Origin of the sequence: Marinimicrobium sp. LS-A18 (genome assembly GCF_000463525.1) — a bacterium.
In the GTDB taxonomy this organism is placed as follows: domain Bacteria; phylum Pseudomonadota; class Gammaproteobacteria; order Pseudomonadales; family Cellvibrionaceae; genus Marinimicrobium; species Marinimicrobium koreense.
The window spans coordinates 576,715-692,057 of the sequence record NZ_AWEP01000006.1; the positions used below are offsets into that span (position 1 = coordinate 576,715).

Below are 115,343 nucleotides of genomic sequence, written 5' to 3' on the forward strand. Positions count from 1 at the left end.
CCCGGATGTTTGACGATGCCGGTGTTCAGGTTGTCCAGCTCGTCGCTCAGTTCCAGATCGACGTGCACCAGGCGGCTGCCGGCGGTCATGGACAGTTGCGCGGTCAGATCAACGGTGGTGTCCGCCACCTGCCAGTCTTGGTAGTGAATACTGAAAGAGGAGTAGAGGTCGCCGTTATCCAGAATGCGGGCTCCCCATCCATCCACCTCGGAAACCCGGTGCACCTGTTCGCCGTCCCAGTAACCATAGCCACCCACGCCCAGGGCGTCGCCGACTTTGAGGATGTCCATGCCCCAATCGGCCGGCTCGTGGTAGGAGTCATAGCCGTCCAGACCGACGTCCTGAAGGACCATGTCGTGGGTTTTCTTGCCGAAAATATCAAAGCCATTGCGCCAGTCGAGATAGACCCGGTAGCCCACCAGATCCGATTCGATGCCGGGGCCTTCATAGCGGATGTAATAGGAGTGATCAGAGTGCTCTTCGGGTGGTGTCAGGCTCTCGACGTTTTCAAATTCGCCGCCGACATACTCATACATGCCTTCGCGGTTTTCATCGGAGTGCGGCTGCCATTCACCGCCCACCTTGTGGGAAATTTCCGCCTGTGTGCGCTTGGCCACCTCGGGCGCCTGACTGGCGAGCCCGCGATCGATGACCAGCTCGATGGTGCCTGCGGAGGGAAGATTGACCAGGGTGAGCAGGCCGTCTTTCTGCCCATCGCCGTCGCGGTCGATCATTTGGGTGGCGACCGGCGTGCCATTCACGGTGGCGCCCAACTCGCCGTCCAGCGCGTCCTGATGCGTCAGTCCGAGTTCGTCGAAGCTGACATAATAGGGCTCATCGCTGACGGCTCGACTCAAGGCGTTGGACAGCTGGACCTGGGCGACCGGGGTCTGCTGGGTCTGCTGCTCGGGTTGGACGCTGGAGGATTGCGGCTCGGTGGCGGGTGGTTCCTGGCTGCAACCAGCCAGAGTGGCCGCCGTTACCAACAGCGTGCCGGAAAGCGGTGGGTATTTCAGCATAGTTATCACCTTTCTGGTCTCTCTTCTTGAATGTGCTTCTAGTTATTGGTCGGAATTCGCCCGTCTCTTGTTGAGAACGGAAGCACAAGCCGGGGTGTTCCGTGGAAGGGGGTCGGTCCTTGATCCGGATGCCCGCTAATGGTTGATTCGGGCACGACCTCACCCGCCAGCGGACAGTCCGCTGGCGGGGTCTTGGCCTTACTGGTTGATCCCCGAAAATCGGCTCTGATGACCTCTCATTTCAGGGTTGCTCGACACCGATACCGCCTGGTTGTCGGGCGCTTGGAGCGGTCTCTCTCACCTCGTATATACCCGGTCGGTATAGACGTTTGCCCCAGTTGTCTCCCTCTTGCCTCTTTACATCGTCGCATTAGAGGCTCGGGCACCCGGTCATTTGATGTTTTTGGGTTGCCCGATACCGCTGGCATTCAGACTCTTTGGGATTGGCCGCGTGCAGAACAGAAAACGCGAACGGTTTGCTAACGGATTATCTTTAGAGTCTGGCAGTTTCCTCTGCGGAAATGCGTATGCCGTTATGCAGTGAAGTCATTCTGGTACGGCCTGGCGGGAAAATCAAGGCTGAAGAACAAATTTTTTCCTGTAATGGGGAATATATTAGTGAGAATGTTTCGGTATTTACTCTGTAAACGGTTACACGTAATTTAATATATATAAGTAACCGTTTACATTTTGCGCGAACTTCGCAGCGAGACGGTTTCATGGCCTTTTGGGGAAGAGTTCGGACAAAAAAATCACGGGTGAGGTCGCTCCTAATTCATTACCAATGACAGCGGTGTCAAGTGGGATGGATGGCCCCTTTTGTGCAAATGACAACGCTGTCAGATTGCGTTTTGCGTAAATTTTTTGGGTGGGGTTTTCACGCCGGGCGTTGCGGGTGGTTGCGGTGTCCGCTTTGTCGGTGCTAAATTTGATCCCGGTATTGACCGAATACCATTGCCGATTTTTCAGGCGCCGCAAGGCGCCTGTTTTTTTCTGTACCTGAAAAAGAATCCCGCACAACAAAAAGCGTTGGCCCGCAGGGGCAGCGACACACGGGAAATTGGCAGGCCGGCTCGACGGAGCGCGAACGGCTTTTACCACCGAACGGTTTCTGTATCTGCCAGGTGAGAGTGGCGTCAGAGACTCCAATCTTTGGGTGATCATTATTTTGGCGAACATCATTCATTTGCACGAGCGCGACAACGTAGGCGTGTGTAAAGGAGCTATTCCGGCGGGCACGGCACTGATCGAGCCCGAATTGACTCTGGTTGACGATATTCCGGCCATGCACAAAGTGGCTCTGGTGGATATCCCTGAAGGCCAGCCCATCCTGAAATACGGTCAGGTGATCGGTTTTGCTGCCAAGGCCATCAAGGCCGGTGAGCATGTACACAGTCACAACTGCAAAATGGGCGAGGCGGAAAAAGACTATGGCTTTTGCCGCAACGCCAAACCGACGGATTTAGTGCCCGAGAGCGAGCGAGCCACGTTCCGGGGCTACCGGCGCGCCAATGGCAAGGTCGGAACGCGCAATTACATTGGTATTCTGACCACTGTGAATTGCTCCGCCACAGTCGCCAAGGCCATTGCCCAGCACTTCACCTTCTCCGGTGAGCTGGACGACTACCCCAATATTGATGGCGTCGTGGCCTTCACCCACGAAACCGGCTGCGGCATGCGCTCCGATGGTGAGGGCTATGAGACTCTGCGGCGTACCTTTGATGGTTATGCGCGCCACCCGAACTTCGGCGGCATTCTCATGGTCGGGCTCGGCTGCGAGACCATGCAGGTGCGCCGGGTGATGGAAGAGAGTGGCCTGGGGGATACCGATACCTTTCAGGCGTACACCATCCAGGACGTCGGCGGCACCCGCAAGGCAATCGAACGGGGTATTGAGGTGTTGCGCGGCATGTTGGCCGGGGTCAATCAGCACACCCGCGAAACCGTCCCGGCCAGCGAGCTTACCCTGGCGGTGCAATGCGGCGGCTCGGATGCCTTTTCCGGCATTACGGCGAATCCCGCGCTGGGCGCGGCGGGGGATATTCTGATTCGCCATGGCGGTACCGTCATCTATTCGGAAACGCCGGAAATTTTCGGTGCCGAGCACCTGATGACTCAACGCGCTAAAACGCCCGAGCTCGCCCAAAAGTTGCTCGATCGCATTGAGTGGTGGCAGGATTATACGGCGCGCAACGATTTTGAGCTGGACAATAACCCCTCTCCGGGTAACAAAGCGGGTGGTCTGACCACCATCATGGAAAAGTCCCTGGGGGCCCAGGCCAAGAGCGGTTCCACCGAGATGGTGGGCGTGTACCTGTACGGGGAAGAGGTGAAAGAAAAGGGGCTGGTGTTCATGGACAGCCCCGGGTTTGACCCCGTATCGGTCACCGGGCAGGTTGCCTCGGGCGCCAACGTGGTATGCTTTACTACCGGTCGCGGTTCAGCGTTTGGCTTCAAACCCGCGCCGAGCCTGAAGCTGGCCAGCAATTCCGAGCTGTATCAACGGATGCAGGAGGACATTGATATCAATTGCGGTGGCATTCTGGATGGAGAGAAAACCATGCAGGAATGCGCCGAAGAAATCTTCCGGGTCGTACTCGCGACGGCCTCGGGAGAGCAGACCCAGAGCGAAAAGCTCGGGTACGGCGATAATGAGTTCAACCCCTGGAAAATAGGGGCCGTGGTGTAGGAGATCAATCCGGGTGCTCTGCGGGCACCCACACAACGCGGACCAGCGGAGGAGAGAAGCCCGGGAGGTGAGAGACCCGGGGTTTTCTCAGCGCAGAATCAAGGCGGAAAACGCCAACTGACGCACTCTGTTGACTCCAGACAACAAAAAACGAGGCCCTGATACCCTCAGGCGCCCGTTGATTAGGACATCATTCCGCTCAATCCCCACCTTTTGCGGGAAAAGCGGCTATGTTTAATGGTGTCCATCACATGAGGGAGACGTTTCATGAAAATAGCGATACCCAAAGAGCGTCGCGAGCACGAGCGGCGTGTGGCCGCAACGCCCGAGACGGTCAAGAAGTTGATTGCCCTCGGTGCCGATGTGGCGGTCGAGGCGGGCGCGGGCCTGTCCAGCCGTATCACCGATGAGGCCTACGAGGCGGCGGGTGCCACTCTGGTCAGCGACCTGAACAGTCTGCTGGGCGATGCCGATGTGGTGCTCAAGGTCCAGCGTCCCCTGCTGGGCGAAGGCGACCAGCCCGACGAGTTGTCCCCGATGAAAAAGGGCGCTCTGCTGATTGCCGGCCTATCCCCCTATGCTGAACCCGACGCCGTCAAACGCTATGCCGAGGCGGGTGTGACCGCCATCGCCATGGAGTTTGTGCCCCGCATCACCCGTGCCCAGAGCATGGATATCCTCAGTTCCCAGAGCAACCTCGCCGGTTACCGTGCGGTACTGGAGGCGGCTTACGTCTACGATCGGGCCATGCCCATGATGATGACCGCCGCCGGGACCATTGCCCCCGCCCGGGTTATGGTTCTCGGCGCCGGTGTCGCCGGTCTGCAGGCCATTGCCACCGCCAAGCGCCTGGGCGCCATTGTATCCGCCACGGATGTCCGGCCCGCCGCCAAAGAGCAGGTGGAAAGCCTGGGCGGCAAGTTTGTGATGGTTGAGAGCGATGAGACCAAAGAAGCGGAAACCGCCGGTGGTTACGCCAAGGAAATGAGCGAAGACTACAAGCGCAAGCAGGCGGAGCTGGTGGCGGAAACCCTGAAGAAACAGGATATTGCCATCTGCACCGCGCTGATTCCCGGCCGCAAGGCCCCGACCCTGATCAACGACGAGATGGTGCACAGCATGCGCCCCGGCTCGGTGATTGTGGATCTGGCCGCGGAGCAGGGCGGCAATTGCACCCTGTCCAAGCCCGGTGAGGTGGTGGATGTGAACGGTGTGTCGATCATCGGCCACTACAACATTCCGAGCCGGCTGTCCGCCGATGCCAGTTCGCTGTTCGCCAAGAACCTACTCAACTACCTGACGCCTCTGGTCGATGCCGAGAGCAAAGCGCTCAAGGTCGATTGGGAAGACGAAATCGTTGCCGCTTCCGTGCTGACACGGGACGGTCAGGTGGTTCATTCCGCTTTCCAGAGCGAACAATAAGGGGGTCGTCATGGAAGCCAATTTCATTCAGCAGTTATCCATCTTCGTGCTGGCGATTTTCGTCGGCTACTACGTCGTCTGGAGTGTCACCCCGGCACTGCACACACCGCTGATGGCCGTTACCAACGCCATCTCCAGTGTGATCATTGTGGGCGCATTGATCGCCGCCGGCCCCGAGAGCATGAGCCTGTCCAAAGCCCTGGGCTTTGTGGCCATGACGCTGGCCGCGATCAATATCTTCGGTGGCTTTACCGTCACCCAACGCATGCTCGCCATGTACAAGAAGAAAAAGTAACCGGGGGAACTTATGACTGAACTACACGCGAATCTGACCTCGCTGGCCTATCTGGTCGCGGCGGTCCTGTTTATCATGGCTCTGCGCGGCCTGTCCTCGCCGGAAAGCTCACGGACCGGTAATATCTGCGGCATGCTCGGCATGCTGATCGCGGTGGTGACCACCGTGTTCAGCCCGGAAGTGCAATCCTACGAATGGATTGTGGCGGCGCTGGTCCTCGGCGCGGTGATCGGTATCACCATCGCCAAACGCATCGCCATGACCGCCATGCCGCAACTGGTGGCGGCGTTCCACAGCCTGGTCGGTATGGCCGCGGTGCTGGTGGCCGGTGCGGCCTTTACCAACCCCGGGGCGTTTGGCCTGGTCGGCGCGACCGGAGATATCTTTGTCGCCAGTCGTATCGAGATGGGTCTGGGTGTCGTGATCGGCGCCATCACCTTTTCCGGGTCCGTGATCGCCTTCACCAAACTGCAAGGGCTGGTCTCCGGTGCGCCGGTGTCTTTCGGCGGCCAGCATTATCTCAATGCCCTGTTTGGCCTGGTGATACTGGCTCTGCTGGTTTACTTCTGCATCGATCAGCAGCCCTGGATCTTCTGGACCATGACCGCCCTGGCGTTTGTCATCGGGGTACTGATCATCATCCCCATCGGCGGTGCCGATATGCCGGTGGTGGTGTCCATGCTCAACTCCTACTCCGGTTGGGCCGCCGCGGGCATTGGTTTCACCCTGAAAAACGACGCCCTGATTGTCACCGGCGCCCTGGTGGGTTCTTCCGGTGCGATTCTGTCCTACATCATGTGTAAAGGCATGAACCGCTCGTTCTTCAATGTGATTCTAGGTGGCTTCGGCGGCGACTCCTCCGCTGGCGGCCCGGCCGGTGCGGCGGACGATCGTCCGGTGAAGCAGGGCAGCGCGGAAGATGCGGCCTTCATCATGAAAAACGCCGGCTCGGTGATCATTGTGCCGGGCTACGGTATGGCGGTCGCCCAGGCCCAACACGCACTGCGTGAAATGTGCGACGAGCTGAAAGCGGCGGGTGTGACCATCAAGTATGCGATTCACCCGGTGGCGGGTCGTATGCCAGGTCACATGAACGTATTGCTGGCGGAAGCGAATGTGCCGTATGACGAGGTGTTCGAGCTGGAGGATATCAACAGCGAGTTCCAGACCACGGATGTCGCTTTTGTGATCGGCGCCAACGATGTAACCAACCCGTCGGCGAAGACCGATCCGGCCAGCCCGATTTACGGTATGCCGATTCTGGATGTGGAAAAGGCGAAGACGGTTCTGTTCGTCAAGCGCGGTATGTCGGCAGGTTACGCTGGGGTGCAGAATGAGTTGTTCTACAAGGACAACACCATGATGCTGTTCGGCGATGCCAAGAAAATGGTTGAGACGATTCTTCGTAACCTTGATTAGTTGGGTGGTTTTTCAGCTTCGGGGGTGGGTGCGGGGCATACCGGTTCAAGACACGCCGTACATACATCCCTGTAGGCTCGGATCGCGGGTCCCCCGCTCTACGGTCTTGAACCGGTATGCCCCGCACCCGCGTGCCGTCTGGTAGAGGTAACGCTTTAGGTGATATCGGAAAGCGTACAGCGGTATGACCTATAACCTGATCCAGAGGTGTAGGGTTTCTGCCCAAGTGAGGGATGACATGGGGTACACCGTTTCGGGACCGTAGAGCGGGGGACCCGCGATCCGAGCCCCCAGGGATGGGTTTACGGCGTGTCCCGAAACGGTGTACCCCATGGCAGCCCGGATTTAAAACACCGAAGGCCAAAACAGACAAACAAGGTTTAATTGAGAGAGGGTAGGCTGCCCTGTATCATGGTCAGCTCGACAATAAGAGAGAAGGTCACTATGCAATCAAACCAACCAACCACCTGGCGGCGAGTGCTCGGCTGCATTGCGGTAACCATCGGCCTGGCCGGCTGTGACACCGTAGTGGACGACACCGTCTACATGAAAATGGGGCATGACCTCGATCGAAGCACGCCCGTGCACAAAGCCATGGTTCACATGGCCGACCGGTTGCATGAACTGTCGGACGGTAGCGTTCAGTTGGAAGTCTACTCCAACGGCCAGCTCGGCTCCGAACGGGAACTGATTGAACTGCTCCAGATTGGCAGCCTGGCCATGACCAAAGTGTCCGCCAGCCCAATGGAAAGCTTCGTGCCGGAAATGAAAGTGTTCAGCTTGCCCTATGTATTCCGGGATCACGAACACTTCTGGAATTTTCTCGACAGCGATGCCGGTATCAAAATGCTCCAGTCCGGTGCGGATGTCGGATTGCGGGGGCTGGGTTACTACGATGCCGGTAGCCGCAGCTTTTATACCGTCAACAAACAGGTCGAAACGCCTGAAGACCTGGCCGGGATGAAAATCCGGGTTCAGGAGAGTCAGACCTCCATGGCAATGGTCCGCTCCCTGGGCGGCTCTCCAACCCCGGTTTCCTGGGGTGAGCTCTATACCGCCCTCTCCCAAGGTGTCGTGGACGGTGCCGAGAACAACCCGCCGAGCTTTTTCATCTCCAAGCACTACGAAGTGGCGAAGTTCTACTCGCTCAATGAGCACACCTATGTACCGGACGTGGTCCTGATCAGTAACTACGTCTGGAACTCTCTGGATGAACAACAACAGGCCTGGCTGCAGCAGGCCATGGATGAGTCGGTGACCTACCAGAAACAACTATGGGCCGAAGCGACCGAGCACGCGTTGGAAGAGGTGCAAAAAGCCGGTGTGGAAGTGGTTTATCCGGACAAGACACCCTTTATGGAACGTGTTGAGCCCATGCATGAAGAACTGCGCGGTGAGCCCGTGTACGAGCTTCTGCAGCAGATCAAATCCATGTGAGCGCGGAGACGAGAGCCATGAACAGTGTAATGAGAGTAATTGATCGCGCCCTCGCCTGGGTGTTGATGGTATTGATGGCCGTAATGGTGATCGATGTCACCTGGCAGGTTGTCACCCGCTTTATTCTGTCCGAGCCCAGCTCGGTGACCGAGGAGCTGGCCCGTTTCCTCCTAGTCTGGATCGGGCTGCTGGGGGCCGCCTACGCCTTTCGTGTGCGAGCGCACCTGGGGCTGGATATTGTCACATCCAACCTGTCGCGTGAGGCGCAGGTAAAAACCGAAATTCTGATCAACGTGCTGTGTTTCGCGTTTGCCGCGAGCGTGATGGTGGTCGGCGGTTTCAAACTGATGATGTTGACGCTGGACCTGAATCAACTGTCGCCAGCGCTGCAGATTCCCATGGGGTATATCTACAGCGTCGTCCCCATCAGTGGAATACTGATTTGTCTGTTCGCCATTGATCATATTCGATTGCGCGAAATTCCGGGTGCCAGTGAAGACCTGCCCATCGACTAACGCTGCTAGAGAGAACGAATAAGAGAGGCGAACCCCTATGGAACTGTCAATTGTCGTGTTGGTGCTCAGCTTCGTTGTGTTGCTGTTCCTCAACGTCCCCATCGCTATCAGTATCGGCATTTCCACTTTGCTGACGATGCTGTTCACTATTGATTTTACGCCGGCGGTCATGACCCTGGCGCAGCGCATGGCGGGGGGCATCAACAGTTTTGCTCTGCTCGCCATTCCGTTCTTCATCCTGTCCGGTATTCTGATGGGGCAGGGCGGGATTGCGCACCGGCTGATTGAATTCGCCAAGGTATTTTTTGGCATGCTGCCCGGCGGCCTGGCGTTTGTGAACGTGATCAGTTGTACCCTGTTCGGGGCCATTTCCGGCTCCGCTGTGGCGGCCACTTCAGCGGTCGGTGGTTTTATGGTCCCGGCCATGACCAAAGAAGGTTACGACCGGGGTTTTAGTGGCGCGGTCACGGTTACCGCTTCCACGACCGGTCTGCTGATTCCGCCGAGCAACGTGTTGATCGTTTACTCGTTGGCCAGCGGTGGCGTTTCCATTGCCGCGCTGTTTATTGCCGGTTACATCCCGGGCTTGCTGTTGATGGCGGGGTTGATGGCGGTCTGCGGTATCTGGGCCAAGATGAAAGGGTACCCGGTGGGCGATCGCATTCCGTTTCGCGAAGCGGTGCGTAAAACCATTGATGCCATTCCGAGCCTGCTGCTGATCATCATCGTCATCGGCGGTATTGTGGCGGGTTTCTTTACCGCCACCGAGGCCAGTGTGATCGCGGTACTCTACGCCCTGGCACTGTCGGTGTTCATCTACCGCGAGGTCAAGGTCAACCAACTGCCGCAGATTCTGGTCAAGTCGGTTGAGACCACCGCGATTGTAATGTTGCTGATCGGCACCTCCACGGCGATGTCCTGGGTAATGTCCTATGAGAATATCCCGCAGACCATCAGTGACGCGCTGATTGCGCTGAGCGATAACCCCTATATCATTCTGCTGACCATCAACCTGATTCTGTTGATCGTCGGTATTTTCATGGATATGACACCGGCGGTCCTGATCTTTACCCCGATTTTCCTCCCGGTCGTCACCGAGCTGGGCATGTCGCCGCTGCATTTCGGTATCATGATTGTATTGAACCTGTGTATCGGGTTGTGTACGCCGCCGGTAGGGAGTGTGCTCTTTGTCGGCTGTGGGATTGCCAAAACCACCATCAGCAAAATGTTCAAGCCTTTGCTGCCGCTCTACGCCGCGATGTTTGTTGTCCTGTTGCTGGTCACTTACGTGCCGGCTTTCAGTGAAGCCTTGCCGCGTCTGTTCGGACTGTACGAGTAATCTGGAGCGATAGAATACGATGAAAATTGAACACTTTGCCTACAATGTGGCTGACCCGGAGGCGGTGGCCGAGTGGTATACCGCCAATCTGGGGATGACCGTTGCACGGAAGATGGAGGGTGGGCCCCGTACCCACTTTCTGAAAGATTCCAGCGGCCAGGTCATGATTGAAATTTACAACAATCCGCCGGATGAAGTCCCGCCCTACGCGGATATGAACCCACTGATTCTGCATCTGGCGTTTGTGTGCGAAACCCCGGACGCGAAGCGGGCGGAGCTCGAGAAAGTGGGGGCGACCTTTGTTGAGGAAGTGAAGCCTCAGGATGGCTCGCACCTGGTGATGATGCGCGATCCGTTTGGTTTCAGTATTCAGCTGTGTAAACGGGGCGTGCCGATGCTATAGCGGCGTGGCTCAGCGGTAAAAAAGGCGGCGCCTGGGCGCGCCGCCTGTGAGGTGTCAGCCGTTGATACCGGCTTCAAACAGTGTCTTCTCGATTACGCCGCCCCGGTGCTGGATGACCACTCGTGCACAACGGGTGCCGTTTGCAGCGGCTGCCTCTGCCGAGGCGCCGTCCAGTCGCGTGGCCAGGTAGCCAGCGTTGAAGGTGTCGCCGGCACCGGTTGTGTCGATCACGTTATCGACTTTGGGCACCGGGACCCGTTGCTCTTCGCCATCCACGATCAGCACGGTTTCCTCGGCGCCACGCTTCAGTACCAGCTCGGACAGCGCCTGATAACGCTTCTTGCAGCCCTCGATGGAATCGTCGCCCCACAGCAGCTGCTCATCATCAAGCGTCAGCAGGGCAATATCGGTGTGCTTGAGCATGGCCTGCATGGCGTTCTGGGCGTCCTTGGTGGTGTTCCACAGGCGGGGGCGATAGTTGCTGTCGAAAATGACTTTTACCCCTTTGCCGCGCAGTTTGGCGAGGGCATTGAACAGGCTTTGCCGGGCGGTATCGGTCATGATGGCGAGCGTGATGCCGCTCAGGTAGACCGCGTTGAACTCCTGCAGCTGGTTGTACAGACGCACGCTTTCGTTGGGCTCGGAAAACAGTTCGCGCGCGGGCGCTTCGCGGCGCCAGTAGAAAAATTCCCGCTCACCATCGGGGGTGTTACGGATGATGTACAGCCCGGGTGAACGACCGGCAACCCGTTCGATCATATCAGTGCCGATACCCTCGTCGTGCATCCGCTGGATGATCTGCTCACTGTAGGGATCATCCCCGAGGCGAGTGACATAGTGGGTTTCCAGCCCCAGGCGGGACATGTAGACGGAGGTATTGTAGGTGTCGCCCGCGTAGGAGAGCGCCATGATTTCGCGGGTCTCCTCCTGCGCGGTAGGATAAGGCGAAAGCTCCACCATAACTTCGCCAATTGCTGCTATACGTGCCATAAAGAGGATGCCTGTTGGTTGATCGTTGATGTTGTAATGGTTATGCCGCGCGCTACGGGGCATGAATGCCATGGCGGCAATTGCAGGACAGTGAACAGAAAATATACCATCGAGTGGGAGAGATTGCCAATGTGAGTACGATTGACAACGCTGCCATAGAGCGGCGAAGAGCCTGACTCACAATTGCCTATCAACCAAAAGAAAGAGTGATGTTATGAAACGTTTAAACAATGAAACTTTGGGGCAGGTGCCCGCTTCCGTGAGCACCCCGAACTATGATCGCTCGGCGCTGAAAGCCGGTATTGTCCACCTGGGCATTGGGGCCTTTCATCGGGCCCACCAGGCTTTTTATACCGAAGCGGTCCTGAATCAATTTGGCGGGGATTGGGGCATCATCGGGTGCAGCCTTCGCTCGCCAACGGTGCGCGAGCAGCTCGCACCCCAGGACGGTCTGTACACGCTCGTTGAGCGCTCGAGCGACAGCGAAAAGTTGCAGATTGTCGGCGCCGTGAAGTCGGTCATGGTGGGCCCGGAAGATCCGTCGGCGCTGGTCGCCGTGATGGCCGATCCGGCCATCAAGATCGTGTCGATGACGGTCACCGAAAAAGGTTATTGCCACGATCCGGCCACCGGCAACCTCAATCTGAAAAACCCGGATATTCAGCATGACCTTGAGAACCTGGACAAGCCCCGTTCGGCCATCGGTTATCTGGTGTCGGCACTGAAAGCGCGAATGGAAGCCGGCGTGCCCAGCTTTACCGCGCTGAGCTGCGATAACCTCCCCAATAATGGCCAGGTGTTGGAAAAGGCGCTGCATCAGTTTGCCGAGCAGGTCTCGCCCGAACTGGCACAGTGGATTCGTAGCAATACCACCTTCCCCTGCACCATGATCGACCGGATTGTTCCGGCGACCACCGACGACGATCGTCAGCACGTGGAGGAGTTGTTGGGCCTGCGCGATGAAGGAACGGTTTTTACCGAGCCGTTCACCCAGTGGGTCATTGAAGATAACTTCGCCAACGGTCGTCCCGCCTGGGAAAAGGTGGGCGCGCAATTGGTCGACGAGGTGGAGATTTTCGAGAAGATCAAGCTGCGCCTGCTCAATGGTGCCCACTCGACCCTGGCGTACTCCGGTTATCTCGCCGGCTTTGATTATGTCAGTGAGGTGATGGCCGAACCGGCCTTCGTGAAGATGGTGGAAACCTACCATGCCCGGGAGGCCGGTGAGACGGTCAATGCACCGGAAGGGTTTGATATTGAGTTCTACAAGGGCCAGCTGCGCGACCGGTTTCGCAACAAATCGCTGAAACACCGCACCTGGCAGATTGCGATGGACGGCTCACAGAAGCTGCCTCAACGTCTTCTGCACACCTTGCGGGATCAGCTTCAGGGTGCTGGTCATATCGACATCATTACACTGGGGGTTGCCGCCTGGATTCGCTATGTCTCTGGCGTTGATGAGAAGGGGCAGCCCATTGAGGTGTCCGATCCGTTGGCGGATACCTTGCGAGCGGCGTGTGATTCGGCAAAAAGTGATCCGGCGGCCATGGTCAAAGCGGTGGTTTTGATCAAGGAAGTGTTCGGCTCGGACCTCATCAATGAACCGGTGTTTGTCGAGTCCACCACTCGCTGGCTGACGTCGTTTTACGATAAAGGCGTACTGGCGACGGTTCGCGAACACTTTGGCGAGTAATTGCCCTCCCTGTCAGGCCGGGCGGCGTTCGCCCGGCCCGGTCTGTGCAAACCCTTTGAGATGTTCACTATGAGACTCGTTTCCTTCGTCTTTGCATTGTTGGCCATGATGCTGGTGGTTGGTTGTGGTGATGCCCGTCGAGATCTACACGCCGTTGTGGATCAACAGCAACGCGCGTTTGACGATCTGCCGGTCTACCCGACGGTGCAGGCCGCGTTGGACGCGGCTCCGGATTCGGGCGACGCGCCCCATCGTATTCTGATTCGTGCAGGTGAATACCGGGAGAAGCTGAGAATCGACAAGCCCTTTATCCACCTGTTGGGAGAGGGCATGGAGCAGACCCGCATTCACTACGATGACTACGCCGGTCGGCCCGACGGAGACGGTGGTAACCTGGGTACCTTTCGCAGCTATACGGTCAGTGTGACCAGCACCGATGTGCAGTTCCATTCGCTCAGTATCGAGAACCGCTTTGACTTTGTGGCCAACGATGCGCTGGCCAAAGATCACCCGGATAGGGTGAGCGGAACCCAGGCCGTCGCACTGCACCTGGACAAGGGCAGTGACCGCATCCTGGCGCGGGACGTTCAGCTTCTCGGGCATCAGGACACGCTGTACATGAACGGCAAACGTGCCTGGTTCGACAAGTCGCGCATCGCCGGTAACGTGGATTTTATTTTCGGCGCGGGTAATGCCTTGTTTACCGACTCGGATATTGTGACCACCGCACGTGGGAGCAGGCATGACACACACGGTTATGTGACCGCGCCCTCCACGGATATCGAGTCAGAGTTCGGTTTTACCTTTCTCAACTGTCGGCTGCTCCGGGAGGAAGGCGTCCCGGATGACTCGACCGCGCTGGGTCGACCCTGGCATCCGACCACCACATTCGATGACGGCCGTTATGCCGATCCGGACGCGATTGGCAAAGCCGTTTTCGTGGGTTGCTACATGGCGGCACATATCAAGGAATCGGGGTGGGACAAGATGGGGGGTACCGCTCCGGACGGCACCAGGATGTTGTTCACCCCGGAAGATTCCCGTTTCTTTGAGTATGGCAGTGAAGGGCCCGGTGCTCACGATCATGAGGGGCGGCGGCACTTATCCGAATCTGAAGTGAAACAGTACCGGATTGATACCATTCTGGGAGATTGGGAGCCGGAGCGGTAGCTCCGTCCTGCCAACAAAAACGGCAGGACATACCTGCCCTGCCGTTTTTGTCGATGTCCGACTGCGTCGTGGTTAGGCGATCGTGATGCGCTTGTCCAGGTACACATCCTGAATCGCATTCAGCAGTTCCACCCCTTCATTCATGGGACGCTGAAACGCCTTGCGGCCGGAAATCAATCCCATGCCGCCGGCACGCTTGTTGATCACCGAGGTGCGCACCGCCTGAGCGAGATCACCGGCACCGGTGGATGCACCGCCGGAGTTGATCAGGCCGATCCGACCCATGTAACAGTTGGCCACCTGGTAGCGGACCAGATCAATCGGGTGGTCGCTGGATAAATGACTGTAAACCTTCGGGTGGGTTTTCCCGACTTTCACGGCATTAAAGCCACCGTTGTTCTCTGCCATTTTCTGCTTGATGATATCCGCCTTGATGGTTACGCCCAGGTGGTTGGCCTGCCCGGTCAGGTCGGCCGCCGTATGGTAGTCAACCCCATCCTGTTTGAAATCACCGTTGCGCAAGTAGGTCCAGAGAATGGTCATCATGCCAAGCTCGTGCGCCTGTTCGAATGCGGCGCTGATTTCCTGCAACTGACGGCGGGAATTCTCCGAACCGAAATAGATGGTGGCGCCGATGGCAACGGCTCCCATGTCGTAAGCCTGCTTGACCTGCCCGAACAACGTCTGATCGTAAGAGGTCGGGTAGACCAGGGCATCGTTGTGGTTCAGCTTGACCACGAACGGGATACGATGGGCGTACTGGCGGGCAACGGACCCCAGTGCCCCCAGGGTCGAGGCCACCGCGTTGCAGCCGCCCTCAATGGCCAGTTCGACAATGTTCTTGGGGTCGAAGTACAGCGGGTTGGGCGCGAAGGAGGCGCCCGCCGAGTGTTCAATCCCCTGGTCCACCGGCAGGATCGACAGATAGCCCGTGCCGGCCAGACGGCCGTGATTGAGCAGTTGCTGATAGGCACGAAGCACCGGAATCGGGCGATCGGTCTGGGAAAAGGTCTGGCTGACGTAATCGGCACCGGGAAGCGTCAGCTGTTCCTGAGTGATTTTTTCACAACGGTGAGTGAGCAGGCTGTCCGCCTCTTCACCCAGCAGCTTGGTGATATCGTTCATGTCTTTCGTCTCTCAGTTGGTTGATACGCGCACTGGAGTGCGTCTCTATCGTGTTGGCCATCGGTGATGGCAGGTTGGGCTCCCCCCGGGAATTGACAGAGACACCTTCTCCGGCCAAAAGCTCTCACCCCTTTCGCCGAAGAACACCGGTGTCCCTGTCAAAATCAATTCAATTAAAGATCGTAAAATTCCGCACACTTTTTGGGAATCACGGATTTGTTCAGTACCCGATAATCGGGCAGACCGTTCTGATAGGGAGGATAGGCCTCTCCCTCGATGAGGGGCGACAGGTATCGACGGGCTTTCTCGGTAATATGGAAGCCGTCGTCGCTGATGAAGTCGGTGGGCAGACATTTCTCGACGTTGGCCACCTCGGACAGGGGCGCCTTGTCGATGTGCCAACGGTAAGGCTGATCGCTCTCTCGAACCACCACCGGCATGACCGCATTGTCCCCGTTGACCGCGTACCGCACGGCGGCGCAACCCAGCTCATAGGCCTGGTCCACATCGGTTTGTGAGGCGATGTGGCGAGCGGCCCGCTGCAGGTAGTCACAGACTGCCCAGTGGCATTTGTAACCCGCGTGCTGTTTGATTTTGTTCACAATGACGGGGGCAACGCCACCGAGCTGGGCATGACCAAAGGCGTCGGTGGTGCCGAAGCTGGAGAGAAACTCACCCGCTGCATCCTTCGCGCCCTCGGACACCACGATCATGCAGAAGCCGCGCTCGGCAACGACCCGGTCGACCTGCTCCAGAAAACGCGATTCATCCAGCGGCACTTCCGGGAACAGGATGATGTCCGGTCCCATGCCCCGCTCGTCCCGCGCCAAGCCGGCACTGGCGGCAACCCAGCCGGCGTGGCGGCCCATGACTTCCATGACGAACACCTTGGTGGAGGTGCGCTGCATGGAGGAGACATCGAATGACGCCTCCAGTATGGACACGGCCGTATACTTTGCGACGGAGCCAAAGCCCGGACAGCAGTCGGTGATCGGCAGGTCATTGTCCATGGTTTTGGGCACACCAATGCAGGTGATGGGAAAGCCCATCTTCTCGGACAGTTGTGAGACTTTGTGCGCTGTATCCTGGGAGTCGCCGCCACCGTTGTAGAAAAAGTAACGGATGTCGTGAGCCCGGAACACCTCGATCAGGCGCTCGTACTGGGTGCGATGTTCCTCGATTGACTTGAGCTTGTAGCGGCAGGACCCGAAGGCGCCGGACGGAGTGTGCAGCAGCGCCGACAGATCGCTTTCGGACTCGGCGGTGATGTCGATCAACTCTTCGGTCAGTGCGCCAATGATGCCGTCTCGGCCAGCGTAAAGCGTACCGATGGTGTCGGGGTGGGCTTTGGCTTCGGCGATAACGCCGGCAGCCGACGCATTGATCACAGCGGTCACGCCGCCGGACTGCGCGTAAAATGCATTGTGTGGCACGGTCTGTTCCTTTGGTTGATAACAATGAGGTTGTGCCTCATTGCGGTCTCTCGTCTCTCATTGGTGGGCGCTTTTCTGACGTCTTTCGCAAGCTCTGTTGGCCTTGTCGGTTTGTGCGTCGCGCCTCACTCTATTTAATAATAGTGTCGGTATCGCACTCCGTAAATAATGGCGGGGTGCAGAATCCAGTGCCGATTGGTCGTCTTCTTGGGAGACGTTTGCTTGGGTGAGTTTTTATAGGGGGAAGGGATTTTAGCACAGGCAGAGCTGCTTGCAATGGTTGCGTGACGATAAACCGGGTGTAACCGTTACGACTTTTTTGCGATGACCCGAGGCAATCATTGCGTACCGTTTACATAAGTATGACAAAGCAACAAGAGTGAATTAAACGTCGGGTGTCATGCATCACCCGACGGCGTTGATTGTGGTAAGAATGACTTTTTCTTTGCTTCAGGGTTCAGCGCTATCGTCTCCCCCCGCCATATCCAATTCTTTCAGTTTGCGGGTCAGGGTGTTCCGTCCCCATCCCAACAGATTGGCCGCATCGCGTTTTCGACCCGCGGTGTACTTCAGGGCGGTTTCGATCAGCGCGCGCTCAAACGTGGGTACCGCTTCACTCAATAGCTGGTGATGGCCGCGTGCCAGTGCCTGGTCGGCCCAGTGACGCAAAGCTTTTTCCCAGTCATCCGCAGGCGCGTTGTCTTCCTTGTGGTGAAGCAGTTCCGGTGGCAGATCTTCGATGTGCACTTCGCGCCCGGACGCCATGACGGTAATCCACCGACAGGTGTTTTCCAGCTGCCGGACGTTACCGGGCCAGGAAAGGGCGCAGAAAAATTCTTCAGTTTCCGGAAGCAGAATCTTGGTGTCCACATCCAGTTCGCCGGCGGCTTTCTGCAGAAAAAATTTCGCCAGCTTGGGAATGTCTTCCCGACGGTCGGCCAGTTTCGGAATGTGAATGCGAATGACGTTAAGGCGATGAAACAGGTCTTCGCGAAAGCGACCGTCGGCAACCAGAGTTTCGAGGTTCTGGTGCGTGGCGGCAATGATGCGCACATCCACTTTGACCGGCGTGTGGCCGCCCACCCGATAGAACTCGCCGTCGGCCAGTACCCGAAGCAGGCGGGTCTGGGTTTCGGCGGGCATATCGCCAATTTCGTCCAGAAACAGGGTGCCGCCATTGGCCTGCTCAAAGCGGCCCTGACGTTGCGCCGCCGCGCCGGTAAAAGCGCCTTTCTCGTGGCCGAACAGTTCCGACTCCATCAGGTCCTTGGGAATTGCCGCCATATTCAGCGCGATGAAAGGCTCTTCCCGGCGAGGGCTGTGGCGATGCAGGGCATGGGCAACCAGCTCTTTACCGGTACCGGACTGGCCGTTGATCAGTACCGTGATGTTGGATTGTGACAAACGCCCGATGGCCCGGAAAACTTCCTGCATGGCCGGCGCTTCACCGATGATTTCGGTGTTGACCTCAACCGTTTCGCTGCCATCGCTCTCGCTCTTCTGTTCCTGGGCGTGGGCCAGCGCCCGCTGGGTTACCGCTACCGCTTCGTCGACGTCAAAGGGTTTGGGCAGGTATTCAAAGGCGCCGCCCTGGTAAGCCGCTACCGCGCTGTCCAGGTCGGAGTGGGCGGTCATTATGATGATCGGAATGTCCGGGTGTTGGGCGTGCAGGTCTTTGAGCAGTGCCAGGCCATCAATACCGGGCATCCGGATGTCGCTGATGATGGCATCGGGGACATCCCGCCCCAGCTGGCTGATGGCACTGTCGCCGGAGTCGAAGGCCCGCGCCTCAATGCCGGCACCCTGCAGGGCTTTTTCAAGCACCCAGCGAATGGATCGGTCGTCGTCGATTATCCAGACTCGGTTAGACTTCTGCATGTTGAGCTTCCATAGGTAGGTAGAGCGAAAAGCGGGTTTGCCCCGGCTCACTGTCGCATTCGATCAGGCCCTGGTGTTGGTGGATCAAATGCTGCGAAATGGTCAGCCCCAGTCCGGTGCCATCGGCCCGGCCGGAAATCATGGGGTAAAAAATGTTCTTGAGAATGTCCTGGGGAATGCCGGGGCCGTTGTCGACAATGTCGATACGACACACCAGCGGGTGGTGGTGTCGCCCGATGGTGTAGCGGCGCTGAATTCGGGTGACCAGCCGGATATCCGGTGCCTTGGTGCCACTTTCCAGCAGTGCCTGCATGGCATTGCGGGCAATGTTGAGCAGTGCCTGAATCAGCTGCTCTTTATCGGCATTCAGGTCCGGGATGCTGGGATCGTAATCCCGGGTCAGGGTCACAGAACCGCTGCTCTCGGCCTTGATGATGGTTGCCACCCGCTCGAGCACTTCGTGAATGTTCAGCCACTGGCGCTGGGGCAACTGGTTCGGGCCGAGCATTCGGTCCACCAGATTGCGCAGCCGGTCGGCTTCATCAATGATCACCCCGGTGTATTCCTGCAGGTCGCTACCGGGCAGCTCCCGGGCCAGCAACTGCGCTGCGCCGCGAATGCCGCCCAGTGGGTTTTTGATCTCGTGGGCCATGCCACGCACCAGATTGCGGGTGGTCTCCTGCGAGGAGGTCAGCATCTCTTCCCGGCTGATGCGCAGGAGGCGGTCGATGGGCTGGATTTCGATGACCAGTCCGGAGGCCTCGCCAAAGGGCGTGACCGTGTAGTCCACGGTAATCTGGCCGCCGGTCAACAACTGCCATTCGGCGTGGCGCTTGGTGTAGTGGTTAGCCTGTTCGGCGGCGGATCTGAGCTGTCCGGGGGTCTCGCTGGACTCAAAGAAAAACTGGGTGAGCGGCTCACCGAGGGTTCGCTCGCAACTGACGGCGAGCAGGGCCTCGGCGGCGGGGTTCATATGGCGCAACCGCAGCTCGCCGTCCACCAGAATGATGGCGGTGCTCAGGCTGTCCAGCAGCGGTTTGTGAAGATCTCCGGTACTCACTCTCGGATCGACTCCCGGTCTGATTGAAGAAAGGCGGCTGATGTGCGGCTCTATGCACTGAAATGGAGCCCGCCCTCAGGGCAGGTCTATGCAAAAAGCAATCCAACTGCGTATCGGAGGAAAGGCCCATTTTTGGGCGTTTCCGGAGAGGAGTGTAGGTGAGTTTGAAGGGGTGTGCACCATATTGGTGCTAGTGGCGCAAAGCTCTGCCGTTCGCGCCATCAAACGGTGCGTCGGGGCGGCTTAGCCGCCACTGCGGGGAATGACGCTGGGTCGGTGCACATGAATGGTGACCGGTGCGGTCGCTGCCAGGCTCTGACCTTGAGGATCCAGGATTTCGACCTGAACGGTATGCGTTCCCCGGTAGATTTCCCGGACGATGTGCTGGGTCGATCGGGTTTCGGCAAGGGTGTCGCCGTCCAGGTAATAGACCAGGGTGTGCCCGGGCTGCAGGGCTGGCTGCAGTCGAACGGCTATGGGCAGGTCTCGCTGGCCGGGAGGGACGCTGCTGTCCGGCTGGGGGGAGACGATTTCAATCGAGTAGTCCACCGGCTCGGGGGCTTCCTCTTCGGGGGTGTCGCGGCGCTGGGGTGTGGTGGTCTGCCCGGGGACATTGTTGACCGGAGGCAGCTCGTCGGAAGCATCGTTCTGAACGCCGCGGGGCGGCTTGTCCGAGTAGCTGACCCGCCCCTCTTCATCCACGGTTTTGTAGATGGGTTGGGCCACTGTCAGGAGGCTGAACAGCATCAGGGTGATAAGCAGCAGAGCAGATCGCATAAAGGAGTCCCGTGTCGGCCTTTGTGGTGGCGGGGTACAGTAAAGCTTACTCCTTGGACCCATAAAAACAAAAGCCCGTTCAGTCACCTGAACGGGCTTTTGGTCATTCACCGGCTCGAAAGCCGGTTTTTATACCGCGAATTGGCAGCTAGTGCCTACAGCGTCTTAGCAACTGGTGCCTACAGCGGTTTTTAACAACTAGCGCCTGCGGCGAATTAACAGCTGTAGTACAGCTCGAACTCAACCGGGTGCGGGGTCATGTTCAGGCGCTCGATCTCTTCACGCTTCAGGTCGATGAAGGCGTCGATCACATCGTCAGTGAACACACCACCGGCCTTCAGGAAGTCGCGGTCTTCGTCCAGAGCGTCCAGAGCCTGTTCCAGGCTGGAAGCCACGGTCGGGATCGCCTTGCCTTCTTCCGGCGGCAGGTCGTACAGGTTCTTGTCGGCGGGGTCGCCGGGGTGGATCTTGTTCTGTACACCGTCCAGGCCTGCCATCAACAGAGCCGCGAACGCCAGGTAGGGGTTGGCGGTCGGGTCGGGGAAGCGGGTCTCGATACGACGGGCCTTGTCGCTGTTTACGTACGGAATCCGGATGGAGGCCGAACGGTTGCGGGCGGAGTAAGCCAGCATCACCGGGGCTTCAAAGCCCGGTACCAGACGCTTGTACGAGTTGGTCGAGGCGTTACAGAAGGCGTTCAGCGCGCGAGCGTGCTTGATGATACCGCCGATGTAGTACAGAGCGGTTTCGCTCATGCCGGCATAGCCGTCGCCAGCGAACTGGTTCTTGCCGTCTTTGGAGAACGACTGGTGCACGTGCATACCAGAGCCGTTGTCACCGATCAGCGGCTTGGGCATGAAGGTGGCGGTCTGGCCGAAGGCGTGCGCCACGTTGTGTACGCAGTACTTCAGGATCTGCACTTCGTCCGCTTTCTTCACCAGGGTGTTGGCGCCAACGCCAATTTCACACTGGCCGGCAGTCGCCACTTCGTGGTGGTGAACTTCAATTTCCAGACCCATGGCTTCCATGGCGTCACACATGGCGCCACGCAGGTCGTTCAGGGAGTCGACCGGAGGTACCGGGAAGTAGCCGCCTTTCACGCCCGGACGGTGACCGGTGTTGCCGCCGTCATAGCTTTCGCTGGAAGACCAGGCCGCTTCTTCGGAGTTGATCTTGTAGAAAGCGCCGCCCATGGTGGCGTTCCACTGAACACTGTCGAATACGAAGAATTCGGGCTCCGGGCCAAACAGGGCAACGTCACCCAGGCCGGTGGACTTCAGGTACTCTTCAGCGCGCAGACCGATGGAGCGCGGGTCGCGGTCATAGCCCTGCATGGTCATCGGCTCAACGATGTTACAGCGCACAATGACGGTGGGGCTGTCAGAGAAAGGGTCCATGATGGACGTTTCATCGTCCGGCATCAGGATCATGTCGGAGTCGTTGATGCCTTTCCAGCCATTGATGGAAGAGCCATCAAACATCTTGCCGTCTTCAAAGAAGTCTTCGTCCACATCTTTGGCGGGGATGGTGACGTGCTGCTCTTTACCGCGAGTGTCGGTAAAGCGCATGTCGACCCAACGCGCTTCGTGTTCTTTGATCAGGTCCAGTGTTTTTTTAGACATTGAATGCCTCCAATTGAGAATAGCCCGGGGGCTACGGATAAGAAAACCTGTGCATTAAACCGTGTTTTCACGCTGGCGGCTACATCGGATTGTGACGATCTTGCCAGCGCCAGTGTGCGATAAAGGGGCAAGATGTGTGCCATCGTGCGCAAAAGCGGCAGATCGGGGCGTTCAGCGGGGTTTCTGCACCAAGATGGATGTTGTCGTGATCTAAAATAGTGCACGAAACCGCCAATGCGCACCATTGTGGTGCGACCGATCTTTTTGTTTGGGGTGGCCGCATGATTTATAATGCGCGCCTTTCCCGCAAGACAAGTTCTTCAACAGTAGGCGTTCATGCATTTTATCGTCAAGGTTTTTCCCGAAATCATTATCAAGAGCCCGCCGGTGCGCAAGCGCTTCATCAAGCAGCTGCGCGACAACCTGCGTCGGCTTTTGCAGCCGCTGTCGGAGGATATTCAGGTCAAGCGGGACTGGGAAAAGGTCGAAGTGCAGGCGCCCGGGGCTGACGAGCGGTTGACGCGGCAGGTGGCCGATGTGCTGGCCCGCACGCCGGGTATCGACGCCTTCGCGTTGGTGCAGGCATACCCCCTGGGGGATCTGGACGATATTCTGGCCAAGACCAAAGCTCACTGGGCCGAGGCCCTGGCGGGCAAGACCTTCTGTGTGCGGGTCAAGCGCAGTGGTAAGCACGACTTCAGCTCCACCGACATCGAGCGCTATGTGGGCGGCGGGCTGCTGCAGCAGACCGAGGCGGCGGGTGTAAAGCTGCGCGACCCGGACATTACTGTGCGGCTGGAGGTCAAGCGCCAGTGGCTGTTTGTGCTGGAGAACTTGCGCCGCGGGCTGGGTGGCTATCCCCTGGGCGCTCAGAACGATGGGGTCCTGTCTCTGGTGTCCGGTGGCTTCGACTCGATTGTGGCGAGCTACCTCACCATGAAGCGGGGCATGCGCACCCACTTCTGCTTCTTCAGTCTCGGTGGCCACGCCCACGAGATGGCGGTCAAGGAGGTGTCTTACTATCTGTGGCAGAAGTACGGGGCCTCCCACAATGTTCAGTTTGTCACCGTGCCCTTTGAAGGGGTAGTTGCCGAGATTCTGGAAAAGGTCGACAACGCCTACATGGGGGTGATCCTCAAGCGGATGATGCTGCGCGCCGCCAGCCGGGTCGCCGAAGAGCTGGACCTGAAGGCCCTGGTGACCGGTGAGAGTGTCGCTCAGGTGTCCAGCCAGACCATCCCCAATCTGAACGCCATTGATCGGGCCACGGATACCCTGGTGTTGCGGCCGCTGATCGCCATGGACAAACGGGATATCATCCAGTTGTCCCGGGATATTGGTACCGAAACCTATTCGGCGAATGTGCCGGAGTACTGCGGGGTGATCTCGGTGCGCCCGACCACCAACGCCAAGTTGCACCGGGTGGAGTCCGAAGAGGCGCGCTTTGATTTCACCGTGTTGGAACGGGCCCTCGAGGATCGCGCGCAGACGCCGATACATCACCTGGTGGACGCAGGTGAGACGGAGCTGGATGTGGCGGTTGAGCCGCAGGTGGGCGAGGGCGACGTGGTCATCGATATCCGCCATCCCGATGAGGCGGGGCTCAAGCCCCTTTCGTTGGTCGGGGATCAGTTGCTGGAAATCCCGTTTTTCAGGCTTAATGGCCAGTTCGCGACGCTGGATCCGCAGCGCCGCTACCTGTTGTACTGCGAAAAAGGGGTGATGAGTCAGCTGCACGCGGCCCACCTGATGGATGCAGGCCATCGCAATATTGGTGTTTATCGGCCGGAGTAGGGCCACCTCAGGAGAGTCAGAGCATGTCCCGACCCGGCGCGCGGTCCCAAAATGAATCTGCCGGCCAGAAGTGGGCGCTGGTGGGCATCGCTTGTCTGCTGGTACTTCTCTCGGTTGGCTCGACGCTGTACGTCACCGGTATTCCCGCGGGGCTGTGGGGCTCGCGCGACGCCGAGGAGGCCCGGTACCGGCACACCACGCTGACGGATGCCGAGGCGGTCTGTACGGCCCATGCCCGGGAGGTGTTCGGGCGTCGGCTGACCAATCTGCGAGTGGACCGGTTTTCCAGTCGCCTGGATCGCGGGGACAATCAGTACAAGGTGTTCATGGAGGCGGATATCTACCCCAATTCCACCCGCGAAGGCGTGGCGCTGGAAACCTTCATCAACTGCTTTACCGCCACCGACTCAACGGACATCGAACTGTTTCAATACGCCAAAGACGGCACCCAGTTCATCGCGCCGGGCGAAGAAGAGAAGGGCATGTTCGGCCTTTAAGGCCCTTTGGGAGCGCTCTGACGGGACTTTTTTGCCTTTTTGCGCATTTTTCCCGCGATTTTCATATCTGTGAAGCCTTCTGGCAGGTATAATGCCCGCCTTTTTCCAGAGTCCTCCCTCCTGAGAGTTTTCATGACAGACCAATCCGCTATTCAGAATTTGCGTAACATCGCCATTATCGCCCACGTTGACCACGGCAAAACCACCCTGGTCGATAAACTGCTGTCCCAATCCGGCACCCTGGACCGACGCAGCGAAGGCGCCGAGCGGATCATGGATTCCAACGATCAGGAGCGTGAACGCGGCATTACCATTCTGGCCAAAAACACGGCCATTCGTTGGAATGACTACCGCATCAACATCGTGGACACCCCCGGACACGCCGACTTCGGCGGTGAGGTCGAGCGGGTGCTGTCCATGGTGGACTCGGTGCTGCTGCTGGTGGACGCCGTCGACGGCCCCATGCCCCAGACCCGCTTCGTGACCAGCAAGGCCTTTGAAAAAGGCTTGCACCCGATTGTGGTAGTGAACAAAGTTGACCGCCCCGGCGCCCGTCCCGACTGGGCCGTGGACCAGGTGTTCGATCTTTTCGACCGTCTGGGCGCCACCGACGAGCAGCTCGATTTCCCGATCATCTACGCCTCGGCCCTGAACGGCGTGGCGGGCATGGAGCCGGACGAGCTGGCCGACGACATGACCCCGCTGTTCCAGATGATTGTCGATAACGTGAAAGCGCCGGATGTCGACATCGAGGGCGATTTCCAGATGCAGGTTTCCGCGCTGGACTACAACAGCTATGTGGGCGTTATCGGTGTGGGCCGCATTACCCGCGGTAGCCTCTCGCCCAACCAGCAGGTGATTGTGGCCCGTCCCGACGGCAAAACCCGCAAGGCCAAGGTCTTGCAGGTGATGGGCTATCACGGCCTGGAGCGGGTGGAAACCACGCGCGCCACCGCCGGCGACATCGTCTGTATCACCGGTATTGATGGTCTGGATATCTCTGACACTCTGTGCAGCCCGGAGAATGTCGATCCGCTGCCCGCATTGAGTGTGGACGAGCCCACTGTCAGCATGACCTTCCAGGTCAACGACTCGCCCTTCGCCGGTAAGGAAGGCAAGTTCGTCACCTCGCGCAACATCCGCGAGCGTCTGGATCAGGAGCTGATCCACAACGTGGCCCTGCGGGTCCGTCAGGGCGACAGCCCGGACAAGTTCGTGGTCTCCGGCCGCGGTGAGCTGCACCTGTCGGTGTTGATTGAAAACATGCGCCGGGAAGGCTTTGAGCTGGGTGTTTCCCGTCCGGAAGTTATCCAGAAGGAAATCGACGGCCAGATCCAGGAACCGTTCGAGCAGGTGGTGATCGACGTTGAGGAACAGCACCAGGGCGCGGTAATGGAAGAGCTGGGCCTGCGCAAAGCGGAAATGACCAATATGGAGCCGGACGGTAAAGGTCGGGTGAAGTTGGAGTTCATGGTTCCCTCGCGCGGTTTGATCGGTTTCCGCGGCCAGTTCCTGACCCTGACGTCCGGTTCGGGCATCATGACCAGTATTTTTGACCACTACGGCCCGGTCAAAGCGGGTGAGGACCACAAGCGTCAGAACGGCGTGTTGGTTTCTATGGTCAAGGGCAAGACGCTGGCTTACGGTCTGCACCCGCTGCAGGATCGCGGCCGTCTGTTCATTGACGCTGGCGTTGAGGTCTATGAAGGTCAGATCGTTGGTCTGCATTCGCGGAACAATGATCTGGTGGTGAATCCGACCAAGGCGAAGCAGCTGACCAACGTGCGTGCCTCCGGCACCGATGAGAACCTGACTCTGTCACCACCGGTTCGTCATACCCTGGAGCAGGCGCTGGAGTTCATCGAGGATGACGAGCTGGTGGAAGTCACACCAGAGAGCATCCGCCTGCGCAAAAAACTGCTCACCGAAAACGAGCGTAAGCGCGCGAAGAAATAGTCTGGTCCGGCGCACGTGGGGTAAACCCTATGGAGACCCGCCGTGAACCCGTCCATGGGGGCTTCTCGTCGACATCCATGTCTCCGAGAGTCTCCATAGGGTTTACCCCACGCACGCCTACGTGCCAGCTTCTTCGTCTTTGCTCGCGTAGGGCGTGGTAAGCGCAAAGCGCGCACCCGCCGTAACCTGACGTTATCCCCACAGACACCGGACCCTCTGACAACGTTTTTCAGCTCTTTGAAACGTCCCCCATACCCGCTATAGTCCCGGTACAAAAACCAAAACCGGGAGAGAGACAATGAATTATCAACCCTTTTGGCGTTTGGCCAGCATAGTCTTGCTGTCCGTCGCTGCTCTGTACGCCTGCACTATCAATACCAACACCAATCCTTCCGTTTCAACCACCAACCGACCGCTATCCGTCTGGATGGCCGACTCCGACATTGAACGCAACCCCGAAGGCTGGATGGTCGATTTTCGGGAAACCCCCAAATGGGAATACACCCATGGCCTGATGATGACCGCCCACGAACGCGTGTGGCGGGCTACCGGCGAGGAGCGGTTTTTCGATTACTTGGAAGACTTCGCCGACTTCATGATCAGCGACGACGGCGATATCAGAACTTACGACCAGAGCCTGTACAACATTGATCGGGTGAATCCGGGCAAGTTTCTGATCGGACTTCATCAGGAAACTGGCGAGGACAAATACTGGCTGGCGATCGAGCAATTGCGTGATCAGATGCGCGACCATCCGCGCACGAGTGAGGGCGGCTTCTGGCACAAAAAAGTGTACCCGCATCAGATGTGGCTAGACGGCCTGTATATGGGCACGCCGTTTCTTTCCCGGTATGCGGCCACCTATGGTGAGCCCGAGCTGTACGATGACATCATCAATCAGTTCCGTCTGGTGGCGAAACATCACTGGAACGCCGAGGGGCAGTTTTTCTATCACGGCTGGGATGAAAGTCGGGAGCAGCGTTGGGCGGATTCCGAGACGGGGTTGTCTGAGCTGCCCTGGGGGCGGGCCATGGGCTGGCTGGCCATGGCGATTGTCGATGTACTTGATGACCTGCCGGAGCAACACCCCGACCGCGACGTGATTCTGGATATCGCCGACAAAATGGCCCGCGCCATCGAGACCCATCGCGACCCGGAGTCGGGTGTCTGGTGGCAGGTGGTGAATATGGGTGGGCGCGACGGTAATTACCTCGAGTCTTCGGCGTCAACCATGTTCACTTACTTCCTGCTCAAAGGCAGCGAGGAGGGTTATATCGACGAGCGGTATCGAGCTTTGGGGCTGAGTGCTTATCAGCGAGTGGTGGATGAATTTATCCGCCATAACGATGACGGAACGATCAGCATCACCAAGGTCTGTGCGGTTGCCGGGTTGGGCGGTGATCCATACCGGGAGGGCACCTATGACTATTACATCAGCGAGCCGCGCCGGGCGGACGATCCGAAGGCGGTCGGGCCCTTTATCATGGCGTCGCTTCTGTACGAGGACATGACCGGAGCTTATTGATGCTGGAATGGTTGCTGGGGTTTATGGCGCTGGGGGCGGTCACCGGGTTGGTGGCCGGCCTCTTCGGCATCGGCGGTGGTGGCCTGATGGTTCCGGTACTCACCTTGCTGTTTGCGGCTCAGGGGCTACCCGAGGCGCATCTGGTGCACCTGGCTTTGGGCACGTCCATGGCCGCCATTGTGCCCACGGCGGTAGCCAGCTTGCGGGCCCATCACGGTCACAAAGCGGTGCTCTGGCCCGTGGTGGCACGCATGGCACCGGGGGTGTTGGTGGGGACCTTCGCGGCCACCTTCCTGGCGGCCTGGTTGACCCCGAAACCGCTAGCGATCTTCTTTTCGGTGTTCATGGCCTATGTCGCCTTGCAGATGATTCTGAACCGTCGTCCCGAACCTTCCCGCCAGTTGCCCGGAAGGCCTGGGCTGGTCGGTGTGGCGTCGGGTATCGGCGGCGTCTCGGCGCTGGTGGCCATTGGTGGCGGCACCCTGACCGTGCCGTTTCTGACCTGGTGCAATGTGCGCCTGCCAGTAGCCATTGGCACCTCGGCGGCGGTGGGGCTGCCCATCGCCGTGGCCGGTGCCATCGGGTATATGGTGAATGGGTGGGGGGTGCCGGGGTTACCGGCGCATACCCTGGGCTATGTTTATTGGCCCGCCGTGCTGGCGATTGCGTCCATGAGCTACCTGACCGCGCCCGTGGGTGCCAGGTTGGCGCACCGGCTACCGGTGACCTGGCTCAAGCGGTTGTTTGCCCTGTTGCTGGTGGGGCTGGCCATCGAAATGCTGCGCACGGTCATCTAGCCTTTAGGGCTTCGATAGCGCTCGTCTTTGGGTGGAATCATATCGCCGTCTTCATCCATGTCCGGGAAGGGCAGTCCGTAGCGCTCGCAATAGCGGACCATCTGCGGGTGCATCCAGCGAAACAGAATCTCCCGCACCGCCGGATCCCACTCGTCCAGTTCGCGATCGTACATACCCCGCTGCTGACGTTGGTGCATGGCCTCCTGCAGAATGATTGCGGCAGCCACACTCACGTTGTAACTCTCCACCATGCCAATGATCGGAATGGTCAGGTGCTCGTCGGCCTGCTCGGCGGCGTAGTCACTCAGGCCTTCTTTTTCAGCCCCCATCACCAGCGCGAAGGGCTGTGTGTAGTCGGCCTCCCGGTAGTGCATGGCGCGGTCGGACCAGTGCGCGGCGTATAGCTTGAAGCCCTTGTCCCGAAGCACACCCATGCCGGTCTGAATGTCCGGGTGGACGACGGTACCGGTAAAGCGCCCGCTGCCCCCGGCGGTGTGGTGGTACACCAGCCGGCCCCGGCTGGGCTGAACCATGTGAATCTCCGGCATCCCCACTGCATCAGCGGTGCGCAGCATGGCGGAAATATTCTGGGCTTTGTGAACCTGATCGGTCAGCAGCGTCATATCGTGCTGACGCTGGCGCAGGACCTGTTTGAATTTTTCGTAGCGTGAGCGAGACATGGGGGCCGACACCAGTTAAAAGTCTCACATTATACCAGCTCCGCCCGGATATGATTCAACGCTCGTTCGCCTCCGCTTCGAGCGTCGACAGGGCCAGGCCGAACCGAAGGCAATCGGGCGCCAGTGCCCGCTCGGCATTCACGCCGCAGTGTTTCTGTTGAGTTTTGACGTCTTCCCTGTCGAGATTCTTGGAGAGTTGCTCGCGTTCCGCTGCATGAACCACTCGTTTGCGTCCTCCCAATCTTTCATATGAGACTCTTTTGAAATCAAACGGTATTGATGACCTCGTATCAGTAGAAAACTCTGAAAATGGTGTTTACCCCGAAAACCACAAAATGTCTTCAGGCGCCGAGCTGCTAATTAGGTTGGAATTAATAGCATTTTTGCTTATTTCAAAAGGGTATACCTAATAGGGTTAGGAACAGTCGTCGGCGAACGTCTCAAGAAAAAGCAAAAAATACAACAGTATGTGTCCATCTTAAGGTGCTACCTGCCCAGGAATTTTAAAGGGTATAAGAAAAAACAGATAAGCCCAGCCGATCAGATCGAAGGGTGGTGCGCAGATGAGCGTTGATTCATTGTGCACATCAATTTCGGTATCTCGATTTTGGTAGAGATGCAGTGCGTGAGCCTGAATGTCAATGCCTGTCTGTTTCTTAGAGCTACGCCCTCAAATGATCGCCAAGAAGTGTATCGACGATATTCAATGAGAAGTAGATGGATTCCACCTTATAAAAACAAAAAGGAAGAGTGCTTTGAAACGACTTCCGGGAACACTGCTAAAAATCCACTATATGCTCTAATAAGGAGTGAAAAATGCGTATTTCCCTCGAGTCAGCCGGACAATCATGGCTGCGTGTTCAAATTTTGGCAGCAGTATTGTTGTCAATGACTTTCCTGAGTTTGCCGAGCTTTGCGGCGCAAACTGCTGACAACAGTCGCCTGCACACATGGTGGCACGAAAACTACGAAGAGAATGACCAATTTCCTGTTGCGGATAATCAGGTTCGTCGATCGACGTTCTATGATGTCAAAGTCAGCACGGCGAGTGACCCGGGGTCTAAATTTGACTCATTCACATATATGAATATTCCGCGTAGTGGAAAAGGGAAGATCGGCTACGATGGCGAAACCGATGGTGCTGAGTTCGCTGATAGCGCCAATTTGACCATGAGTTGGAACAGTTTTCTTTACAGCGAAGACGTGTGGGTAGAGGTTTCGTTGCGTACGGGGCAAACCGTCGGTTCGGTGGATGAGGTCACCATTCGACCAGAGAACCTGAACTTTCAAAAAGAAATGGTCGATAGCAGCACCATTCGCATCCGTGTCCCATATTCTGACAAGGGCTATCGCTTTTCGGTGGAGTTCGATAATCAGCTTTATACCGCCTACAACGATATGAGTGACGACTCCGGAAATTTGACGGAATACGGAGGCGGAAATAATAGAGCCATTCACACCGAGCCGCGCAACGCTTTGATGATTTTCTCAGAGCCGGTTCTCACTGGTGGAGAGCAGGCTCGAACCGTTCCCAGTGATAGCGACGGAAGTATCCATTACCCGAATGAAGGTGAGGTCCGTAATCTCAATAATGTGGATGCGGATATCATCTATTTCCGCCCTGGAACCTACTATATGGGCTGGGATCATCATACAGTGTTCTCTGAAAGCAGTCCCGTAAAGTGGGTATACCTCGCTCCAGGAGCCTATGTCAAAGGCGCCTTCCGCTTCAAGAGCCCCTCGAGCGGCCTGTTCAAAGTGACTGGGTACGGTGTCCTGTCTGGCGAACAGTATATCTATGAGGCGGATACCAACAATGGGTACAATCACCTTGATCAGAACAGTTCGAACTGCCACGTCTCCTGCGTAAAAATGCTTCAGTTCGAATCCGGATCTGGTCAGCAGCACCTTGATCTCCAAGGCATCACTATCAATGAACCGCCGTATCACTCCTTTGTGGTTTACGGTCAGGAAGATCGTTTCACCATGCGCGTCAACAACTATAAGCAGGTTGGTAGCTGGGTCTGGCAAACCGACGGCATCGAGCTTTACGCCGGTAGTACCATGCACAACGCATTTTTTCACGCGAACGATGATGTCTTAAAGATGTACCACAGCGATGTGAGCGTCTATGACACTGTTATCTGGAAGGGTGAGAACGGGCCGGTAATTCAGTGGGGTTGGGACCACAGAAACCTGAACAATATTCTCGTGAAGAACACCGACGTAATTCACAGTCGGCTGTATTGGCGCGATGAGAAGACCAACTTTTGCATCATCAATGCCTCACCCCATTGGAACGGCGCGGGAAGCAATGGCGGGTATCGGGTCAGCGGCATGACGATAGAGGACATCAATGTAGAAGGCATGACCATGTGTGCCATTCGCATTTACTCGCTCGTCAGCATTGATTCCGAAGCAATCAGAATCAAAAATCTGCATATTGACCAATGGAACGATCTCGATTCCTCTGCTCACGTCAATCGGTTTGAGGCCATTGGAAACGTCAATATTGGCAATAACGCCTTGGTCATCGAAAACTTTACGGTGGGTGACGAGTACGTAACGACCGATAACGGCAATACCGGTGAGAATCAGCTGGGTCGATTCGGTTTCGAACTTGGCCAAGAGAAATGGCAGGCGTTCCAGACAGACGTTGCCTGTGCTCCGCAAGCGATCATTTTCCCGGCCATTCCAGACCAGGATCTCGGCAGTAGCGTTACGCTGGACGCCTACGCGGATTCCGGCTTACCGGTGAGTTATTCCGTTTTAGGTGCCGAAGCCGCTTTGGTGGATGGTTACACCGTGGATGTGGGTGGTACGAATGGAGAAGTGACTGTTACCGCTTCCCAGGCGGGTAGCGCGGGAGATCAGGGCTATTGCCCGGTAAGCGAGTCCCGCAGCTTCTATGTTGGCGAGCGTCCTCCGGAGCCTGCCTGGATCGGCGGTAGTTTTGGTGATTGGTCGCTCCAACCCATGAGCTATAACGCCACGAGTCAACAATTCGAGCATGTGGTCCAGCTGGAGGCTGGCGATTACCAGATGAAGTTCGCTGACACCGATGACTGGAGTGGCGACGACTGGGGTGATGGATACGGACTCGACAGTTCAGTAGAACTGACCACCGGAGAGCCGGACAGCAATAGTCACTTCTCTATCAGCCAAAGTGATGAATACACGATCAGTTTTGACCGCTCCAACCTGAGCTACAGCATCTCGAGCGGTGACCCGGGTGACCCTTGCGAAGCGCAGGTTATCAGCATGCCTTCGATCGCGGACCGGGACCTGAGCGTGGATGACAGCGTTTTTGATGTCGATGTTACGTCAGACTCCGGCCTTCCCGTCAGCCTGAGCATTGAAGGACCGGGGGCCGTGAGCGGTACAACGGTTGATCTGTCCGGTGCCAGCGGAACGGTTTCTCTCACCGCGAGCCAAGCGGGCGACAGCGAATACTGTGCCGCCACTCCCGTCACTCGCTCATTTGATGTCATGGGAACGGCTGGACACCAGAGTGCGATGTATATCGGTGCCAGCTTTAACAGCTGGACCCCCGAGAGTGAACCCATGGAGCTGAGTAATGGTGTTTGGATAGCCTCAGAGGTCCAAGTTCCCGCAGGCTCCCATCAGCTGAAGTTTGCCAACACCAGTGATTGGTCAGGCGAAGATTGGGGGGGTGCTGAAGGCCTGGTCGGTACCGCTGTGGAGACCACGGGCGGTGCGCCAAACATTAGCTTTTCCGTCCCTACGACGGGTAGCTATACCATCACTTTTGACGATGTCACGGCGACCTATTCCATAGAGCCTGCAGCTTGCGGCGATGATTGCAACACGACTGGTATAACGGCTGGACTTACCTATGTCATTACCGCCAAGCACTCAGGGAAAGCGCTTGACGTAGCCGGTGTCTCCAGCAATAACGGTGCGGCTATCCATCAGTGGGAATACATCGGTGGTGCCAACCAGCAGTGGCTGGTGGAGGCAGCAGGAGAGGGTACCTATAAGCTTCTGGCTATCCATAGCAGCAAGACCCTGGATATTACCGGAGGATCCGCAGCCGACGGCGCTGATGCGCATCAATGGGAGTCATTGCCCGTCGCCAGCCAGCGCTGGAGTCTGGAAGACGCGGGAGAGGGCTACTTCTACATCGTCAATAGCAACAGCGGTAAAGCACTCGCCGTCTCAGACGCCTCTATGGATAACGGCAGTGCTGTTCGCCAGTACCATATCGATGAGAGCGATCACTTCAAATGGAGTTTTGAGGAGCTTTGATTTGTAGCAGTCCAGACTTGATCTGACAGTTACCGGTTTTTCCGATGGTGTCTGTCAGATCAAGGTCAGTGTACGAACTTTTCCTTCCATACTCGTTTTCCGCCTTCCAGGCTTTTCATCAGTGCCCCGCTAGAACACATTCTAATCTGTTGAATTCCGGCAGCCGCTCCAGAGCGGTGTTCGTATATTCGGTTTGTGATCTGGATCGCAATTCAGAGCTGTTGGCCCATACCAAGAGGAAATCAGCAGTTAGCTGGTAATTAATATTTGGTCTACTCGGAGAGGATTGTTTGAAGACCGGATCTGCGTCTAAGTAATGTCGTTATCCAAAAACGACTCATTCATAAACATAACAGGAGAAACACCATATGCCTTTACAACATATAGGTTTCCATAAAACTATTGGATTTTCTGCAGTGACGGTAATGGCTGCAGCTGTATCTATGTTCTCCCAGCAAGCGCTGGCGCACGGTTATCTGGAGGGTGAGCGGGGTGATCTCTGCGTACAAGGGGTGAATCAAAGCTGCTCCAATGTCGATCCTGCTGACACAGAACATCCTGGCACCTTTCCGCAAGGCGGTCCACCGGATGGCCAAATTGCGAGTGCGACACGTCCGTACGATGTGCTTGATGAGCAATCGGAGGATCGTTGGTACAAGACGGGAATGTCCCCTGGGAAAAACGATTTTACCTGGAACATTCCCGCTCAGCATATCTCCGATAACTTTAGATATTACATCACCAAGCCCGGCTGGAATTCTAATGCACCCCTCTCGCGCAGCGCGTTCGAGTCCACTCCATTCTGCGAGATAGAGGATGAAGGCCTGCCCGGAAACCCAACGCACGAATGTAACGTGCCGGAGCGAAACGGTTATCACATTATCTTGGCCGTTTGGCAGGTTGCCTATACCGGAGCCGAGTTCTATTCCGTCCTGGATGTCAATATGGACGGAGAGCCTCAGGACCCGACTGACCCTGGCGATCCGACAGATCCAGGAACTGGTGGCGTGATTAACGGAGACTTTGAATCTGGCGATTTCAATGGCTGGAATGTGTATGGTGGTAACGCTGGCGTTGACTCCTACAATACGTATGAAGGCCAAGGAAAAGCCTATTTCTGGGGCGACTCCGGTTATGAGCAATCCCTGGATCAGACGGTTACCGGTCTAGAAGATGGCACCTATACCATTAGCGCTATGGTAAAGCAAAATACTGGTCGGGCGAATACCAGTCGTCTGGAAGTTTCCGGGTATGGCGGGGACGATGTTTACGCCAACATTCCCCATGGCGATAGCTACGTGGAAGTCAAAGCGACCGTTGATGTGGTTGGTGGCGCTGTGACGGTTGGCTTCTATCAAGAAGCGCCTGGAAACACCAACCTCCAGATCGATAATGTCAAAATCGTAGAAGGAGGTGACGACGGGGATGACGGTGTATGTATCCCGTAAAGCTATAGGTAGACAACATGCTCCCTGAAAAACTGTGAGCTGAAGACCCCCTGACAAGCCGATGAGTGCTCCTCAGGGGGTTTTTTTGTATGTGGCATTGTTGGGGAGTGCCCGCAGCGTGGGAGACCAGAAAATTATCATACAAGGGGGGGTGGATTCATCCTTTCTCAACGTCTTATAGTCATGTCGAACCCAATAATAGCAAGAATCTCGGTATCCGGTCAGTCCTCCCGCTCTGAATGGGCGGAGTCTAGGTCTTGGTGTAGAATGCCCGTGGCGGCCATGGCCGTCGTCCCATTCTTCTCCAGGCGGAGCCAGGTTGAATCAGTGAGTATCGGCACAGAAGAAAAAGACCAACGCATCCGGGAGGTGTACAGCCGCTATCGTGACGAGCTGTGCCACTATCTCGCCCGACACTACACGCTCGATCCTTCGGAAGCTGAAGATGTGGTGCAGGCGGTGTTTACCCGGGTGGCTGAGACGAACATCGTCTTGACCCTGGATAACCCCAGGGCGTTTTTGTACAAAATGGCGGCCAACACTTGCATTGATCTCAAGCGTCGGGACAAGGTCCGGGCCGCCTACCAGACCCAGGTGGTGGAAAGCGACGAGGAGCGGGAGCTCGATCATACCGATCCCGCCCGCGAAGCGGAGGCGGACCAGCAATTACGCTGCGTGACCGATGCCCTTCGGACGATGCCGGAGAAGCGTCGACGATTACTGCTGATGAACCGGCTGGATGGTTTGTCTTATGCGGAGATCGCCCGTCGGGAGAAACTGTCGGAAACGGTGGTCCGCAAACATGTTTTCAAGGCGCTGGCGGACTGCCAGAAAGCCTTGCAGAATCAACCCAAACACAACTGAAAGGGTGCAACGCGTGGGAAACCCAGAGGTTCAGGCTCGCGAATGGTTTATGCGGGTCCAGTCGGGAGAGCTCTCCGACCGGCAGCAGGAAGCGCTGGCGGACTGGCTGTGCGAGAGTCCCGAAAATCTAGCGGCCTATCAACACTGCGAGGCGGTGTGGGAGCAGCTGGGGCGCCTGGACACGGCGGAAGTGCCGGTTGAGCGAGCCGATCGGGTCGAAGGGTCTCTCTGGCAACGATTTCTCTTGGCCGCCAGCACCCGCCTCAATGGTGGCTTTTTTCCCGGCTGGAAAACATCCGGTTTCGCCCTGGCAAGCGTTACTGCCTTGGTGTTCGGTGTGCTGTTTTGGAATGGTCAACCGACGGGGCCCGATGCCCTGAAATTCGAGACCAGTATCGGGGAGGTCGCGACCTATCAACTGGATGATGGCAGCGAACTGACGTTGGGTGCTCGCTCCCGAGTACGGGTGGTCATGAGTGAGTCTGTTCGTCGCGTCGACATTCAGGCGGGGCGGGGGTACTTTGATGTGGTCACCGATCCGGAGCGGCCGTTTCACGTTTATGCTCACGACGCGAGGGTCGAAGTCGTCGGCACCCAGTTTGATGTACTGCGTACAGAACGGCGAGTCACCGTCAGCGTTCGGGAGGGTATTGTCGATGTGCTGGCAACCGATCCTGATCAGGTCGCGGCAGAACAACCGTCGGTCACTTTGCGCGCGGGAAATCGGGTTACCAAGGAGCGTCACGAAACGTTTTCGGCCATCGATACCCTGCCGGAAGAAGATATCAGCGCCTGGCGTCAGGGCCGTCTCGTCTACCATCGGGCATCTCTGAATGATGTGGTGGACGAACTCAACCGCTATTCGAGTGATCGTTTCACATTGGCCTCCCCGGACCTGGGAGGCATTGAGCTGACCGCTTCCTTTCAGATCGACCAACTCGATGCCCTGCCAGAGCTGCTCTCGAAAACCTTGCCGGTGCGTGTGCAGAAAGAGTCGGACGGGCATTACATTCTATTTTCTGCTAATGCTCCTTACGGCTCATGAGGGAGCAGTGAGCCGGGGGGTAGGAATTGGCCCTGCTGAGCGTCTCATTGAGGTGATCGGTACCAACCGTTGCCGATTGCATGGTTGAACCGGCGTTGTCCCGGAACTCTCCCCCTAAGTTTTGCCCCTGATTCTCTGAGTCAGGGGCTTTTTTTGTTTCAGGGGATTGGAATTCAGCCGTTGGTGCGTCTTATCCACAGCAGACAGACTTTGACTAAAAAGATAACAGCATGAGGGTTACTGACGTGCACACACCATCCGATCAGAACGTATCACGTAAATCATTAAAAACGCTGCTCTGGCCTATGCTGCTGGTCCTGCCTCTCGTCGCCTGCGGTGGAGCGGGTAGCGGCGGCGAGGAAAATGATCAAGACAATGGCGGCAATCCGCCGCCGACAATGGGGTCAGCGCCGGAAAACCGTTACGCGCCCCATGAGGTCGATCTTTACGCCTGGAGCCACAGCAATGCGGATGCCAACGAAGACAGCGCTGTTGCCGATGAACAAGTGCGGGCATCGACGCACTATCGGGCCCGGGTGGCGTTAACGTCTGAGGCGGATCAGTACACGGATTCGTTTGTGTACATGACCCTTCCCCGAAGTGGTCGAGCCAAAGAGGGGTACAGCCACGAAGATGGCGCCGAGTTTGCCGACAGCGCAAACCTGACCATGAGTTGGACCAGCTTCCTGTACAACGACGACACCTGGCTTGAGCTGGAACTGCTGAATGGCCAGACGATTGAATCGCTCGATCAGGTGACGATTCGGCCGACCACTCTGGACTTCGAACTGGAGTGGGTGGCCGAGGATCGTGTCCGTATCAAGGTCCCCTACCATGCCGATGGGCAACGTTTCTCCGTGGAATTTGAGCCGGATCTGGTGACCAGCTACAACAACCTCGAGGGTAACACCGGTACCCTGACCGAGGGACCTGATGGTGCCCGAGTGCATACCGAGCCACGCAATGCCATGTTGGTGTTTGCCGAGCCTACCTTGTCTGAAGCGCTACAGCGCGACTGGATTCCCGGTGATGAGGATGGGGAAATTTATTACCCCGAAGCCGGAGAGGTTGATAATCTGGATGCCGTCGACGCTGACATCATTTATTTCAAACCCGGTACTTACTATTTCCCCTGGAACTATCACGCCCGGCTTCCCGGCCGGGTTCGTTGGGTGTATCTCGCGCCCGGCGCCTATGTGAAAGGGGCGCTGGAGTTTGCCGGGTCTCGTGCGGAGTACAAGGTGACCGGCTACGGGGTTCTGTCGGGAGAAAAGTATGTGTATGAAGCCGACACCAATACGGCCGGAGGTCACGAGGCCTATACGCATCGCTCAGACTCGCAGAGTGACTGTCACGGAAGCTGCGTAAAAATGTTGCGGTTTTCTTCGGGCTCCAGTAATCAGACTCTGACCATTCAGGGCGTGACCATCAATGAACCACCGTATCACTCCTTTGTGATCTATGGGGACGCGGGCAGTTTCCAGACGCAGGTGTCCGGCTACAAGCAAATGGGTGCCTGGTATTGGCAGACCGACGGCATTGAGCTGTACGACAACGGTCGGCTCAGTAATAGCTTCTTCCACGCTAATGACGATGTGTTCAAGCTGTATCACAGTAATCTGTTGATTGATGATGTGGTGGTCTGGAAATCCGAAAACGGGCCTGTCTTTCAGTGGGGATGGGAGTCCAGACACATTGAGAATATCTATGTTCAGAACATCGATATTATTCACAATCGCCTCTACTGGAAAGATCAGAAACACAACACCTGCCTGATCAACTCCGCTCGGGCCTGGTGGGATGTGAATGCTGATAATACCGCTGACCCCGACGCTACCGTGGCCAATATCCATCTTGAAAACATTCGTTCTGAGGGAATGAACCTCTGCGCCATGCGCCTCTATGCCCAGTCCAACTGGGACAACATCCATATTGACGGGTTGGAAATCGAGGCCTGGAACGATCTGCCACTCAGCGCTCAGGAGAGTCAATTCGAGGCGCTCTGGAATGAGGCCCGCACCGAAACCGTTACCGTGGGTGAGGGTGACAACGGTCTGCGTTTGACCAACTACATTGTGGATCGTCAGCCCGTCACCCGAGCGGCGGACAACTGGCGTGCCGATCAGTTGGGTCGCCTGAATTTCAGTGCCGGTTTGTGGGATTCCTGGAGTGCCACGTCCGAGCGCGAGACCCAATGTACTGCACAGACCATTGATATGACGGTGGCCGAAACACTGGAGGCGGGCCAGAGCACCGAACTCATGGCCAGCGCCAGTTCCGGTTTGCCGGTCCGCTTTTATCTGCTCAATGGGGATGGCTCCGTTGACGGTACAACCCTGACCGCGGGACATCAATCCAATGCCCTGACCTTGGCTGCCGTGCAGGATGGTGATACGACCTTCTGTTCTAGCCGGGTTACGGCGGAACTCTCCGTCACTGGCGCCGAGGGCGTCGCGCCGGGCCCGCGCTGGATGGGGGCTTCCTGGGAGGGTTGGTCACCCGGCAACCTGCCGATGGAGTGGGACGGAGACTCCGAGTTTGTGGTTACGGTGACTCTGGATGCCGGAGATCACGCCTTCAAATTTACCGATACCGAAGACTGGTCGGGAGACGATTGGGCGGACAGTACCGGCCTGACCGGTACCGCCAAGCTGACCACCGGCGGGGGCCCGAACATCGATTTTACCCTCGAGACCGGGGGCGCTTACGAGATCCGGTTTGACCCCTACAGCCTGGATTACGCCATCACTCCGGTGGAGTGACCCGATCTGCATTTGGCCGCGCTCCGGATACGGGGCGCCGCTGCTTCCTGAACGCCCCATCTCATTGCTATGTCTGTTGGAGGACTCGTGTTAAAACCGCTTTTCGTTGTGGGCTGTGCCCTGTCCCTGTCAGCCTGCCTGACCCAGAACTCCCGGGATGAGCTCGATGAAACCGGCTCACCGGAGCGCTCAGCCGAGATTCAGTATCAACCCTATTCACGGGATCCGGAAGGGCGTGTTGAAACCGTCACTATCCAGTCGTCGGAGATGTCCTCGGGTGAGCGTCGGTTTACCCTCGAATCCAGTCAGTTCCAGCGCGACGATATGCCTCGTGAGCGTACCTTTGTAGAGTCCGCTGACGCCCTGCGTGTCGAAACCGGTAGTGTGCTGTTTGACGGTCTGTTTGCCATGGCGGTGGACGACCTGAAGCTGCTCAGTGTCGATGCCATTCGTGATGATCAGTACAACCAGGGTAACGAGATCGATTGCCAGTGCTTTCAGACCGGAGAAAAATGGCATTACGTCTGGACCCGGGATCTGGCGTATGCAGCGGATCTATCCCTGGCCGTTGTCGACCCGCAACGGACGGTCAATTCACTGCGGTTCAAAACCAGTGACTTCCGGCCAGAGGCCTCCGCACCGGATCACCTGCCAGAAGGCAGCCGGCAGATCATTCAGGACACCGGCTCCGGGGGCAGCTGGGCGGTCAGTACCGACCGGGTGTCCTGGGCGCTGGCGGCGGAGCGGGTCATGCATCAGCTGTCGGGTGAAGAGAGGGAGTCGTTTGAGCGCGATACCTTTGCCAGCTTGCGAGGAACCATTGAAGCCGACCGTCGCGTCGCCTTCGACCCGCAGGACGGCCTCTATGGCGGCGAACAGTCTTATCTGGACTGGCGCGTACAAACCTATGCGCCCTGGATCACCAACAACCTGAGCCGAATGGCTGAAAGCAAGGCGTTGTCGACCAACGTGATGCATTACCGGGCGATTCTGCTGGCGGCGTCCCTTTCGGAACAGCGTGGGGAGCCTGCCCTGGCCGATCGTTATCACCGGTGGGCGGCGGATCTGAAGCAGCGGATCAATGAGCGGTTCTGGCTGGAAACCGAAGGGCTGTATGCCAGCTTGACCGGACCCAATGAGGTGCCGGTGGTTACCCGTAAATACGACATGCTGGGCACCGCCTTGGCGATACTGTATGGCATCGCCGATGAGGAACAGGCGAAGGCTGCCATGAATCATTACCCGCACGCACCTTTCGGGGTTCCGGTGTACTACCCTCAGCAACCCGACCAACGGGTGTACCACAACCGGGGCATCTGGCCGTTCGTTACTGCCTATGCGCTCAAGGCCGGTGCGTCGGTAAACAACTACAAGGTCGTCGACAATGCGGTGAACTCCCTGATGCGGGGAGCGGCGCTCAACCTTTCCAATATGGAGAATCTGGAATGGCTGACGGCGAAGCCCTGGTATGACGACGGCCCTGTCATCAACTCCCGTCGCCAGCTGTGGTCGGTGGCCGGTTACCTCGCGATGGTAATGGAAACCGTCTTTGGCTATCGAGTGAATTCCGACGGGATAGAAATCGCTCCATTTCTGACGGTGGACACCCGACGTCGCCTGGGGGATCAGTCCTCCGCCTGGTTGCGCTCGGTGGACTATCGAGGCAAAGGAATTGCCATTGAATTGGTGTTGCCGGACAGCGCCGGTGGCGATGGCTATTTTCCGGTCGACAGCGTTCGACTCAATGGGGACACCATCGACGGCCGCATCACAGACGAAATGCTTGCAGAGAACAATCACATTCAGGTGCGTTTCGCGGCCCGGGTCACCAATGATAGCCGTCTGACCACCGTGCCGGCGGTGGATCCGCTCAGTCGCACAGAGCCCGCAGTGTTTTCACCCGCAGCGCCGACCATCACTTCCCTCGAGTCTGATGGACAGTCGCTGGTGGTGCGTTTCTCTGATGACGCCAATATCGGGACTGACGCATCGGTTAGTTACAACCTGTATCGCAATGACACACAAGTGGCGAGCGACCTGGACGAACTCCAGTGGACAGACCGTTCCGACCGGCTACTTGATCGCCGCCAGTGCTATGCCGTCGAAGCCGTCTATCGTCGGAGCGGCCATCGCTCCCATCTGTCTGAACCGGTGTGTCACAACGGCGCCGGCGCTCAGGACATCGCTATCAATGACGAGCGAATTACCTCCAACCTTCCCGTTACACCGTCCTCGGCGATGCTGGAGGCTCCGACGTTGAAAGAGTGGGGCCAAGAGGGAGACTCTCTGTCACTTGACGGGTGGGTCGTCGAACGTGATGGACGCTACGTGGTGCGTCTGCGCTACAACAACCGGCAACATACCATTGATTCCGGTGTCACCAACGCCATCAAGCAACTCGTCATTCGCGACGCCAACGGTGTGGAAGTGGCGCGACGCATTGTCCAGATGCCCAATGTGGAGGATCGCGACGACCGTCACCCTCTGCGCCGTTCAACGGAGGTGGAGGTATCGCTGAACCGGGGCGAATACCAGCTGCAATTGGAGGATTACTTCAATATGAGTTACCTGTCTTCCAATCGCACCTATGGCGCCAGCGGTGGCCAGGGTGGGCCAGTGAACCGTGCCAGCATTGCCGCCTTTGAACTGATCTATCTCGGTGAAGCGTCAGAGTAAAAAATTGATTTGGGGGGAGTGGTTTTTACCGGGTTGTGCGTCTCAATGGCAGCATCGGGAAAATCACTTCCCGTGCCTACCCCAGCTGTCTGCACTCCCATTGGGGGTGACCATCAGGCCCAATAATAAATCAGGAGAGGTAATTGTGACCGCAACCTACAATAACGCCCAGCGAGTGAATCCGGGCTTCAAATTGAAAGCACTCAGCGCCACACTCTTACTTGTCGCCGGCTCAACGGCTGTGCAGGCTCAGAGCACAAGCGGCGCCGAGCCCATGCTTGAAGAAATCGTTGTCAAGGGCATTCGCGCGAGTATGGAGTCCGCCTCCGAGCTCAAGCGCAACGCCGCCGTGGTGGTCGATGCCATCACCGCCGAGGACGTGGGCAAATTTCCCGACCCCAACGTGGCTGAAGCGCTGCAGCGTGTGACCGGTGTGCAGATCAGCCGGGACCGCGGTGGTGAAGGCCGCTGGGTGTCGATCCGCGGCTTGAGCAGCCAGTACAATATGACACTGTTGAACGGACGGACCCTGGCGACCGACAACGCGGGCCGCGATTTCAGTTTCGATGTGATGCCCTCGGAAGCCATTTCCGGTGCCGAAGTCTATAAAACCAGCATGGCCTCCCTGCCCGAGGGTAGCATTGGTGGCCTGGTCAATCTGACCACCGCCAAGCCCCTCGACAATCCTGGCTTGCGCGCCTCCGGGTCAGCGGGTGCCTTTTACGATGGCGCTACCGAGGACTGGACTGGCCAGTATTCCGGCGTTTTGAGCAACACCTTTCTGGATGACACCGTCGGTGCATCTGTCGGTATCTCCTATTACAAACGCAACTGGCGGGCAAACACCTTCGACAGCTTCACCTCGAGTACCGAGTTGGTTGATGCCAACAATGATGGCGTCAAGGAAGAGGCAGTCGATGGACGTGGTATTTTTCCGGGCATCATTTCCTATCAGACAAAGTTCGGTGAGCGCGAACGCCTTGGCTTCACCGGCGCTTTGCAGTTCCGCCCGAACGACAATTTTGAAACGACGCTGGATGGCTTTTACTCCAATTACAAAACACCGGAGTCGGCCTACTCTTTTAACGTCAACTTCTACAGTAACGACGGCTGGGATCGGTTCGAGAATTACGAGCTGGAACCTTACAATGGCGATGAGGTTGATCGTTGGTTGATCAGCTCGTTTGATCTGACCAATATCCCGCTGGAGATCGGCACCGACACCAAGGCCCGCGAAGCCGAGACCTACATGGTCGGCTGGAACTCCATCTGGAATGTTCGCGACGACCTGGAATTGACCTTCGACATCGCCTACTCGGAAGCCGATCGTCCCATCAACGGAACTGAGTACTACACGGTGGCCGGGTTAAACGGTGGCAATTTCAGCTTCGAGGCAACACCCGAGGTGCCGACCGTCACTTGCGTGCTGGACGATGGCCGGAATTGTCTGGATGTGACCAACGATGAAATCGGTTTGCACTTCATGGAGCCCAAGGGCGAAAGCGTCAACGATAAGGCGCTGTCGGTTCGCTTTGACGGTGACTACCGTCTGGAAAGCGTAGAGCTTATCGATTCCATCGAATTTGGTGTGACCTACTCCGGCCGGGAAAAAGACAAGGTGAACTGGCGTCCGGACAATGCGTGTGGTTACTGTGGCTTCGGCGATACGCTGGGAGAAGTGGGCATTGATGCCGTCGTCCCTTTCCCGGGTGAGTACGAATACGACAGTGGCTTCGACTCCTGGCCCGCACTGGACCCGATCCAGTTGTTCCAGGCGGCGAGACTGCATCGCGGTGACGAGTATTTCCGCTCCAACATTCTCGCCCAGCCGGAGCTGCGCTCCTCGGCTCTGATCGAAGAAGATGTCAGCGGTGGTTATATCCAGGCCAATTTCGAGGGTAACCGCTGGTCCGGTAATGTCGGTGGTCGCTGGGTGTATACCGAAACCCTGTCCATGGGGCACTCCCAGCAATTGCTGGAACTGCAGGAAATACCGAACAGTACCAACTGGAACGCGGAATTTACCGAGGTGGTGCCGGTCAGTGAATCGAACTCCTACGATAACTTCCTGCCTTCGGCCAACTTCACCTATGAGTTGAGCGAAGAGTATCTGGTGCGGGCATCCGCATCCCGCTCCATTACCCGTCCGACAATCTCCCAACTGGGACCGGACGTCAACTGGGAAGTGAACAGCCCTCCGCCCCGGGTCAACCGCAACGGCAACCCCGAACTTGAGCCTTTTGTTGCCGACTCGCTCGACCTGTCCCTGGAGTGGTATGGCGGTGGTGGCAGCTCGGCGGCCATTGCCCTGTTTTACAAGGATATCGGTGGCCTGATCACCAGCGAACAGTTTGGCGATGAATTTCAGGTGCGGGTGGTTGATGAAGACGGCAATGCTTCGGATGAAGCTCTGGACTTTGAAGTCACGGCACCGGTTAACGGTGATAGCGCCAAAGTGTTTGGCTCCGAACTGGCCTACCAGTACCTGTTTGATAACGGCTTTGGGGTCATGGCCAACTTTACCTGGGTGGACAGCGAAGCTGAGCTGACGGTGGACGGTGAGAAGATTGACACCGAGCTGAGCGGCGTGTCGGAGTACACCTATAACCTCGCCGGTATTTACGAGCGCGGTCCGGTCAGTAGTCGTCTGGCCTGGAGTTACCGGGATGAATTCACGGCCTGTAACACCTGTGCACCGGGTGGGCGTCCTACCACGACCAAGGAATTCGGTTCTCTGGACTTCAGCGCCAGCTATGAGATTACCGATAACCTCTCGGTCTATCTGGAAGGGCAGAACCTGTTGGAGGAGGATAACCACACCTACAGCCAGGATGTTCGCATAACCCAGAACTACGAGGCGTACAGTCGTCGCTTCGAGATCGGCGTTCGGGCGAGCTTCTAAAGTAGTTCGACCTGGTTGAACGACAATACCCGGCTTCCTGATTCAGGAGCCGGGTATTGTCGTTACCTCCTGTTCATGAGCTGAGCGGTCGGTCAATCGATCTGGCCACTGAATTGCGTTATAGTGAAACCCGAAAGAAACAATAATGACAGTCAATAAGACTTCAACGGTTCGGTTTCATGCTGCTGAAAAATTCACCCTTGCGTTGCGATGGATATCTCGCCGCCCTCCCGATGGTCCGGACAGGGCTCGGCATTCTATTGCTGTGGTGTTTTATTCTGCATCCGCTCGCATGGGCCGATGAGCCACACTATACCTTTTCAGTGTCTGCTCAGCCTCTGGACCAGGCGTTATTGGAGCTGTCCAGGCAGGCGCGCGTCAACATTCTGGGCTTGTCGCGAGCGCTGGAGGGGCTGCAATCCGCGCCGGTTGAGGGGAGCATGAATCTTGATCAGGCCCTTGACCGAATGTTGGCGGACGTTCCACTGTCCTACGAACTACTTGAATCGGGCTCGGTCATTATTCAGGCGCCCACCCCTGCACCCACGTCAGCCGAACCGGAAACACCGGTTATTGTGGAGGAGCGTCCGACCTACGATATTCTGGTAACCGGTATTCGACAGAGTCTTCGTACCTCTGCCGAGTTCAAGCGACTGGCGCCGGTGATTGTCGATACCATCACGGCGGAAGACGCCGGTAAATTTCCGGACCCCAATGTGGCCGAAGCCCTTCAACGTGTGACTGGCGTTCAGATCAGCCGTGATCGCGGCGGAGAGGGGCGCTGGGTGTCGGTTCGGGGCTTGAGCAGTCAGTACAATATGACCACACTCAATGGCCGTACGCTGGCGACCGACAACGCGGGACGGGATTTCAGTTTCGATGTCATGCCGTCGGAGACTATCGCCAGCGCCCGCGTGTACAAAACCGCCATGGCGTCGCTGCCCGAAGGAAGCATTGGCGGCTTGGTGGATCTGCAGACGACGCAGCCCCTGGATGATCCGGGATTTCGCGGACATGGGTCGGTCGGCGGCTTCTTCGATGGAGCCACTCATCGATGGACAGAGCAATACGCCGGTACCCTACAGAACAGCTTCCGGGACGACACGCTGGGAATCTCTATAGGCGGCTCTTACTACCAAAGGGACTGGGAAGCCGATACCTACGACAGCTTTGTCTCTGGAACCGAACCGGTGGACGCCAATGGCGATGGCGTTCGCGATGAAATGCAGGACGGTTTTGGAGTCTATCCGGGCATTATTTCCTTCCAGAAAAAGTTTGGACAGCGCGAGCGACTCGGGATCACTGGTGCTCTTCAGTATCAGCCGAACGATGACTTTGAGGTTCTACTGGATACGTTTTATTCCCATTATAAGACCCCCGAGTCGGCCTATTCGTACAACGTCAATTTCTACAGCAATGATGGTGCCCGTCGGTTTTCCGATGCCGTGCTCGAAACCTTTGACGGTGGTGGCCGGGATCGCTGGCTGATCACGGACTTTGCATTGAACGATATTCCGGTAGAGATCGGAAATGATACCAAGGCCCGGGAGGCGACAACGGCCATGGTGGGCTGGAATACCCGTTGGCGGACTAACGACAACCTGACGCTAACGCTTGACGTGGCATTCTCTGAAGCGGACCGACCGATCAATGGTACCGAGTACTACACCGTCGCTGGCGTCAAGGGTGGCAACTTCCGTTTTGAGGCCCAGGATCCCGTGCCTCGTGTGCGCTGCACCTTTGATACTGGCGAGCCCTGTCTGGACGTCGACAATGACTCAATCGCGCTGCACTTTCTGGAACCCAAGGGCGAGAATGTCAATGATCAGGCACTCTCCTCGCGATTGGAAGGACGGTGGGTGACGAACGAGTTGAACTACCTGGACGACCTACAATTCGGTTTGATCCACACCCAGAGACGTAAAGAGAAAGTGGATTGGCGTCCCTCAAATCCCTGCGCGTTTTGCGGGTTTGAGGACACCCTGGGGGAGGTCGCGGTAACGGCGACGGTGCCCTTCCCGGGGAATTATGGTTATGCGTCCGGGTTTGATCGGTGGCCGGCACTGAATCCCCTGGCCTTGTTTGAAGCGGCGAAAGCACACCGCGGCGATGCATTTTTTGAGCGAAACATTCTGGCGAAACCACGGCTTCGGGCCTCGTCGGTTATCAACGAGGATGTGAGTGGAGCCTTTGTTCAGTTCAATCTTTCGGGTGCCCATTGGTTTGCCAATCTTGGGGGGCGCTGGGTCACCACAGAGACCTTGTCTCAGGGCCACAGCCAGCAACTGCTTGAGCTGCGGGAAATTCCCGGCAGCACCAACTGGAATCCGGTTTTCAGCGATATCGTGCCAGTGACGGAAAGTCATCGGTACCGGAACTTTCTTCCTTCGCTCAATGTAAGCTACGAGTTTACCGAATCGTTATTGGGGCGCGTGGGGCTCTCCCGGAGTATGACGCGGCCCACGTTGTCCCAGCTGGGGCCGGATGTCATGTGGGAGGTCAACAGTCCGCCACCCCGGGTCGAACGCAACGGTAATCCCGGGCTCGAGCCCTTTGTTGCCGACTCGGCGGATCTGTCGTTGGAGTGGTACGGTCGGGGCGGAAGCTCGATGGCCGCCGCGTTATTCTACAAAGACATCCGCGGCTTGATCACCAGTGATGTGTTTGAAAGCGATTTCTCCGTTCAGGTCGTGGGTGTCGATGGGTCGGAAACTGAAGAGATTCTGACGTTCGATGTTTCGGCACCGGTAAACGGAACCGATGCCAGGGTACAGGGCGTGGAGCTTGCCTATCAGTATCTGTTTGATAATGGGTTTGGTGTGATGGCCAATATGACCTGGGTCAACAGTGATGCGACCTTGACGAGCGAAGAGGCCCAAAGTCACACTGAGCTGAGCGGTGTGTCCGAGTACACCTACAATTTGATCGGACTTTATGAGCGACGGGCATTCAGTGGCCGTCTTGCCTGGAATTATCGGGGTGAATTCATCGCCTGCAATACCTGCGGCCCAGGCGGTGTGCCCACGACAACCGCCGCGTTTGGCTCGCTGGATTTCAGCCTGAACTATGATTTAAGTAAGCGCCTGTCGCTATATGCGGAGGGGCAAAACCTGCTCCGGGAGGACAATCACACCTATAGCGTTGACCGCCGTCTCACCAACAGTTACGAAGCCTACAGTCGTCGCTTCGAGCTGGGTATTCGCTTCTCTTTCTGATCCTCTACTGAACCTTGCTTACAGTCCCTCGAACTCTTTGAGAAGGGGGGAGTGGAATGCCCGCCTCCATCCGTCTTATCAATGCAGAAAAGGCGATCCGGTGGTAGATGTCGCCCCTGGGTCGTTGTCACCCTGTATCCCATCTAATAACGAAAGAGAGCGACTATGAATCTTTATCACTTCTTGACTGCAAATACCGTGCGTACCTGGCTGCTCGCACTGACCCTGGGCGGACTTCCCATGATGATGACGGCCTGTGGAGGCGATACGCAGACCGGCCCCGATTTGCCACCTTTGCCGGAGCAAAACGATGACCAGACGCCCGGTAACGATGACTCGGACGATGATGACTCGGCGAATACCGATGTCGACCCGCTCTACATGGTAGGCAGCGCAACGCCCGGCGGTTGGTCCCTGGATAACAAAGAAGCGTTGCAACCGCAAAGCGATAATGAGGCGATTTACCAATGGCAGGGCGAGCTTGGGGCGGGTGAGATCAAGTTCGCCCATTACGAGGCGACGGACTTCTGTGGTGGTGCCTGGCTGCTGGCCAGCAGTGAAGCTGAAGCGGTCAGTCTCGATGGCAGTGGCAATGCCTATACATGGACAGAAGACTGTCCTGATGAGACAGGCGTGTCCGACTGGAAATGGACGGTGGAAACCGCCGGCGTCTACGAGATCCTGGTCAACACCGACGAAGAGCGTGTCTACTTCGCGTTGGAGGAAGCTGAACCCACGACCGAAGAGCCTGCCGATAACGGCATACACCTGTTTCTGGTAGGCGATGCCACTCCGGGTGGGTGGAGTCTGGGCGATGCAACCATGATGGATCGCGGAACGGACAACGCTGATCAGTACACGGTGACCCTGGAGCTGACCAGCGGAAGCTTCAAAATTGCCATGGCGGAATCGGCTCCAGAGCTGTCGTTTGATCCGGGACATGACTGGATTCACCCCAACACGGAGGGGCAGCCGCTGGTGGAAACGGCCTACTCCATTGTAACCGCGGGAGAAGGTGAAGATTACAAGTGGCAGGTGTCGGAAGATCAGGCAGGTACCTACGATATCGCAGTTGACCTGGACGCGGAAACCATCTTGATCGACCCACAATAAACGTTTCGTTTCGGTGTGCGGCGGGTGCGCTTCGCTTACCCGCCCTACGCGGGTTTATACCGCTGCGCTCGGCCGTAGGGCGGGTAAGCGAAGCGCACCCGCCGTTACCAACGGCGGATTAAAGCTCCCGATGCAACACATCCACAATGGCCGAAATATGGTCTTCCCGGTCATTCAGGGCCGGGATGTAGTGGTAGGTCTCGCCGCCGGCTTCCATGAAATACTCGCGGTTCTCCTCTTCCAGCTCTTCCAGTGTCTCCAGGCAGTCGGCACTGAACGCCGGTGAGAGTATGGCAATGTGCTTGATGCCATCCTTTGGAAGCTGCTTGAGCGTGTCATCGGTGTAGGGCTTGAGCCACTCTTCCCGACCGAAACGGGACTGGAAGGTAGTCATGCACTGCGACTCTTCCAGCCCCAGCTTTTCCCGCACCAGACGGGTGGTCTTGTGGCACAGGCAGTGATACGGATCTCCGTTGTCGAGATAGCGCTTGGGCGTGCCGTGGTAGGAGAACAGAAATTTCTCCGGCATGCCGTGCTCGTTGATATGGTCCTGCACGCTCTGGGCCAGGGCGCTGATGTACAGCGGATTGTCCACGTAGCCGCTGATGAAGCTGATCGAGGGGACCCAGCGCCAGGTTTTCAACTCATCGGCCAGGGCGTCGAAGGTGGAGGCTGTGGTGGGGGCGGCGTATTGGGGATACAGCGGCAGCACCACAATTCGCCGGATACCCAGCTCTTGAAATTCCCTCATTACCTTGGGTATGGATGGGTTGCCATAGCGCATGGCGAGTTTGACGGTCACCTCATCCCCAAGGGCTTTTTGCACGGCATCGCGCTGGCGCTGGCTGATCACCAGCAGTGGTGAGCCTTCATCGCTCCAGACCGAGGCGTAGGCTTCAGCGGACTTCTTCGGGCGCACTCGCAGGATGATGCCGTGGAGGATGATTTTCCACAGCAGGCGCGGGACTTCAATGACCCGTGGGTCGGACAGGAACTCCGCCAGGTAGTGACGCAGTGCCGGCGCAGTGGGGGCGTCGGGCGTGCCCAGGTTAGTGAGCAGCACCCCGGTTTTCTGCTGGGTGCGGCGGGTCTCATCCGAGGGGTTGTGAAAACGCTCTTCGACGCGGTCGTTGACCGCCCGGTATTGCTGGCTCATGAAGTCTCCTGTCTGTTGGCCTGACCGCAAACATAACGGGTTGCGGGGGATAATGCTACCGCCGGTTCTGGTTTGATCCAGCGGTCTCTGGCAAGCGTATTCTCGGGCAATGGATAAGAGGTTGTACCCGTGATGAATCGTTCTACTGCTAAACGCTCAATAGAAGCAGATATTCCCACTCCACAGCCTGGGCAGACCCTTGCCACCTTGTATTACGACGGTTTGTGCCCTTTGTGTCAGCGAGAGATGACTTTATTGAAACGTCTCAAGTCGGCGCAGCTGCGTTTGCTGGATATCCACAAGCAGTGGCAGCTCCCGGCGGAGCAGCGCGAGGCCATGTTGCGTCAACTGCATCTGCGCCTGCCCGATGGTCAGTGGCTGATGGGCGCCGATGCCAGCGTTGAGGCCTGGCGTTACACCCGCGTGGGGTGGCTACTCAAGCCGCTACGTTGGCCGGTGTTCGGCCCGGTGGTCGATCGGGTTTACCGGCGCTGGGCGAAACGGCGTTTCAAGAGGCTGTACGGCAGTGGCCGCTACCTGTGTACCTTGCCTGAGGAGGCGCAAAATGATCCCTGAAGCGAGTCGTTCGGAGCGTCGTGCGGTGGTGATGAGTTTTGCCGACTGTGCGCATTACCTGGTCGGTTATACCGAAACGCCGGTGGGTTGGGCGGATGAGATCGAGGTGGTGCGCGATGCCCGTGGGCGGGCGGAGAAGTTTCCCAGCCTGTATGCGGCCAAGCGGTGGTTGGCTCAGCACGGAGCCGATAAAGCCTGGTTGGTGATGCAGACACCCTACGATGAAATGGTGGGGCGGCCAACGCCGGAAGAGACGATGAGTGAGATTCCGTTGGTGTTGGTGGAGCAGGATCACCGCTAGCGCCTTGCGTCGGGTTACGGCCTTTGGCCTAACCCGACCTACTGAAAGTGTGGCGGTGAGCTATGTAGGTCGGGTTAGGCCAAAGGCCGTAACCCGACAATTCTTACCGTTCCTTCAGCCTGCCTACTTCGCCGGCTCAACCTTCAGAATTTCCCCATTGCGATCGTCGGTCAACAGGTACAGATTGCCATCCGGTCCTTGCTCAATGTCCCGCAGGCGCTTGCCGATGCTTTCATCGAACATCCGCTCCTCGTGGGTCACTTTCTCGCCATCAAGCTCGAGGCGCGATACCAGTTGGAACTTGAGGGCAGTAACCAGCAGGTTGCCCCGCCACTCGGGGAACTGATTGCCAGTGTAGAAAACCATCCCGGCGTTGGCGATGGACGGATCCCAGTAATGCACCGGCTGCTCCATGCCTTCTTTTTCGGTGCCTTCACCAATCTTGCCACCACCGTACTGTTCGCCGTAGGTGATGATCGGCCAGCCGTAATTGTTACCGGCCCGGGTCACGTTGATTTCATCACCGCCCTGGGGGCCGTGTTCGCCAGTCCAGAGCTCGCGGGTGTCCGGGTGCAGATCAGCGCCCTGGACGTTGCGGTGGCCGTAGGACCAGATTTCCGGCTGGGCGTCTTTATCGCCCACGAACGGGTTGTCATCGGGCACGCTGCCATCGGGGTGGATGCGGGCCACGGTGCCGATGTGGCTGTTCAGCTCCTGGGGATAGTTGTCTTCAAAATCCTGCTGGCGATCCCCCATGGTGATAAACAGGGTGCCGTCGTCGCGGAACACCAGGCGGGAGCCGAAGTGGCCATTGCTGCGCACTTTGGGTTGCTGGCTGAAAATGACCTCCACGCCCTGCAGTTCATCCTGGGCGTTGGGCATCAGCTTGCCACGGGCAACGGCGGTGCTGGTGCCGCCTTGGCCGGGTTCGGAGAAGCTGAAGTATACCCAACGGTTGTCGACAAAGTCGGGGTCAATCGCCACATCCAATAGGCCGCCTTGGCCGCGGCTGGCAATTTCGGGCAGGCCCTTGAGTGCGGGGCCCTTGGTGCCGTCGGCGCCGACAATCCGGAGGTCGCCGGAGCGCTCGGTGACCAGCATGTCACCGCCGGGCAGGAAGGCGATACCCCAGGGGTTACGCAGCCCGTCGGTGACCGTGGTGACCTTCAGCTTGGCTTTCTCGGTTTCGATGATGGTGGCGTGGTCGTCCGCCTGAGCGCCAGCGGCCATCAGGCCCAGTGCGGCGCAGGCCAGCACGGGCGATAGGCGGGTCAGTAGTGAAGCCATGGTCAGTCTCCTTAAATCAGTGAAAAAGGGTGTGACCTGATGATACGCAGCCCAAATGGGTTTGAATCAGTGGGCGAGGATGTCAGGCACTGTGAAGAATGGTGTGTACAGCCTAGCACAGGCAGTGTGAAGAAGGGTTAAGCGCGGGGCCGGAGGCCCGCGCGCTCAGAAGGATACGAGCTCAGCGCTTGAGGTCTGCCACGGCGAAGTAGGCCGGTTTGGGCTGCTTGTTCCGGTCGAACAGCAGTGGGTAGTTGGTACGACCGCCCACCGGGAAGTTGTTTTTCCATGACTCGCCATCGTGGGTGCCCCAGAGGGTAATCCGGTCGATCTTGTCCCGGTGCTTGAGGAACAGCTTGAACATTTCGACGTAGCGTTCGGTCAGTCGCTCCTGCATGTCCGCGGGCAGACCGTCGACGTAGGGGTTCAGCTCATCGGCATACTCGAAGTTGTCCGAAATGTTCGCCCCGGTGTGCTCCCAGGCGACCGGCAGCACGTCCACTTCCAGCTCGGTGCAGTGAATGCGCATGCCCTCGGCGGCGTAGGCCTCGATGCTGGCTTCGAATTCACTCAGGTCCGGGTAGTCCAGGCCCACGTGGCTCTGCAGGCCCACGCCGTGAATCGGCACGCCGCGCTTTTTGTAATCGCGCAACACGTTCACCAAAAACTCCCGCTTGCCCGGGTTATGCATATTGTAGTCGTTGTAGATCAGGTGCGCGTCCGGGTCCATTTCGTGGGCCAGGCGGAAGGCGCGCTCGACATAATCGGCGCCGCCCATGGTTTTGAACCAGGCGCTCTCTCTCCAGCCCTTGTCCTCATCGATCGCTTCGTTGACCACATCCCAGATCTTGATTTTGCCCTTGTAGCGCTCCACCAGGGTGCGAATGTGGGTGTCCATCCGCTTGATCAGTTCCTGACGGTCGATGGGGCGGCCGTTCGGGTAGACGAAGAAATCTTCGGGTACCTGGGAGTGCCACACCAGGGCGTGACCGACGATGTCCATATTGTGCTGCTGACCGAACTCCACAAAACGGTCCGCCAGTTCCCAGTCCCACTCGCCCTGGCGGGGCTGGACCAGCGCGGACTTCATGCAGTTCTCGGCGGTGATGGAGTTGAACTCCTTGGCAATCAGGGTTTTCAGGTACTGGTCGTCGTTGGCCAGAGTCTGATTGCTGATGGCGGTGCCCACCAGGAAGTCATCCCCGTAGAGATTTTTCAGTCCGGTGCGTTCGGCGGCACCATTGATGGCACAGGCCTTGAGGTTGGCCAGGGCCGCCAGGGAAGCGCTGCCCAGCAGGAATTTGCGTCGGGAGATGGGGTTCATAAGCATGACCTGTCATGTTTGGGCCCGGCCTGAACGGCGGGCGTCTATCTTATATTCAGGGTGACCATTAAAGCATGGATGACGGCGCTGGAAAAGTCTTTGGCGCCACAGTTGATCCGGAATCTGCCGCCGTTCGCGGCGCGGGGGTTGCATCTTCTCTACACTGGGTTATAAAGGCACATCGAGTTTATAAAAACCGTTTCTGGCACAGCAGCAAAGGGCCACTATGCTCACCTACTTCCCCGAAATCAAACCTTACGAGCGCCACCAGGTTCCGGTTGGCGATGGTCATCAGCTCTACGTGGATGAGTCCGGTAACCCCGATGGCATCCCGGTGCTGTTCGTTCATGGTGGGCCCGGTGCCGGCTGTGGGAAGTATGATCGTCGCTACTTTGACCCGGAGTGCTATCGCATCATCCTGTTTGATCAGCGTGGTGCCGGTCGCTCCACCCCCCACGCCAGCCTGGAGGGTAACAACACCCAGGCGCTGGTGGACGACATGGAGGAGATTCGCCGCTTCCTGGGCGTTGAGAAATGGGTCCTGTTCGGCGGCTCCTGGGGCTCGACGCTCAGCCTGGTGTATGCCGAAACCCACCCGGAGCGGGTCCTCGGGCTGATCCTCAGGGGCATTTTCCTGTGTCGGCCGAAGGATCTGGCGTGGTTCTATCAGGGCGGGGCCGCCCATGTATTTCCCGATTACTGGAAGGAGTTCCTGCAGCCGATTGCCGAAGCCGACCGGGGCGACCTGATTTCGGCCTACTACCGATTGCTCACCGGCGACAACGATCTGCTCAAGATGGGGGCGGCCAAGGCCTGGTCCATCTGGGAGGGTCGCTGTGCCACCTTGCGACCCAATCATGAGGTGGTGGAGTCCTTCTCCAAACCCCATCGCGCCCTGGCCCTGGCCTGTATCGAAGCGCACTACTTTGTGAATCAGGCCTTTCTGGAGCCGGATCAGATTGTGCGCAACGCCCATCGGTTGTCCGGTATCCCGGGGGTGATCATCCACGGCCGATACGACATGGTGTGTCCGCTGGACAATGCGTTCGAGCTACAGCAGGCCTGGCCCGACGCCGAGTTGCAGATCATCCGCGAGTCCGGGCATTCGGCGTCCGAACCCGGCACCGTCGATGCCCTGGTGCGGGCCACCGAAGATATGGTTCGTCGGTTGCGCCACGAAGAAGATAACCTGGCCTGAGGTCGCTTGGGATGTTGGGGCTGATTCAGCGTGTCAAACACGCCAGTGTTGAGGTGGAGGGGCAGACGGTAGGCCGAATTGATTCCGGGCTGCTGTTATTCCTGGGGGTCGAAAAAGAAGACGATGAGGCGAGCGCCGAGGCGTTGTTGAAAAAGGTTCTGGCTTATCGTGTGTTCCCGGATGCCGAGGGGAAAATGAACCTGAACTTGCAGCAGGCCGGCGGCGGGCTGCTGGTGGTCTCACAGTTCACGCTGGCGGCCGATACCCGCAAGGGCCTGCGCCCGAGTTTCTCGCGGGCCGGCTCGCCAGCGTTGGCGGAATCGCTATACGATCATTTTGTCAGTCGGGCCCGAGAGTTTCACGAGCCGGTCGCCACCGGAGTGTTTGCCGCCGATATGCAGGTCAGTCTGCAGAACGACGGACCCGTGACGTTCATGCTGTCTAGTTGACGGTGGCGGCGTCGAGGCTGAAGCGGGCGCACAGATCCTCGGGCCAGGGGCGTATCCAGGCATCGCTCTGTTGAAGCAGGGCCGGGTCACTGTGTTGCGGATTGCACAGATAGAGTAGGGTGCGCTGCTCGAGGTTAAGCTGTTCGAATACGGCGATGATCAGCGGGTGAGCCCGGAAAAATTCATCGAACGAGCCGTCGGCTCGTGCGCGCTTCAGGCCTTCCTCGACCCGTTCGGCCAGCAGGGTATGCTCTTTGTTGACGTAAAAGTACACCGGCCAGGGATAGGCCAATGCCAGGCTCGACTCAACGGTCAGGCCGCTGATGTCAAAACTCTCCGCTTCGCTCATCACCTCCTGTGCCCCGCGCGGAAAGAAATCAAAACGCCCCGCCCGCAGCATCCGGAACAGGGACTCGTATTTACTGGTTGTGGTGACGGGAATGCCATGCATTCGCAGCACCTGCACATCGAACCAGGTGTCCCCCTGTCCGGCCCGAAATGCGCGCAAGTCCTCCAGCTTTTCCACCTGGTTGAACCGGGGTTGATCATCGGCCCGGATAAACGCAATGCGGTACCCCATCAGACCTTTCAACAGGGGAAAGGGAATGGCCCGGAAGCGTTCGTTGCGCTCAGGCATGACCGTGGCGTCAATGATGTGAATGTTTTCCTGGCGGGACAGTTCCTGATACAGGCGTGCCTGGGGTTTGGCCTGTTGAGACAGGATGACCTCACAGGGACCATGATCCTGGGCGGTCTTATCCAGCGCCAGCTGTAGCAGTTGGCCGAAGTAGTTGTAATGGTCGTGGCGGACTTCCGCACGAAGCGGGAGCACCAGTTGATCCGTGGTCGTGCCGGGGCTCAGTTGGCAGGCGGCAGTGGCCGGGACACTGAACATGAAGAAGGGGAGACTCATTATGAGGACCGCCAGCGCCTGAAAAAACCACGGGCTTTGCGATGTGCCTGGGCCGCCCTGGTCAGAGGCGGAAGCCTCTTGATGTATCGGTAGAAAAGGCTGGCTCACAGTGAATGATGGCTCCACAACGAAATCGGTTTAATCAAGTGTAGGAATACTCGCATTGTCACACAAGCGTTTTGGCCAGGGCCGAATCCAGGCATCGGGCCGCTGAAGCAAAGCCGGATCCCGGTGGTGGGGGTGACACAGGTAGAGGGTGGTTCGCTCAAACAGGTTCAGCTCGGTAAACACTTCGCGAATCATGGGGTGGCCATTGAAAAACTGATCGAAGGAGCCATCGTCCATGGCTCGTCGCAAGCCGGTTTCCACCCGGTCCGCCAGCGCGACATTGTCTTTGTGAACGTAAAAATAAACCGGAGAGGGATAGGCCAGCAGTAAATCCGGTTCAATGATCAAACCTTCGGTATCAAAATTGGCCTGCTCATCGAGAATTTCCTGAGCGCCGCGGGGGAAAAAATCGAACCGCTCCGCTTGCAGCATCCGAAACAGGGATTCGTATTTCGGTGCGGTGACCACAGGGATGTCGTGGGCTTTCAGCAGCGTGGCATCAAACCAGCTTTCCCCCTGTCCGGCCCGAAATGTGCGCAGGTCATCCAGGGATTGGATGTCGGAGAAGGTTTCTTTATCTGATTCCCGGATAAAAAACAGTCGATAGCCCATCAATCCCTTCAGCAGCGGTACCGGTACCGCCCGAAAGCGTTCGCTGCGTTCCGGCGTTGCCGTGGCATCAATGATGTCGGCGCCGGTTTTACGTTCAAGGTCGAGGTAGCGGCGTACTTGCGGTTTGTAGCCTTTCGGAACGGTCACCCGGCAGGGGCCGTACTCGGTTTCGGTTTTGTCCAGGGCCAGTTGCAGCAAGTCCTCGTAGTAACTGCGATGGTCGTGCCTTGCTTCATGGCGCAGTGGTAACAGGACGCTCGGTACATCCTCGCCATCGCGCAGCGTACAGGCGGCTTCGCTGGCCAATGGAACGAGGCTGGCGGTCAGCCAAAGGGCAGGCAGAGACAACCAGCGGGACGCGCAAGCGCGGCCGGTTGCGCAAAAATCAGGCATGTCTCACTCTCGGTCACGACGTTGTGTTGACGGGGGCTATGGGTGCCCCTTCGTGTTGTCAGCTCTAATCAACAGTAGCCTATTGCCGGGAGAAAAGCCATAAGAAGTGGCGCAATAATCAACATTTATTTGCGCAGGATCAAGACCGCCAAACCGAGGGTCAACAAGGCCCAGCTCTCCGGGGGAATTTGCCCCCAGTCAATGCGCTCGGCCCAGGCGGTGAGGGGGCCGCCTAAATGGGGCCAGGCGGTAATGCCGGAGCCGATCAGTGCCAGGGTGGCAATCACGGTGCGCCGACGTCCGCGGCGCCGGTTCTGTTGCTGGCGCTGCAGTTCCTGGGTCTGGGCTTCCAGGTGGAGGGATACCTTGTTGAGGCTCTGCAGTTGTTGCAGGCCACCGAAAATCAGCTCCGGCACCTGAGGAAATTTCTCCATCCACTCCGGCGCGTAGCGCTGGAACTGTCCCCACAGTGCTTTGGGGTGGAAGCGATCTTTCAGCCAGCGCTCGAGGAAGGGGTGGGCGGTGACCCACAGGTCCAGATCCGGATAGAGCTGGCGGCCCAGCCCTTCAATATTGAGCAGGGTTTTCTGCAGCAACACCAGTTGCGGCTGGACTTCCATATCGAACCGACGCGCGGTGCGGAACAGGCTCATCAACAGGTGCCCGAACGAAATGTCTTTCAGCGGTTTTTCAAAAATCGGTTCGCACACGGTGCGCACCGCGGCTTCGAGTTCCTCGACCCGGGTGCCCTCAGGGACCCAGCCGCTTTGCACATGCAGCTCGGCGACCTGCCGGTAGTCGCGCCGGAACATGGCGAGCAGGTTGCGCGCCAGGTAGTACTGATCTTCCCGGGTCAGGGAGCCGACAATGGCCATATCCACGGCAATGTACTTGGGGTATTCCGGGTTTTCAGTGGCGACAAAAATGTTGCCCGGATGCATGTCCGCGTGGAAAAAATTGTGCTCGAATACCTGCTTGAAAAATATCTCCACACCGCGTTCGGCCAGCGCTTTCATGTCCGTGCCCTGGGTGTGAAGTTCATCAATATGGGTCACGGGAATGCCGTGAATGCGTTCCATCACCAGCACGTTATTGCGGGTGTAGTCCCAGTAGATTTCCGGAACATACAGGAGCGCAGAGCCATCGAAATTGCGCCGAAGCTGGGAGGCATTGGCCGCTTCGCGTTGCAGATCCAGCTCATCGAAAATGGTATTGCGGTAGTCGCGTACCACATCCACCGGGTGCAGGCGTTTGCCGTCGATGCTGTAACGCTCCACCAGTCGGGCGATCATCATCAGCAGACGCACGTCCTGCTCGATGATCCGCTCGATACCGGGGCGGACAATTTTAATGACCACACGTTGGCCATTGTGCAGGGTGGCGCCGTGCACCTGGGCCACCGACGCCGAAGCCAGCGGCTCCTGCTCGTAGCTGGCAAACACGGTATCGACGCTTTCCCCCAGGCCCCGCTCAACCAGAGCACGAAATTCGGACTTGTCGAACGGCGGCACCTTGTCCTGCAGTCGATTCAGATCGTCCATCATGTCCGGCGGAACCAGATCAGGACGGGTTGAGAGCAGCTGACCAAACTTGATGAAAATCGGGCCCAGGTCTTCCAGCGCCCGGCGCAGTCGTTCCCCCCGGGTCATCTTGCCGGCGGGCTTGAGTTTGCACGGCAGCAGGAACAGCCGCACGTACCAGGGCAACTGACCGGGCGGAATCAACAGATCCAGCCGGTAGCGCCAGATGACGAAACTGATGGTAAGCAGGCGACGGAGTACGACTAACACGCTTAGTCCTTAGTGGTTCGGTGCAAAAGAGTCTGCAAGTGTTGAATTCTCGCTTCGGTGCGCTCCAGCGCCAAGGCCAGCTCGTCCACTTCCCGATAGAAATTGTCCAGCTCGGCGCGACCGGTAACCAGCCCCGCCTCCTGGGTAATGAACTCGCCCAACAGTCGACGGGCCTGGCTGTCTCGCGCCTTTAGCCAACGGCCTCCCGAGCGCAGCAGTTCCGCACCCTGATGACCGAGTACATCGCCGAGCACTTCACTCAGGGCTTCTTCCCAGTCAATATCCAGTTGCCCGAGAATACGTTGCAGTGACTGAACCAGATGGGGGCTGCCTTCCAACTGCACACCGGAGCCCGCCAGACTGGTCTGTTCGCCGCGCGCCAGACCGATAAAGTTTTTCAGTGGGCCGGTCAGTCGCGTTTGAATATCGCCTTCCCAGTGACTGCTGAAACTCAGGCCCGCTTCTCCGGGAAGGACGTACACCGTCCACTCGGGTTGCGTAAAGTTCAGCGCCAGCACTTGCCCTTCGAGCTTGCTGAGTGCGAGCCGGCTGGCGGGGTCATAGCGCAGGGCGCGCTGGACAATGGTTTCGGCGGCCGTCAGGGCAGCGGTGGTCAGCGTGGCATCCATATCAGGGCTTGATGCCTTTGTGCAGGGCCACCACGCCACCGGTCATGTTGTGGTACTCGGTGTTCACAAAGCCGGCGGCATCCATCATGCCCTTCAGGGTTTCCTGGTCGGGATGCATGCGGATGGACTCGGCCAGGTAGCGATAGCTGTCGGCATCGTTGGCGACCACTTTGCCCATAAAGGGCAGCAGTTTGAACGAATAGGTGTCGTAGGCTTTTTCCAGCAGCGGGTTCTGCGGTTTGGAGAACTCCAGTACCAATAGCCGCCCACCGGGTTTGAGCACCCGCAACATGGAGCGCAGTGCCAGGTCCTTGTCGGTGACATTGCGCAGACCAAAGGCGATGGTGATGCAGTCGAAGGTGTTGTCCGGGAAGGGCAGGTACTGGGCGTCGGCCTGGGCGTATTGCAGGTTGCCTGCGATGCCCCGGTCGGTCAGCCGGTCGCGACCCACGTTGAGCATGGATTCGTTGATGTCGGCGAGCACCACCAGGCCGTCCGGCCCGACTTTTTTGGCAAAGGCGTAGCTCAGGTCTCCGGTACCGCCGGCAATGTCGAGGATGGTCTGTCCGGGACGGACCGCTGCCAGTTCGATGGTAAACCGCTTCCACAACCGGTGGACGCCGCCGGACATGAGGTCGTTCATCAGGTCATAACGGGCCGCGACGGAGTGAAACACGTTCGCCACACGGCTGGCCTTTTCCTCAACGGCCACCTGCTCGTAGCCAAAATCGGTGGTTCTCTTCTCGCTCATGGGGTCATCCATCATCGGAATTCACAGGGCCAACATTGTACACGTTACGCGGGCTTGTCGTACGTCAAAGCCCTGGTGACGGCTGGTGCGCATCGGCTCCGAAGCGGGGTGACACGTCAGGTGGCGTAGGGCAGATAAGGGCAAAGCCCGCATCCGCCGTTGCCATCGGGCCGGGACGTTGTATTGGAGCGCCCGTTGTGTGCAGTACCGTCTGTTACGGCGGGTGCGCCTTCGGCTTACCCGCCCTACGGCCCGGCGCAGCGGCATAAACCTCCGTAGGGCGGGTAAGCGAAGCGCACCCGCCGTAACCATCAAGTCAAATATGGCAATCATTGCCGAGCGACTACTGCCGCGGCTGCAACAACAAAACCTCGTCGTCCTGATCCACCTCAAACCGAAACTGGCTCAACACATTCATGCCCAGCAGCCCGTCCACATTATCGGGCGTATTGAAATCCAGGACCGCCACCGGCACATCCCTCAATCGATGATCACCAATCTGGACACTGTCCACCCGATACACCATCCCCCGGGTGGTGCCGCTGGCGGTATTGAACATCTGCGGCCCTAACTCGGTAAAACGTACTGACGCGCTGATTCGATCAAAACTGCGCTGAGTTAATGTCGTCAGACTGGCCCCGGTATCAATTACCAAGCGTACCTCTTCCCGGCTATCCAGCCCGAGCGGTAGCAGGTAATGGCTGCCGATGGTGTCCAGCTCAATGCTGCCCACCGGTGGGGGCGGGCGCCGCTCGGCCACCGGGGGCGGTGTGGTGTGGTTGAGCAGGGCCGTGGCGCGGGCGCCCAGGGTGGAGTGGGACGTCAGTGCTTCCAGCAGGCTCCGGCCATAGGTGGTGTCGCCGTGGTGCAGGTGCAGCTCGCCCAGACGCAGGTGCTGTTCGGCACCGCCCAGGTCCAGTTGTTCCAGCGTCTCGTAAAAGCCCAGTAGGCTCTGCCAACGCTGCTCGCCCGCCAGTTGATCGTCCACCTGTTGAACAAATTGTTCAAACGCCTGACTCACGCGGCTGCGTTGTCCGGGCTGGGTGGCGCTATAGGCGAAGGTGAGCTGAAAGGTGCGTGCCGCTTCGGCCCAGTAGTCGGATTGCAGCTGGTGGCGGGCGAGCAGAAGCAATACCTCAATATCATCGTAATGCACGGATAAAAAGGCGTCGGCCAGCGCGGTCAGCGCGTAGTCATCGCCCGCGCGCAGATAGCCCTCCAGATACTCCAGCACCAGCTCCCGCAGCCGACCCGCCAGGGCCGAATCCTGTCGCTCCGCCTCCTGATAGAGCCCCATGGCGGCATTGAATGCCTGCTGGTCCAGAAGTGTGCGCATTTCCTCACCCCAGGTGACGGGCTGGAGAGGCGCCTCGTCGGCGGGGACCGGGTCGTCCGTGCTTGTCGCCGCCTCAAGCGTATTGAGGGAGGGCGGTTTAACGGAGGGGGCTCGCGCCGCCAGTGATGAGTCGGGTCCGCTGAGAGAGGCGTCCGGTGGCGGTTTACCCGCCGGTTCCGTGCGGGCGGCCGGTTCGAGCGGAACGGGTGCCAGCGCCCCACGCAGCCACCAACCACCGGCCAGCCCTGTGGCCAGAAGCAGACTTGCCATCAGCAGCGGTCGAAATGGAGGCTGAGTGCTCATAAGGATACCGGGGTCGGGTGAAGGTTAAGGGTAACCAAATTTGTGACCGGCTTCTATTGCTCTTTATTTAATAATGAGTATGATTCGCATTATTGATAAAGAGCAATGGAGGCACAATGGAAACGTGGGCGAATCGACCATCCGAGATCAGGGTGCTGTGGGTAGGGCAAGCCTCGACCTTACAGGCGCGGGTACATGCGACCTTGCGCGCGCGGGGCTGGTCGCTGGTGGTCTGTCGGGCCGGTCGTGAGGCGCTGGACTGCGTGCTCAACACCGAGGCCGACCTGCTGTTGCTCGACGTTGATGTCTCGGCGCTCGACCCCTGGGAGCTCCTGGCCGAGTTGCGTCAGTGGCAGGCGACGCCCGTCATTGCTCTGGCCGATGAGCCCGCGCTGTGTATCGATGCCTTTCGGCGCGGCGCCGATGACTTTGTCGCCAAGTCGGCGGATCTGTTGGAGTTGCAGTTGCGGGCCGAGGCACTGTTGCGCCGGAAGCGCCCACCGATGCCGGCCGACCCGGGCCGGGAGAGACTGGTGGTGGGGCCTTTGTCCCTCAGTCGCGAGGATGCGTCGGTTCGCTACGATGACCGCCCCCTGCGGGTGACCGCCATCCAGTTCAAACTCCTGTGGTGCCTGGCGGAGCACCACAACACCCTGTTGAAGAAATCCGAACTGCACCGCTGGGTGCTCAATAAATCCTATTGCCGGGACGACCGCAGCATCGATATGCACCTGAGCCGCGTCCGTCGCAAACTGATCGCAGCGGGTATGCCGCCCGATGCGGTGCAGACGGTGCGCGGTCAGGGTTACCGGCTGTCGCTATTGTCCAGCCGCGTGTCAGTGGGTCTTGATCGGGCGGTGCAAGGATGAGCCGGGGCGAGGCGGCGCTCGACGCACCGGCCCTGCCCACCTTCCTGCGCTATGTGGGCGCCTCCACTCTGGGCTTGCTGGCCCTGACCAGCGCGGCGGTGGTGGACGGACTGATGGTGGGCAAGTGGCTGGGCGCCGATGCGCTGGCGGCGGTCAATCTGCTGATTCCGCTCTGGATTCTGCTGTTTGGCAGCGTACTGATGCTCGCCATCGGTGCCAGCGTGGTGGCAGGTCACTATCTGGGCGCCGGTCGACGGGACGCGGCCAGCCGGGTGTTCTCGGCCTGTGTGTGTCTGGCGCTGGTGTTTGGGGTTGCCGTGACGCTGCTCGGCCTGACGTTTGGCGACTATCTGTTGCACTGGCTGGCCGTGCCGGAGCGGCTGCAGCCGCTGGTGAAAACCTATTTCCAACTGGTGCTGCTCGGCCAGGCGCCCCAGAGTGTGGCAGTGGTGCTCTACTATTTTCTTCGGGTGGCGGGCGAGCCTCGGCGCGCCAGCCGGGCCCTGGTGCTCGGCGCATTGGTGAACATCCTGCTGGATGTGCTCGGGCTGGCGGTACTGGGCTGGGACTTGCGCGCCGCCGCCGGCGCCACGGTGGCGGCCCAACTGACCCAATGCCTGGTGTTGTTACACCTGCTGCACAGCGGCCGAACGTCGCTGCGCCTGCGGCCGGCGTGGCTCTCCTGGAGGCGCTTGATCGCCTTCTGTGGTAACGGCTTTTCCGAGTTTCTGAACGAAGTGTCGGCGGGGGTGGTGCTGTTCGTGTTGCACTGGCTGCTGGCTCTGACCGGTGGTGTCGCGGCCGTGTCCGGCTTTGCCCTGATTCACTACGCCCTGTTGCTCAACGTCATGCTCGCCTGCGCGGTGGCCGAAGTGGTGCATGTGCTGGCCAGCCAGAATCTGGGGGCCGGGCAGCCGGTCCGGGCCCGGCGCTTCCGGGACTATGGTCTGGGATTGGCGGCCACCCAGGGGCTGCTGTTGTGGACGTTGGTCTTCCTGGGAGGGCCGGCCTTGAGCGACTGGTTCTTCGAGGGTTCTGCAGCGGACTATGCTGCCCGCTTCTGGCCGGTGATCGCCCCGGTGTTTCTGTTGACCGGGCTCAACCTGGTGTTGTCCGCCTGGTTCACCGGTTGCCGGCAGCCGCGCCGCTCGGCGCTGCTCGCGCTGGCGCGCAGCCTGGTCCTTCCTCTGGTGTTTCTGGCGTTGCTCTTCCCCTGGCGCGACCAGGTGTCATTCCTGTGGGCTCTGCCGCTGGCAGAGCTGCTGACCCTGGGGTTGGCGCTGGGAATGTTGACGGACAAAACCACGTTTCGGCGCCTTCTTCCACTGAGGGAATGATTGAACTGCCAGGAAACGTAACAACTGTAAAACCAAATGACATTGAGAACTGTTCTCATATAATTGGCCGTAACTCCTCCCTCATCGGATTGGCAACGAGGACTCTGTTATGGCCGATTTTGCGCGACACCTGGCCGAGTACGCCAGCTTTCAGGCATTCGTCAATTGTTACCTGCGGGAAGTGGATGGCGGGCGCTGGCTGAGCCCGGATTCGCCTCAGGCCCGGGCCCAGCTGCCTCAGACACTGCTGACCGGTAAGTCCCTGCTGCAACTGACCCTGCCGCGGCAGGAACTGACCCTGTGGCTACTGGTGAGTTATCGCTCCCGGGTTGGGCGCCATCGCATTGAGGCCGTCTTCTGCCAGCAGGGCGCACAACGGCGACAGGAGGGCTTCTGGAGCACGCTCCTGCTGCTGGTCAAGGAGTTGTTCCACGAGCGCCATGCCCAACCCGGCGCCGGACTCAAGCGTCGGCAACTGGAGCTGACCCACCGACTGACCGACAGTCTGCAAAACACGGTGCGCTACCTGGAGGCCCGTTGGCCCCAGCCCTACCGCACGCCGTTGAGCTTTTGCCGCGCTGAACAGAGTCTTGTGCTGGGCCACTGGTTGCACCCCACCCCGAAGAGCCGGCAGGGCATTCTTGACTGGCAGCATCCCCTGATCACGCCGGAGCTGGAGGGCCAGTTTCAGTTGCATTATGTGGCCGTGCACCAGGACTGGGTCGAACAGCAGTCTCTGTTGCCCCAGTCCGCCGAGACCCTGGTACGCGAGGCGCTTATGCAGAGCGACCACTCGGTGTCGATCGGCCCGGACGAGGTATTGATTCCCGTCCACCCGCTGCAGGCCCACTGGTTGCTCGCCCAGCCCCGGGTTCAGGCCTGGCAGGAGGCCGGTCGGCTGCGCTACCTGGGCCCGCTTGGGCACACCTTCACGGCCACCTCCTCGGTACGCACCGTCTACCACCGGGACGCGCCCTGGATGTACAAGCTCTCCCTGCCCGTGAAAATTACCAACTCCCTTCGGCAGAACAAGGTGCGGGAGCTGCGCGCGGGGGTGCTGATGGCCGGTCTGCTGCACAACCTGCAATTCTCCCGGCGCTTCCCCCGTTTTCAGGTGATTGCTGACCCGGCCTACCTGACACTGCGCGACCCCGAGGGGGGCGATAGCGGCTTTGAGGCCATCGTGCGGGAAAACCCCTTTGGCGCCGAGAGCGATCAATCGGTGTTGTGTTTGGCGGCCTTGGTGCAGGAACCCTGGCACCCCCGTCAGCGCCGCGCCGTGCTCACGGAGCTGATCGAGCGGCAGGCGCTGGAGGAGGGCCGGGCGTCGGGTGCGGTCGCCCGGGATTGGTTTGATGCCTACTGGCACTGCGCAGTGGAGCCCTGCCTGGTGTTGTTCGACCACCATGGCATCGCCCTGGAAGCCCATCAGCAGAACAGCCTGCTACGGCTGGCCGAGGGCTACCCGGAGACTTACTACTACCGGGACAACCAGGGCTTCTATCTGGACGAGCAACAAAAGCCCAAGCTCCTGCAATGGCAGCCGACATTGGATGCCGACAGCGATCTGTTTTACCCCACGGATGCCATTCTGGACCGCTTCGGTTATTACCTGCTGGTCAATCAGGTGTTCGCCGTGGTGGATCGGCTGGGCGCCGATGGCCTGCTGGCGGAGGCCGAGCTGATCGAGCGGGTGCGGGACAAGCTGGAGGCGCTGCGTCTGACACTATCCGGCAATGGCCGGGTCCTGATTGAGCGCTGGTTGACCCAGACCCAGTTACCCGCCAAAGCCAACCTGTTGACCCGGGTGGAGGATATCGACGAGCTGGAGGCGGACATGGAGCTGGCCGCTTACACCACCATCGACAATCCGCTCTGCGCACCCGCGCGGATTGAGCGAGCGCTTGAGGAGGCGGTCCATGTCTGAAGCCCTGGCGCTCGGCGTTCCACAACAGGCATCGGCGGTGGCGGTTGACGCCCTGCCGAGAATCCTTCGACAGGCTCTGGAGGCGGCGCTGTTTGAAGGCCTGCTGGACTACATCGTTGTCCCCCGTCGGGAGCGACCCTCCCGCTGGTGCACCCTGCACTTCAGGCTCGGAAAGGTGGATTACGCCTGCCCGGGGCGGGTGCGCGGCTTTGGGCGCATCCGCTTGCAACTGTCGGGATTGACCCGGGTTCAGCCCGTCGCCCGACGGCCGGATCTGGAGGAGGTGCTGCGCCAACTGTTGGTCTGCCTGCCCGGCGACGCGGAGCGTAAACAGGCGCTGACCCGGGAATTGAATCAGACCCGGATCTGGTGTCAGTGGAATGCGCGGGAGCTACCACCGCCAGAGGTGCGTCGGGAATTGCCGCTGGTCGAGCTGGAGGGGGCCCTCCGGGAAGGGCACCCCTATCACCCCTGCTTTAAAGCGCGGATGGGGCTGACCGAAACCGACTACCAGCGCTACAGTCCCGAGGCCGCCGGCCCCCTGCGCCCGCACTGGATCGCGGTTCCCCGGGCGCGGGTGGTCGGCTCCGGCGCGGCTCAGGACCCGGATACTTTCGCTTTTCGTGAGCTGGGACCGGCGCTGTTTCAGGCGCTACGCGCCCGCTGCCGGGCTCGGGGCGTGGATCCGGAACAGCGGGTGTTTGTACCGGTACACCCCTGGCAGTGGCAGCACCGGATAGTGCCGCGCGCTCAGGGTTCGAATCCGCGCTTGCTCGATCTGGGACAACCCGGAGACGACTACCGGGTCAGTCAATCCGTGCGCACCCTGATGAATGATTCCCGGCCGGAACGGGGTGATCTCAAGCTGCCCCTGGATATCGTGCTCACCTCCTCGCGGCGTCACCTGCTGAGCCATGGTATCGACTCCGGCCCGGTTTTGTCTGACTGGCTGGCGGAGACGGTGGCGGGGGACGGATTCTTTCAGCAACAGCCTTTGGTGATTCTGCGAGAGTACGCCGGCTTGCGGGTGGAGGAAGCCGGCCTGTTAAGCCCGACCGAGCCTGATATCTGTCAGTTCGGTGCCCTCTGGCGCGAGAGTCTGCCCTCCCGGTTGGCCCCCGGAGAGCGGGCCGTGCCGGCCCAGGTCCTGGCCCTGATGGAGCCCGACGGCAAACCCTTTATCGACCCCTGGGTAAAAGCTTACGGTCTGGAGCCCTGGCTGAACCGCCTGTTCGATACCCTGATCCTGCCGGTCTGGCACCTTCTGGCCCGTCACGGCATCGCCCTGGAAGCCCACGGTCAGAACCTGTTGCTGGTCCATCGCGACGGTTGGCCGCAATGGCTGGCGGCCCGGGATTTTCACGAGAGCGTGGAATACGTGGAGGACTTTCTCGCCGCCCCGGACGCGGCACCAGCGTTCCGCCGCCAGGCTCGGTACGCCGATGCCCGCCCCAACGAACACTACTGGATGGACTCGGTGGAGGCGCTGTGTGAACTGGTAATGGATACCCTGTTCGTTTTCCAGCTCTCGGAGCTCGCCGCCCTGTGCGAAGAGCATTACCGCTTACCCGAACCACGTTTCTGGGCCCTGGTGCGTGCCTGCCTGGCGCGCTACGCCCGGGGCGGCCACTGCGACCCGGCGCGCCTTCAGGCTCTGGACTATCGGGCACCCATGGTTCAAGTGGAATCCCTGCTGCACAAAAAACTCTGCGGCGTGCAGCCCGAATACCACCATCGCGTGTTCAACCCACTCTCAGAATCCGCTCGGAAGGAGGCGTGAGCCATGCTGTTTTATCTCAATGATCGGCCCTATGACCGGGCCATTATCGAGACGCGCTGGCGTCATTTGACCAGGGCCCTCTCGGCCGTTTCCGGTCGGCGCCTCGCCGTTTGTACCCACGATTCGGTCGAATGGTTGGCCCTGGTGCTCTATGCCCGAAAACAGGGATTGTCCATCGCGCCGCTTCCGCCGGACACGCCCCGGGCCACGGCTCTGGAGAAAGCCCGGGCGCTGCACTGCGACGGCTTGATCTGGCAGAGTGCGGAGCAGATCCACCCCCTTGAGCGACGCGGGGAAGCCCGGGAGGGTACCCTGATTCAGTTCAGCTCAGGCACCACCGGTGAAGCCAAACCCATTGAGCGCACCTGGTCAGACATCGATACCGAAATCACCCATTACCATCAGGCGCTCGACCTGCCCCCGGAGGTAGTGCCTGTGGTGGCCTGCTCCATCAGTCATTCCTACGGGCTGATCTGCGGCGTGCTCGCGGCCCTGGACCGGGGTGTGGTGCCGCGCATCGTCACCGGCTGGAATCCCAAGTACCTGCTGAAGATGTTGCGCGCGGAATCCCGGCCGCTGCTGTACAGCTCGCCCACCTTTATCCGCACTCTGATGATGCTCTGGCCACCGGGCGAGCCCCTATACGGGGTGATGACCTCGGGCAGCGTCATGCCCGAAGCCTGGTTCGATGAGGTGCGCGGCAAAACCGAAAACCTCTGGCAGCAGTATGGTTGCTCCGAAGCCGGCTGCGTGGCGGTGGCCCGGCAGCCGGAGCGGGCGGACATCATGGGCATGCCTCTGGGGCACTGCGCATTGCAGGCGGGACCTGGCCCGGACGAACCCGAAGAGGTACTGGTCGTTCAGCAGGGGCAACGCATCGTCACCGGCGACGCCGGCTATCTGGATGATCAGGGGCGCCTGCGCTTCTGCGGCCGTATGGATGACACCATCATCACCGCCGGTTTCAACGTCTATCCCCATGAGGTGGAAAACGCGCTGATGCGCCACGCCGGTATCCGCGAGGTGGTGGTCTTCAAACAGCCCGACCCTCTGGCGGGGGAGCGGGTGGCGGCGGTCTACACCGGGACCGCAGCCTTGAGTGATGCCGACCTGCGAGCGTTCTGCCGCCAGCACCTGGCGAGCCATCAATGGCCCAGCCGGTTTTACCACCGCGAGCGGATACCGCGCCTGCCCAGCGGCAAGGTCAGCCGTCGGCAACTGGCCGAGCAGTTTACCGCCGACGCCGCACAGGGGGTGGCTTGAGATGACCAGTGAAACCTTTGTTCGTCAACTGCGCGACCTGATGACCCGATACCTGCCCCGAATACCCTGCGAGGATCTCTCGCCGGACAGTCACCTGACGTACCAGCTCGGGCTCGATTCGGTGGAGCTGATGCAACTGCTGGTGCTGCTGGAAACCGAGTGCGGCTATGCACTGCCGGAGGAAGCACTGAGCGCCGGCGATCTGGAACGGGTGAGCGATCTGGAAGTGCTGGTGCGACCGCCGGCGGCCAACGACACGGTCGGCGAGCCGGAACTGGATGTCAAAGTGCACTGTGTGGTCAGTTGCCTGTGCCACCCGATCAAGGCGAGGGGGCTTGACCACCGCCCGCTGTATTTTGGCGTCTGGGACGCGGAGGTGTTTGTCGACGATCAGGCGCGACTGCGCTACCACGACGAGGCGGTGGACCACGGGTTTTTCCTGACCTGGTTCGAGCGTCTGTACGGGGCGGAGGTCTCCCCCTGGTATGACCCGGCACTGAGCAAGGCCCACAATATTGCCACCCTGGAAACCCGCCTGGCGCAGCGCAAACCCCGGGAGCATCTGATTGTGATGCTGGACCTGTACCGGCTCCCCGAGCGGGAAAACCGCTTCCAGCTCAACCCTTTTCCGCACTATGTTCTGCTGGAAAACGACGCCGATCCGGACCGGCTCTGGATGTGGGACCCGGACTTTCGCTGGGAGGGCAGCCTGGATCGTCGGAGGGTGTTGCACGCGGTGGAGTCACCCGCCGTGGCCGGTGGTGTCTGCCTGGATACCTGCCATTTGCACGCGCCGGAGCCGGAAGCGGTGGCGGCGTATTTCGAAGTCTGCTTCCAGCCCACCGATAACACCCTGACCCGGGCGGTAGAGCAGGTGGTGCGTCGTCATTTGCCTGACGGGGGGGAGCAGCCACTCGATCAACTGGGCGCGGCCCTGGCGGAGCTGCCGGTGCTGGCCATTCGAAAATACGCCTACGAGCACGGCCTGGCCTATTTCTGGCGGGCGTTGGAGCGCCCGGCGGACGAGTTCGAGCACTGGTGCGATGAGATCGAGGCATTGGTCAAAGGCTACGACGCCGTTCTGTATCGGGCCAACAAAGTCGCGCAGACCCGGACGCGGGGCGATCTCGCCCGGCTCTCGCGCCGGATCGCCGAACAGCATCACCGGGAATACCGGATCAAGCGCGCCCTGTTTCACGTCTTTAACGACTGGCGCAAACAGTCGTCGACCCGCGGATTGGTGCCCCGGGAGGTGGCCGCCCTATGATGCACCTGTCCCTGTGTACCATCAGTTTTCGCCACCAGTTGGTTTCCCTGCCGGAGCTGGCCACCTTTGCCGCCGGGGCCGGGCTGGACGGCATCGAACTCTGGGCGGCCCACGCCCGGGGGCTGAAGCACCAGCCGGCGCTGAACGGCGATTGGCTCGAGGCCATGGGCTTGGGAGTGAGTATGCTCAGTGACTACCTGCCCTTTGCCGGGCCCTATCCCCAGGGACGGGAAAAGCTGCGGGAGCTGTGCACCCTGGCCGGTCACTGGAACACCCGCAAGATCCGGATATTCGCCGGAAAGAAAGCCAGTGCCGAATGCACGGCCGCCGATTGGCACGCCCTGGTCTGCCGCCTGCGCGATTATTGCCTGCGGGCGGAAGAGGCGGGCATGACCCTGCTACTGGAAACCCACCCGAATACCGGGGCCGATACCACCGAGGCGACCGGGGAGCTGCTGGCGGCGGTGGATCATCCGGCCCTGAAAGTGAATCTGGACGTACTGCATATCTGGGAGGCCGGGGAAGACCCGGTGCGCGCCTGGCGGACGCTCGCCCCTCAGGTGCAGCACTTGCACCTGAAGAACATCCGTCACCGTCAGTACCTGCCGGAATTCGCCTCTGACAATGTCTATTCTGCGGCGGGCAGCCGGGCCGGAATGGTGCCGCTGTTCGAGGGCGCCTGTGACTTCGCCCATTTTCTGAACAGCCTGCCCGACGGGCGGGTGCACTCGGCCTCCCTGGAGTGGTTCGGGCCCGCCCCCTTCGAGGTGATTGCCCGGGATAGCCAGCAGATTCTGCGCCTGCAGACGGAGCGGTTATGCCATGCCTGAGTGTCGAACCAATCAGCGGGCGTGGCAGCGATTGAGAAACTCCAGCCCAAGTGCCGCACTCAGCCCCGTGAGCGCAAACAGGCCGAACCAGTAGGTGAGCCCCAGCGCGGCTCCCCAGTGAACTACGGCGGGCGCGGTCGAGCCGGCCAGGAGCGGGTAACCGACGCCGCGCAACGCCAATGCCAGGCGCCGGAACCGGGCCGGGTTTCGGGCCAGGACGGGGTTCAGGGTGCGCAAGTGAGAGGGCAGGGACAGGGCCAGCAACAGTTGCGAGACAAACAGTGTGATCACCACGCCAGTCATTTCAGGCCTCCCGAATGGCGGTCGCATGACCGACGCGTATGCTGGCCGAAATCTGGCGATAGCCGCACCCCGCCATCAGGGCAAAGCTCGCCGCCAGAGCGAGGGCGGTCAGGTCAAAACCGGCGAGCACCCAGTCGCCCACGGCCAGGCTGATACCCAGGTGGCGGTCGGTGGTCAATGCGTTGACCACAGGCAACAGACCCCAGCCCAGGGCATTCAGAACCAATAGTTCCCGCCAGATTGCGGTTCTGGGTCGAAGCCAGGCGAAGACACCGCTGACCAGCCACGCCAGAAACAGGCTGTGCATTTCCCAGTCGGCCCGCCCGGCAAGGTCGACGGGAATCAGTCGATTGCTGAAAAAATACACCGCAATCGCCAGGGGCAAACCGAGAATGACTGCCGCGTAAAAACGCTCCACCTTGGCGTACTCGTCGGGGCGGCTGGCGGTGCGTTTTTTCACGAAGTACAGAGCGCCGGTGGCGATCATGATAATGCCCAACAGGCTGCACAGAATGTAGAGCCAGCGCAGCGGCCAGTCGGCAAACAGCCCCTCGTGCAACGCGATCAGCGTTTTCTCCACCGAGGCGGCACCGCCGTACTGTTGTTCGCCTCCGTCTAGTCGTTCACCGGTGCTGGCCCGATACAACAGTTTGTGGGGTTTGCCTTCATAGTGTCCCGGTGAGGGCTCCGGTAGATAAAACGAAAGCTGGGCATTTTGATCACCCGGGTGGAGCAGATACATCTGTTCGATTCGTTGGCCGGTCTCTGCCTGAGCCTCCTCCAGCAAGGGCACAATGGCCACGCTGTCTGCTCTCTCTCCGGTTTTCGCCTCCGCCTCGGCCTCCGGATAGGCTTCCTTGTAAAAGGTCCGGGTGCCTTCATCACCGTAGCGGGCGGTGACGATGGGCTCCATAAAAGTGACGGCAAAAAATACCAGGCCACTGTAGACGATCATGATCTGAAACGGCAGGGCCAGAACGCTGCTCAGGTTGTGCAGGTCCAGCCAGGAGCGGGCGCGGCGAAACAACCGCAGGGTGAAAAACTCCCGGAAAATGCGTCGATGAATGATCACTCCAGAAACCAGACCGACCAGCATCAACAGGGTGCACAGTCCGACGATCCAATAGGCCGCGGTGTCCGGCAGATAATGCAGGCGCCAGTGCAATCGATAGAGGGCCATACCGCCCCCGGTGTCTCGGGGTTGTATCCAAAGCGGCTCACCGTTGTGAAAATCCAGATACTCCGCTTCCCGTTCCGTCCGCTCTCCGTTGGGGCCGCGAGGCGGCTGCCACTCCACCCAAAAATTGCCGTTGCGCGCGGTCGGCAGAATGATACCCCACCAGACCGATTCGGGATGCGCCTGTTGTTGCAGGCGTTCGGTGCCGAGTTCAATCAACGTCCGGGTGGACAGGGTTAATTCGCCCTGGTTGGTATAGGCCGTGTAATGATGGGTGTCGGCTGAAGGAAAACCGTCGTCGGTCCAGTGCATCGCCAGCGGGCGTTCCGGCTCCATCCAGCGGTCCATTTCGAAATGGAAAAATCCGGTGGTGCCGGTGACGAAAATAAAATACATCAGGGCACTGAGAATAATGCCTGCCCATCGATGTAACCAGGCCATTGAGGCGCGAAACGCGGATTTCATAAGGCCGGGTCACCCAGCAGGGTCAACCAGAGGGTAGCGAGCCCGCCGCAGAGCAACGCCGGGAACAGCAGACCGCTCCAGGCGCGCCAGTGGCTGCGCACCCCGAAGGCCCAGAGAAAGGCGCCGGTGTACACGAGAAAACTCAAGAGCAGGGCCGTCACCGTCGCCGGGCCACGCTCCACCGGAAGGAGCAAACCCACCAGCACGGGCAGCGCCACGCTCAGGGCGTAACCGCCGAGCAGGGCCGCCAGGCTTCGGGATAGTACGTCCAGCAGGAAGGGCGTGTGAGCGGTGGATCGGGCCATATCGTTTTGCTCCCTGATCAGAACCGCAGAGCCAGGCTCAGACGAACGTCGCGACCCGGCGCCGGGTAGCCGACAATGCCGTCGTAATCGGGAACGTGAGTGAAGTCCTCGATACTGCCGTGGTCCAGGTACTGTTTGTTGAAGGCGTTTTTCACCGTGAGTGTCATGCTCAGGTTTTCGGAGACGCGCGGCTCCCAGTGCAGATAAAAATCGTGCACGCCGTAGCCGGGTTTATCGACCGTCGCATCCGCCGCGACGACATAAATGTCATCCATGCCCTCGACCAGAGTGGCGATCCAGCCAGCGTCCAGTCCGTCGGTGATCTGGTAGGAGGTATCGATCGACAGGGTGTCTCCGGTGGAGGTGCCCAGGTAGCCGTAGGAGTAGCGGGTGACCTGCTCGCTATCAATTTCGGCGGTGGTGTCCAGGAAGGTCCACTTGGAGAACAGCCGCTGGCCACTGTAGGTCAGGCCCAGGGTATAACCCTCGGATTCCAGATCGCCCAGGTTTTCATAGTGACGGGACCAGGGCACCGCGTTACCGATGGCATCTTCAATGGTGACATCGTGAACCCCGGCGGAGAACATAAAGCGTCCGAGTTCGTAGTCCGCACCGAACTCCAGGTTTTTGGCGCGCTCGGCTTTCAGATCCGGGTCATTGGTGGTGCCAAACAGTTTGAAGCCGTCATTGGTTTCCACACCGCGCAGGGCTTCGGCGTAGCCACCGCTGATGGTGAGTCGACGGGTCGCCTCAAAGGAGAAACCCAGGTTGGGGCTGAAACCTTCTTCGGTAAATTCGTTGCCTTCCTTATCCACCGCTTCAAACTCATCATAGCGGGTACCGAAACTCAGCAGCAATCTGTCGGTGGCCTGGTAGCGATCCTGCACAAACAGGCCCAGTACCTCACTGGTTTCGGTAAAGGGGTTGGCATCGTCCTCCTCTCCAGCGGTCACTTCGTCGTCCCGATAATCCACGCCGTACTCCACGCTGTGACCGGCCAGCTTGCTGGTGTTGCCCAGGGTGAAACCCTGAGTGTCTACGGTACTGGTGTAGTTGTCCCAGGGGCGGTAGATGTTGAACTCGGTGGCGTAGACATTGGCATCCACCAACAGCGCCTCATTGCCCGGTGCATCCCACTGGTATTTCAGGGTGCTGGTTTCGCGCTCAAACTCCAGTTCGCGCAGCGGGTTGTTGGGGCCTTGGCCCCACTCGGGGCGGGTCAGCTTTTCACCCTCCTCGGTCAGGCGTTCGTGACTCAGGCTCAGCCTGTGGCCCGCGCCCAGATCGCCCACCAGTTTGACGAAGCCGAGGCCCTGATCGGAGTTGGTGCCGGGCAACTCATTGCCCTTGGCGTCTTCCATATTGTCCTGGTCGGCGTCCACATAACTGGCCATGGCGCTGAGGGTATCGTTAAAGCGGCCATAGACCGTGGCGCTGTTTTTGGTGCCTTCGGTATTGGAGAAGTAGCCGGTTTTCAGCAGGGCGCCGAAATTGTCGGAACCGAGCAGATCCTCGGGGTCCTTGGTCTCAAACCGGATGGCGCCCCCCAGGGCGCCGGGGCCATTGGTGGCATCGCCGGCGCCCACCTGTACCCGCACCTGCTTGAGCAGTTCGGGCTCGACGGAAATCCGGCCGGTGTGGTGATAGGTCACCCCGGATTGGGTGGCGCCGTCCACCATGATATTCAGAGTGTCTTCACCCAGGTTGCGCACGTAGATTTTCTGAGCGGCGCCCACGGAGCCGCCCACCAGTACGGAGGACACGCCGGAGAAAATATCGTCCAGGTCATTGGCCTGCTTGCGTTCGATATCGTCGCTGTCCATCAGGCTGTCCAGCGGCTGGCCGACCACCACCAGTTCTTCGCTGATCAGGGTGCGGTTGTGCTGCTGTGGGTCGGCGTCGGGCGTGGCGTTTTGTGCAACGGAGGCCAGTGGCGCCAGGGCGATGGCCAGGGCGAGTGGGCTCAGACGGGAGGCATTGGGTGCGATCATGAGGGAGCTTCCTTTTCAATAAATCTAAAAAAGAAGCATTATCATTAGCGTGTGTGGCGCTGTAAACGATTGTTACAGTTGTTACGTTTTCTTGGCCTGTTTGTTGTCCGGACGTAGAACTCTTGATGAAAGCGGGCGTCTGGGATTATGACGCGACTGTCGGGTAAACTGACTGCAGCCTCTCCAACCTACAAATCATCAGGGACTCTTATGGACAAGCCTTTCTTGCCCGCTGGCGTGACACTCTTCAATTCGGTCACACGGATACGCTGGATCTTGATCAGTGCCGCGCTGTCGGTGCTGCTGGCCTGCAGTCCGGGCGAAGATCCAACCGAGCCATCCGCCTCCTCCTCATCGGAAACCTCCTCTGCATCTGCCCCTGAGTCTGCTGCTCAAGGCAGTTTTGAACTGACGGTGGACGGCCTGGCTCCGTCCGGGGAAGCCGACGAGCTAGCCTTGTCCGGTGAGCTCTACGTGCCCGACGGCGCGGAGCTGAGCGCCGTGGAGTCGGTATTGACCGCGGAACTGGATGGCGAACAGGTGCCGGTGCAATGGCAGGAGACCGCCAAGTCAGTGCGTTTCGGTTTTCAACTGGATGCCTTGCCCCAGACCGATCGGGAGCAACGCCTGGTGCTCATCTGGGATGGCACCAGTGTGGGATCCCCCCAGAAGGGCCAGAGAACCCTGACCCTTCCCGCTCGGGACACTTTTGCCGTGACCGGTGCTCGGGTAGTGCGCGGTGGACAGACCTATGTGGAAGTCAGTTTTTCTCAACCGCTGGAACGGGACCAGAACCTGAGTGGGTTGGTGCAGCTTGGCGGCAAGGAGGTCCGCGCTCGAGTGGACGGCAGCCGCCTGCGGCTCTACCCGAGTAAGCAGACCGACGAAAGCGTTATGCTGACCGTCACTGACCTGGTGCGCAGTGCGCGAGGCCAGCGTTTGTCCGAAGGCTTCGAGCAGTCGTTGCGCCTGAACCTGGTCACCCCCGGCGTAGGCTTCCTGGGCAGCAGCAGTATTCTGCCGCCCGCGCGCCAATTGTCTGTTCCGTTTGAAGCGGCGAATATCGACTCGGTGCAGGTCACCGCCTTCAAAGTGTTCGAAGGCAACATGGGGCAGTATCTGCAGAATCATGGCTTGACCGATGCGGGGCCGGACGGTGCCACGGGTCGTTATCTGTGGCGTAAAACCTATCGCCTGCCTGAGCCCGCCAGCGACGGTTGGCAACGCTACAACCTGGATCTGACCGAGCTGATGGCAGAGCATCCGGAGGGCATGATTCAACTGTCCTTGAGTGTGGACCGCAGCAACTCCCTCTACCCCTGTGATGTGCCTCGTCCCGAGCAGGCAGAAGATCCGGAACCGGAAAGTCACGAGGGCGACTGGTCCTACCAGAATGATTCCAAGCCAGCCTGGTATCGGCAGTACTACGAATCTCGCGGTTACTGGGTGTACAGCGAACGCAACAATCCCTGTCACGAAAGTTACTACCGCTATAGCGATCAGGTGCAGGCCCAACGTGCCTTTCAGGTATCCAGCATGGGCCTGATGGCCAAGCTGGGTGGTGATGATCAGTTGGAAGTGATTGCCACTGGCCTGCTCGATGCCGAGCCTTTGCCGGATGCGCAGGTTCGCGTTTACAACTTCCAGCAGCAACCCATTGGGGAAGGTCGCACCGATGAATATGGTATGGCCTCGATTCGCACTGACGGGCAGCCGTTCTATCTGGTGGCCGAGCGCGAGGGAAAAACCGGCTATCTGCGCTTGGCGCGCAACGAAGCACTGCCCACCAATCAGTTTGATGTGGATGGCGAGCCGGTGCGCGATGGCTTGAAAGGCTTTATTTATGGCGAGCGGGACGTCTGGCGGCCGGGGGATGACATCCATCTGACCTTTATTCTCGAAGATCGCGACGACCGCTGGCCCGAGGATCATCCGGTGACCCTGGATTTGTTTGATCCTCAAGGAAAGAAAGTCACCAGCGAAATCGCCCGCGATCCGGTAGACGGTTTTTACCGCTTTACCCTGAGCACCGAGGAGTCGGCGCCCACGGGCAACTGGCGCGCGGTGGTGCATCTGGGGAACCGCTACTTCGACAAAGTGCTCAAGATCGAAACCATTATGCCCAATCGGCTGAAAATGGACCTGAGTTTTGCCGAGACCCCGTTGCGTCTGGATGCCATGCCCGTGCAGGCCGAGCTGACTGCCCAATGGCTGCACGGTGCCAGCGCCGCCGGGCTGAAAGCGGATACCGAAGTCCGGTTGATTCCCAAAACCACCCGCTTCGACGGCTACAGCCAGTTCACCTTTGACGACCCGGCCCGGGAGTTTTCCGGGGCCACTCAAAAGGTGTTTGAAGGGGTGTTAGATCAAACGGGTGAGGCGCGCTTCCCCGTGAACCTGCCGGTGGCCTCCCCGCCGCCGGGTCAATTATCGGCCGTCTTTATCAACCGCGTGTTCGAGCCGGGCGGCGCTTTCAGTACTGCGCTGCGCCGATTCGATTACCTGCCCTTCGAGCAGTGGGTGGGCATTCACGTACCCGACGGTAGCGGGTACAACGGGGCCATCGCCCGCAATCAGGATCATGAGGTCAGCTTCCAGAGCCTTTCCAGCGACGGCGAACCGCTGGCCGACCGCGACCTGAAACTCACCCTCTATAAAGTGGACTGGCGCTGGTGGTGGGATCGCGGCAGTGACGACCTGGCCAGCTTTGTGGCCAGTGAGAATCGTGCGCCCTTGAGTGAAGACTCGCTCACCACTGACGCCAACGGCTTGGCTCGTTGGACCCTGGAGAAGGATCAGTACGACTGGGGCCGCTACCTGCTGCGGGTGTGCGACGAAAACAGCGGCCACTGCGCCGGGGAGCTGTTGTATCTGGGCTGGAGCCGCAGCAACGCGGTCAATCCTGCCAGCGCCACCCAACTGATGCTCTCCACCGATCAGGATGAATACCAGGTGGGCGAGACCGCACGGGTCCGTTTGCCGGAGGTCGAGCGTGGCCGGGTGCTGCTCAGTCTGGAAAACGGTCGGCGGGTACTGGAACGGCGTTGGCTGGATCTGGAACCGGGGCAGACCGATATCGAGATTCCGGTCACCTCCGAAATGGCGCCCAATGTCTATGTACACTTGAGCCTGTTGCTGCCCCACCAGGAGCGGGCCAGTGATGCCCCCATGCGCCTTTACGGCCTGGTGCCACTGACCGTAGAGGATCCCGACACCCGGTTGGAACCGGTTATTGAGACGCCCGAACAGGTGCGTCCGGAGTCCACCTTTGCGGTTGAGGTCAGCGAGACCAATGACCGCGCAATGACCTACACCCTGGCCCTGGTGGATGAGGGCCTACTGGGTATCACCGGTTTCAAAGCGCCCGATCCCCACGATCACTTTTACCGCCGCGAAGCCTTGGGTGTATTCACCTGGGACCTGTTCGATCAGGTGGTCGGTGCCTACGGTGCTTCCCTGCAGAGAGTGCTCGCCATCGGTGGTAGCGATGCCGACGACGAGTCTGATGCCAACCCCCGTGAGCGCCGGTTCCCGCCGGTGGTGCAGTTCCTTGGCCCTTTCACTCTGGCGGCGGGTGAGACCCAGACTCATGAGATAACCCTGCCACCCTATCTGGGCGAAGTACGCGCCATGGTAGTGGCGGGCCAGCAGGGCGCCTATGGCAAGGCCGAACAGAGCGTCACCGTCACCCAGCCGCTCAGTCTGTTGGCGACACTGCCCCGGGTGGTCGGGCCGGGGGAGACCATCTCCCTGCCGGTGCAAGTGTTTACGAACGACGAAGCCATTGATCAGGTGACCATCGAGGCCAGCGCCAGTGACCTGTTCACTATCGCGCAGAGCACGGCGGAGCTCAGCCTGGACGGGCAACAGGACGCCATCACCGAGCTGACCCTCAAGGTCAACGATCAGGTCGGGCAAGGGCAGGTGACGGTGACCGCTCGCAGCGGCGATGAAACCGCCAGCCAGACCATTCATATTGAATCCCGCGCGGCCAACCCGCCGTCGGTGCGACGGGAGCAGGTTGTCCTGGCGCCGGGCGAGCAGTGGCGTTCCTCTCTGGAAGCCCACGGCATGGCGGGCACCAATGAGGCCAGCATCGAGATCAGCCGGTTGCCGCCGATCAATCTCGAGCAGCGCCTGGGTTACCTGCTCAACTACCCCCACGGCTGTCTGGAGCAGGTGACCTCGGCGGCTTTCCCACAGCTCTACCTGGATCGATTGGTATCCCTGTCCGATGACCAGGAACGCGAGCGGGAGAGCAACCTGCAGGCCGCCATCGAGCGGCTGGCCCGCTTCCAGTTGGCCAACGGTGCCTTCAGCTATTGGCCCGGCGCGACCTATGCCAATGACTGGGCTTCGCTCTACGCGGGGCACTTCCTGGTGGAAGCCCAGCGGCGCGGCTATGGCGTCGAGGCCGACGGCTTGCAGCGCTGGCTGGACCACGAGCGCCAACAGGCCCGCCGCTTCAATCAGGGCGAAGACTACCGAACCCAGGTACAGGCCTACCGACTCTATGTTCTGGCCCTGGCGGGCGCGGCGGAAACCCCGGCCATGAACCGGTTGCGAGAGCGATTGACCCAACTGAACAGCGATCAGCAGGTGACCGCACGGCGTCTGCTGGCGAGTGCTTACTATCAGCTCGGGCTCAAGGATGCCGGGCGGGAACTGATGCCCGAGGTCGAGCGCGTGCCGGACTATGACGAGCCCGGCTATACCTATGGCTCCAGCCTGCGCGACCGGGCCATCGGCCTGAAGTTGCTGGTCCAGGCCGGTGAGCAGGAAGCGGCCTGGCAACAGGCGGAACAGATCGCCGAGCGGCTCTCTGAGTCCGATTGGTACAGCACTCAATCGGTGGCCTGGGCCCTCACCGCCCTGGCGAACTTCGCCGGTGACGTAGACGCCGAGGAACCCCTGCGCTTCGCGCTGGATACCGAGGGCGATTGGCAGCCTCTGGAAAGTCAGAGTCACTGGTATCGGCAGTCATTGATGAATACCCAGGCCGGGGTGCGCAACGACAGCGATCAGAACCTGCGGGTGCTGCTCAGCAATCGCGGCACGCCCGCCGCCACGGATGAGCAGCCGGAAGCGGAGGGACTGAATCTGGACGTGCGCTTCGCCACGCTGGAAGGCGAAACCCTGGACGTCACTGAACTGCCTCAGGGCACCGACTTTATGGCGGAAATCAGTGTGTCTGCCGACTTCGGTGAACTGGGCCGCGCGCGGCTGGAGGATATTGCCCTGAGCCTGGTGATGCCCAGCGGCTGGCAGATCCGCAACGACCGACTGGAGGGCGGCGATGCGCCCGAGGGGTTTGACTATCTGGACATTCGTGACGACCGGGTGTTGGGTTACTTCAGTCTCTGGCGGGACTACCGTTGGCGCTGGCGCTATCAGGACGATCGCCAGGAACGGGTCACCCTGAAGATCCTGCTCAACGCCTCCTACGCCGGGGATTTCTATCTGCCGGGCTGGCGCACCGAAGCCATGTACAACGAACGGATTCGGGCGGGTACCGCCGGGCAGTGGGTCCGCGTGATCAAGTCGGACTGAGGCGGCGGTGAGTAAGACCTTCGGCAAGTGGATACGTCGGCCCTGGTTGCTGGGGGTGGCCGGGGGGATGCTGGTTGCCTCGCTGCTCCTGCAGTACTGGCCGCTGCCGTCGAGCTTACAAAATCGCGACTACGCCCGTCTGATACTCGCAGACAATGGCGAACTGCTCGGAGCCCGGATTGCCGGTGACCAGCAATGGCGCTTTGCCCCGGTTACCGAGTTGCCGGACAAATACGAGCAGGCACTGTTGCTGTTCGAAGACCGGCGTTTTCGCCTCCACCCGGGCATCGACCCCCTGGCCATCGCCCGGGCCAGTTGGGGCAATATCAAAGCCGGTCGGGTCACCAGCGGCGGCAGTACCCTCACCATGCAACTGGCGCGAATGCTGCGCGACGACCCGCCCCGCACTCTGCCCAATAAAGCGCTGGAGGCTCTGAGCGCTCTGCACCTGGAGTGGCATTTCAGCAAGGATGAGCTGCTGAATTTCTATGCCAGTCACGCCCCTTTTGGTGGCAACATCGTCGGCCTGCGGGCCGCCGCCTGGCGTTACTTCGGACGTGAACCGGAGCAGCTGTCCTGGGCGGAAGCGGCCACCCTGGCCGTGCTGCCCAACAGCCCGGCTTTGATCCACCCCGGACGCGATCGCGAGCGTCTGCGTCAAAAGCGGGATCATTTGCTGCACCGTCTGACCGAGGCTGGCGCCCTGAGTAAACTGGATCTGACGTTGGCGCTACGCGAGCCGCTCCCCGAACGACCCCGACCTTTGCCTCATCTGGCGCCTCACTTGCTGACCACCTTGGCCGCCGAGGCCCCTTCTCAGGCAGTGTTTCACACGACCCTGAATGCCGACCTGCAGCGACGTACCCAACAGATTGCCGAGCAGCAGGGGCGCCGCCTGGCTCGGGACGGCGTCCACAATCTGTCGATTCTGGTGCTGGATCATGAGCGGATGCGCACCCTGGCCTATGTGGGCAACCAGGCCGCCGGGGACAGCCACGCACCGGCGGTGGATATCATCCAGCGACCGCGCTCCACCGGCAGCATTCTCAAACCTTTGCTCTACGGCCTGATGCTGGAAGAGGGCGAGCTGTTGCCCACCACTCTGGTGCCGGACATTCCCGCCTATTTCGGCGGCTACCGCCCGGAAAATTACGATCGCCAATACCGCGGCGCGGTGCCGGCCCATCGGGCGCTGGCCCGCTCGCTCAATGTGCCGGCGGTGCATATGCTTAAAGACTACGGCATCGAACGTCTGCATCATCGTCTTCAGGAGTTGGGGGTGAGCACTCTGCATCGCCCGGCGGAAGACTATGGATTGAGTCTGATTCTGGGTGGTGCCGAAGGCACTCTGTGGGAGCTGACCAACCTCTATGCCCGAATGACTTCCATGGCCCGTGCGGGCACCTGGCCCGCCGAAGCACAGCGGATCCATGGCGAACACGGAGAGGCAAAGGGCGATCCCGGCCTGGGGCAGGGTGCCGCCTGGCTGACTTTGCAGGCACTGCTCAATGTTGTCCGGCCCGGCACCGATGCGCTCTGGCGGGACTTCAGCGGCAGTCAGGCCATCGCCTGGAAAACCGGCACCAGTTATGGCCTGCGCGATGCTTGGGCCATCGGCAGCAACGGCCGCTACACCGTGGGCGTCTGGGCCGGCAATGCCGGCGGTGAACCAGCGCCAGCGCTGAGCGGCCAGAAAAGTGCCGCGCCGGTACTGTTCGAAGTGTTTGCCCAACTGGGCAATCATCGCTGGTTTGACCGGCCGACCCGGGCTCTGAAAACCGTGTCCGTGTGCATCACCGATGGCTATCTCGCCGGTGGCCAGTGCGAGTCGCGCGAAATTGATATTCCCCGGCACAGCCACTTTCAGCAGGTCACCCCGCACTACCAGCGGGTCCAACTCGATGCCACCGGTCAGTATCGGGTGCACGCCGGTTGTGAGCGGGTCAGCGCCATGGTCTCGGCCGACTTGTTCACCCTACCGCCGCTGCAGGCGCACTTCTGGCGCCTGCATCACAGTGACTACCGTCCGGTTCCCCCCTGGCGCCCGGACTGCCTGGCCGCCGTTCATCACTACGCCGATGACCAACCCATGGACCTGCTCTATCCCCGTGAGGGTAGCCAGGTGTACATCCCGCTGGAATTGAGTGGGCGTCGCGGCCGCACCGTGCTTCAGGCCGTCCATCGCCATCCCGAGGGAAAACTGTTCTGGCATCTGGATGATCGTTATCTGGGGAAAACCCGACTGTTTCACGAGCAGGCGGTCTCACTTGACCCGGGTTGGCACAAATTACGTCTGGTGGATGGGGATGGCTACCAACTGGAGCGTTGGTTTCGGGTTCTGGGCGGCGAGGGCTAGAACTGAGTCACACATTGGCGATAGACGTTGTGGCATAATTCGCGCTGCAAATGACAGGGATTACAAGGAGTGGCTGAGTCATGCTACCTGCAAGTGTGCCTTACCTGAGCGACCTGCTTGGTCGATATTACCGCTTTTATCACCCCAGCCAGGGGCCTCGCCCGACCTCGCGACCGATGTGGTTTGGCGACAACTTCTATGCGCATCAATTTCTGATCGGCCTGGATAGCGACCCCGAGTTCTGGCTGCAATTGTTGGTCAGCCTCGGAGAGGGGTATCCTCCCGTTGAGCCTGACGACGCCCGCCGTCTGATAGCCGACTGGATCGCCCAAGGGCGCGTGCAGGTGTACCCAAGCGCCAACCCGGCACTGCTCAATAACCTCAGCGGATTGACCCGCTTCCGTCGCAGCCGCGACACCGCCTGGTCAGTGATGCCCGCCGCCAACAGCGATCAGGGCCGCAAACCCGCACGCCGCTTCAGCAGCCTGAACGACGCCAAAGCCTTCGTACAAAGCCTCGATCCCAGCGCTGAGCAACTCAAAGCCACCGGGAAATTGCTCCCGGCAGGCCAATGGCAAGCACAGGCCCCGCTTCAATCCATTGCCCAGGCGCTGTACGAAGGTGAGCTGGTCGTAGTGGAGGAGCCAATACAGACGGGCGCCGGTAAACCCGGAGGCGAAACCAATCTGGTAGAAGAGCTGCTGGAAGCCACGGCCGGAAACGCTCCCGCCACCCTGGGCCCCCACGCCGACGACCGTGGCGATGGCGCACAAAACGATGACCCCGTCGAAGAAATCCCCGTTTGCGAGCTGCAAAAGTTCATGCTGCGCTGCGCCCACTACGGCTCGCGCGGTTACATGCTCGACGTGCTCAACGGCGAGCCCAATATGAACGGCACGCAAAAAGTGCTGCAGGTCATTACCCAGGATGACCGCCCCGACAAAATCACCGTCGACTTCGCCGGCGCCTGCGGTCACGGTAAAAGTGCCTGCCCCTCAATCAAGCTGAGCGGCCCCGACGGCGACAGCGTCATCAAGCAGAGTGGAAAGGAAATAGCGGTTCTGCCCCCGAGTAACGACCGACCGGTGGAAACCTTCAGCGACTTCCTGCGCCGTTATCTGTTACCGGGTGATATCGACTTCAACACCTACCGTTTCAACTCCTCCGGCTGCTCAGAAATCGAGCAGGTAGAGGGGATCGTGCATGCGTTTCCGACGGTGAAGTGGGAGGGCGGCGTTAAAGCGGGGTACAAACAGACCAGCACCCCGGAAACCGTGATGAGTAATGAGGCTCCGAAGGGAGAGTGGGCCATTTCCGGAAACATTAGCGGCCAAGTCAATACCCACCGCTGGAATCTTGGTTCGGATAAAAAGCTGACGGTTAATGATTGCTTCCCCGAAATACGTTCAATGATGGACGGCGTTGTCGAGCGTATAGGCGATTACACCAATCATAAAGGAAGGCGACAAGAAGCAAACAGAACCAAGGTAGAGCTCACATGGCCAACAGTGGAGCTAAAAGGCGGTGTTGAGCTCAAAGAGGTTGAGCAGAGCCACGACATAGGCATCGCCGGATCCGTCTCGTTAAATATGGCCCCGCTGCTGAAAGCGGACGTACGTGTTGATGTGTTGAACTATTTGATCAAGTTTGCGGGGCCTCATTCAGTAATCCTCGAAGAGATTCGGGAGCGAGCGCATAAGGGGCTAAAAACCGAGGATATCGAAGCAAGCGCGATTATTGGTTTGGACCTGCTCCTCAACGGCGAAATATCCGGCTCTTTGTCTTGGGAAAAAGAGGCTGGACGGTCTTGGCTTGCCAAAGATGGGGTTTCTGCAACTAACAGGGGAGCTGTTAGCCTGACCGTAGGTCTTGATGCGAGAATTGAGGCGAAGGCAAAGATATTCTTTGTTGAGGTCAAGATCGGAATGGCAATGGCCCTGAAGAGTGCTGGCTCCGAGTCGCAAGGAATCGGTGCTGTGTTCGAGCTGATGTCAACCGTAAAAGATGGTAAGCCGGCGATAGGCGGAAGCATATTGTTTACGGGAGCAGCGCTTTACTATACGTATTATGCGGAGGTCTCTAAGGAAACGGTGGACTCAGAGGGGGCAAGCGATGAAGATTTCTCCAGTATGGGAAATCCTTTTGATGTCGAGGAAAAGAAAACCTCAAAGTACGAAGAGAAAGAGATGAAGAAGTTCAGGGAGTTACTTCCTGAGGCTAGATTCCCAAAGGAGAAAAAAGAGTATGCTCTCGATAGTGCGCCGCTCTAGACTACATATAGTCAGTCTGATTTTTTCGTGTTTTCTAACATCGTGCTCAAAAAGTGAAGGTAAAGAAATGAGTATTCTAAACGGCAAGCCTCTATTTTCTCTATCAATCAAAGCTTCAGATGTGCGCGCATTTATTGAAGTTAATGGAATCTATGTGCACACTGTGAACAGCTCAAGCGGTTCTTCCTCTGTCGAAATTCCCGTCAATCACTACTTTCATCCTGAAACAAACTATTTGGGGGTCGTCGTTTTTCCTCTGGCTGAGGGAGAAAAACGATCAGCTAAGAGCACTGTTAATCTAACGCTATCTGTAAAGTCAGACGAAAATCCTAATAATAAGTATGACATTGCAGAAATAGAATATCGCGCGAGCCAAGATGATCCCTCAGGTTATAATGGCAGTAATAGTCCGGTGTTCTTGAGCTCAATTGATGCGTTCGCTGAGAAGGACGAGGGTGATGTGGTGGTCCACCCTGTGGTAGTGGATGATTCAGAAGGAATTAGTATTTCTAGAAAAATCGAAGTTCCGAATAGTCTTCCAGTTTGGGGGTTCTTTGAGAGTGATGACCTGCCAGACTATTTTCGTATAAGCAAAGACGAGTACGCCAGGGATAAAGATGCGCTCTACGAAACCTACAAAGTGATAGAGCAGTCGTTGTCAGACGGTGAGGTGGATGAAATTCTGGATCTTTTCGACGAGCGAAATAGAGAAACGGATCAAGCATTTTATCTTGATCAAGGAGAAACAAGGGAATCTCTAAAGCAAAGCTTTCTGAGTAGTGTAAATAACGAAAAGATCCAGCTTTTAGAGTCTGATAGTATAAAGTTCGGACTTCGTCCAGAGCCTGGTCGGAAATTGGTTAGATTTATCCGGGCAGACAGGCGCGGTGCCATCGCCTTCAATTTTATTGGCGAAGAAGGCTCCGTGCGGTATGACCTGGTGTTCCGAAAGCAAGATGGAGAATGGATAATATCTCGATGATCGTTGAGCAACCGTTTTCGATCGCTGGTTCTTTGAAAAGGTCTGGTAGACTACTAAAAACTTGTCAATGGATACGAGCAAGATGAATTATATGCCGAATGTTCGACCATGCTGTGGCATCGCACGCCAATTTTAACTGCATCACACAAAAATGGATAAAGGGCTGGCATAATGCCGCCCTTTGAAGACTGACACGGAACACAAGGAGTGCACGTCATGCCCCTCGCTTTACTGCGCCAGCTTACTCTGGCTTCTCTGATGACTCTTGGTTTGACCGCTTGTGGCGGCAGTAGTGGGGGAGGCCCGGAGCCCGACTCATCCAGCAGCCAATCGTCCAGTTCATCCTCGTCTTCCAGCGTGTCGCAGACAAGCTCAAGCTCGTCTGAGTCCTCTATCAGTTCCAGCTCAAGCTCCAGTTCAGTATCAAGCTCCAGTAGCTCGAGCCAATCCGCGGACCTTGAGCCCGCCCCTTTCTCGTTCGAACCTCAAGTTGATGTAGAGCCTGGTGCCACACTGACCAGCAATACCGTCACCGTCAGCGGTATTGATGCCGCTACCGCGATTTCGGTTGCCGGCGGTCAGTACAGTATCGACGGTGGTGCTTATACCGACGCCGACGGCGAGGTGGACCTGGATGACGAAGTCAGGGTTCAAGTGACGGCCTCCGGGAATTTCAGCACCGAAGCGTCTGCCACACTGACGATTGGTGGGATTAGCGGTACCTTTACCGTTACCACCGAAGCCGAAGATACGACACCGAATGCCTTTGGCTTTGCCCCCCAGGAAGGTCTGAACCCCGAAACAGAGGTAACCAGTGAAGAGGTCGAGATCAGCGGGATCAACACCCCCGTGGCCGTCAATATCACCGGTGGTGAGTACCGGGTCAACGGTGGCGATTTTACCGCCGAGGCGGGCGAGCTTCAGCCGGGAGATGCTATCTCACTGCGTGCAGTAACGCTGAGTGGTTCTGATCAAACCCAGGAGGTGGCGATCACCATCGGAACCGAAACCGTCGAGTGGGCGTTGACCACCGCCCCGGATGAAGAGCCTCCGGTCGGTGAAATCGCGTTCCCGCCCCCCATGAGCGCTAGCGGCGCTGAAACCCTGACCATCCGTGGTCGTGCTTCCGATGAACTCAGTAATGTCGCCGAAGTTACCCTGACCGTCCACCACCAGGACAGCACCGTTCCGTATACCCTGGAACCCGATAAGGAAACCGGCTTTGCCGAATGGCAGCAGAGCATCACCCTGGCCCCCGGTGAAAACCGGGTATCGCTTCAGGTCAAAGACGAAGCGGGCAATGAGCTGGAGGAGCCGGTGGAAGTGACGGTGGTGGGTCAGGACTACAGCGAACCGTTTCCAGATGATGAGCAGCGGCAGTTTGAGACTGGAGACATGGTTTATGACGAAGCCCATAACCGTCTTCTTTTACTAGGTAACGATGAAGACGAAGGCGTGGGCGAGGATCGCGCTATATTGGCAGTGGACCTGAATACCGGTATACGCTCTGTTTTTGCCACAAATGACGGAGAAAACGAGTCCGCTAGTTTAGGGTTTCTCAATGTCGGTGCTATTGATCCTGAGAATAATCGACTTATTGCTGCTCGTGATAGCGGAAACGCTATCTATGAGATTGACCTTGAGACAGGCATTGGCACTGAGCTTCTACAGTCAAGGTCTGGAGACAATGCCTCGGCTTTTGACTTGCCGCGCGATATTGTTATGTCGTCAGCTTCTGAAAGCATTTATATTCTATCGGGAAGCAGCGGCGGTGATTACGATCGACTTTTAAAAGTTAACTTAGTTTCTGGTGATCAAGAGGTGATTTCAGACGCTGAGGCGGGTATTGGCGAAGGTCCTGATTTTGGGTTGGCTTCAGGAATTGTCATCAGTGAAGATGAAGGGTTAGCGTACATAAACGCCAGAATAAAACTCTACCAATTGGACTTGACAAACGGCAGTCGTGAAGAAGTTCCTCTTGACTATCCTGCAGACAATATTTTTAGAGGTCTAAACAGCTTATTTATTGTGGAAGAAGGTAAGGGTCTATATATCTTTGAATCCTATCAAGGATTGATGAAAAAAGGCGAAGCGATTGACGATTGGAGCATGATTCACTCATACGATGAAAATGATGAATTTGACTCAAGGCTAGCGCAAGGTGTCAGTTTTATCGAAGAAAACGATTATTTCTTTGTTGCCCAGGACCACTATAAAGCGGTCTTTGCATACGACTTGGTAACAAATGAGTTTGTCGTTATAACCCGCTATTCCGAATAATCCAAACAAGCTATCGAAATGAAAACAGGCCTGAGCTGATCTCTCGGGCCTTACGTCTGATAAGGATTGTTACCATGACGCCAATCTCGCCCCGCGCCAACACCCTGCTGTCTTTCTCCAAACGAAAGCTCTATATGGCCATGCTGGCTTGTTCTCCTTTGGTTATGTCTCAGTCGGCTGTGGCTGGCCCGGAAGGCGGGCGTATTACCGGAGGCTCGGGCCAGATATCGGCGGCACAGAAGCAGACACTGATTGAGCAGTACTCGGACCGGATTGCCATCGACTGGGATGCCTTTGATCTTGATGCCGACGAGGTGGTGAGCTTTCTCCAGCCAGGCGCGGATTCGGTGGCACTTAACCGCATACTGAGTGAGTCGGCATCGGATATTCGTGGACGTATCAATGCCAACGGCCATGTGGTGCTGGTCAACCCCCGAGGCATAGTGTTCGGTGAGTCGGCTCAGGTCAATGTGGGGGGGCTGCTGGCCAGTGGTCTCGATATCGGCGTTGATAATTTTATGAATGGCGATTTTGCCTTTTCCGCGCTGGATGGGGCCGAGGGCGCAGTTATCAACCAGGGGACATTGCAGGCATCATTGGGTGGTTCGGTCGGTCTGTTGGGTAAAACCGTCAGCAACCAGGGGCTGATCCGCGCCGAGCTGGGCTCGGTGACTCTGGCCGCCGGAAAAGAAGCGGTGATGACCTTCGATAGCGACGGCCTGATGGGTATACGGGTGACCGAGTCCATTCTTCAGGAGGAGTTGGGCGTAGATCCCGCGGTACTGAATGAGGGTTCTATTGAAGCCAAGGGTGGCCGAGTACTGCTGACTGCTTCAGCCAGCCGGGACGTATTCTCCCAGGCGGTCAATACCGGTTCGCTGTCGGGTGCACGCAGTGTGGTAATGCATGGTGATGGCAGTTTCACGCTGGGCGAAGGGGCGGACCTGGTCAATACGGGGGAGGTACGGGTCGGGCACTCCCGGCACGGCGGCAGTGCTGTATTGTTGGGCGAGAATGTCACCCAAGGCGGCCTGATCGAGGCCAATGTCGAGAATGGTAACGGCGGTCGGGTTGAACTCAACGCCCTGAGTACGACCTTACTGAAACGCGGCAGCGAAACCCGGGCGCAGTCCTCTGCAGGCGGGCAGGGCGGCGAGGTCATGGCGCTGGGCCGATATGTCGGCGCTGAGGCCACTGCGTCGGTGGATGCTTCAGGGGCAGAAGGCGGTGGGCGCATTTACCTTGGGGGCGACTACCGGGGTGAAAACCCCTGGTTGCCCAATGCAGAGAAAACGATTGTACAAGCGGAGGCCGAGCTAAAGGCGAGCGCCACTGCTAGTGGCGACGGTGGCCGCATTATCATTTGGGCTAATGAGAGTACGCGGTTTGGAGGTCATATTGAGGCCGCCGGCTCATCGAATGGCCTCGGTGGCTTTGCGGAAGTGTCGGGAAAGAGAGAGTTAGCGTTTTTTGGTACGGCTGGATTATCGGGAGAGCGCGGACCTGGGACACTTCTATTGGATCCTGAGAACATAATAATTGATGGTTCAGGTAATGATGCTCCGGATGCCCAAGGAGAAGTGAGTTTTGACGATGCTGGTGAAACATTTAGTATTCAGCCTCAAACTATAGAGATGTTGCTAAATAACGACGTCAGTGTAATGCTTGAGGCAACGGAAAGTATTTCTATTGATAGCGCTATAATCGCTAATGAAAACACGCCTGACACATGGCTTAGACTCCACTCCGGAGGGCAGGTAGTTGTAAACAAAAGTATTACCTTGGGAAATGGTAGTTTCCAGGCAATCGCCGGGCATTCAACCTGCGGTGATGCAATATGTCAGGGTGTTGAGGGAGGCAGAAAAATAATCCTTTCCGGTGAAAGTTCGATATCGTCATCGGGAAATGTAGAGCTCACCGCGACGGACGCTATCGAACTAATGGAGGGGACCGGAATTTCAGGTACCTCCATCACCCTAGAATCCCGCAATACCATCAATGTCGGCGCGAATCTTACCTCGGAAGCCGGCACCATTCAGATTCACGCCGGCGACAGTTCCCTCAATGTCCAGGATCTAAACTATGACTCCGAAGGTGATCATGTTTTCTCCGGCGATCTTACAATCTCTGGGGCACTGAACTCCAACGGCTCTGATATCCTCCTGGATGCCGCGGGATCGATCCAGCTATTTAGTGAGACTCAAACCGTCGGTGGTGACTTTAACGTTGGGAGCTATCAGGCTCCAGAGTCATTCTACAGCCTGGAGTACACGGACTCGAATTCGGACGGGCACGTAGCGATTGGAGAAATCACCCGAGAAGGAGTGATTGACACGTCGTCGACCCTTGGCGGTGGGAAGGTAATCATCGAAACCGAAGGTTCTGATTCTGCGAGCGGGGATGTCCGGGTGGGCAGCCTGTTCTTTGGCTACCCCTATAGCACTGACAGCGAGGGCAATGAGGATCCTCTCCACCAGAAGACTGGTAGCGTTGATATTACGGCAGCAGGGGATATCTATTTCTCCAGGGTGATTAACTTCAATGATACGGGGCCTAGGGATTCCTCTGGAAATCTGGTTGAAGGTTACACGGGGGATGAAGCGTCTTTAACCGCCTCGGCAGACGGCAGTATTCACTTCGACGCTGATACTACCTCCCAGAACGCGACCACGGAGAACGAGTGGTCCAGCACGGCCGGGGACGCCGTCATTTTTGATCTTTACGGGGATGCTCGGGATGCCCTGAATATTACGTTGACGGCGGACGCCAATGGGGACGGGGAAGGATCAATTACCACATCCGGTGATATTTATACTTCAGGCGGCAATTTTATCGCCTCGGGTCAAACCGTCAATTTTGGTGGCGCCGTTATAACCCGATACGCGAATGCGCTTGAGGATGGAGAGATTGAGGTCAACAACGAGAAGCGCTATGGAGTGGCTGACTGGTCGACGGGGGGTAACGTTGAGCTGAGCGTTTCGGAAGAAGTGTCGCTGGATACTATTGTGACGATCGATAGTTGTATTAACGATGGCTGTGAAGGAAATTTCAACCTGTCGATGGATGCGGAGGGTTCCACCGCCGAAGAGATCTTGGTGGATCAAACCTCTGGATCACGCCTGGATATTGCCGGCGACTTCGTATTCGAAAACCTCAATGAAAACGCCGTGGTTAATCTTGACATGCGCGAGACAGGAAACCGCCTCCACGGAGGGAGCGCGGCGCATTCGGCGAAAATCACCACCACCGGCGATGTGAGTCTGTTTAGCACTACGGACCTCGTTCTGACTGATTTTGATGCGGGAGGATCGCTCTCCGCTGCTGTCCTTGGCGCAATCAATATCGACAGTGACAGTGATCTGACGCTGGGCTCCGTCACCACTCAGCAAGAGGGACAGAACGGATCCAATATTACCATCAATTCCGATGGCGCCCTGTCATTGGAGGACGGGGCGGAGATCAATGCATCGGCCGGGTCCCGTACCGATGGGGGCCCCGGGTTTAACGGTGGGTCCATTGTGGTCACGGCCGTTGATAATATCGAACTTGGCGGAAACCTGATTTCCACGGGCGGCGCGGGCAATGATACCAGTACCTTTGGTGACGGAGAACATGGTGGGTCTGGCGGAAAAGTGGAAATCAGATCTGAGACTGGCAGCGTAACCCTGTCAGAAATAAACACTAGTGGTGGCAATGGACACTCAGAAAGCCACGCTTGGCGGGCCAATACAGCCAACGGAGGCGGCGGCGGTGAGATCATAGTTGCTGCCGCTAACGGTATTACCTTAACGGGTGACTTAAGATCCTCAGGCGGCGCGCTGTCGTCGAATGACGCTGAATCCAACGCCTCTCATGGTGATGGTGGACATATTGGTCTGAACGGCGATGTACTCGTTGCTTCCTCGGCACTGGTCGTTCGCAATGACGCCGGTCCACTTGACGTTGACGGTTTGGCCCAGGACTCCGATATTGAGGCAGGAAGTTTTGCCATTACCGGGTCGCTGGGTACGGAGAACTCGGATTCGACCTTCATCTTACATACCGGAAAGACCACGTTTGGTGGCGCTGTCGGTGATTCCGAAGCCGTTAATTTTGCGCAATTGACGATCAATAGCTACGGCGATGTCCACTTCGGTGGAAACTCGGCCCCGGTCGCGGACAGGATTCAAGTCAATGCGACTGGCACTGGCGGGCAATCGCTGGCGCTGACGAATACGGTCAATCATTGGGTTCTGAATGATGGTGTTGAGAGCGGAAGCTCTATAACGTTCAATGAGGAACAGAATCCCCACTTTCACTTCAATGGCTTCTCAGCGCTGATCGGCGGTAGTGAGACAGATCACTTCACGGTGTCGCATAGTGATGCGGTTTACACCATCACTGACAATGGAGGCGAGGGAAACTCGGTCTCCTCTTATTCTGAAGACGCCCACCTATGGACTTTGACAGACGACGGCTTGGCGAGCAGTCTCACGTCACGGACGGGTTCATCCACAAGTATCACGTTTTCCGGTATCCAGTTGTTGAAAGGTTCTGGTGACGATCACTTTCAGGGGCGCAATAACGCCACCGACTGGAGCTATGGCACCGATTCTCAATGGACGCTCTATGAGCCGAACACAAGCACAAATCCGTTAGTTACCTTCGACGGTATGAGCAAAGTGATCGGTGGTGCCGGTAATGATCGATTCACCCTGTCGGTCGATGCGGTCTACACCGGCGCAATCGATGGCGGTGAGCAAGCGGTTGGTTCGGCCAGCATCAACAGCCTGACCATCAACGGCAATCCCAACCTCTGGTATCTGGATGGTCGCACTGAGAGTGCGGTGGTCGAGCGTGATGCAACAGCCAATTTACGACTCGGGAGGTTCAGCCGTATACAACGGCTGGAAGGTGCGGGCGAGGATCAGGTCCAAGGCCGCAATGAGGCCACCGATTGGGTCTATGGCGCTGACAGTCAGTGGACCCTCTATGAACCGGATACCACCAGTAACGCCCTGATATCTCTGACTGGCATGAGCAAGGTTACCGGTGGTGCCGGTGAGGATCGGTTCACGCTGGTCGAGAATGCCTCTTTCGCCGGTGAGATCGACGGCGGGTCTGAAGCGGGCAATACCCTCTCGGTCAATGGCGGGACCAATCACTGGTACCTGGACCACTCGGCGGCCGATAGGGCGGCCGTACAGGAAGGCGGTGATACGCGGGTCGAAGCCTTTCTTGGTATTCAAACACTGGAAGGTGCGGGAGCAGACACTTTTTACGGACGCGACCAGGGTACCGATTGGGAGCTTACCGCGGGTACGACCTTGGCGGATAACCAATGGACCCTGAACGAAGTCGAAGCGGAGGGTCTTAATAATCTGACATTGTCGGGTATGGCTTCGTTGGTGGGCGGGTCAGCCGAGGACAGCTTTACACTCACGGCCGGAACCGCGTTTTACGGCACTCTGGATGGAGGCCTCACGGCGAGTAACACGCTCAGTCTGGCCAGTGATGATAATCACTGGACCGTCACGCACTTTGGCGATAATGGCACGACCGGTTCTGTGGTCGATCGAATCAATCAGTTCATATCATTCGGTACGCTGTCCGGTAGTGGTGGAGATGTACTTGCCGCACCTGACGTCACCAATGTGTGGACGTTGGACGGCGCTGGTTCGGGCACTCTGGCCCCCGTTGCTGATCCCGGTGATGCCATTCAGTTTGATGGTATGGCAGCCCTGGTCGGCGGCGTCAGTGCCGATACCTTTACTGCTTCAGGCGATACCCTCTTTGAGGGAGTGATTGATGGTGGTGCTGGCGCTAATGACACGCTGAATCTTAAAGGCCTGACGCAAGCCGTCACCGTAGGGATGCTGGCACCGGATAACCAGGCGTCAGTTTGGGTGGCCCGGACTGGCGACGACATCACCATCCGCAATATCGAAACCCTGACCGCCGCCGAAGCTGGCAATGACGTTGCCGGCGGTACCGGCAATCAGCTTCTTGGGCCCGTGTCGGGCTATTACCTGTGGACTCTGACCGGCGAAAATGCCGGCACTGTTCAACCCACCTCGGGCGAGTCCCAACCCAATAACAGCGCTGATCGCGTACTGGATTTTTCCGGCTTCGCTTATCTGGTGGGTGGCGAGGACAGCGACTTCCGCTTTGATGGCGGAGATGCCGTGGGCGGAATAACCGGTGGTAGCGGCGACACCTGGCTGGATTATTCACTGGCGATCGGAGATCTGTGCGTCAACCTGCTTGCGGGCAGTGAAGCCTGCGATGGTCCTCTGTTGGATAACATCGATGGGGTGATCGGTAACAGCAGCTCTGGCTTCAACAGTCAGTTGCGGGCCAATGGCAATGAGGATTACGTCTGGCGAATTCACAATAATGGACACAGCCGTGCTGATGGGATCAATGACGGGGCCTTCGAATACGACGGGGACGACGTCGAATTCATTGACTTCAATCAGCTGGTGGGTGGTGCCAGTGTGGATACCTTCCTGTTTGAAAGTGGAGGAAGACTGACCGGCTATGTTGATGGCCGGGCCGGCAGTGACATCGTTGATACCCGGCAATCTGGTGCCGCCGTGGCGTTTCGGCTCAGGGAGCAGGCTCCAGACGGCACCAGTGGTTCACCCTTATGGCTCAAGGGTATGGAAACCATTCGGGCCCACACTGATCGTGAGAATCTGTTGATCGGCCCGGACCTCCAAAGTGACTGGATAATTGATCGGGCCAATGGTGGTCGTCTGGTAGCCGAGGGTCAGACGGTCAGCTTCACGGGCATCCAGACCCTTTGGGGTGGCTCGAATCAAGATGATTTCATCTTGGTACGAAATGGCGGGCAGACCGGCTCCGTAACCGGCGGCGTTAATGGTGGCGTAGGCACAGATACTCTGACCATTGGCAGCGCCGATGGCGAAGCAATCGACTGGACGGTGTACGGTTATGCCGCAGGCAGTGCCGATCGGGCTGGTACCTTCACGGGTATCGAGGTTTTGGCCGGAGGTCAGGGGGATGATCGCGTTACCTTGACCGGCGCTCAGGCCTGGGTGCAAAGCATCGCCGCCGGCGCCGGCACCAACACGCTCACCTACGATGTCGAGCCTAACGACGTGAACGCGGCGACCTGGGCTTTGAGTGGGCCTAACAATGGTTCGGTTACCTTGGGTGAAGCGGAAGACGGCATCAACTTTACCGCCATCAGTGCGCTGACAGGTTCGGGCGCGGATACTCTGCAAGGCACCGATAATCCCAGCGAATGGATCATTTCCGGCGCGCATGAGGGCACCCTGGAAACGTCGGTGTCGGGTGACGAGCAACGGCTTGATTTTGCCGGCATGAGCACTCTCTCGGGTGGAAGCGGCAACAATACCCTGACCGCCAGCGGTGCCAACACCTGGGTGCTGACCGACACGGGGACCGGCCGCCTCAATGAGGTTCTGAATTTCAGTGGTATGGATGAATTGGTCGGTGATGGCGAGAACAACTCCCTGCAGGGTCCGAACCGAGATAACTATTGGCTCCTGACCGGTTCGGATCAGGGAGTAGTTTCTGCTGCGAGCGGAGATGCAGCCAGCCCCGCCGTGGATGGAACCGCCACTGACTTTGTCGGCATGACGACATTGGTTGGTGGACAAGAGGGCGACCAGTTTGTGGCGTCAGCCACGGGCGCTTTGTTCTCCGGTCTGCTCAACGGAGGTGAGCCCGTCGGTCAAGCGGATGATCGAGACAGTGTCGACCTGAGCCAGCGTCCGTCAAACGAGCGGATCACCGTGGGAATGGGTGATGCCCTGGATGTCGATGTGAGCATCGTCAATATCGAAACCCTCACAGCGAACCCTGATGCCAATAGCGGAAACCAGGGGCACATCCTGAAAGGTCCTCAAGAGGGTACCTATCAGTGGATTATTACCGACATTAACACCGGTAAGGTGTTCCCCGAAAACAACGAGCGGACCGACACCACCCTGGCCTTTCATGACTTTGCTTTTCTGGAAGGCAGTGAGAACAATGTGTTTGCCTTCGAAGGCGGAGACCTGACCGGCGGGGTAACCGGTGGCAGTGGCTCCAACTTCCTGGATTACTCCAATAGCGACGAGGATATCTGCATCGCCCTGCTGGGCGGAGTCTCCGGGTGCGATGGCATGGCCATGGAGGGGATCAACGGTATTATCGGCAATCACACCGATAACGCGTCACCCAACAGTACGTTGCGCGTGGTGGGTGACGGCGATTACACCTGGAGCGTGCAGAAACTTGACGAGCTGGCCTCCAGCGATGGCATCAACGACGGCATCTTCGACATCGGTGGCGATAATGAAATCCGTTTTATCGACTTCAATCATCTGGTGGGCAGTGACGGCAATAACCGGTTCGAGTTTGTCGGCTCCGGCGAGATCATCGGCTCAGTGGACGGCGGTGCCACTCGCGGGAATGGCCGCAATGTGATCGATACCACTGGCTCTGATTATGGTTTTGCCTTCTGGCAGTCAACGCCGTCGGGGTCAGGCGAGACGGACACCGCTTTGAGGGTACAGAACATTCAAACGCTGAGCGCACGCAACGACCGGCATAATGTGCTTCACGGTGTTGACAGCGAGGCTACCTGGACGGTCACCGGCACGGACTCGGGCTACCTGGGTAACGATTCGCTTCGCTTCGAGGGGGTTCAACATCTGAAGGGCGGTTCTGCAAGGGATACCTTTGTGGTGAACACCGGGGGACTAATCACCGGCGCCATCGACGGTGGCGGAAACGATGACACCCTTGAGGTAACGAGTGAAGGTGACGACTCGATTCACTGGAGGGTCAGCGGGAAAGATCAGGGCTCGGTCGAGGATCGTGTTGCGTCCTTTACGGGCCTGTCCGACCTTCTTGGCGGTGAAGGCGATGATCGCTTTACCCTGACATCGGCGGCACAGGTCTCCGGCATCGACGGTGGTAACGGCGACAATGGATTGGCGTATCAACTTTCCGATAGCGAAACTGCCGATCAGGCGGCCCAGTGGCGGCTGACCGGTCAGTATGACGGCGAGATTGAAACGGCGAATGGCAGGATCAGTGGCTTTGAAAACATTCACTCACTGGCAGGTTCCGGTCACGATACTCTGACCGGCGACAATGTGGCGACGCGTTGGCTGATCAGCCATTCGGATGGCGGTTCGGTGGGGGCGGAATCCACGGTAAGCCAACACTATATGGCCTTTGAAGGCATGGCCACGCTTGTGGGCAATACCCAAGCGGATCACTTCTCGATTCTCGACAGCGGCAACGACTTCAGCGGTGTGTTGAAAGGCGGTGCCAATGGCAATAATCGCCTCAGCGCAAATCAACACAAAAACGCCTGGGCTCTGAACGGTGCTGGCCGTGGAACGCTCAATGAATCAATCGTATTCGAGGCAATCCAGACGCTGGTTGGCGGTGGTGAGGGCAACACCCTGAGAGGGCCCAACCGGGATAACCGTTGGTTATTGACGGAGGCAAGGCGCGGCACGGTATCCGAACAGGGCATCAGTGGCACCAGTACCGAGTTTGTCGGGATGGAAACCCTGGAGGGCGGCGCTCGCAATGATCTGTTTGTAGCGGGTAGCGCACTGACGGTCGGGCAGTTGGCCAGCTTTGAACAGCTACGCGGCGGAGCTCAATCTGAGGGAGGCGTCGATGCGTTGGACCTTACTGCGCTCTCTGACAATGGGCCGATCTCGGTCGGACTCGATGGGCTCAACGACGTCGACATTCAGGTCGTCGGAATCGAACAGATTGATGCCCAGGGCGCGGGCAATCGCCTGTACGGTGCCTCCGATGCGGCCTACTCCTGGGTGGTGAATGCGCTCAATGCCGGGCAGGTTTCCCCAACCGCATCCGGCGCGAGTGACGCGGGTGTCACATTCACGGGTTTCACCGAGCTGACCGGCGGCACCCATAGCGATACCTTTGCATTGCTGGGCACCGGCAATGTGGACGGTACCATTGAAGGCGGCGATGGCGATGGTATCGATCTGGTGGACTATTCCAATCAGGCCGGCGATGTGGTGGTCACCGTGGGCGATATCGATTCGGATATTCTCGGCATTGAGGGCGTGGTCGGAAAAAGTGGCACCGGTGCCAGCGACACCACCAGTACCTTGAAAGTTGCAGACGGAGTGACGGATTCGATTGCCTGGACCATCCAGCGATTGGCCGATCTGCCTAACAGCGATGGCGTCAACGACGGAGAGGTGGCCATCGACAATCACCAGCCGTTCTATTTTATCGACTTCAATGTGCTGGAAGGTGGTGACGGGCAGGATGCGTTTGTTCTGCAGAACGAAGGCCAGCTGGTCGGTCAGATCAATGGGCGGGGCGAGTTCAATACGGTATCCACTCAGGAAGCGGATCTGGCGCACCGGTTTACGGTGGGCGATCGCGAGAACAACGAAACCCGGCTGGTTAATATCGACTCGTTGACCGCCAGCCTGGATCGCAACCATCAACTGGTCGGTACCGGCGAGGGAAACACCTGGCGTATACAGGAGCGCGGTGCGGGTGAACTCGAAGGACAGTTGAGCTTTCAGGGTATTGATCATCTGGTGGGTGGAAGCGGTACTGACAATTTCATTTTTTCGGGCGATGGTCTGGTCAGTCGCATCGAGGGGCGCGGCGCTCTGGCAGACAATGTCCTCAATATCGAGAACACCGCCGAGCCGCTGCTGCTCTCCCTGGACCTCAACAACCAGGGCGCGGATGTTCGTGTCAGTGGGGTTGGTAGCCTGGTTGGCAACCGTGACACCAATCACCGGCTTCAGGGCGAAGACCGATCCAACACCTGGGTGATCGATGGCCAGGACAGCGGTTCGCTCAATGGTGACATCCGTTTCACCGGCTTTGTCGACCTGCTCGGCAATAGCGAGGCGGATCGTTTCGAACTGCATGGTATCGGAGCCGTGAGCGGCGCAATTGACGGCGCGGGTGGTGAAGACACCCTCGATCTGTTTGAGCTGGCCGACGATCGAAAACTCAAGTTGGCGGTGGAATCTCCGTCCTCAGAGGGCGTACCGACGGCTGATCTGCAGGTGTTCAATATCGATACCCTGGCGGCACCTACGGCCGCCGGTCATACCCTGATCGGGCGCGCGGACGAAAACCTCTGGGTGCTGGACGGCGAGAATCGGGGCACACTCGGTGACCTCAGTTTCACCGGGGTGGCCAATCTGATCGGCGGTAATGGCACCGATGTCGTCGAGTTTCTGTCCGGCGGTTCATTGAACGGCTATATCGATGGTCGTGGTGGCGACAACACCGTGGACATGTCCGAGGTCGATCGGCTCGTGGCTGTGACTGTGGGAGAAGCTCGCGGTGACCTGCGCAACATCACCCACTTCATCGGGAACAACACCGAAACCACCTTGACTTCTCTGCACGCCGACAATAGCTGGCGGCTTGATCGGGGCGAAAACGCCGGTACGCTCAACACCCGCCTGAGTTTCGAGGGCGTTACCGACCTGATTGGAGGCGAGGGCGTTGATACGTTCCATCTCGACGGTGGTGGTGTGACCGGCCTGATTGACGGTGCTTCCGGCAATGACCAGTTTCTGATGAACCTGCCCACCGGTGTCGAAGGCAATCAGCGCCTGAGCGGCGGCGCAGGCAATGATGAGTTGCGGGTGTCTGGCGGTGATGCCGATTATCAGGTGACCTACAGCCCGCGCACTGGTGGTGAGGAACAGCTACGCTACACGGCCGGCAATGGCAATGTCTTCGGTGTTGAGTTCTCGCAGCTGGCACAGGTGCAGGATAATGTGCTGGCCAATGTGTTGACCATCAATACTCGCCTGAATCCGGATACGGTGGTGGCGAACAATAATCGGGTTCAAGTCAGTGATCTGGCGCAGCTCAATTACACCAACAAAACCAACCTCACTCTCGCCGCCAATACCGACGATGTGGTGGATCTGGCCGGTGCTCTGTCTGTGCCCGGTCGCCTGGAAATCCGCAACGCCCGGGTAACCCAGAGTGCGGACGAGGCCCTGTCCGCGCGCGAGCTGCGTCTGGTCTCGGTCAGCGAGTTCGGCTCCGTCGATAGTCCCATCGAGACCGGGATTGAAACCCTGATGGCGGATGTCGGCACCGGTGGCCTGGCGCTGCGTAACAGCGAAGCCCTGGTATTGAAAGAACTGCGCAGCCTGGGGCGTGCGCAGGTGACGGCTCGAGGCAATCTTACCAGCGACGCGGAGCTTTCCGTTGCGGGTGTCGCTCACTTTGCGTCCGAGCAGGCGGGTATCTATCTGGATGGCGGCAACCGTTTCAGCAATACCGTTCATCTCGATGCCGCCCAGGACATTGAGCTGCATCATCAACGCGAGTTGTTGTTGGGCGATGTGCGGGCTCAGACGTTCGCGCTCAACAATCGCGGCGACGTTACCCAGGGTGATGGTGCCTGGACGGTTGATCTCCTGGATCTGTCCGTTGATGGAAACCTGCAGGCCATGAACGAGAACAACAGCATTCAGGGGCTGCGTGCGGACCGGGTGGGTGATTTGACGCTGGACAGTCGTGAAGCATTGCGTCTGGATGGCATCGACAGCGATGGTCAGGTGCGGATTGGTGGTCGGGGCCTGTCGGTTGAAAACCGGCTCAGCGCCGAAAGTCTGAATCTCGATGCACAAAACGGAAACCTGACGATCAATCATTCCATTACCGCAAACGATATTCAGCTTGCCGGTGAGCGGGTCGCGCAGGACGCCGAGGTGATCAGTGGTGGTGCCCTGAGCATTAACGCCAAGGGCGCTATTGAACAGAATGCTCGATTGACTGCGGTGGCGGATATTCAGTTGGATGCCGGCGGTGAGTTGACCATGAGCCGGTCGGCGCGCACCGAAACCCGATCCGGCCACATTGAGTACGCCGCTGGCGACAACCTGACCGTCAGTTACCTCGACAACGCTGAGGGAACCATTGCGCTGCGCAGCGACCGGCGCATTGAATCCGCACTGGAAGCGCAGACCACCGGCGTGATTGCCCAGCGAATCGAATTGGCCGCCATTGACGGCATTGGTGCTGGACAGACCATCGCGCTTGATACCCGTGAACTGCACGCCACCAATAACCGGGGCCGGATCGATCTGGGCAATACCGGGGACGTGCGGATCGATCGCCTGGCCAACAATGACGACATCGTGTTTTTCAACGAAGGCTCGGTGACCCTGGACAACCGGGAGGGATCGGTATTTGATCGTTCCGCCGAGGGTGCCATTGAGGCCGGCGGTGTGGTGAATGCCAACTACGATGTCGGTACCGTGCGTTTTACCGTCGCGGAGGGCAGCCTGCTGGGACTGGGTGCCATCAATGTGAACAAACCGGACCTGGTCGGCCGGCGAGGCCTTTTTGTCGTGAGTGGCGATATCGGGTCGGTGGCCCGGCCGCTGGTCATGTACTTCAAGGACTCGCTGGTTCTGCAGGGTATTCGGAGCTGGCAGCCTGTCTGGGGCTTTGGCCAGATACCGGAAACATTCGAAAACAACTCGGCCATTAAGTTCAGCAATCAGGAGCTGACCAGTGCCGGTGAACAGATGGTGGAAGTGGAAAGCCTGGAAGACATTGACCCCGCCATTTTCACCGCAGTACGCAACTACAGTTTCGACGAAGTCTCGATTCTTATGCCACCGGATCAGCGCTACGGCAATGAGGATGACGACGAGGAACGGTATTCCGCGTACTGAGTGTGTTCAATCATAACGACCAAAAAACAGGGATTAAAGGACGTTTCATGAGTGCCGTATCAACAGCTCTGAAAGTGGTGGGTCTGGCCTGCCTGGGATTCGCCACCACGCCATGCGTGGCGGGCAGCTTTCTGGAAATGCCGGATACCACCGAGGTGCCGGATCTGGAAGAACAAAGCCTGCGCCTGGATCTGGATGTGCCCCCCGTGCGCGAGCGCAGCCCCGACCCCCAGGCGGGCCCCCGGCTGAATGTGCGTGAATTTCGCGTGCAGGGACTGGTCGAATACCCGGAACTGGGCATTACCCGGGCCGAAGTAATGGAGAAAGTCGAAGCGTTGCGCTTCGATATGATGGATGAGGATGCCATGCTGGAATCGGGCTATACGCTCGATGAGCTGGCATCGCTATCGGATCTGATTGCGGAAATCGAAGAGGACACCAAAGATCGCCACGTCGGCCCGCTGGAAGTGCAGCGCGTGGTGTTTCATGTGCGTGAGCAGCGGCGGCAACGGGGCATTACTCTGGGCATGATTGAAACCGTCGCCGATACCATCACCCGGTATTATCGCGAGCGTGGCTTCATTCTCGCCAAAGCCTATATTCCCGAACAGCGGGTGCGCGACGGTGTGGTCAACCTCACCGTGCTGATGGGCAATCTTGGCGAGGTACGGGTGGAGAACAATGACCACTATCGGGACCGTACCCTGGCCCGGGTGTTCGATGGCGTGCTGGATAAACCGGTGAAAGCGGGCGTCATTGAAGAGCGCCTGTTTTTTGTCAACGATTTGCCCGGTGTGCGGGCGCGCGGTTTCTTTGAGCCCGGTCAACAGGTGGGCGATTCGCGCATGGTCCTGAATGTCACCGACGAGCGTCGGCTCGATGCCAACCTGCGCATCGATAACCACGGCTCGGAATCCTCCGGCGAGTATCGACTGTACGGCGATGTCTATTGGCACAACCCACTGGGTATTGGCGATCAACTGCAGGTCGGGGTGCTCAACTCCTACGAGCCGGACAACTCCCTGTATGGCATGTTCCGCTACCGGGTGCCCGCCTACTTTCCGCGCCTGAAGTTTTCGGTGGGCGCCTCCAGCAATGACTTCGTGGTCGGGCAGTCGAGTTCCGATGATATTGATGCATTGAATATTGAAGGTCGTTCAGAGGTGCTCGACGCGGCGCTGGACTATCAACTGCGTCGCACCCGTCTTAAGAACCGGTCGGTACACCTGCGCTGGGCGGAAATCGGCTCGGAAATGGACTTTGTCAACTCGGCGTTGGTGCGGCACAGCGTTGTTCGCAATCTGACGCTGGAGTACCGCTTCGATCGCCTGGATGAAGCGCGACGCTTGCTGCACCAAGGGGGGCTGAGCGTTACCCGAAGCGAATTCAGCAAGGTGGACCCGATGGATGAGCAGTTACCTCAGACGCCGACCCTGGTGAATATGGACTATACCCTGCTCGGCTTCTGGCGGTTACCCTTCACCGAGTTGGGGACCCGGGTGATCAGCCGCACCTCACTGCAGTACTCGGGCGAAGCGCTTTCGTCGGTGAATCAGTTCTCTCTGTCCGGTCCGCGCAAGGCGCGCGCTTATGCCCTCAATGCCTATTTTGCGGACGACGGTGTACACACCGGTGTCGACTGGATTTTCCCCGGTTTCGGGCCACTGAAAGACGCGTTGCAGCCCATGCTGTTTGCTGACTATGGCTACGGGCAGCGTTACGCGATCCTGGAAGGGGATGAGGACACCGAGGGGGAGTTCAGCAATATTGGTCTGGGTTTTCGGGTCAATGTGGCCAGGGTGCGCGGCTCGCTCACCCTGGCTAAGCCCCTCGCGGCCCGCAATACGGCGCTGGAGGATGATAGCGATATTGAGGACGACGTCCGGGCCTACTTCGATCTCCAGTATAGTTTTTAGATGTCGTAGACCACTTAACATTCGAAAAAAGGTGCCGGTTGGGGTATGGTTACCCTCAAGTAGATGGTCATATTGAATATAAGGGCCTTCTGCGATTCCACGATAACGAGGGGTAACCATGATAAAGAGAGTGAAGTCCTTATTCAGACCCGTGGCGGGCGGGCTGTGCGCCGCCGCGCTGGTCACGGCCTGCGCGACCCAGCCCGGCAGCGACACCCTGACGCTCAACGAGCGTGACTACTTCGAACGTCCCGGCGTCAACGTGTTGGCGTTCGCCAACCCGCCCGGCGGCCTGTTCTTCGACGCCAAAACCAGTGGTGTGGAAATCATCCACCACGGTGAACGCACCGCCACCAACGGCGATGTGCGCCTGCTGCCCACCCCCGAACAGTGGGACGGTATGGGCCAATTGGTCGAGCGCCGGGTCATTCGGGACAGCGAGCGGGTGGAAACCCAGTTGGCCTATCCGGAACACGACTTTGAATACACCGTAGTGACCGAGGCCCACGGCGACAAGGTGCGGATGCGCGTGGTGCTTGATGAGCCGCTGCCCGCGTCCCTGGAAGGCAAGGCTGGCCTGAACATGGAATTTGTCCCGGCGGCCTATTTCGGCAAGGGTTACCTGGCCGATGGCGTGGCCGGCACTTTCCCGCGCCACCCCGCCGGCCCGATGATTGTCAAAGACGGCCTCACTGAGTCCACCCCCTTTGCCCAGGGCCAGCACCTGGTACTGGCGCCGGAAGACCCCAAACGCACCGTAAGTATCCGCAACCTGCGCGATGAGCGCGAACTGATGCTCTACGACGGTCGCAACAAGGCCCAGAACGGCTGGTACGTGGTGCGCAGCCTGCTGCCCGCCGGCGAATCCGGTGTGGTGGCCGAGTGGGAGCTGGATATCAACGGCGTCCCCGGCTGGACCCGGGATCCGGTCATCAGTTATTCCCAACTGGGCTATCATCCGGCGCAGAACAAGCGTGCCATCATTGAGCTGGACGCCAATGCCCAGCCCGAGGGGGCGGCGCGTCTGCTGCGGGTCAAGGACAGCGGCGCCACCGAGGTGGTCAAGCAGGGTACCCCGGAGACCTGGGGCGACTACCTGCGCTACCAGTATCTGACCTTCGATTTCTCCGATGTCACCGAGCCCGGCCTTTACCAGTTGGCCTATGGCGACCAGACCACGCTGCCTTTCCCGATCGACGATAAGGTGCATGAGAACACCTGGCAGTTGACCCTGGATGTCTTCTTCCCGGTGCAGATGGACCATATGAAAGTGCGCGAAGCCTACCGGGTCTGGCACGGTGCCTCGCACCTGGACGATGCCCTGCAGGCACCGCCCAACTACGAGCACTTTGACCTCTTTGCCCACGATGAAAATACCGATACCGACTTCGAGCCCTTCGAGCATATTCCGGGCCTGAACTACGGCGGTTGGTACGACGCCGGTGACTACGATATCCGCACCCAGTCCCAGTACTTCACCGTGCAGCATCTGGTGCACACCTGGGAGCAGTTCGGTATCGATCGGGATAACACCACCGTGCTGCAGGACAAGCGCTACGCGGAAATCCATCGTCCCGACGGCAAGTCCGACATTCTCCAGCAGATCGAGCACGGCACCCTGGCGCTGATCGCCCAGCATCGGGCCATCGGGCACGCCATTCCGGGCATTGTGGCCTCGCACCTGTACCAGTACCCGCACCTGGGTGACGGTTCCACCAAAACCGACAACAAGGTCTACGACCCGGCGCTGGATCCTCACGCCGACGAACGCGGTGTGGGCGAGATGTACGAGCCATCCACCATTGATCCGACGCCCACTGAGGACGTGATGCCCTCGGACACCATGCGCAGTGGCCGGTTTGACGACCGTTGGGCTTTCACCACCAACACCACCGCGCTCAACTACGGCTCCGCCGCCGCATTGGCCGCCGCCAGTCGGGCCCTGAGTGGCTACAACGACGAGCTGGCCGAAGAGAGCCTGCAGACCGCCCGAAACGTCTGGGAGTACGAGCAGGGGCGCGAGCCCAACACCTTCCGCAACGCCAACACCACCGGCGGACGGATTGAGGAAGAGCAACTGAAAGCGGCCGTGGAATTGTTGCTCAGCACTCAGGAGGAAAAATACGCGGACGCGGTGCGCGCGCTGTTGCCGCAGGTGTCCGAGCGCTTTGCCCAGAACGCCTTTATGCTGGCGGCGGCGCTGCCGCTGATGGATGAGGCCTACGAGCGCGACCTGCGCGAACTGACCCAGGCCTATCGGGACAGCATCGGCGAGTTCGAAGCCGAGAACCCCTTCGGTGTGCCCATTACCCGCGGCGGTTGGGCCGGTGCCGGTACCGTGATCAGCTTCGGTATTGCCAACTACTGGTTGAATCAGGCCTTCCCGGAGATTGTTGAGGCGGACCTGGTGCACCGCAGCCTGAACTTCGTGTTTGGTCAGCACCCGGCCTCCAACTACTCGTTTGTGTCGGGCCTGGGGCCGGATTCGGCCACTGTCGCGTACGGCAACAACCGGGCGGATTTCTCCTTCATTCCCGGCGGTATCATCCCGGGCATTCTGGTGCTGCCACCGGACTTCCCGGAAAACAAAAACAACTGGCCGTTCTTCTGGGGTCAGAATGAGTACGTGATTACCGTGGGCGGCAGCTATCTGTTCCTGTCCAACGCGGTGCGCTCGATGTTTGCTCAACCCTGATTGACCCATCAGCCACGTATCGAAAGCGGCGCCGGTATGGCGCCGTTTTTTTTGGAGCGGGAAAAGTAGCTCCGCACCGGACTAACAAAAAATAACGCGGATTTTCCGCAACCCGCTTTGAGTCCTGCAGTCAAACCGTTAAAGTACCCCTTCGATGGATGACCTGTGCCCGGACTGACGTTTTGCTGACTTTCTGCTCCCGCCCGATGTCCACTCTGGCCAGTGCCACTGTGGGCGCCTTGCTGCTTTGCTTTGCCCCCCTGCTCTGGGCCGCATCGCCCGACATCCGAATAGAAGGCGGCAGCGATCGCCTGCGCGACAATGTGCGCAGCTTCATTACCATTGCCGATGAGCCATGCGACACACCCCTGTGGCGTATGCGCGCCCGGCTGCGGGAGTTGAACCGTCAAGTGCAGTCGGCGGCCCAGGCCCTGGGTTACTACCACCTGAGCAGCGACCATGAACTCAGCCGGAGCGAGGACTGCTGGGCACTGACCCTGACCCTGGAGCCCGGTGAGCCGGTCCGGCTGGCGCAGGTGAAGGTGGTCATCAAGGGCGAGGGCGAAAACGACGGGGCGTTTCAGTCCATTCGCAATCAGCCGGGGCTGCGGGTGGGGGATATTCTGGACCACGGCCGGTACGAATCGCTCAAAAGCCGCTTCGGCGTGCTCGCCTCGGCGCGGGGTTATTTCGAGGGACGCTTTGAGCGCTCTCGGGTCGTTGTCGATAAAGACGCGAATACCGCGGATCTGGAGCTGGTCTACCACACCGGCCCCCGGTATCAGTTTGGCGAGCTTCGCCTTGAACACGACATTCTCGATACCTCCTTCATCCAGCGTTATTACACCTTCCAGTCGGGCGAGCCTTATGACACCGAGCCCATGCTCGAGCTGAAAAGCCGGCTCAATGCCAGTGACTATTTCCGCTCGGTTCGGGTCAACCCACTCCTGCAGGAACTTGACGGGCAGACGGTGCCGGTGTCGATCGAGCTGGAGGGGCGCAAGCGTCACGGCTACTCGATCGGGGCCGGTTATGCCACCGACACCGGACCGCGCCTGCTGCTGGGGTACGAAAACCGCTATGTGAACAACCGGGGCCACGCCTTCAACGCCGATATCAAGGTGTCGGAAGTGGGCACCAATGTGGAGGCGGCCTACAGCATTCCGATGAGTCGGCCCGCCAATGAGCTGGTGCGCCTGTATACCGGCTACCAGAACGAGAAAACCGACGACACCCTCAGCGCCATCAACACCGTGGGTGCCAGCTATACCCGCTCCGAAGAGGACAGCGACTGGCTGCAGACCTACTCGCTCAATTATGAACGGGAATACTACGAGGTTGGGGGGCAGCCGGAGCAACGCTCGGACCTGTTGATCCCGGCGTTCAGTCTGTCCCGCACCCGTAGTGACGGCAACAGCTACCCGCTCTCGGGCTGGAGCTTTCTGGGTCGGATATCCGGTTCACCGTCCAGTCTGGGTTCCGACACGAGTTTTGTGCAGCTCTACGCTCGGGTCAAAGGGATTTACGGCATTGGCCCCGGGCGGTTGCTATTGCGCGCCGAAGGGGGCATCACCGAAGTGGCCGAATTCAACGACCTGCCCGTATCACAACGTTTCTTTGCCGGTGGTGATGCCAGCGTGCGGGGTTACGACTACAAGTCCATCGGGCCCGTGGAGTTGAGCGAAGAAGACAACGAGCCGGTCGTGGTCGGGGGCAATCACCTGTTGACCACCAGTGTGGAATACGACTACCGCATCATGAATAACTGGGCGATCGCCGCCTTTGTGGATCAGGGCAATGCGTTCAACAATTCGGATTTCGATTTCAAACGCAGCGTCGGGTTGGGCGTTCGCTGGATTTCCCCCATTGGCCCGGTGCGGGTGGATTTCGCCCGGGCGCTGGATGACCACGAAGGTTGGCGCCTGCATTTGAGTATGGGGCCGGATCTATGAAGCCCTGGTTCTGGAAGGCGTTCAAGTACCTGCGCTGGACGCTCTATAGCGTCCTGACGGTATTGATTCTGCTGTTGGCGCTGGTCAGCGCGATCGTGGCGACCGAGCCCGGCAGCCGCTGGGCGCTGAACCAGGTGGCCCAACGGCTGCCCCTGACCTTTGAGCGGATGAGCGGCAACCTGATTACCGGGCTGGACCTGGGTTGGGTGGAATACCGGATGGAGGATCAGCACTACCGGGTGGAAGACCTCTCGTTCCGCTGGCAGCCCCTGGCGTTGCTATACAGCGCCGTGTCGGTGCAGTCCTTGCGGGCCAGCGCGGTGGAATTACACCTGCCTCCCCCCGCAGAGGAGGCCGCCCCGGAGCCCGATGGGCCTCGGGAGTGGCCCACCCTGGCGCTGCCGGTGCGGATCGAATTGGGTGGAGTCGACTTGCGCAACATCCGCATCCACCAACAGGAACAGGTAACCGAGCTCTACGGCATCAGCGGCACGCTCAGCCTGGGAACCTTCAACCTGCGGGTGTGGGATCTTGCCGTGGTGGGGCCGGAGTTCGAGGTGAGGCTTAATGGTCGCACCGCACTGCGCTACCCCTATGACTCGAATCTGGCCCTGGCCTGGCGCTACACCCTGCCGGAGCTGGGCGGACAGCCCATGACGTTCCGGGGGGAGGCGGATATCCAGGGCGATCTGACCAGCGTCACCGCCGAGCACCGTCTTACCGCACCGGCCACCATGACCAGTGATCTTCGTTTCTGGCCCAACCTGGATGACGAACAAACCCAGCCACAGTTGATGCTGGATACGCTCTGGCCGGAGCAGCTGTTGCCGCCGGCATTGTTCCCCGCCGACTGGCCGGTGCTGGAAACCGGCGGACGGCTGCAGCTGTCCGGCTGGCTCAACGATTACCATCTGGAGGTCGCCTTTTCTGGCCAGGGGCCGGGCCTTCCGTCGGTGAACGCGCGTGCCAAAGGGCTCGGCAGTCTCGAGCATGTGGCGCTGGAAACCCTGGCCATTGACCTGCCCGAGGGAGGGCTGAATGCCAGTGGCACCCTGCGCTGGGCGCCGCAACTGGAGTGGGATGTGGGCGTCGAGTTCCAGCAGATCAACCCCGCCGAACTGCCGGTGCCGGCCCTCGCCGGTTGGCCCGGAGAGATAGAGGGGCAGTTCAATAGCGAGGGGCAGCAGGTGGATGGAGACCTGCGCGCCTCCGTGACCAATCTCAATGTCGCCGGGCAGTTGCGCGCCATGGCGTTGCTGTTGCGTGGCGATATCGATGTGGAACAGGGGCGCCTGCTGACCCGCGAGCTCAGGCTGGCGCTCGGGGCCAATCAGATGGTCCTGAACGGGGCCTTGGGGGAGCAGCTCGACCTTCAGGCGCAATTGCAGGCGCCCATTCTCTCGCAGCTGGACCCCGCCCTTCAGGGAAGCCTGAATGCGGACCTGACGTTGAGTGGGCCAATGAAAGATCCCCGAGGCGAGGTGACCTTGAACGGTCAGTCCCTGGCCTGGACGGACTATCAGGTGGGCCAGTTGGACCTGAGCCTGGCGCGCACCGGTGGTGACTTCAGCGCACAGTTGAGCGCCTCGGACTTGACCCTGGCGGGGCAGTCGCTTGAAACGATATCGCTGGAGGGCCGGGGAGGGGTGCAAGAGCACCAACTGGATCTGGCTCTGGTTTCCGAGCACTGGGGCAGCGCCGCCGCCTCCCTGTCCGGCGGTTACGATGAGGAGCGCTGGGAAGGGGCTTTGACCCGCATGGATCTGGAGCCCCCCGACCCCCTGCTGTGGGAGCTCGATCGCCCGGCCCCTCTGGTGCTGTCGGCTCGCGAGGTGGTTGTTCAGTCGCTCTGTTTGAGCCCGGTACCGCGTTGGCAGCGTCGGGAAGGGGTTGCCGCCACCGAGGCGCCGGAAGGGCGGATCTGCCTGGATGGTCAGTGGCAACCGGATGGCGGCGCCAGTGCCCTGGCACTGGTTGAGGGATTGCCGCTTCGACTGGCGCAGCGTTGGCTGGAGCCCGAAGTATCGCTCGAGGGCACCCTGGAAGGCCGACTGGAGTTGCTGATGCCGGCTTCGGGGGCCGCTAATGCCCGGCTGCGACTGGAAACCCGAGAGGGGGCCTTGCGCTATCAGTTCGGCGAAGATGATGAGGAAGTCTACCCCTGGCAGACCACCCGTCTGGAGGCTGACTGGCAGAATCAGAAGGTCGAGGCATTGCTGGAGAGCGACTGGGGCGAGATTGGGCGCATCCAGGCGCAGGCCGACTGGGCCACGGATAGCGGCACTCTTGAGGGAACCCTGCAGGCGGGCATTGACTCCCTGACGCCGCTTGAGGCTCTGGTGCCACAGTTGCAGGATGTGGCGGGCCGTCTGTCGGCGGATATGACGCTGGGCGGGCGTGTCAGTCAGCCGCTGTTGACCGGTGAGATCACTCTGCGCGAGGGCGCCGCCAAGGTGCCGGCGTTGGGGTTGAACCTGCAGGGGTTGCAGCTCTCGGCGCGCGCCATGGAGCAGCAGTTGGCGCTGCAGGGGCAGGTGACCTCGGGCGACGGACAGTTACAGCTCGAGGGCCGGGTCGAGAATCCCTGGAGTGCGGATCGACAGGTAACCGGCCAACTGACCGGCGAGCGCTTTCAGGCGCTGAACAACCGGGAGCTGATGGTTCTGCTGAGCCCGGACTTGCAACTGACCATGACTGGCGAGCGCATCGATCTGAGCGGCGAAGCGGTGATCCCCAAGGCATTGGTGCAACTCAAATCCCTGCCGGAGTCGGCGACCCGGGTGTCTGACGATGTGGTCCTGAAGGATCCGAACGGCAATGGCGAGGAGTCCAGTGGCCCCCAGTTGTTTGTGGATCTGAATCTGGCCCTGGGCGATGACGTGCGCTTTGAGGGGTTCGGCCTGACCGCCCGCTTGTCCGGTGAGCTGCAGGTACTGCAAAGCCCTGAGCGGGGGCTGCTCACGGTGGGCGAGGTCGGGGTGGCCGAGGGGCGCTATAAGGCCTATGGCCAGGATCTGGACATCGAAAGGGGCCGCTTGATCTTCCAGGGGCCCTACGACAATCCGGGGCTGGACATTCGCGCGACCCGCGAAACGGATGACGTGACCGCGGGGCTGGAAATTGGCGGCACCTTGCAGCGGCCCCGAAGCCGGGTATTTTCCACGCCATCACTTCCGGACAGCGAAGCCATGGCGATACTGCTGACCGGCAAGTCCCTCAACAACTCCTCCTCGGCGGATGCCTCCATGCTGGTCAACGCCATCGGCGGACTGGGGCTTGAACGCAGCGGCTTCATCACCGCCGAAATCGCCGAAACCTTTGGCCTCGACGAGTTTCGGATTCAGCCCGAGGATGACGTGACAGAGAGCTCCTTGCACATTGGCAAATACCTGACGCCGCGACTGTTTGTCCGCTACGTCGTGGGGCTGTTCGATCAGACCAACAGTCTGGGACTGCGCTATGAGATTACCGAAGAGTTACGGCTGGAAGCTGAGTCCGGGGTCACCCAGAGCGTGGATATGATCTACAAATTCGAACGCTAGAATTGCCCGCATGGGGCGCTAGCGCAGGGACGCCACCGTCTCGCGCAAAAACGCCTCCGCATCGGCGGCGTTGATCGGGCGGCTGAACAGGTAGCCCTGAATGTCGTGGCAGCCGAGACGACGCAGAAATTCCCGCTGTGCCTGGGTTTCCACCCCTTCGGCGATGACGCGCAAGCCCAGGCTCTGGGACAGAGTGATGATGGTACTGATGATCACCCGATCGTCGTTGTCATTGGTAATGTCGCGGACAAACGACTGATCGATTTTCAGCTTGCTGATCTTGAACCGCTTCAGATAGCTCAGCGATGAGTAGCCGGTACCGAAGTCATCAATGGACAGGCTGATACCGGCCCCATGGAGACGGTTGATCATGGTGATCGCCCGCTCGGGATCGTCCATGGTAATACTTTCAGTCAGCTCCAGCTCCAGGTATTCCGGGGGCAGGGCGGCGTCGTCCAGAATACTTAACACCATGTCCGGCAAGTTCGGCTGATGAAACTGGGCAGCCGACAGGTTGATGGCCATTTTGGGCGGCGCGATCCCCGCGTCAATCCAGCGTCTCAACTGCTGGGTGGCCTCGCGTAGCACCCACTCACCAATGGGCACGATCAACCCACTGCTCTCGGCAATGGGAATGAATTCCGCCGGGGATACCCGGCCCAGGTCGGGGTGGTTCCAGCGCAGTAGCGCCTCAAAACCGATGACGGTGCCGCTGTGCAATTCCTGTTGAGGCTGGTAGTACAGCTCGAACTGATTGTGCTCCAATGCCTGGCGCAAGGCATTCTCCACTCGCATCAGCCGGACGTAATGGGTCTGCAGTTCGGGGGTGAAAAAGCTGTAGGTGTTGCGGCCTTTCTGTTTGGCCCGGTACATGGCGATATCGGCATTGGTGTACAGCTCACTCAGATGGGTGCCGTCTTCGGGGTACAGGGCGATGCCCACGGAGCTGGTAACCGAAAGATCGTAGCCGTCAATACGGAAGGGGCGGTTCAGTAGCGATAACAGTTTCTGGGCGGCATGAGCTGCGCCGCTGGCATCGGTGGCGGGCAGCAGCAGAATGAACTCGTCGCCGCCGGGGCGGGCGAAGGTGTCTTCCTCGCGCACCATTCCCTGCAGGCGGTCGGCAAAGGCCTGCAGCAGTCGGTCGCCGGCCTTGTGTCCCAGGGAGTCGTTGATGTTCTTGAAGTTGTCCAGGTCCAGAAACAGCAGCGCCAGGGTATCGTTGTTGCGCTGTGCGATCCTCAGGGCAAAAGCGGCGCGCTCTTCCAGTAGGGAGCGGTTGGGCAGGTTGGTCAGCGGGTCGTAGTAGGCCAGGCGGTGAATTTCCTCCTGGTCCTCTTTCAGCCGGCTGATGTCACTGACAATACCGATGTAATAGGTGGGCACGCCATCGTCGGTGGTGATCTGGCTGATGCTCAACCACTCCGGATAGATCTCACCATTCTTGCGCCGGTTCCACACTTCGCCCTGCCAGAATCCACGGCGGGTGATGTCATGCCACATTTCCTGGTAGAACGCCTGATCGTGACGTCCAGAGGCGAGTATTTTTGGGGACTGGCCCAGCGCCTCTTCCTCGGTGTAGCCGGTGATCCGGGTGAAGGCGTTATTGATCATGACAATTTTCTGCTCGGCATCGGTGATCA

Annotated in this window: 70 protein-coding genes (2 of these 70 only partly in view); 45 read left to right on the top strand and 25 right to left on the bottom strand. The window is 58.8% G+C overall.

What is annotated here, in order from left to right; genetic code table 11:
* Both N645_RS0113780 and N645_RS18100 read right to left on the bottom strand, forming a co-directional pair.
* Positions 1–1,019, bottom strand: partial view of a glycoside hydrolase family 88 protein gene (locus tag N645_RS0113780; RefSeq protein ID WP_024462098.1) — the 5' end (the start) only. The gene continues 1,510 nt to the left of window position 1, outside the view; the window shows 1,019 of its 2,529 coding nt (coding positions 1–1,019); it begins with the start codon at positions 1,017–1,019; the stop codon falls past the left edge of the window.
* Positions 1,020–1,736: 717 nt separating this feature from the next.
* The gene (locus N645_RS18100) at positions 1,737–2,201 is read right to left on the bottom strand and encodes a hypothetical protein (RefSeq protein ID WP_152521719.1); all 465 of its coding nucleotides are present in this window, start codon (positions 2,199–2,201) and stop codon (positions 1,737–1,739) included.
* On the opposite strand from N645_RS18100, the gene N645_RS0113785 reads away from it, so the two are divergent.
* The 8 genes from N645_RS0113785 (at position 2,188) to N645_RS0113820 (ending at position 10,538) form a co-directional block, all read left to right on the top strand.
* Positions 2,188–3,708 (top strand): UxaA family hydrolase, encoded by a 1,521-nt coding sequence (locus N645_RS0113785; protein ID WP_024462099.1) that lies wholly within the window; start codon positions 2,188–2,190, stop codon positions 3,706–3,708. The two genes, N645_RS18100 and N645_RS0113785, sit on opposite strands and share 14 nt — an antisense overlap.
* 267 nt (positions 3,709–3,975) lie before the next feature.
* Entirely contained in the window at positions 3,976–5,130 is a 1,155-nt protein-coding gene (locus N645_RS0113790) for a Re/Si-specific NAD(P)(+) transhydrogenase subunit alpha (RefSeq protein WP_024462100.1), read from the top strand.
* A 10-nt stretch (positions 5,131–5,140) separates the two neighbouring features.
* Positions 5,141–5,425 (top strand): NAD(P) transhydrogenase subunit alpha, encoded by a 285-nt coding sequence (locus tag N645_RS0113795; protein ID WP_024462101.1) that lies wholly within the window; start codon positions 5,141–5,143, stop codon positions 5,423–5,425.
* Between the two features lie 12 nt (positions 5,426–5,437).
* Positions 5,438–6,844 (top strand): NAD(P)(+) transhydrogenase (Re/Si-specific) subunit beta, encoded by a 1,407-nt coding sequence (locus N645_RS0113800; protein WP_024462102.1) that lies wholly within the window; start codon positions 5,438–5,440, stop codon positions 6,842–6,844.
* 444 nt (positions 6,845–7,288) lie between these two features.
* The gene (locus tag N645_RS0113805; protein ID WP_024462103.1) at positions 7,289–8,281 is read left to right on the top strand and encodes a TRAP transporter substrate-binding protein; all 993 of its coding nucleotides are present in this window, start codon (positions 7,289–7,291) and stop codon (positions 8,279–8,281) included.
* Between the two features lie 17 nt (positions 8,282–8,298).
* Complete coding sequence (locus N645_RS0113810) at positions 8,299–8,796, top strand: TRAP transporter small permease (RefSeq protein WP_024462104.1); 498 nt, start codon at positions 8,299–8,301, stop codon at positions 8,794–8,796.
* A gap of 37 nt (positions 8,797–8,833) precedes the next feature.
* Positions 8,834–10,135, top strand: a complete 1,302-nt coding sequence (locus N645_RS0113815) for a TRAP transporter large permease (RefSeq protein ID WP_024462105.1) — start codon at positions 8,834–8,836, stop codon at positions 10,133–10,135.
* Between the two features lie 19 nt (positions 10,136–10,154).
* A complete protein-coding gene (locus N645_RS0113820) occupies positions 10,155–10,538 on the top strand; it encodes a VOC family protein (protein WP_024462106.1) in 384 nt (127 codons plus the stop codon).
* A gap of 54 nt (positions 10,539–10,592) precedes the next feature.
* Here N645_RS0113820 and N645_RS0113825 read toward each other — a convergent pair whose 3' ends face one another.
* Positions 10,593–11,528: a sugar kinase gene (locus N645_RS0113825; protein ID WP_024462107.1), complete on the bottom strand. Its 936-nt coding sequence runs from the start codon at positions 11,526–11,528 to the stop codon at positions 10,593–10,595.
* 214 nt (positions 11,529–11,742) lie between these two features.
* On the opposite strand from N645_RS0113825, the gene N645_RS0113830 reads away from it, so the two are divergent.
* On the top strand, positions 11,743–13,221 hold the full coding sequence (locus tag N645_RS0113830) for a mannitol dehydrogenase family protein (RefSeq protein WP_024462108.1): 1,479 nt from the start codon (positions 11,743–11,745) through the stop codon (positions 13,219–13,221).
* 69 nt (positions 13,222–13,290) lie between these two features.
* Positions 13,291–14,391 (top strand): pectinesterase family protein, encoded by a 1,101-nt coding sequence (locus tag N645_RS0113835; protein ID WP_036161411.1) that lies wholly within the window; start codon positions 13,291–13,293, stop codon positions 14,389–14,391.
* A gap of 72 nt (positions 14,392–14,463) precedes the next feature.
* Here the strand turns inward: N645_RS0113835 and N645_RS0113840 are convergent, their stop codons facing one another.
* The 6 genes from N645_RS0113840 to glnA form a co-directional block, all read right to left on the bottom strand.
* Positions 14,464–15,516, bottom strand: coding sequence for a class I fructose-bisphosphate aldolase (locus N645_RS0113840; protein WP_024462110.1), 1,053 nt, complete (start codon positions 15,514–15,516; stop codon positions 14,464–14,466).
* 173 nt (positions 15,517–15,689) lie between these two features.
* A complete protein-coding gene (locus N645_RS0113845; protein WP_024462111.1) occupies positions 15,690–16,949 on the bottom strand; it encodes a 6-phosphofructokinase in 1,260 nt (419 codons plus the stop codon).
* A 450-nt stretch (positions 16,950–17,399) separates the two neighbouring features.
* Positions 17,400–18,827, bottom strand: coding sequence for a nitrogen regulation protein NR(I) (gene glnG, locus N645_RS0113850; protein WP_024462112.1), 1,428 nt, complete (start codon positions 18,825–18,827; stop codon positions 17,400–17,402).
* A complete protein-coding gene (glnL, locus tag N645_RS0113855; protein ID WP_024462113.1) occupies positions 18,814–19,887 on the bottom strand; it encodes a nitrogen regulation protein NR(II) in 1,074 nt (357 codons plus the stop codon). The genes glnG and glnL overlap by 14 nt, the downstream gene beginning before the upstream one ends.
* 243 nt (positions 19,888–20,130) lie before the next feature.
* Complete coding sequence (locus N645_RS0113865; protein WP_024462114.1) at positions 20,131–20,664, bottom strand: DUF4124 domain-containing protein; 534 nt, start codon at positions 20,662–20,664, stop codon at positions 20,131–20,133.
* A gap of 215 nt (positions 20,665–20,879) precedes the next feature.
* The gene (glnA, locus tag N645_RS0113870; protein WP_024462115.1) at positions 20,880–22,286 is read right to left on the bottom strand and encodes a glutamate--ammonia ligase; all 1,407 of its coding nucleotides are present in this window, start codon (positions 22,284–22,286) and stop codon (positions 20,880–20,882) included.
* Between the two features lie 336 nt (positions 22,287–22,622).
* On the opposite strand from glnA, the gene thiI reads away from it, so the two are divergent.
* From thiI to N645_RS0113895, 5 genes are all read left to right on the top strand, one after another.
* Positions 22,623–24,080 carry a tRNA uracil 4-sulfurtransferase ThiI gene (thiI, locus tag N645_RS0113875; protein ID WP_024462116.1) on the top strand — a complete coding sequence of 486 codons (1,458 nt, stop codon included), beginning with the start codon at positions 22,623–22,625 and terminating at the stop codon, positions 24,078–24,080.
* A gap of 23 nt (positions 24,081–24,103) precedes the next feature.
* A complete protein-coding gene (locus tag N645_RS17585) occupies positions 24,104–24,577 on the top strand; it encodes a hypothetical protein (protein ID WP_024462117.1) in 474 nt (157 codons plus the stop codon).
* Between the two features lie 132 nt (positions 24,578–24,709).
* Positions 24,710–26,533, top strand: a complete 1,824-nt coding sequence (gene typA / locus N645_RS0113885; protein WP_036161415.1) for a translational GTPase TypA — start codon at positions 24,710–24,712, stop codon at positions 26,531–26,533.
* Between the two features lie 298 nt (positions 26,534–26,831).
* A complete protein-coding gene (locus tag N645_RS0113890) occupies positions 26,832–28,058 on the top strand; it encodes a glycoside hydrolase family 105 protein (protein ID WP_024462119.1) in 1,227 nt (408 codons plus the stop codon).
* Positions 28,058–28,855 carry a sulfite exporter TauE/SafE family protein gene (locus tag N645_RS0113895; protein WP_238559259.1) on the top strand — a complete coding sequence of 266 codons (798 nt, stop codon included), beginning with the start codon at positions 28,058–28,060 and terminating at the stop codon, positions 28,853–28,855. The genes N645_RS0113890 and N645_RS0113895 overlap by 1 nt, the downstream gene beginning before the upstream one ends.
* Here N645_RS0113895 and N645_RS0113900 read toward each other — a convergent pair.
* Together N645_RS0113900 and N645_RS18205 are read right to left on the bottom strand one after the other, a co-directional pair.
* Entirely contained in the window at positions 28,852–29,535 is a 684-nt protein-coding gene (locus N645_RS0113900) for a TrmH family RNA methyltransferase (protein ID WP_024462121.1), read from the bottom strand. The genes N645_RS0113895 and N645_RS0113900 overlap by 4 nt on opposite strands.
* Before the next feature lie 55 nt (positions 29,536–29,590).
* Positions 29,591–29,758, bottom strand: a complete 168-nt coding sequence (locus N645_RS18205; RefSeq protein WP_193744985.1) for a hypothetical protein — start codon at positions 29,756–29,758, stop codon at positions 29,591–29,593.
* Between the two features lie 593 nt (positions 29,759–30,351).
* Here N645_RS18205 and N645_RS17590 point away from each other — a divergent pair.
* The 9 genes from N645_RS17590 to N645_RS0113950 all read left to right on the top strand — a co-directional run bounded on the left by N645_RS17590 (position 30,352) and on the right by N645_RS0113950 (position 49,829).
* Positions 30,352–33,804: an RICIN domain-containing protein gene (locus tag N645_RS17590; protein WP_024462122.1), complete on the top strand. Its 3,453-nt coding sequence runs from the start codon at positions 30,352–30,354 to the stop codon at positions 33,802–33,804.
* 368 nt (positions 33,805–34,172) lie between these two features.
* On the top strand, positions 34,173–35,252 hold the full coding sequence (locus tag N645_RS17595; protein ID WP_024462123.1) for a lytic polysaccharide monooxygenase: 1,080 nt from the start codon (positions 34,173–34,175) through the stop codon (positions 35,250–35,252).
* Between the two features lie 327 nt (positions 35,253–35,579).
* Complete coding sequence (locus tag N645_RS0113920) at positions 35,580–36,116, top strand: RNA polymerase sigma factor (protein WP_193744986.1); 537 nt, start codon at positions 35,580–35,582, stop codon at positions 36,114–36,116.
* Between the two features lie 13 nt (positions 36,117–36,129).
* The gene (locus N645_RS0113925; RefSeq protein WP_193744987.1) at positions 36,130–37,161 is read left to right on the top strand and encodes a FecR domain-containing protein; all 1,032 of its coding nucleotides are present in this window, start codon (positions 36,130–36,132) and stop codon (positions 37,159–37,161) included.
* A gap of 305 nt (positions 37,162–37,466) precedes the next feature.
* A complete protein-coding gene (locus N645_RS17165) occupies positions 37,467–39,923 on the top strand; it encodes a family 49 glycosyl hydrolase (RefSeq protein WP_051174468.1) in 2,457 nt (818 codons plus the stop codon).
* Between the two features lie 87 nt (positions 39,924–40,010).
* Positions 40,011–42,599, top strand: coding sequence for a hypothetical protein (locus tag N645_RS17170; RefSeq protein WP_152521720.1), 2,589 nt, complete (start codon positions 40,011–40,013; stop codon positions 42,597–42,599).
* 145 nt (positions 42,600–42,744) lie between these two features.
* Positions 42,745–45,501: a TonB-dependent receptor gene (locus tag N645_RS0113940; protein ID WP_024462126.1), complete on the top strand. Its 2,757-nt coding sequence runs from the start codon at positions 42,745–42,747 to the stop codon at positions 45,499–45,501.
* Positions 45,502–45,680: 179 nt separating this feature from the next.
* Entirely contained in the window at positions 45,681–48,716 is a 3,036-nt protein-coding gene (locus N645_RS0113945; protein WP_081666167.1) for a TonB-dependent receptor, read from the top strand.
* Positions 48,717–48,881: 165 nt separating this feature from the next.
* Positions 48,882–49,829 (top strand): SusF/SusE family outer membrane protein, encoded by a 948-nt coding sequence (locus N645_RS0113950; RefSeq protein WP_024462128.1) that lies wholly within the window; start codon positions 48,882–48,884, stop codon positions 49,827–49,829.
* A 118-nt stretch (positions 49,830–49,947) separates the two neighbouring features.
* Here the strand turns inward: N645_RS0113950 and hemH are convergent, their stop codons facing one another.
* Entirely contained in the window at positions 49,948–50,985 is a 1,038-nt protein-coding gene (hemH, locus tag N645_RS0113955; protein WP_024462129.1) for a ferrochelatase, read from the bottom strand.
* A gap of 132 nt (positions 50,986–51,117) precedes the next feature.
* On the opposite strand from hemH, the gene N645_RS0113960 reads away from it, so the two are divergent.
* A complete protein-coding gene (locus tag N645_RS0113960; RefSeq protein WP_081666169.1) occupies positions 51,118–51,561 on the top strand; it encodes a thiol-disulfide oxidoreductase DCC family protein in 444 nt (147 codons plus the stop codon).
* Positions 51,551–51,862: a DUF6482 family protein gene (locus N645_RS0113965; RefSeq protein ID WP_024462131.1), complete on the top strand. Its 312-nt coding sequence runs from the start codon at positions 51,551–51,553 to the stop codon at positions 51,860–51,862. The genes N645_RS0113960 and N645_RS0113965 overlap by 11 nt, the downstream gene beginning before the upstream one ends.
* Positions 51,863–51,985: 123 nt before the next feature.
* Here N645_RS0113965 and N645_RS0113970 read toward each other — a convergent pair whose 3' ends face one another.
* Entirely contained in the window at positions 51,986–53,149 is a 1,164-nt protein-coding gene (locus N645_RS0113970; protein WP_024462132.1) for a PQQ-dependent sugar dehydrogenase, read from the bottom strand.
* 181 nt (positions 53,150–53,330) lie between these two features.
* A complete protein-coding gene (locus N645_RS0113975) occupies positions 53,331–54,473 on the bottom strand; it encodes an endo-1,4-beta-xylanase (RefSeq protein ID WP_024462133.1) in 1,143 nt (380 codons plus the stop codon).
* Between the two features lie 226 nt (positions 54,474–54,699).
* On the opposite strand from N645_RS0113975, the gene pip reads away from it, so the two are divergent.
* A complete protein-coding gene (gene pip, locus N645_RS0113980; protein ID WP_024462134.1) occupies positions 54,700–55,671 on the top strand; it encodes a prolyl aminopeptidase in 972 nt (323 codons plus the stop codon).
* A gap of 11 nt (positions 55,672–55,682) precedes the next feature.
* Positions 55,683–56,120 carry a D-aminoacyl-tRNA deacylase gene (gene dtd / locus N645_RS0113985; protein ID WP_024462135.1) on the top strand — a complete coding sequence of 146 codons (438 nt, stop codon included), beginning with the start codon at positions 55,683–55,685 and terminating at the stop codon, positions 56,118–56,120.
* Here dtd and N645_RS17175 read toward each other — a convergent pair.
* The 6 genes from N645_RS17175 to N645_RS0114015 form a co-directional block, all read right to left on the bottom strand.
* Complete coding sequence (locus tag N645_RS17175; RefSeq protein ID WP_152521721.1) at positions 56,113–57,033, bottom strand: hypothetical protein; 921 nt, start codon at positions 57,031–57,033, stop codon at positions 56,113–56,115. The two genes, dtd and N645_RS17175, sit on opposite strands and share 8 nt — an antisense overlap.
* 138 nt (positions 57,034–57,171) lie before the next feature.
* Entirely contained in the window at positions 57,172–58,146 is a 975-nt protein-coding gene (locus tag N645_RS17180) for an ABC transporter substrate-binding protein (protein ID WP_024462137.1), read from the bottom strand.
* A gap of 125 nt (positions 58,147–58,271) precedes the next feature.
* The gene (ubiB, locus tag N645_RS0114000; protein ID WP_024462138.1) at positions 58,272–59,936 is read right to left on the bottom strand and encodes a ubiquinone biosynthesis regulatory protein kinase UbiB; all 1,665 of its coding nucleotides are present in this window, start codon (positions 59,934–59,936) and stop codon (positions 58,272–58,274) included.
* Positions 59,937–59,938: 2 nt separating this feature from the next.
* Complete coding sequence (locus N645_RS0114005; RefSeq protein ID WP_024462139.1) at positions 59,939–60,565, bottom strand: SCP2 domain-containing protein; 627 nt, start codon at positions 60,563–60,565, stop codon at positions 59,939–59,941.
* A gap of 1 nt (position 60,566) precedes the next feature.
* Positions 60,567–61,316, bottom strand: coding sequence for a bifunctional demethylmenaquinone methyltransferase/2-methoxy-6-polyprenyl-1,4-benzoquinol methylase UbiE (gene ubiE / locus N645_RS0114010; RefSeq protein ID WP_024462140.1), 750 nt, complete (start codon positions 61,314–61,316; stop codon positions 60,567–60,569).
* A 343-nt stretch (positions 61,317–61,659) separates the two neighbouring features.
* On the bottom strand, positions 61,660–62,955 hold the full coding sequence (locus N645_RS0114015) for a retropepsin-like aspartic protease (protein WP_024462141.1): 1,296 nt from the start codon (positions 62,953–62,955) through the stop codon (positions 61,660–61,662).
* Positions 62,956–63,071: 116 nt separating this feature from the next.
* Between N645_RS0114015 and N645_RS0114020 the strand changes: the two genes are divergently transcribed.
* From N645_RS0114020 to N645_RS0114050, 7 genes are all read left to right on the top strand, one after another.
* Positions 63,072–63,824 (top strand): response regulator transcription factor, encoded by a 753-nt coding sequence (locus N645_RS0114020; protein ID WP_024462142.1) that lies wholly within the window; start codon positions 63,072–63,074, stop codon positions 63,822–63,824.
* Positions 63,821–65,161, top strand: a complete 1,341-nt coding sequence (locus tag N645_RS0114025; RefSeq protein WP_024462143.1) for an MATE family efflux transporter — start codon at positions 63,821–63,823, stop codon at positions 65,159–65,161. The genes N645_RS0114020 and N645_RS0114025 overlap by 4 nt, the downstream gene beginning before the upstream one ends.
* Before the next feature lie 109 nt (positions 65,162–65,270).
* Positions 65,271–67,088, top strand: a complete 1,818-nt coding sequence (locus tag N645_RS0114030; protein ID WP_024462144.1) for an IucA/IucC family siderophore biosynthesis protein — start codon at positions 65,271–65,273, stop codon at positions 67,086–67,088.
* A complete protein-coding gene (locus N645_RS0114035; RefSeq protein WP_024462145.1) occupies positions 67,081–68,868 on the top strand; it encodes an IucA/IucC family siderophore biosynthesis protein in 1,788 nt (595 codons plus the stop codon). Before N645_RS0114030 ends, N645_RS0114035 begins: the two co-directional genes overlap by 8 nt.
* A gap of 3 nt (positions 68,869–68,871) precedes the next feature.
* On the top strand, positions 68,872–70,131 hold the full coding sequence (locus N645_RS0114040; protein ID WP_036161426.1) for an AMP-binding protein: 1,260 nt from the start codon (positions 68,872–68,874) through the stop codon (positions 70,129–70,131).
* 1 nt (position 70,132) lies between these two features.
* Positions 70,133–71,398, top strand: coding sequence for a DUF6005 family protein (locus N645_RS0114045; RefSeq protein ID WP_024462147.1), 1,266 nt, complete (start codon positions 70,133–70,135; stop codon positions 71,396–71,398).
* Complete coding sequence (locus tag N645_RS0114050) at positions 71,395–72,228, top strand: sugar phosphate isomerase/epimerase (RefSeq protein WP_051174470.1); 834 nt, start codon at positions 71,395–71,397, stop codon at positions 72,226–72,228. The genes N645_RS0114045 and N645_RS0114050 overlap by 4 nt, the downstream gene beginning before the upstream one ends.
* Before the next feature lie 12 nt (positions 72,229–72,240).
* On the opposite strand, the gene N645_RS0114055 is transcribed toward N645_RS0114050, so the two are convergent.
* From N645_RS0114055 to N645_RS0114070, 4 genes are read right to left on the bottom strand one after another with little or no spacing between them, the layout of a single operon-like run.
* A complete protein-coding gene (locus N645_RS0114055; RefSeq protein ID WP_024462149.1) occupies positions 72,241–72,531 on the bottom strand; it encodes a DUF3325 family protein in 291 nt (96 codons plus the stop codon).
* A 1-nt stretch (position 72,532) separates the two neighbouring features.
* On the bottom strand, positions 72,533–74,173 hold the full coding sequence (locus tag N645_RS0114060; protein WP_024462150.1) for a PepSY domain-containing protein: 1,641 nt from the start codon (positions 74,171–74,173) through the stop codon (positions 72,533–72,535).
* The gene (locus tag N645_RS0114065) at positions 74,170–74,478 is read right to left on the bottom strand and encodes a DUF3649 domain-containing protein (protein ID WP_024462151.1); all 309 of its coding nucleotides are present in this window, start codon (positions 74,476–74,478) and stop codon (positions 74,170–74,172) included. Before N645_RS0114065 ends, N645_RS0114060 begins: the two co-directional genes overlap by 4 nt.
* 17 nt (positions 74,479–74,495) lie before the next feature.
* Entirely contained in the window at positions 74,496–76,469 is a 1,974-nt protein-coding gene (locus N645_RS0114070) for a TonB-dependent receptor domain-containing protein (RefSeq protein ID WP_024462152.1), read from the bottom strand.
* A 210-nt stretch (positions 76,470–76,679) separates the two neighbouring features.
* Here N645_RS0114070 and N645_RS0114075 point away from each other — a divergent pair, with 210 nt between their 5' ends.
* From N645_RS0114075 to N645_RS0114120, 10 genes are all read left to right on the top strand, one after another.
* Positions 76,680–82,019, top strand: coding sequence for an alpha-2-macroglobulin (locus tag N645_RS0114075; protein ID WP_193744988.1), 5,340 nt, complete (start codon positions 76,680–76,682; stop codon positions 82,017–82,019).
* Between the two features lie 7 nt (positions 82,020–82,026).
* Positions 82,027–84,375 (top strand): penicillin-binding protein 1C, encoded by a 2,349-nt coding sequence (gene pbpC, locus N645_RS0114080; protein WP_024462154.1) that lies wholly within the window; start codon positions 82,027–82,029, stop codon positions 84,373–84,375.
* Positions 84,376–84,455: 80 nt separating this feature from the next.
* Positions 84,456–86,645: a hypothetical protein gene (locus N645_RS0114085; RefSeq protein ID WP_024462155.1), complete on the top strand. Its 2,190-nt coding sequence runs from the start codon at positions 84,456–84,458 to the stop codon at positions 86,643–86,645.
* Between the two features lie 67 nt (positions 86,646–86,712).
* Complete coding sequence (locus N645_RS18105) at positions 86,713–87,627, top strand: hypothetical protein (RefSeq protein ID WP_152521723.1); 915 nt, start codon at positions 86,713–86,715, stop codon at positions 87,625–87,627.
* A gap of 216 nt (positions 87,628–87,843) precedes the next feature.
* Positions 87,844–89,907 carry a hypothetical protein gene (locus N645_RS18210; RefSeq protein ID WP_024462157.1) on the top strand — a complete coding sequence of 688 codons (2,064 nt, stop codon included), beginning with the start codon at positions 87,844–87,846 and terminating at the stop codon, positions 89,905–89,907.
* A 74-nt stretch (positions 89,908–89,981) separates the two neighbouring features.
* The gene (locus N645_RS0114100; RefSeq protein ID WP_024462158.1) at positions 89,982–103,595 is read left to right on the top strand and encodes a filamentous hemagglutinin N-terminal domain-containing protein; all 13,614 of its coding nucleotides are present in this window, start codon (positions 89,982–89,984) and stop codon (positions 103,593–103,595) included.
* 47 nt (positions 103,596–103,642) lie between these two features.
* Positions 103,643–105,511 carry a ShlB/FhaC/HecB family hemolysin secretion/activation protein gene (locus N645_RS0114105; RefSeq protein ID WP_024462159.1) on the top strand — a complete coding sequence of 623 codons (1,869 nt, stop codon included), beginning with the start codon at positions 103,643–103,645 and terminating at the stop codon, positions 105,509–105,511.
* Between the two features lie 130 nt (positions 105,512–105,641).
* A complete protein-coding gene (locus N645_RS0114110; RefSeq protein WP_238559260.1) occupies positions 105,642–108,206 on the top strand; it encodes a glycoside hydrolase family 9 protein in 2,565 nt (854 codons plus the stop codon).
* A gap of 182 nt (positions 108,207–108,388) precedes the next feature.
* On the top strand, positions 108,389–110,158 hold the full coding sequence (locus N645_RS0114115) for an autotransporter assembly complex family protein (protein ID WP_238559261.1): 1,770 nt from the start codon (positions 108,389–108,391) through the stop codon (positions 110,156–110,158).
* Complete coding sequence (locus N645_RS0114120) at positions 110,155–113,700, top strand: translocation/assembly module TamB domain-containing protein (RefSeq protein WP_024462162.1); 3,546 nt, start codon at positions 110,155–110,157, stop codon at positions 113,698–113,700. The genes N645_RS0114115 and N645_RS0114120 overlap by 4 nt, the downstream gene beginning before the upstream one ends.
* An 18-nt stretch (positions 113,701–113,718) precedes the next feature.
* On the opposite strand, the gene N645_RS0114125 is transcribed toward N645_RS0114120, so the two are convergent.
* Positions 113,719–115,343 carry the 3' portion of an EAL domain-containing protein gene (locus N645_RS0114125; RefSeq protein WP_024462163.1) on the bottom strand. The gene runs 1,354 nt beyond the window's last position, so 1,625 of the gene's 2,979 nt are visible here — the last part of the coding sequence; its start codon lies beyond the right edge, outside the window; its stop codon occupies positions 113,719–113,721.

Coding starts and splice junctions, on each gene's coding strand:
- N645_RS0113820 (WP_024462106.1), top strand. CDS start 10,155: ATGAAAATTGAACACTTTGCCTACAATGTGGCTGACCCGGAGGCGGTG.
- thiI (WP_024462116.1), top strand. CDS start 22,623: ATGCATTTTATCGTCAAGGTTTTTCCCGAAATCATTATCAAGAGCCCG.
- glnG (WP_024462112.1), bottom strand. CDS start 18,827: ATGCAGAAGTCTAACCGAGTCTGGATAATCGACGACGACCGATCCATT.
- N645_RS18105 (WP_152521723.1), top strand. CDS start 86,713: ATGAGTATTCTAAACGGCAAGCCTCTATTTTCTCTATCAATCAAAGCT.
- N645_RS0114105 (WP_024462159.1), top strand. CDS start 103,643: ATGAGTGCCGTATCAACAGCTCTGAAAGTGGTGGGTCTGGCCTGCCTG.
- N645_RS0114025 (WP_024462143.1), top strand. CDS start 63,821: ATGAGCCGGGGCGAGGCGGCGCTCGACGCACCGGCCCTGCCCACCTTC.
- N645_RS17585 (WP_024462117.1), top strand. CDS start 24,104: ATGTCCCGACCCGGCGCGCGGTCCCAAAATGAATCTGCCGGCCAGAAG.
- N645_RS0113945 (WP_081666167.1), top strand. CDS start 45,681: ATGCTGCTGAAAAATTCACCCTTGCGTTGCGATGGATATCTCGCCGCC.
- N645_RS0113960 (WP_081666169.1), top strand. CDS start 51,118: ATGAATCGTTCTACTGCTAAACGCTCAATAGAAGCAGATATTCCCACT.
- N645_RS0114030 (WP_024462144.1), top strand. CDS start 65,271: ATGGCCGATTTTGCGCGACACCTGGCCGAGTACGCCAGCTTTCAGGCA.
- N645_RS0114055 (WP_024462149.1), bottom strand. CDS start 72,531: ATGACTGGCGTGGTGATCACACTGTTTGTCTCGCAACTGTTGCTGGCC.
- N645_RS0114005 (WP_024462139.1), bottom strand. CDS start 60,565: ATGGATGCCACGCTGACCACCGCTGCCCTGACGGCCGCCGAAACCATT.
- N645_RS17180 (WP_024462137.1), bottom strand. CDS start 58,146: ATGCCTGATTTTTGCGCAACCGGCCGCGCTTGCGCGTCCCGCTGGTTG.
- ubiE (WP_024462140.1), bottom strand. CDS start 61,316: ATGAGCGAGAAGAGAACCACCGATTTTGGCTACGAGCAGGTGGCCGTT.
- N645_RS0113805 (WP_024462103.1), top strand. CDS start 7,289: ATGCAATCAAACCAACCAACCACCTGGCGGCGAGTGCTCGGCTGCATT.
- N645_RS0114075 (WP_193744988.1), top strand. CDS start 76,680: ATGGACAAGCCTTTCTTGCCCGCTGGCGTGACACTCTTCAATTCGGTC.
- N645_RS0114120 (WP_024462162.1), top strand. CDS start 110,155: ATGAAGCCCTGGTTCTGGAAGGCGTTCAAGTACCTGCGCTGGACGCTC.
- N645_RS18100 (WP_152521719.1), bottom strand. CDS start 2,201: ATGATGTTCGCCAAAATAATGATCACCCAAAGATTGGAGTCTCTGACG.
- N645_RS0114045 (WP_024462147.1), top strand. CDS start 70,133: ATGACCAGTGAAACCTTTGTTCGTCAACTGCGCGACCTGATGACCCGA.
- N645_RS0114065 (WP_024462151.1), bottom strand. CDS start 74,478: ATGGCCCGATCCACCGCTCACACGCCCTTCCTGCTGGACGTACTATCC.
- N645_RS17165 (WP_051174468.1), top strand. CDS start 37,467: ATGCTGCTGGTCCTGCCTCTCGTCGCCTGCGGTGGAGCGGGTAGCGGC.
- N645_RS0114060 (WP_024462150.1), bottom strand. CDS start 74,173: ATGAAATCCGCGTTTCGCGCCTCAATGGCCTGGTTACATCGATGGGCA.
- hemH (WP_024462129.1), bottom strand. CDS start 50,985: ATGAGCCAGCAATACCGGGCGGTCAACGACCGCGTCGAAGAGCGTTTT.
- N645_RS0114040 (WP_036161426.1), top strand. CDS start 68,872: ATGCTGTTTTATCTCAATGATCGGCCCTATGACCGGGCCATTATCGAG.
- glnA (WP_024462115.1), bottom strand. CDS start 22,286: ATGTCTAAAAAAACACTGGACCTGATCAAAGAACACGAAGCGCGTTGG.
- N645_RS0113815 (WP_024462105.1), top strand. CDS start 8,834: ATGGAACTGTCAATTGTCGTGTTGGTGCTCAGCTTCGTTGTGTTGCTG.
- typA (WP_036161415.1), top strand. CDS start 24,710: ATGACAGACCAATCCGCTATTCAGAATTTGCGTAACATCGCCATTATC.
- N645_RS0114050 (WP_051174470.1), top strand. CDS start 71,395: ATGATGCACCTGTCCCTGTGTACCATCAGTTTTCGCCACCAGTTGGTT.
- N645_RS0113835 (WP_036161411.1), top strand. CDS start 13,291: ATGAGACTCGTTTCCTTCGTCTTTGCATTGTTGGCCATGATGCTGGTG.
- N645_RS0114070 (WP_024462152.1), bottom strand. CDS start 76,469: ATGATCGCACCCAATGCCTCCCGTCTGAGCCCACTCGCCCTGGCCATC.
- N645_RS0114015 (WP_024462141.1), bottom strand. CDS start 62,955: ATGAGCACTCAGCCTCCATTTCGACCGCTGCTGATGGCAAGTCTGCTT.
- N645_RS17590 (WP_024462122.1), top strand. CDS start 30,352: ATGCGTATTTCCCTCGAGTCAGCCGGACAATCATGGCTGCGTGTTCAA.
- N645_RS0113950 (WP_024462128.1), top strand. CDS start 48,882: ATGAATCTTTATCACTTCTTGACTGCAAATACCGTGCGTACCTGGCTG.
- N645_RS18210 (WP_024462157.1), top strand. CDS start 87,844: ATGCCCCTCGCTTTACTGCGCCAGCTTACTCTGGCTTCTCTGATGACT.
- N645_RS0113970 (WP_024462132.1), bottom strand. CDS start 53,149: ATGGCTTCACTACTGACCCGCCTATCGCCCGTGCTGGCCTGCGCCGCA.
- N645_RS0113790 (WP_024462100.1), top strand. CDS start 3,976: ATGAAAATAGCGATACCCAAAGAGCGTCGCGAGCACGAGCGGCGTGTG.
- N645_RS0113810 (WP_024462104.1), top strand. CDS start 8,299: ATGAACAGTGTAATGAGAGTAATTGATCGCGCCCTCGCCTGGGTGTTG.
- dtd (WP_024462135.1), top strand. CDS start 55,683: ATGTTGGGGCTGATTCAGCGTGTCAAACACGCCAGTGTTGAGGTGGAG.
- N645_RS0114035 (WP_024462145.1), top strand. CDS start 67,081: ATGTCTGAAGCCCTGGCGCTCGGCGTTCCACAACAGGCATCGGCGGTG.
- N645_RS17175 (WP_152521721.1), bottom strand. CDS start 57,033: ATGAGTCTCCCCTTCTTCATGTTCAGTGTCCCGGCCACTGCCGCCTGC.
- N645_RS0113800 (WP_024462102.1), top strand. CDS start 5,438: ATGACTGAACTACACGCGAATCTGACCTCGCTGGCCTATCTGGTCGCG.
- N645_RS0113840 (WP_024462110.1), bottom strand. CDS start 15,516: ATGAACGATATCACCAAGCTGCTGGGTGAAGAGGCGGACAGCCTGCTC.
- N645_RS0113865 (WP_024462114.1), bottom strand. CDS start 20,664: ATGCGATCTGCTCTGCTGCTTATCACCCTGATGCTGTTCAGCCTCCTG.
- N645_RS0113975 (WP_024462133.1), bottom strand. CDS start 54,473: ATGAACCCCATCTCCCGACGCAAATTCCTGCTGGGCAGCGCTTCCCTG.
- N645_RS0113825 (WP_024462107.1), bottom strand. CDS start 11,528: ATGGCACGTATAGCAGCAATTGGCGAAGTTATGGTGGAGCTTTCGCCT.
- N645_RS0114100 (WP_024462158.1), top strand. CDS start 89,982: ATGACGCCAATCTCGCCCCGCGCCAACACCCTGCTGTCTTTCTCCAAA.
- N645_RS0113795 (WP_024462101.1), top strand. CDS start 5,141: ATGGAAGCCAATTTCATTCAGCAGTTATCCATCTTCGTGCTGGCGATT.
- N645_RS0113895 (WP_238559259.1), top strand. CDS start 28,058: ATGCTGGAATGGTTGCTGGGGTTTATGGCGCTGGGGGCGGTCACCGGG.
- N645_RS0113965 (WP_024462131.1), top strand. CDS start 51,551: ATGATCCCTGAAGCGAGTCGTTCGGAGCGTCGTGCGGTGGTGATGAGT.
- N645_RS17595 (WP_024462123.1), top strand. CDS start 34,173: ATGCCTTTACAACATATAGGTTTCCATAAAACTATTGGATTTTCTGCA.
- N645_RS0114085 (WP_024462155.1), top strand. CDS start 84,456: ATGCTACCTGCAAGTGTGCCTTACCTGAGCGACCTGCTTGGTCGATAT.
- N645_RS0114020 (WP_024462142.1), top strand. CDS start 63,072: ATGGAAACGTGGGCGAATCGACCATCCGAGATCAGGGTGCTGTGGGTA.
- pip (WP_024462134.1), top strand. CDS start 54,700: ATGCTCACCTACTTCCCCGAAATCAAACCTTACGAGCGCCACCAGGTT.
- N645_RS0113900 (WP_024462121.1), bottom strand. CDS start 29,535: ATGTCTCGCTCACGCTACGAAAAATTCAAACAGGTCCTGCGCCAGCGT.
- N645_RS0113830 (WP_024462108.1), top strand. CDS start 11,743: ATGAAACGTTTAAACAATGAAACTTTGGGGCAGGTGCCCGCTTCCGTG.
- N645_RS0113890 (WP_024462119.1), top strand. CDS start 26,832: ATGAATTATCAACCCTTTTGGCGTTTGGCCAGCATAGTCTTGCTGTCC.